Source organism: Microbulbifer maximicatervae (SeqCode), from assembly GCF_052467225.1.
The window spans coordinates 4,834,045-4,949,387 of record NZ_CP174303.1; the positions used below are offsets into that span (position 1 = coordinate 4,834,045).

Annotated in this window: 100 protein-coding genes (2 of these 100 only partly in view); 66 read left to right on the forward strand and 34 right to left on the reverse strand. The window is 49.6% G+C overall.

Translation table 11 applies throughout. The features are described 5' to 3' along the window. The 3 genes from ACJJIZ_RS20955 to ACJJIZ_RS20965 form a co-directional block, all read right to left on the reverse strand. Positions 1 to 225 carry the beginning of a YebC/PmpR family DNA-binding transcriptional regulator gene (locus ACJJIZ_RS20955; protein ID WP_282934236.1) on the reverse strand. Its footprint begins 519 nt before the window's first position, so only the first 225 of its 744 coding nucleotides appear in the window; it begins with the start codon at positions 223 to 225; its stop codon lies beyond the left edge, outside the window. 105 nt (positions 226 to 330) lie between these two features. After that, positions 331 to 2,109 carry an aspartate--tRNA ligase gene (aspS, locus tag ACJJIZ_RS20960; protein WP_282934237.1) on the reverse strand — a complete coding sequence of 593 codons (1,779 nt, stop codon included), beginning with the start codon at positions 2,107 to 2,109 and terminating at the stop codon, positions 331 to 333. A 77-nt stretch (positions 2,110 to 2,186) separates the two neighbouring features. Then, on the reverse strand, positions 2,187 to 2,459 hold the full coding sequence (locus ACJJIZ_RS20965) for an FmdB family zinc ribbon protein (RefSeq protein ID WP_282934238.1): 273 nt from the start codon (positions 2,457 to 2,459) through the stop codon (positions 2,187 to 2,189). Between the two features lie 287 nt (positions 2,460 to 2,746). Here ACJJIZ_RS20965 and ACJJIZ_RS20970 point away from each other — a divergent pair, with 287 nt between their 5' ends. The 5 genes from ACJJIZ_RS20970 (at position 2,747) to ACJJIZ_RS20990 (ending at position 7,855) form a co-directional block, all read left to right on the forward strand. Continuing rightward, positions 2,747 to 3,145 (forward strand): HU family DNA-binding protein, encoded by a 399-nt coding sequence (locus ACJJIZ_RS20970; protein ID WP_282934239.1) that lies wholly within the window; start codon positions 2,747 to 2,749, stop codon positions 3,143 to 3,145. Between the two features lie 214 nt (positions 3,146 to 3,359). Further along, entirely contained in the window at positions 3,360 to 5,087 is a 1,728-nt protein-coding gene (locus ACJJIZ_RS20975; protein ID WP_444914739.1) for a proline--tRNA ligase, read from the forward strand. Positions 5,088 to 5,208: 121 nt separating this feature from the next. Next, positions 5,209 to 5,775, forward strand: a complete 567-nt coding sequence (locus tag ACJJIZ_RS20980; RefSeq protein ID WP_108731817.1) for a lytic transglycosylase domain-containing protein — start codon at positions 5,209 to 5,211, stop codon at positions 5,773 to 5,775. A gap of 3 nt (positions 5,776 to 5,778) precedes the next feature. Next, a complete protein-coding gene (locus ACJJIZ_RS20985) occupies positions 5,779 to 6,846 on the forward strand; it encodes a helix-turn-helix transcriptional regulator (protein WP_413664408.1) in 1,068 nt (355 codons plus the stop codon). A 178-nt stretch (positions 6,847 to 7,024) separates the two neighbouring features. Further along, positions 7,025 to 7,855, forward strand: a complete 831-nt coding sequence (locus ACJJIZ_RS20990) for a sterol desaturase family protein (protein WP_413664407.1) — start codon at positions 7,025 to 7,027, stop codon at positions 7,853 to 7,855. 68 nt (positions 7,856 to 7,923) lie between these two features. Here the strand turns inward: ACJJIZ_RS20990 and ACJJIZ_RS20995 are convergent, their stop codons facing one another. Continuing rightward, positions 7,924 to 8,328, reverse strand: a complete 405-nt coding sequence (locus ACJJIZ_RS20995) for a DUF4345 domain-containing protein (protein WP_444914740.1) — start codon at positions 8,326 to 8,328, stop codon at positions 7,924 to 7,926. 230 nt (positions 8,329 to 8,558) lie between these two features. On the opposite strand from ACJJIZ_RS20995, the gene ACJJIZ_RS21000 reads away from it, so the two are divergent. Continuing rightward, complete coding sequence (locus ACJJIZ_RS21000) at positions 8,559 to 9,416, forward strand: peptidylprolyl isomerase (protein WP_444914741.1); 858 nt, start codon at positions 8,559 to 8,561, stop codon at positions 9,414 to 9,416. Continuing rightward, complete coding sequence (locus ACJJIZ_RS21005; RefSeq protein WP_444916227.1) at positions 9,416 to 10,465, forward strand: HupE/UreJ family protein; 1,050 nt, start codon at positions 9,416 to 9,418, stop codon at positions 10,463 to 10,465. The genes ACJJIZ_RS21000 and ACJJIZ_RS21005 overlap by 1 nt, the downstream gene beginning before the upstream one ends. 53 nt (positions 10,466 to 10,518) lie before the next feature. Here the strand turns inward: ACJJIZ_RS21005 and ACJJIZ_RS21010 are convergent, their stop codons facing one another. Both ACJJIZ_RS21010 and ACJJIZ_RS21015 read right to left on the reverse strand, forming a co-directional pair. After that, positions 10,519 to 10,995 carry an Lrp/AsnC family transcriptional regulator gene (locus tag ACJJIZ_RS21010; RefSeq protein ID WP_108731811.1) on the reverse strand — a complete coding sequence of 159 codons (477 nt, stop codon included), beginning with the start codon at positions 10,993 to 10,995 and terminating at the stop codon, positions 10,519 to 10,521. Positions 10,996 to 11,134: 139 nt separating this feature from the next. Next, positions 11,135 to 12,334, reverse strand: a complete 1,200-nt coding sequence (locus ACJJIZ_RS21015) for a pyridoxal phosphate-dependent aminotransferase (protein ID WP_444914742.1) — start codon at positions 12,332 to 12,334, stop codon at positions 11,135 to 11,137. A 583-nt stretch (positions 12,335 to 12,917) separates the two neighbouring features. Between ACJJIZ_RS21015 and ACJJIZ_RS21020 the strand changes: the two genes are divergently transcribed. Beyond that, positions 12,918 to 13,301 carry a hypothetical protein gene (locus tag ACJJIZ_RS21020; RefSeq protein ID WP_444914743.1) on the forward strand — a complete coding sequence of 128 codons (384 nt, stop codon included), beginning with the start codon at positions 12,918 to 12,920 and terminating at the stop codon, positions 13,299 to 13,301. Between the two features lie 191 nt (positions 13,302 to 13,492). After that, positions 13,493 to 14,125 (forward strand): 2OG-Fe dioxygenase family protein, encoded by a 633-nt coding sequence (locus ACJJIZ_RS21025; RefSeq protein WP_444914744.1) that lies wholly within the window; start codon positions 13,493 to 13,495, stop codon positions 14,123 to 14,125. 510 nt (positions 14,126 to 14,635) lie between these two features. On the opposite strand, the gene ACJJIZ_RS21030 is transcribed toward ACJJIZ_RS21025, so the two are convergent. From ACJJIZ_RS21030 to ACJJIZ_RS21040, 3 genes are all read right to left on the reverse strand, one after another. After that, the gene (locus ACJJIZ_RS21030; protein WP_444914745.1) at positions 14,636 to 15,394 is read right to left on the reverse strand and encodes a hypothetical protein; all 759 of its coding nucleotides are present in this window, start codon (positions 15,392 to 15,394) and stop codon (positions 14,636 to 14,638) included. Positions 15,395 to 15,428: 34 nt separating this feature from the next. Further along, on the reverse strand, positions 15,429 to 15,869 hold the full coding sequence (locus ACJJIZ_RS21035; protein WP_444914746.1) for a YqaA family protein: 441 nt from the start codon (positions 15,867 to 15,869) through the stop codon (positions 15,429 to 15,431). Positions 15,870 to 16,050: 181 nt separating this feature from the next. Next, a complete protein-coding gene (locus tag ACJJIZ_RS21040; RefSeq protein WP_444914747.1) occupies positions 16,051 to 16,524 on the reverse strand; it encodes a hypothetical protein in 474 nt (157 codons plus the stop codon). Positions 16,525 to 16,663: 139 nt separating this feature from the next. Between ACJJIZ_RS21040 and ACJJIZ_RS21045 the strand changes: the two genes are divergently transcribed. Then, on the forward strand, positions 16,664 to 16,864 hold the full coding sequence (locus ACJJIZ_RS21045; protein ID WP_413664399.1) for a CPXCG motif-containing cysteine-rich protein: 201 nt from the start codon (positions 16,664 to 16,666) through the stop codon (positions 16,862 to 16,864). Positions 16,865 to 16,885: 21 nt separating this feature from the next. On the opposite strand, the gene ACJJIZ_RS21050 is transcribed toward ACJJIZ_RS21045, so the two are convergent. From ACJJIZ_RS21050 to ACJJIZ_RS21060, 3 genes are read right to left on the reverse strand one after another with little or no spacing between them, the layout of a single operon-like run. After that, positions 16,886 to 18,361: a cryptochrome/photolyase family protein gene (locus ACJJIZ_RS21050; RefSeq protein WP_444914748.1), complete on the reverse strand. Its 1,476-nt coding sequence runs from the start codon at positions 18,359 to 18,361 to the stop codon at positions 16,886 to 16,888. Further along, on the reverse strand, positions 18,358 to 19,308 hold the full coding sequence (locus tag ACJJIZ_RS21055; protein ID WP_444914749.1) for a MerR family transcriptional regulator: 951 nt from the start codon (positions 19,306 to 19,308) through the stop codon (positions 18,358 to 18,360). Before ACJJIZ_RS21055 ends, ACJJIZ_RS21050 begins: the two co-directional genes overlap by 4 nt. Next, complete coding sequence (locus ACJJIZ_RS21060) at positions 19,308 to 20,270, reverse strand: YbgA family protein (protein WP_444914750.1); 963 nt, start codon at positions 20,268 to 20,270, stop codon at positions 19,308 to 19,310. Before ACJJIZ_RS21060 ends, ACJJIZ_RS21055 begins: the two co-directional genes overlap by 1 nt. Before the next feature lie 242 nt (positions 20,271 to 20,512). On the opposite strand from ACJJIZ_RS21060, the gene ydiJ reads away from it, so the two are divergent. The 3 genes from ydiJ to ACJJIZ_RS21075 all read left to right on the forward strand — a co-directional run bounded on the left by ydiJ (position 20,513) and on the right by ACJJIZ_RS21075 (position 25,271). Beyond that, a complete protein-coding gene (gene ydiJ, locus ACJJIZ_RS21065) occupies positions 20,513 to 23,548 on the forward strand; it encodes a D-2-hydroxyglutarate dehydrogenase YdiJ (protein WP_444914751.1) in 3,036 nt (1,011 codons plus the stop codon). Positions 23,549 to 23,622: 74 nt separating this feature from the next. Continuing rightward, complete coding sequence (locus ACJJIZ_RS21070; protein WP_444914752.1) at positions 23,623 to 24,360, forward strand: tetratricopeptide repeat protein; 738 nt, start codon at positions 23,623 to 23,625, stop codon at positions 24,358 to 24,360. 506 nt (positions 24,361 to 24,866) lie between these two features. Next, positions 24,867 to 25,271, forward strand: a complete 405-nt coding sequence (locus ACJJIZ_RS21075; RefSeq protein WP_238152122.1) for a 3D domain-containing protein — start codon at positions 24,867 to 24,869, stop codon at positions 25,269 to 25,271. A 358-nt stretch (positions 25,272 to 25,629) separates the two neighbouring features. Here the strand turns inward: ACJJIZ_RS21075 and ACJJIZ_RS21080 are convergent, their stop codons facing one another. Both ACJJIZ_RS21080 and ACJJIZ_RS21085 read right to left on the reverse strand, forming a co-directional pair. Beyond that, complete coding sequence (locus ACJJIZ_RS21080; protein ID WP_282934257.1) at positions 25,630 to 26,163, reverse strand: hypothetical protein; 534 nt, start codon at positions 26,161 to 26,163, stop codon at positions 25,630 to 25,632. 204 nt (positions 26,164 to 26,367) lie between these two features. After that, positions 26,368 to 26,676, reverse strand: a complete 309-nt coding sequence (locus ACJJIZ_RS21085; RefSeq protein WP_238152121.1) for a hypothetical protein — start codon at positions 26,674 to 26,676, stop codon at positions 26,368 to 26,370. Positions 26,677 to 26,825: 149 nt separating this feature from the next. On the opposite strand from ACJJIZ_RS21085, the gene trhO reads away from it, so the two are divergent. After that, on the forward strand, positions 26,826 to 27,827 hold the full coding sequence (gene trhO / locus ACJJIZ_RS21090; protein ID WP_444892795.1) for an oxygen-dependent tRNA uridine(34) hydroxylase TrhO: 1,002 nt from the start codon (positions 26,826 to 26,828) through the stop codon (positions 27,825 to 27,827). Between the two features lie 8 nt (positions 27,828 to 27,835). On the opposite strand, the gene ACJJIZ_RS21095 is transcribed toward trhO, so the two are convergent. Both ACJJIZ_RS21095 and apbC read right to left on the reverse strand, forming a co-directional pair. Further along, positions 27,836 to 28,228 (reverse strand): hypothetical protein, encoded by a 393-nt coding sequence (locus ACJJIZ_RS21095; RefSeq protein WP_282934259.1) that lies wholly within the window; start codon positions 28,226 to 28,228, stop codon positions 27,836 to 27,838. 592 nt (positions 28,229 to 28,820) lie between these two features. Next, positions 28,821 to 29,972 carry an iron-sulfur cluster carrier protein ApbC gene (apbC, locus tag ACJJIZ_RS21100; RefSeq protein ID WP_444914753.1) on the reverse strand — a complete coding sequence of 384 codons (1,152 nt, stop codon included), beginning with the start codon at positions 29,970 to 29,972 and terminating at the stop codon, positions 28,821 to 28,823. 211 nt (positions 29,973 to 30,183) lie between these two features. Here apbC and metG point away from each other — a divergent pair, with 211 nt between their 5' ends. Beyond that, positions 30,184 to 32,211, forward strand: coding sequence for a methionine--tRNA ligase (metG, locus tag ACJJIZ_RS21105; RefSeq protein WP_282934262.1), 2,028 nt, complete (start codon positions 30,184 to 30,186; stop codon positions 32,209 to 32,211). A 10-nt stretch (positions 32,212 to 32,221) separates the two neighbouring features. Here metG and ACJJIZ_RS21110 read toward each other — a convergent pair whose 3' ends face one another. Next, a complete protein-coding gene (locus ACJJIZ_RS21110) occupies positions 32,222 to 33,124 on the reverse strand; it encodes an EamA family transporter (protein ID WP_444906413.1) in 903 nt (300 codons plus the stop codon). A 151-nt stretch (positions 33,125 to 33,275) separates the two neighbouring features. On the opposite strand from ACJJIZ_RS21110, the gene ACJJIZ_RS21115 reads away from it, so the two are divergent. From ACJJIZ_RS21115 to ACJJIZ_RS21130, 4 genes are all read left to right on the forward strand, one after another. Next, positions 33,276 to 34,223 carry a D-2-hydroxyacid dehydrogenase gene (locus ACJJIZ_RS21115; protein ID WP_282934264.1) on the forward strand — a complete coding sequence of 316 codons (948 nt, stop codon included), beginning with the start codon at positions 33,276 to 33,278 and terminating at the stop codon, positions 34,221 to 34,223. A gap of 260 nt (positions 34,224 to 34,483) precedes the next feature. After that, positions 34,484 to 34,735, forward strand: a complete 252-nt coding sequence (locus ACJJIZ_RS21120) for a hypothetical protein (protein ID WP_282934265.1) — start codon at positions 34,484 to 34,486, stop codon at positions 34,733 to 34,735. A gap of 39 nt (positions 34,736 to 34,774) precedes the next feature. Beyond that, positions 34,775 to 35,272, forward strand: coding sequence for a hypothetical protein (locus tag ACJJIZ_RS21125; protein WP_444914754.1), 498 nt, complete (start codon positions 34,775 to 34,777; stop codon positions 35,270 to 35,272). After that, positions 35,250 to 35,492 (forward strand): hypothetical protein, encoded by a 243-nt coding sequence (locus ACJJIZ_RS21130; RefSeq protein ID WP_444914755.1) that lies wholly within the window; start codon positions 35,250 to 35,252, stop codon positions 35,490 to 35,492. The genes ACJJIZ_RS21125 and ACJJIZ_RS21130 overlap by 23 nt, the downstream gene beginning before the upstream one ends. 126 nt (positions 35,493 to 35,618) lie before the next feature. On the opposite strand, the gene yghU is transcribed toward ACJJIZ_RS21130, so the two are convergent. Continuing rightward, positions 35,619 to 36,497 (reverse strand): glutathione-dependent disulfide-bond oxidoreductase, encoded by an 879-nt coding sequence (gene yghU / locus ACJJIZ_RS21135; RefSeq protein ID WP_444914756.1) that lies wholly within the window; start codon positions 36,495 to 36,497, stop codon positions 35,619 to 35,621. 402 nt (positions 36,498 to 36,899) lie between these two features. On the opposite strand from yghU, the gene rsxA reads away from it, so the two are divergent. The 7 genes from rsxA to ACJJIZ_RS21170 all read left to right on the forward strand — a co-directional run bounded on the left by rsxA (position 36,900) and on the right by ACJJIZ_RS21170 (position 43,732). Continuing rightward, positions 36,900 to 37,475: an electron transport complex subunit RsxA gene (gene rsxA / locus ACJJIZ_RS21140; RefSeq protein ID WP_108731788.1), complete on the forward strand. Its 576-nt coding sequence runs from the start codon at positions 36,900 to 36,902 to the stop codon at positions 37,473 to 37,475. A 9-nt stretch (positions 37,476 to 37,484) separates the two neighbouring features. Then, entirely contained in the window at positions 37,485 to 38,099 is a 615-nt protein-coding gene (rsxB, locus tag ACJJIZ_RS21145) for an electron transport complex subunit RsxB (RefSeq protein ID WP_444914757.1), read from the forward strand. Between the two features lie 71 nt (positions 38,100 to 38,170). Then, positions 38,171 to 40,222: an electron transport complex subunit RsxC gene (gene rsxC, locus ACJJIZ_RS21150; RefSeq protein WP_444916228.1), complete on the forward strand. Its 2,052-nt coding sequence runs from the start codon at positions 38,171 to 38,173 to the stop codon at positions 40,220 to 40,222. Then, positions 40,222 to 41,274: an RnfABCDGE type electron transport complex subunit D gene (locus ACJJIZ_RS21155; protein WP_282934269.1), complete on the forward strand. Its 1,053-nt coding sequence runs from the start codon at positions 40,222 to 40,224 to the stop codon at positions 41,272 to 41,274. The genes rsxC and ACJJIZ_RS21155 overlap by 1 nt, the downstream gene beginning before the upstream one ends. Continuing rightward, complete coding sequence (gene rsxG, locus ACJJIZ_RS21160; RefSeq protein ID WP_413664384.1) at positions 41,274 to 41,978, forward strand: electron transport complex subunit RsxG; 705 nt, start codon at positions 41,274 to 41,276, stop codon at positions 41,976 to 41,978. Before ACJJIZ_RS21155 ends, rsxG begins: the two co-directional genes overlap by 1 nt. Continuing rightward, positions 41,978 to 42,691 carry an electron transport complex subunit E gene (locus ACJJIZ_RS21165; RefSeq protein ID WP_282934271.1) on the forward strand — a complete coding sequence of 238 codons (714 nt, stop codon included), beginning with the start codon at positions 41,978 to 41,980 and terminating at the stop codon, positions 42,689 to 42,691. The genes rsxG and ACJJIZ_RS21165 overlap by 1 nt, the downstream gene beginning before the upstream one ends. Positions 42,692 to 43,024: 333 nt before the next feature. Then, complete coding sequence (locus tag ACJJIZ_RS21170; RefSeq protein WP_282934272.1) at positions 43,025 to 43,732, forward strand: TetR/AcrR family transcriptional regulator; 708 nt, start codon at positions 43,025 to 43,027, stop codon at positions 43,730 to 43,732. A gap of 101 nt (positions 43,733 to 43,833) precedes the next feature. On the opposite strand, the gene ACJJIZ_RS21175 is transcribed toward ACJJIZ_RS21170, so the two are convergent. Next, the gene (locus ACJJIZ_RS21175) at positions 43,834 to 44,994 is read right to left on the reverse strand and encodes an SO2930 family diheme c-type cytochrome (RefSeq protein ID WP_444914758.1); all 1,161 of its coding nucleotides are present in this window, start codon (positions 44,992 to 44,994) and stop codon (positions 43,834 to 43,836) included. Beyond that, positions 44,984 to 46,279, reverse strand: a complete 1,296-nt coding sequence (locus ACJJIZ_RS21180; protein WP_444914759.1) for a parallel beta-helix domain-containing protein — start codon at positions 46,277 to 46,279, stop codon at positions 44,984 to 44,986. The genes ACJJIZ_RS21175 and ACJJIZ_RS21180 overlap by 11 nt, the downstream gene beginning before the upstream one ends. A gap of 219 nt (positions 46,280 to 46,498) precedes the next feature. On the opposite strand from ACJJIZ_RS21180, the gene ACJJIZ_RS21185 reads away from it, so the two are divergent. Further along, positions 46,499 to 47,011 carry a hypothetical protein gene (locus ACJJIZ_RS21185; RefSeq protein WP_444914760.1) on the forward strand — a complete coding sequence of 171 codons (513 nt, stop codon included), beginning with the start codon at positions 46,499 to 46,501 and terminating at the stop codon, positions 47,009 to 47,011. Positions 47,012 to 47,013: 2 nt separating this feature from the next. Here ACJJIZ_RS21185 and ACJJIZ_RS21190 read toward each other — a convergent pair whose 3' ends face one another. From ACJJIZ_RS21190 to ACJJIZ_RS21200, 3 genes are all read right to left on the reverse strand, one after another. Beyond that, a complete protein-coding gene (locus ACJJIZ_RS21190) occupies positions 47,014 to 48,042 on the reverse strand; it encodes an alpha/beta hydrolase (RefSeq protein WP_444914761.1) in 1,029 nt (342 codons plus the stop codon). A gap of 76 nt (positions 48,043 to 48,118) precedes the next feature. Then, complete coding sequence (locus ACJJIZ_RS21195) at positions 48,119 to 48,721, reverse strand: Yip1 family protein (RefSeq protein ID WP_413664379.1); 603 nt, start codon at positions 48,719 to 48,721, stop codon at positions 48,119 to 48,121. Between the two features lie 342 nt (positions 48,722 to 49,063). Continuing rightward, the gene (locus tag ACJJIZ_RS21200) at positions 49,064 to 50,128 is read right to left on the reverse strand and encodes a branched-chain amino acid aminotransferase (RefSeq protein ID WP_444914762.1); all 1,065 of its coding nucleotides are present in this window, start codon (positions 50,126 to 50,128) and stop codon (positions 49,064 to 49,066) included. Positions 50,129 to 50,744: 616 nt separating this feature from the next. On the opposite strand from ACJJIZ_RS21200, the gene ACJJIZ_RS21205 reads away from it, so the two are divergent. From ACJJIZ_RS21205 to glpQ, 16 genes are all read left to right on the forward strand, one after another. Continuing rightward, the gene (locus ACJJIZ_RS21205; RefSeq protein ID WP_444914763.1) at positions 50,745 to 52,043 is read left to right on the forward strand and encodes a hypothetical protein; all 1,299 of its coding nucleotides are present in this window, start codon (positions 50,745 to 50,747) and stop codon (positions 52,041 to 52,043) included. A 542-nt stretch (positions 52,044 to 52,585) separates the two neighbouring features. Then, positions 52,586 to 53,377: a hypothetical protein gene (locus ACJJIZ_RS21210; protein WP_444914764.1), complete on the forward strand. Its 792-nt coding sequence runs from the start codon at positions 52,586 to 52,588 to the stop codon at positions 53,375 to 53,377. A gap of 17 nt (positions 53,378 to 53,394) precedes the next feature. Then, on the forward strand, positions 53,395 to 54,615 hold the full coding sequence (locus tag ACJJIZ_RS21215; RefSeq protein WP_444914765.1) for a hypothetical protein: 1,221 nt from the start codon (positions 53,395 to 53,397) through the stop codon (positions 54,613 to 54,615). 102 nt (positions 54,616 to 54,717) lie between these two features. Continuing rightward, positions 54,718 to 56,274, forward strand: a complete 1,557-nt coding sequence (locus ACJJIZ_RS21220) for an ABC transporter permease (protein ID WP_444914766.1) — start codon at positions 54,718 to 54,720, stop codon at positions 56,272 to 56,274. A gap of 273 nt (positions 56,275 to 56,547) precedes the next feature. Beyond that, on the forward strand, positions 56,548 to 58,638 hold the full coding sequence (locus tag ACJJIZ_RS21225; protein ID WP_444914767.1) for a PEGA domain-containing protein: 2,091 nt from the start codon (positions 56,548 to 56,550) through the stop codon (positions 58,636 to 58,638). A 9-nt stretch (positions 58,639 to 58,647) separates the two neighbouring features. Then, a complete protein-coding gene (locus ACJJIZ_RS21230) occupies positions 58,648 to 58,857 on the forward strand; it encodes a hypothetical protein (protein WP_413664372.1) in 210 nt (69 codons plus the stop codon). 24 nt (positions 58,858 to 58,881) lie between these two features. Beyond that, positions 58,882 to 59,676 (forward strand): MotA/TolQ/ExbB proton channel family protein, encoded by a 795-nt coding sequence (locus tag ACJJIZ_RS21235; RefSeq protein WP_282934287.1) that lies wholly within the window; start codon positions 58,882 to 58,884, stop codon positions 59,674 to 59,676. A 38-nt stretch (positions 59,677 to 59,714) separates the two neighbouring features. After that, complete coding sequence (locus tag ACJJIZ_RS21240) at positions 59,715 to 61,019, forward strand: hypothetical protein (protein WP_444914768.1); 1,305 nt, start codon at positions 59,715 to 59,717, stop codon at positions 61,017 to 61,019. Further along, entirely contained in the window at positions 61,009 to 62,091 is a 1,083-nt protein-coding gene (locus ACJJIZ_RS21245; protein WP_444914769.1) for a VWA domain-containing protein, read from the forward strand. Before ACJJIZ_RS21240 ends, ACJJIZ_RS21245 begins: the two co-directional genes overlap by 11 nt. Next, positions 62,088 to 63,092, forward strand: a complete 1,005-nt coding sequence (locus tag ACJJIZ_RS21250) for a VWA domain-containing protein (RefSeq protein WP_413664370.1) — start codon at positions 62,088 to 62,090, stop codon at positions 63,090 to 63,092. Before ACJJIZ_RS21245 ends, ACJJIZ_RS21250 begins: the two co-directional genes overlap by 4 nt. A gap of 23 nt (positions 63,093 to 63,115) precedes the next feature. Then, positions 63,116 to 63,778, forward strand: a complete 663-nt coding sequence (locus ACJJIZ_RS21255) for a hypothetical protein (protein WP_444914770.1) — start codon at positions 63,116 to 63,118, stop codon at positions 63,776 to 63,778. A 12-nt stretch (positions 63,779 to 63,790) separates the two neighbouring features. Beyond that, positions 63,791 to 64,453, forward strand: coding sequence for a hypothetical protein (locus ACJJIZ_RS21260; RefSeq protein WP_444914771.1), 663 nt, complete (start codon positions 63,791 to 63,793; stop codon positions 64,451 to 64,453). 29 nt (positions 64,454 to 64,482) lie between these two features. Further along, positions 64,483 to 65,946, forward strand: a complete 1,464-nt coding sequence (locus ACJJIZ_RS21265) for a M48 family metalloprotease (protein WP_413664368.1) — start codon at positions 64,483 to 64,485, stop codon at positions 65,944 to 65,946. A 100-nt stretch (positions 65,947 to 66,046) separates the two neighbouring features. Then, entirely contained in the window at positions 66,047 to 67,678 is a 1,632-nt protein-coding gene (locus ACJJIZ_RS21270; protein ID WP_444914772.1) for a long-chain fatty acid--CoA ligase, read from the forward strand. Between the two features lie 529 nt (positions 67,679 to 68,207). Further along, the gene (locus tag ACJJIZ_RS21275; protein ID WP_444914773.1) at positions 68,208 to 68,627 is read left to right on the forward strand and encodes a hypothetical protein; all 420 of its coding nucleotides are present in this window, start codon (positions 68,208 to 68,210) and stop codon (positions 68,625 to 68,627) included. A gap of 154 nt (positions 68,628 to 68,781) precedes the next feature. Next, on the forward strand, positions 68,782 to 69,870 hold the full coding sequence (gene glpQ / locus ACJJIZ_RS21280) for a glycerophosphodiester phosphodiesterase (RefSeq protein ID WP_444914774.1): 1,089 nt from the start codon (positions 68,782 to 68,784) through the stop codon (positions 69,868 to 69,870). 43 nt (positions 69,871 to 69,913) lie between these two features. On the opposite strand, the gene ACJJIZ_RS21285 is transcribed toward glpQ, so the two are convergent. From ACJJIZ_RS21285 to ACJJIZ_RS21295, 3 genes are all read right to left on the reverse strand, one after another. Continuing rightward, positions 69,914 to 70,693, reverse strand: a complete 780-nt coding sequence (locus tag ACJJIZ_RS21285) for an enoyl-CoA hydratase (RefSeq protein ID WP_444914775.1) — start codon at positions 70,691 to 70,693, stop codon at positions 69,914 to 69,916. 215 nt (positions 70,694 to 70,908) lie between these two features. After that, complete coding sequence (locus tag ACJJIZ_RS21290; RefSeq protein ID WP_444914776.1) at positions 70,909 to 71,829, reverse strand: dimethylarginine dimethylaminohydrolase family protein; 921 nt, start codon at positions 71,827 to 71,829, stop codon at positions 70,909 to 70,911. Positions 71,830 to 71,917: 88 nt separating this feature from the next. Then, positions 71,918 to 73,165: a Zn-dependent hydrolase gene (locus tag ACJJIZ_RS21295; protein ID WP_444914777.1), complete on the reverse strand. Its 1,248-nt coding sequence runs from the start codon at positions 73,163 to 73,165 to the stop codon at positions 71,918 to 71,920. A 129-nt stretch (positions 73,166 to 73,294) separates the two neighbouring features. On the opposite strand from ACJJIZ_RS21295, the gene ACJJIZ_RS21300 reads away from it, so the two are divergent. Further along, complete coding sequence (locus tag ACJJIZ_RS21300; RefSeq protein WP_444914778.1) at positions 73,295 to 74,077, forward strand: tryptophan 2,3-dioxygenase; 783 nt, start codon at positions 73,295 to 73,297, stop codon at positions 74,075 to 74,077. A 125-nt stretch (positions 74,078 to 74,202) separates the two neighbouring features. Here the strand turns inward: ACJJIZ_RS21300 and ACJJIZ_RS21305 are convergent, their stop codons facing one another. Next, positions 74,203 to 74,628: an ExbD/TolR family protein gene (locus tag ACJJIZ_RS21305; RefSeq protein ID WP_444914779.1), complete on the reverse strand. Its 426-nt coding sequence runs from the start codon at positions 74,626 to 74,628 to the stop codon at positions 74,203 to 74,205. Between the two features lie 185 nt (positions 74,629 to 74,813). Then, on the reverse strand, positions 74,814 to 75,266 hold the full coding sequence (locus tag ACJJIZ_RS21310) for a methylglyoxal synthase (RefSeq protein WP_444914780.1): 453 nt from the start codon (positions 75,264 to 75,266) through the stop codon (positions 74,814 to 74,816). A gap of 259 nt (positions 75,267 to 75,525) precedes the next feature. Here ACJJIZ_RS21310 and ACJJIZ_RS21315 point away from each other — a divergent pair, with 259 nt between their 5' ends. Together ACJJIZ_RS21315 and ACJJIZ_RS21320 are read left to right on the forward strand one after the other, a co-directional pair. Continuing rightward, positions 75,526 to 75,930, forward strand: a complete 405-nt coding sequence (locus tag ACJJIZ_RS21315) for a hypothetical protein (RefSeq protein ID WP_282934304.1) — start codon at positions 75,526 to 75,528, stop codon at positions 75,928 to 75,930. 1,196 nt (positions 75,931 to 77,126) lie between these two features. Further along, complete coding sequence (locus ACJJIZ_RS21320) at positions 77,127 to 78,044, forward strand: hypothetical protein (RefSeq protein WP_413664357.1); 918 nt, start codon at positions 77,127 to 77,129, stop codon at positions 78,042 to 78,044. 70 nt (positions 78,045 to 78,114) lie between these two features. Here the strand turns inward: ACJJIZ_RS21320 and ACJJIZ_RS21325 are convergent, their stop codons facing one another. The 4 genes from ACJJIZ_RS21325 to ACJJIZ_RS21340 form a co-directional block, all read right to left on the reverse strand. Beyond that, on the reverse strand, positions 78,115 to 79,035 hold the full coding sequence (locus tag ACJJIZ_RS21325) for a phosphoribulokinase (protein ID WP_444914781.1): 921 nt from the start codon (positions 79,033 to 79,035) through the stop codon (positions 78,115 to 78,117). 83 nt (positions 79,036 to 79,118) lie between these two features. Then, positions 79,119 to 82,268: an efflux RND transporter permease subunit gene (locus ACJJIZ_RS21330; RefSeq protein ID WP_444914782.1), complete on the reverse strand. Its 3,150-nt coding sequence runs from the start codon at positions 82,266 to 82,268 to the stop codon at positions 79,119 to 79,121. After that, positions 82,265 to 83,428, reverse strand: coding sequence for an efflux RND transporter periplasmic adaptor subunit (locus tag ACJJIZ_RS21335; protein ID WP_444914783.1), 1,164 nt, complete (start codon positions 83,426 to 83,428; stop codon positions 82,265 to 82,267). The genes ACJJIZ_RS21330 and ACJJIZ_RS21335 overlap by 4 nt, the downstream gene beginning before the upstream one ends. A 383-nt stretch (positions 83,429 to 83,811) precedes the next feature. Further along, entirely contained in the window at positions 83,812 to 84,522 is a 711-nt protein-coding gene (locus tag ACJJIZ_RS21340; RefSeq protein ID WP_413664353.1) for a Crp/Fnr family transcriptional regulator, read from the reverse strand. Positions 84,523 to 84,867: 345 nt separating this feature from the next. Here ACJJIZ_RS21340 and ACJJIZ_RS21345 point away from each other — a divergent pair, with 345 nt between their 5' ends. From ACJJIZ_RS21345 to ACJJIZ_RS21365, 5 genes are all read left to right on the forward strand, one after another. Further along, positions 84,868 to 86,082 (forward strand): TonB family protein, encoded by a 1,215-nt coding sequence (locus ACJJIZ_RS21345; RefSeq protein ID WP_444906431.1) that lies wholly within the window; start codon positions 84,868 to 84,870, stop codon positions 86,080 to 86,082. Between the two features lie 154 nt (positions 86,083 to 86,236). Further along, entirely contained in the window at positions 86,237 to 88,300 is a 2,064-nt protein-coding gene (locus tag ACJJIZ_RS21350) for a M13 family metallopeptidase (RefSeq protein ID WP_444914784.1), read from the forward strand. A 170-nt stretch (positions 88,301 to 88,470) separates the two neighbouring features. Then, positions 88,471 to 90,357, forward strand: coding sequence for an MFS transporter (locus tag ACJJIZ_RS21355; RefSeq protein WP_444914785.1), 1,887 nt, complete (start codon positions 88,471 to 88,473; stop codon positions 90,355 to 90,357). Between the two features lie 229 nt (positions 90,358 to 90,586). Beyond that, the gene (locus tag ACJJIZ_RS21360) at positions 90,587 to 92,428 is read left to right on the forward strand and encodes an MFS transporter (protein ID WP_444914786.1); all 1,842 of its coding nucleotides are present in this window, start codon (positions 90,587 to 90,589) and stop codon (positions 92,426 to 92,428) included. Positions 92,429 to 92,682: 254 nt separating this feature from the next. After that, positions 92,683 to 94,569, forward strand: coding sequence for an MFS transporter (locus ACJJIZ_RS21365; RefSeq protein ID WP_444914787.1), 1,887 nt, complete (start codon positions 92,683 to 92,685; stop codon positions 94,567 to 94,569). A gap of 84 nt (positions 94,570 to 94,653) precedes the next feature. Here the strand turns inward: ACJJIZ_RS21365 and ACJJIZ_RS21370 are convergent, their stop codons facing one another. Further along, entirely contained in the window at positions 94,654 to 96,585 is a 1,932-nt protein-coding gene (locus ACJJIZ_RS21370; RefSeq protein WP_444914788.1) for a cytochrome c/FTR1 family iron permease, read from the reverse strand. Positions 96,586 to 96,756: 171 nt separating this feature from the next. On the opposite strand from ACJJIZ_RS21370, the gene ACJJIZ_RS21375 reads away from it, so the two are divergent. The 14 genes from ACJJIZ_RS21375 (at position 96,757) to ACJJIZ_RS21440 (ending at position 112,886) form a co-directional block, all read left to right on the forward strand. Then, entirely contained in the window at positions 96,757 to 97,236 is a 480-nt protein-coding gene (locus ACJJIZ_RS21375) for a glutathione peroxidase (protein ID WP_282934317.1), read from the forward strand. Further along, complete coding sequence (locus ACJJIZ_RS21380; RefSeq protein WP_444914789.1) at positions 97,236 to 97,715, forward strand: MarR family winged helix-turn-helix transcriptional regulator; 480 nt, start codon at positions 97,236 to 97,238, stop codon at positions 97,713 to 97,715. Before ACJJIZ_RS21375 ends, ACJJIZ_RS21380 begins: the two co-directional genes overlap by 1 nt. A gap of 382 nt (positions 97,716 to 98,097) precedes the next feature. After that, positions 98,098 to 99,633 carry a 2-isopropylmalate synthase gene (locus tag ACJJIZ_RS21385; protein WP_444914790.1) on the forward strand — a complete coding sequence of 512 codons (1,536 nt, stop codon included), beginning with the start codon at positions 98,098 to 98,100 and terminating at the stop codon, positions 99,631 to 99,633. Next, positions 99,634 to 100,422 (forward strand): uracil-DNA glycosylase family protein, encoded by a 789-nt coding sequence (locus ACJJIZ_RS21390; protein WP_444914791.1) that lies wholly within the window; start codon positions 99,634 to 99,636, stop codon positions 100,420 to 100,422. Further along, positions 100,419 to 100,895 (forward strand): ribosomal protein S18-alanine N-acetyltransferase, encoded by a 477-nt coding sequence (gene rimI / locus ACJJIZ_RS21395; protein WP_444912094.1) that lies wholly within the window; start codon positions 100,419 to 100,421, stop codon positions 100,893 to 100,895. The genes ACJJIZ_RS21390 and rimI overlap by 4 nt, the downstream gene beginning before the upstream one ends. A 123-nt stretch (positions 100,896 to 101,018) precedes the next feature. Continuing rightward, complete coding sequence (locus ACJJIZ_RS21400; protein ID WP_444912093.1) at positions 101,019 to 102,401, forward strand: MATE family efflux transporter; 1,383 nt, start codon at positions 101,019 to 101,021, stop codon at positions 102,399 to 102,401. 203 nt (positions 102,402 to 102,604) lie between these two features. Then, on the forward strand, positions 102,605 to 103,915 hold the full coding sequence (locus ACJJIZ_RS21405; protein WP_444912092.1) for a YHYH protein: 1,311 nt from the start codon (positions 102,605 to 102,607) through the stop codon (positions 103,913 to 103,915). A gap of 709 nt (positions 103,916 to 104,624) precedes the next feature. Continuing rightward, positions 104,625 to 105,989, forward strand: a complete 1,365-nt coding sequence (locus ACJJIZ_RS21410; protein ID WP_444914792.1) for a YHYH protein — start codon at positions 104,625 to 104,627, stop codon at positions 105,987 to 105,989. Positions 105,990 to 106,019: 30 nt separating this feature from the next. Continuing rightward, on the forward strand, positions 106,020 to 107,567 hold the full coding sequence (locus tag ACJJIZ_RS21415) for a YHYH protein (protein WP_413664339.1): 1,548 nt from the start codon (positions 106,020 to 106,022) through the stop codon (positions 107,565 to 107,567). 30 nt (positions 107,568 to 107,597) lie between these two features. After that, complete coding sequence (locus tag ACJJIZ_RS21420; protein WP_413664338.1) at positions 107,598 to 108,140, forward strand: hypothetical protein; 543 nt, start codon at positions 107,598 to 107,600, stop codon at positions 108,138 to 108,140. A 283-nt stretch (positions 108,141 to 108,423) separates the two neighbouring features. Continuing rightward, a complete protein-coding gene (locus ACJJIZ_RS21425; RefSeq protein ID WP_413664337.1) occupies positions 108,424 to 109,722 on the forward strand; it encodes a YHYH protein in 1,299 nt (432 codons plus the stop codon). 245 nt (positions 109,723 to 109,967) lie between these two features. Then, positions 109,968 to 110,489 carry a hypothetical protein gene (locus tag ACJJIZ_RS21430; RefSeq protein ID WP_444912090.1) on the forward strand — a complete coding sequence of 174 codons (522 nt, stop codon included), beginning with the start codon at positions 109,968 to 109,970 and terminating at the stop codon, positions 110,487 to 110,489. 267 nt (positions 110,490 to 110,756) lie between these two features. Continuing rightward, positions 110,757 to 112,205 carry an ATP-binding protein gene (locus ACJJIZ_RS21435; protein ID WP_413664335.1) on the forward strand — a complete coding sequence of 483 codons (1,449 nt, stop codon included), beginning with the start codon at positions 110,757 to 110,759 and terminating at the stop codon, positions 112,203 to 112,205. A gap of 6 nt (positions 112,206 to 112,211) precedes the next feature. Beyond that, the gene (locus ACJJIZ_RS21440) at positions 112,212 to 112,886 is read left to right on the forward strand and encodes a response regulator (protein WP_413664334.1); all 675 of its coding nucleotides are present in this window, start codon (positions 112,212 to 112,214) and stop codon (positions 112,884 to 112,886) included. Between the two features lie 34 nt (positions 112,887 to 112,920). Here ACJJIZ_RS21440 and ACJJIZ_RS21445 read toward each other — a convergent pair whose 3' ends face one another. After that, complete coding sequence (locus ACJJIZ_RS21445; protein ID WP_444914793.1) at positions 112,921 to 114,687, reverse strand: aminopeptidase P family protein; 1,767 nt, start codon at positions 114,685 to 114,687, stop codon at positions 112,921 to 112,923. Between the two features lie 277 nt (positions 114,688 to 114,964). On the opposite strand from ACJJIZ_RS21445, the gene ACJJIZ_RS21450 reads away from it, so the two are divergent. Continuing rightward, a protein-coding gene (locus ACJJIZ_RS21450) for a peptide chain release factor 3 (protein ID WP_413664332.1) crosses the window boundary here: on the forward strand, positions 114,965 to 115,343 show its 5' portion. The gene runs 1,205 nt beyond the window's last position; 379 of the gene's 1,584 nt are visible here — the first part of the coding sequence; its start codon is at positions 114,965 to 114,967; its stop codon lies beyond the right edge, outside the window.

Genomic DNA, 115,343 nt, shown 5'->3' on the forward strand with positions numbered 1-115,343 from the left:
ATTGCCGGCGCCACGGGCGATAGCTTTGTCGATGGTGTCGCGCTTCATATTGGCGCCCAAAGCCTTATCGATAGTGGCGCGCAACGCCGGGTTATCGTCCGGATTTGGCCCCGATTTGGCGGCTACCGTCAACTCGCGAATGATCTTGGTAAAGACCTTGCCCCGCTTGGCATCCTGAGCTGCTTTGCGGTGCTTAATATTGGCCCATTTACTATGTCCGGCCATTTTCCGTCTCTCTTCAGTCAGTGCGTAGGATGGGCCAAAGAGCGAAGCGAATCGCCCATCACTACGATTGGATGGGCCCGCTTCGCTCGGCCCATCGGGGAAAAATCAGCTGATTTTCTCTTCTTTTTGTCGCAGGCGAATACTCAGCTCACGCAGTTGTTTCGCATCTACAGCACCCGGGGCATCTGTCATCACACAGGCGGCGCTCTGGGTTTTCGGGAAAGCGATAACATCGCGAATAGAGTCACTGCCGGTCATCAACATCACCAAGCGATCCAGGCCAAAGGCCAGGCCACCGTGGGGCGGCGCACCGTATTTCAGCGCATCCAGCAGGAAGCCGAACTTCTCGCGCTGCTCTTCAGCATCGATACCCAGAATGCGGAATACCGCTTCCTGCATCAACTGGTCATGGATACGAACAGAACCACCGCCCAGTTCGGTGCCGTTAAGTACCATATCGTAAGCGCGGGAAAGTGCTTCGAGCGGATTCTTTTCCAACTCTTCCGGGGTACAGGAAGGCGCAGTGAAGGGGTGGTGCAACGCAGTCAGGCTGCCGTCGTCATTTTCTTCAAACATTGGAAAGGCGACAACCCACAAAGGCGCCCACTCGCTGGTGTACAGATCCAGGTCTTCACCCAGCTTGCAGCGCAATGCGCCCAGGGCTTCGGAGACAATCTTGGCCTTGTCCGAGCCAAAGAAAAGAACGTCACCATCTTCTGCTTGCAGGCGATCGAGGATAGCTGCACGGGTTTCAAGCGGCAGGAATTTAACGATTGGCGACTGCAGACCATTTTCCAGGTCAGAGCGATCGTTAACCTTGATGTACGCCAGGCCCTTGGCGCCATAAATACCGACAAATTTGCCGTAATCGTCCAGCTGCTTGCGGGTCAGTTTCTTACAACCGCCAGGTACTTTAATCGCGGCAACACGCCCCTTCGGATCATTGGCCGGCCCGGAGAATACCTTGAAGTCCACCTCAGTCATCAGGTCCTTGATCTCCACCATCTCCAGCGGAATACGCAGGTCCGGCTTGTCGGAACCGTAGCGCAGCATCGCCTGGTAGTGGGTCATGCGCGGGAATTCACCCAGATCAACACCCTTAAGCTCTTTAAACAGCTTGCGGACCATGTTCTCGGTGATCGACATGATTTCCTCTTCGTCGAGGAAGGAGGTCTCAATATCGATCTGGGTAAATTCAGGTTGGCGATCAGCGCGCAAATCCTCATCGCGGAAACACTTGGCGATTTGGTAGTAGCGATCGAAACCGGAAACCATCAGCAACTGCTTAAACAGCTGTGGTGACTGTGGCAGGGCGAAGAACTTGCCCTCGTGAGTGCGACTCGGCACCAGGTAATCCCGGGCACCTTCTGGGGTGGCGCGGGTCAGGATTGGGGTCTCGATATCGAGGAAGCCGTGCTCATCCAGGTAATTGCGGATTGCGGTAGTCAGCTTGGAACGGAAATACAGGTTGTTCTGCATTTCGTTGCGGCGCAGATCCAGATAGCGGTATTTCAAGCGGATATCTTCACCCACCTCGGTGTGCTCATCCAGCTGGAAAGGCACTGTCTCAGCAGTATTGAGGATCTCCAGCTCTGTGCCGTAAACCTCAACTTCACCGGTCACCATATTGGGATTCACGGCCTCTGGGGCACGGGCGCGCACACGACCTGTCACTTTAAGCACATATTCGCTGCGCACGCGATCGGCCATCTCGAAGTGTTCGGCCGCATCGGGGTCGAACACCACCTGTACAATTCCCTCGCGGTCGCGCAGGTCGATAAAAATCACTCCGCCGTGATCGCGGCGGCGGTCGACCCAGCCACAGAGGGTTACTACGCGGTCAATGTCCGCAGAACGAAGGACGCCACAGTAATCGCTGCGCATGGATGAAAATTCCCGTTATCGATAGGTGAAAAGATTAGTTAGAGGGTACACCGCACGGACAGCCCCGCACAGCTCGCCTAGGCCGTCTTTGCCGCCGCTGTGCCAGACTTGTCGCTTTTGGCCTTACCACTGTTGGCAGAGTCACCGCCAGCGAGGTTTTTCTTGCTACCAGTTTTAAAATCAGTCTCATACCAACCGGCGCCCTTCAGGCGAAATCCAGCCGCTGAGATTTTCTTGCGCAGCTCGGCCTTCTCGCAAGCTGGGCAGTCTTTGAGCGGGTCATCGCTCATCCGCTGCAAAGCTTCCATTTCATGGCCGCAGGCATTGCACTGGTATTCATATATCGGCATTACACAGTACCTGGTGCTTAAAAAAAGGGGGAGAGAGTATACATGAGGCCTACAGAGGTAAGAAGCTGCACGGGTCTTTTCCCTGGGTAAAGCGTCCCATAAAGGCAACGTGAGGCTAAAAAATGTAAAAAAAGCACTATTTTTCTAGTATTTCTTCGTGCGGCCGAACAAAAACTATATATACTTCCCCCATCACCCGCTGAGACACCCGTAACGGATGCAGCGCAGCGGGAGAAAAAACACACTTTTACCGGATATATACCGAACAACAAAGAAGGAAGTAAGCCATGGCTGTCTCCAAGAAAGCTGCTACTAAAAAGGCCCCGGCAAAGAAAGCTGCGGCCAAAGCTGCACCGGCCAAGAAAGTAAAAGCAATCAAGGAAAAGTACACTAAGACTCAAGTACTTAATCAGATTGCAGAAAGCACTGAGCTGTCCCGCAAGCAGGTTCAATCTGTTCTGGACGAGCTGAACGATATCATCGAAGGCCACATCAAGAAGCGCGCAGTTGGCGAATTCACCCTGCCGGGCCTGATGAAAATCACCACCGTGAAAAAGCCAGCTAAGAAAGCTCGCAAGGGTATCAACCCGTTCACCGGTGAAGAGACTACCTTCAAGGCGAAGCCTGCCAGCATCCAGGTTAAAGTTCGCCCACTGAAGAAGCTGAAGGAAATGGCAGAGAACTAATACACTCTGTAAAGCCTCAGCTTAAAAACCCCGCTTATGCGGGGTTTTTTATTCACTCCCATTCCAAGCCAGTGCCCAGGCACCTGCTAAATAGATACCCCGGTATAGCAAAAGGCAATCCGCTTTGAGGCAATACTGCCCCCAGGCAATATTTATTGCCCAGCGAATAGCGTAAAATAGCCAGCTTACCCGTAATAGAATCCATATAATTCCTATGCGCGCATCTCGTTATCTCATCGCAACCCAAAAAGAAACTCCCAACGACGCAGTGGTGATCAGCCATCAGCTGATGCTGCGTGCCGGCATGATCCGCCGTCTGTCTTCAGGTCTCTACACCTGGCTGCCCACCGGGTTGCGGGTGTTGCGCAAAGTCGAGCGCATTGTTCGCGAAGAGATGGACCGCGCTGGCTCCCTGGAAGTACTGATGCCGGTCGTGCAGCCGGCAGAGCTTTGGGAAGAGTCCGGCCGCTGGCAGCAGTACGGCCCCGAACTCCTGCGCATCAAGGATCGCCACAACAATGACTTCTGCCTGGGCCCGACCCACGAGGAAGTCATCACCGATCTGATCCGCAGTGAAATCAATAGCTATAAGCAGTTGCCCGCCAATTTCTACCAGGTGCAGACTAAATTCCGCGATGAAATCCGTCCGCGCTTTGGCGTAATGCGCGCGCGCGAATTCACCATGAAGGATGCTTACTCCTTCCACGTGAACGAGGATTCCCTGCAGGAAACCTACGATATTATGCACGGCGCCTACTGCCAGATTTTTGAGCGCATTGGCCTGGACTACCGTCCAGTGCTGGCAGACACCGGTTCAATCGGTGGTTCCAGCTCTCACGAATTCCACGTGCTGGCGCAGAGCGGCGAAGACGATATCGCCTTCTCCACAGAATCCCGCTACGCCGCCAATGTCGAATTGGCAGAAGCGGTTGCCCCAGCTGGCGAGCGCCCTGCTCCGTCGCAGGAAATGCAGGAAGTTCATACGCCGAACCAAAAAACCATCGCCGATGTCAGCGAGTTTTTGAAAAGTGATCCCGCCCACTCAGTAAAAACCCTGATTGTTCTGGGCGAGTGCGAAGAGGGTGAAACCGCTCCATTAATTGCCCTGGTACTGCGTGGCGATCACGAGCTGAACGAATTAAAAGCAGAGAAGCTGGCTGGAATCGCCAGCCCTATTCAGTTCGCCTCGGAAGAGCGCATCGCCGAAGAACTCAGTTGCAACATTGGCTCCCTGGGCCCGGTGGGCATAAAGATCGAGACTGTTGTGGATCGCTCTGCAGCGCACCTGGCAGACTTTATCTGCGGCGCCAATCGCGATGACTACCACTTAACCGGTGTGAACTGGGGTCGCGATGTGGAGTTGGGCCGCGTCGAAGACCTGCGCAATGTAGTGGCAGGCGACGCCAGTCCCGATGGCCAGGGCACCCTGGAAATCAAACGGGGCATCGAGGTCGGCCACATTTTCCAGTTAGGCGACAAATACAGCCGCGCTATGAATGCCACAGTACTGGATGAAAACGGTAAAGAGCAGGTTATGTCCATGGGCTGCTATGGCATCGGCGTTTCCCGTATCGTTGCTGCGGCCATTGAGCAGAACCACGACGACTCAGGGATTATCTGGCCCACTGCGATTGCACCTTTCCAGCTGGCGATTGTGCCAATCAATATGCACAAGAGCGATGTGGTAAGGGAAAAGTGCGAGCACCTGTATGAGTCCCTGCGCAGCAAGGGTATTGATGTATTGCTGATGGACGAAGCCAAAGCGCGACTGGGTGCTATGCTCGCCGATGTGGAGCTGATCGGTATTCCCCACCGCATTGTTATCGGCGATCGCGGCCTGGAAAAAGGTGTGGTGGAATATAAAGGTCGTGGAGATGCGGAAAGCCAGGAGTTTGCCGTATCCCAGCTCGAAGAAGTGTTATTGGAAAAATTTAATCAATAATTGTCGAGCCGCCCGGCCTGCCCCCAAGCAGGCCGGGACCTCTTACGGCAAAAGTGCTTTTTATCGGCGGCGTCACAAAATCACGCTGCCCATTTTGCCGGGCTTTTCGTAGAATCACCCCATGATAAAAAAAGCCACCGCCCTCTTGTTGCTCTGCCTTACCTGCTGTGCCGCCCAGGCTCAAAGCAGTAGAGCCGAGATCGACCCGGAGTTGCGCCTCGCCCTGCAGGACGCAGTTACCCAGGCCGACAGCTTTGTGGACCGCTTCGATGCGGAAGTGTGGCTAATGTCTAAATCCCAGCCTCTGTCCCGCTATATCAAAGATCCCAAGCGGCGGATGCACGTACTGAAAGCTGTCCACCGGGAGGCAACTCGGGCCGGGCTACGCCCGGAAATCGTATTGGCGGTTATCCAGATTGAGAGTGCTTTCGACCCCTATGCGATATCCCGCGTTGGCGCTCTGGGTATGATGCAGGTAATGCCATTCTGGAAAAATGAAATCGGTCGACCCGACGATAACCTGATCGATATGGACACCAATCTAAGGTACGGCTGTACCATTCTTAAACACTACATCAAGAAAGCCAAAGGCAATCTAGCCAACGCCCTCGCCTATTACAATGGTAGCTACGGCCGCCATACTTATAGCAGCAAGGTCTTGGATGCCTGGGCCGAGCGCTGGAGATAAACGATGACCGCCGGCTACTTATTTTTCTCCGGCGGTGCATGCGCTCTTCTTTTATTGGCAGCAACCAAGGTTGCTATACATCACTACCGGCTTGTTGCCGGGCGCTGCTTGCTGGCCCTACTTATAGCCGTGATCTGCTATTTACTCTGGCCCATCCTGCCACAGTTAAGTGGACCTACTGCGCTCTTGCTTAACCTGCCAATTACTCTGATTCCCGCAATTTTTTGGCTGTTTACTCACCTGTTATGCCGCGAGGAAGAACCTTTTCCCCTGTGGGGCTGGATTCCGATTGGTATTACCCTGGTCATCGGCATAGTCGCCTACCACGCACCCTTGCCATTGACGTCAGATCAGCAATCCCCACTATTTACCCTTTCGCAGCTACTCAAACTCGGTTTAATCAGCCTCGGCCTACTGACACTACAACGACAGTTTCACCTGGACTTGGTCGCAGAGCGCCGACGCCTGCGCACAACCCTACTTATCGCCGTCGGCGCCTATATGCTGGTAGTAATTGGCGCAGAATCTATCTTTGCTTACCGCCCGCTTCCCAACGGTGTACCGACACTGCACGCACTATTTGCCAGCCTGTTGTCACTGGTTGCCTGCCTATGGTTGCTGGCCCTTTCCCCCAGCGCTCTGGGAGAATCCCTGCCGCGCCCGAAGAGGAGCGAGCCAGAGGAGGAAGAACAGCCTTTAGCTCCGCCACCTGAACTGGATGAACAACAGCAAACCCAGCTGCAAAAATTACAGGAACATATGCACAACGGTGGTTATCGCCATACCGGACTCACCATCAGGGAGCTCGCGGAGCAGTTGGATATTCGCGAACATGTGCTGCGTGTGCTGATTAATCGCCATCTGGGTTATCGCAATTTTAACGAATACCTAAATCAGTTTCGTATTGATGAAGCCAGCAACCGGTTGGCAGATCCGGAACAGGCCCATTTGCCAGTACTCACCATTGCTCTGGACATCGGCTATCGCTCCTTGAGCCCATTTAACGCTGCTTTCAAGCGCCGTCACAGCCAAACCCCCACTGAGTACCGCCGGGAAAAGCTGCCCGCCTGAATCTCCTCTCCTGAAAGAATCCGTCAGCATTTTTTCATATTCCGTAAGCCCGCAAAGTAAAAGGCTCCCAGACTGGGAGCGCGGTGAAAGCGATTTTCCCGCTGCGTGCCCGGCTCACCGAGACCCGATTTAACACCGGTGAGTCTCCCTTCAATAGAAGAATAATGATGGTGAGAATATGGATTTTTTAGTCGACATATCCCAGGACGGAGCCAAACATTTCCAGTTGAGTTTATTTCGCTATGTGCTGGCCGCTTCAGTAATGAGTATTTTGGCCGGCTGGCTGTTTCGCACCTGGATGAACCGGCGCCGTATCCAAAAGCGTCGTGCCGAGTGGAAAGATATTCGGCGGGAGGTGAGTTATTCACTATTAACGGTGTGTATCTTTACCCTGGTAGGGATTATTACCACCATGATGCACGATCTGGGACTGACCAAATTTTACTGGCAGTGGAGCGATTATCCACTCTGGTGGAGTATTGCCAGCCTGCCAGTAGTGATTTTGATCCACGACGCTTATTTTTACTGGACCCACCGAGGTATGCACCATCCCAAGGTGTTTAAACACTTCCACCGCCTACACCATCAGTCCAGAACACCCACGCCCTGGACGGCATACAGTTTTTCCGTAGGTGAAGCGGTCCTGATGGGCGCTTTCTCTCCCCTGATAGCCCTGATACTGCCACTTAATCCAACTATTTGGTTCACCTTTTTATTTATCAGCATCTTCCGCAACGCCATGCTGCACACTGGCCGCGAGTTCCACCCCCGCAGCTGGGTCGACGGCCCTATGGACAGGCTCACCACCACGACTCACCACGACTTGCACCACCAGCGCTTCCAGGGTAACTACGGCTTTTACTTCACTTGGTGGGATCGCTGGATGGGCACAGAATTTAAGGACTACAAGCAAGTCTTCCGGCAAGCAGTGGATGGGCAATTACACGGGGGAGAAAAAGAGGTGGAAATAGACAACAGCGCAGCAGAAGGCGCAAAAGCTCACGCTTAACCCACTCAAATCACTTAAATGGGCGCCGGGGTTCTCCCGGCTCCTTTCTACTAGCCGTAACAACCGTGTTAATGGCCATGCTGCAAAGGCAACCAGCGGGATTCTCGGTAACAGTAAAGTCCCCAGATCACAAAGACGACTTCGATAGCAAAAAGCACTAAATTGCGCTGATCAAAACCACTGATAAATAACATTCCGTAGAGGCGCCCAAGAGCGAAGCCGATATAGGCAATAGACATCGCAGCGTAAGCAACCCTGCGGTGCGGGCGCATAGCCAAAGCCACCAGTAGAATCACCGCGATGGCCAACATAAACCCGCCATAAGTGGCCATAAACTCGGGCATGGCTTCGGGGGTATCAAATGAAAAATCCACTTCATCCGCTAGGCTCTGCGGTTTAAACAGGGCCCAGAGGCCGATAGAAGCAAAAACCAATAGATTGAGTGTCAAATAGACTCTTCCCAAATATTTCAATCGATTCTCCCCTCTAATTTCTGTTACTCACCCCTATACAAGGGGAACACCGCTTTGGAGTACTGTCACAGTATATATGAGCCACACCCCGCCATACGCCGGAACAATTCACCAATTTGGTACAAAGCGATGGATTTATCAATATTTTCTTACTGGCAAACTGAGAATGTCTTTCCATAATTAGAATCCACAGCGCAACTCCGACCCACTCCAAAATAAGGGCCGCGCTTTTGAATACCACTACCTTCCTCAAGTCATTGGCGAAAGAGCCCCTGCTGTATTTTATTGCGATCGCCCTAATCCTATTGGGATTGGGAGAAATCCTGGAACCGCCTGCACAAGAGATTGTTATCAGCGAGGGGCGCGTCGAACATCTACGTTCGGTGTTTGAGCGCAAGTGGCACAGGTACCCCACTGATAGCGAGCTGGAGCAACTTATTGAGAATTACCTAAGAGAGGAAATACTTTACAGGGAAGCGCTTGCCCTGGGATTAGCCGAGAACGACACAGTAATCCGCCGCCGCCTACGAATGAAAATGGAACTTACGGCGCGTAATTTCGCTGACACTCAAGACCCAGGCGATCGAGTATTGGAGAAATTCCTTCAAGGTCAGGCTGATAAATACCGGGTTCCCCCCACCCTATCTTTCCAACAACGATTTTTCTCAGTGGATCTGGCCTCATCAGATTCACGTGATTTTAACGACTTACTCATGCAGCTAAACAGCGGTCAGGCTTCGCCAATGATTGGGGATTCAACCCTACTGCCAGCTGCTTTTATCGACACTTCAAAGCCACGAATAGACAGGCAATTTGGGCTGGGATTTTCCGCTCAATTGTCCAAGTTGCCTATTGGCAAGTGGAGTGGTCCAGTCCGCTCGACCTTAGGTGATCACCTGGTCCTCCTTGAGGAAATCAAGTCCACCCAGCTACCGGCATTGGCTGAAATACGCAGCCGCGTACTAAATGATTGGCAATCCCAGGCGCAAAAGAAGATTCTGCAGGAGCAGTATCTCCAGTACCGTAAAAACTACGAGGTCACTGTCCACAAGCCGGATAACTTCTCAGCCGAGGTTGCCGTCAAGTGATGCACATCCGGCCACTCCTGTTCATTCTGCTCCTCAGCTTTACTCCAATACTATCTGCCCACGAACTGCGCCCGGCATATCTCGGCATCACTCAAGTTAATGCACAATTATTTAAAGTACTTTGGCGATTGCCCGCACAAGGCGATCTTCGCCTCGCTCTGAATGTCCATTTGGACCAAGCTGCCTCCCCCCTAAGCCAACCCAGAGCGCAAATAAGTAACGGCTACTACACAGAGTACTGGACCATCCATCACCCCAGGGAGCTACAACAGCTGTCGATTCATATCGATGGCCTACAGAGCACTATGACCGATGCGCTAGTGCGTATCTCCTGGCTAGATGGGCGTGAGCAAGTTATCCGACTGACACCAGACCAGCCAGAATGGACCCTTGACCAACCCACCAGCGAGTTCCAAGTCGCTCAAACTTACTTTGTACTGGGCGTTGAACATATTCTTCTCGGTGTCGATCACTTGCTGTTCGTTTTGGCCCTGATCTTACTCAAACAAAGCCTTCGCCAGCTGATCGGCACTATCACTGCTTTCACTATCGCCCACAGTATGACCCTGGCAGCTGCCGTACTAGGCTATATCCATCTGCCGTCGGCGCCAGTGGAGGCGATTATCGCCCTCAGTATTTTACTGGCAGCCAGGGAGGCTGTACGCCAGAGGCATGGTGTTTTCAGCTTGACCAGTCGCTACCCATGGGCAATTGCCTTTGCTTTTGGACTTTTACACGGTTTGGGTTTTGCCGGTGTACTGGGGGAAATTGGGCTTCCCCAGGGCGCTATTCCCCAGGCATTACTGACTTTTAATCTCGGTGTGGAAGTGGGGCAATTAGTATTTATCACCGCTGTTCTTGCAGCAATCAACTTGTATCAGAAGCTCCTTAAGCACAGGCCAGGGTATGCCATTCGGAACCGCGAACAATACTCTTTCGGGGAAGGCGGAGGTATCGGAATACCAGTCGCTACGGTGGTCGCGTATACGCTGGGGGGCACTGCCTGCTACTGGGTGATTGAGCGCAGCCTGCTTATTGTTTTCCCATAACAGAGAACACTAACCGGTGCCCTGAAAATCACGGACACCGGTTAATTTAAGGCTCAGTCCTGAAACAAGAGTTCCAGTGGGTAGCCGGTAAAAGGCTTGGTTTTCTCAATCACCAAATGAGAAGTCATACGGGAAATCGCCGCCTCTTCATTGGCCAACAACTGCTCTGAGACTCGATTAAAATCTGCTGCGTCCGGGCAGACGAAATGCAGCATATAGTCGAACTCACCAGACATCTTCACACAGGAAACAATCTGTGGAATATCGCTAATAATGCGGCGAAAGTTCTCACTGGTACGGGCATCCTGCCGCTTAAGCGCAACGTTTACATAAAACTCTGCATGCCGAACTTTATCCAGGTTTATCTCGGCAAAGAACTCGCGGATATAGCGCTCACTGGTCAGGCGTTTAACCCGGGCCAGGCAGGCACTTTCCGATAATCCAATTTTTTCACTCAAATTCAGGTTACTTGTACGTGCGTTTGATTGCAGGGCCTGCAAAATACGCAAATTATGCCGGTCAATTTTCACGGAGCTATTTTCTTTTGAATCTGAAAGGGGGCAAGGATAGCGGTATTCGCCGGTGGCATAAACATTACAGCCACCGGCATGGGAAACTTGTCATCACTTCAAAGGCGAATTTGGCGACAACCAGCCTCCCGGCAAAGGCCTAACCGGCCTGGCGGTTACCACTGGTGACGAACTGCTCAATGCGATCCAAGGCCCGCGACAACTCGGCCTCATCAGCTGCCAGGGTGAGGCGAACATGATTCACTGAACTGCTACCAAAGGGCGCGCCAGGCAGTACCGAGACCCGCTCAGCATCCAAAAGGGCTTCAGCGAAGGTTTGCCCTGAGCTGGATACCTTGGAGACATCCACCATAACAAACATCCCAGCCTCAGGGCTGTAGCAACTCAAGCCAGGTATCTGGCCAATCCTCTCAACAATCAGGTCTCGACGCTGCTGATAGGCATCCCGCATCTGCTTCACGAAGTAGCTATCAAATTCCAGGGCAAAGGCAGCGGCCTCCTGGATAAACTGCGGGCAGCCAAAAATTGTCGCCCCTGCAAAAGCAATCAAACGATCTACCAGGGGACCACGAGCTACTGCCCACCCCAGGCGCCAGCCACTCATGGCGTGGGATTTGGACAAGCCATCAACCACAACAATATTATCCAGCGACTCCGCTGCCGTACGCAGAGAGGTGTGGCGGCGGGCAAAGGTGATCATTGAATAAACTTCATCACACACCAGCCAAATATTGCGCTCGCGGCAGTATGCCGCCAACTCGCGCAATTGTTCAGGGGTAGCCATCGCGCCAGTCGGGTTTACCGGCGTATTGATCATAACAACCTTGGTCTGCTCACTGATGGAGGCCTTGATAGCGTTGACATCAAAAGCAAAATTGGTCTCCGCCGGGCAAGTCACTCTCTTTACGGAGAGGCGCAAGGCATCACAAATGGGGACATAGCCGATATACATCGGCTCGGGAATTACTATCTCCTCACCGGGGTTTAGCAGGCAGGCAAGTACTGCGTAGATAGCGTTGGTTCCACCGGGGAAAACAACAACATCATCCGGATTACAGGGGTGGGGAGAGACCTTGCTCTCGATGTCCGCAATAGCCCTGCGCAACATTGGCTCCCCGGCGGCAGGGGAATAGTGGGTGCGCCCCACTCCCAGGCGAGCGCGGGCAAAGTCGAGGATCGGCTCGGGGGTGTCAAAGTTGGGATCACCTACACAGAGAAAGATGACATCCTCCCCTTTATTGGCGAGATCGTGAGCCCGGTCACTCACAGCCCAAACATTGGAATCCTCACCATTCAAAGCCTCACTTTGCAAGCTGAACCTGGGGGTAAAATTTGTCACGTTTTTCACTATTTAGCAGCCATTTATAGGGGCTAAGGTAACAACCATCTGGGTAATCGGTGCCGCTATATGACCGTCAATTTCGCATTAGAGGGAGCTTTTCTCAGGTATTCCCGCAGATAATGCGGGGGCCAGTGTGTTCACGTGGATCGCGACTAGAAATAGATTTTCAGTCTCAGTTACTCAGGTCGATCCTGCCGCCCCAAAGAGAGCGAGTAATGAGTAAAACTTAAGCAAGGTATCACCCCATCCCACTGCAATTGAACACTATTAACCGGAGCCAGGAAAATCCCAGGGCTATGGACAAAGCTTCATTACGATGTTCTTTTTTGACATCCCGTCCGCTCCCCATGCCCCTTTCACCTGACTCGCAGCAATCTCCCTCAAGTTTTCGCTGTATATAGATTAACTTTAATCTTCAAAGATGGAGGGCAAACTCCAATCCCGGTATAGGTGCAAAACTGGCCCCTTAGCGCCTCTGGATATACTTAGTGTTAACCAGCTTTGATCTTCCGAGACTATCTATTACGGCTTGATTGCGTGTTATCGTTAACACCTAAAAACCAACAAGTAAATTTAAATCATGGATAAGATGAAACAATTACTGACCTTACTTTTGCTCTCCTATTCACTTACGGCAATCGGCACTGAAATTTCTCAGGAAAGGAAGTTGGAGCTTATTAATTCTATCGAGAAAAAGATTGCCTCCAACTATGTCCTGCAAGAAAACCTGGAAGCGATTCACTCTTCATTAGATAAAATAGCAATCCCTATCGCCAAGGCAGTTAATCCGATTACCAAAGCTAACTGGGAGGGGACTGGTGTAAAACCAGATATCGAGATATCCCGGGAGAAAGCATTTCCAACAGCCTATAGACTCCCCTTACAAGAGGCCAAAATCTCTACTGCACACCCGGAACATTTAAAAGAAATCCAGCAAAAGCTACAAGATTTCGTTAGCCTTTAAATTACCTCACCCTCCTTACAATAAGTATTCAGTCTATTAAATCAGGAGGGAGGCCTAGCCATTAGCTTCCCTTCCCAGATTAATTTAATATCTTACAAACAAAAAACGGCGTTTAAAAATTTTGAAGAACAGTCATTCACATTAAAATCCTAATGTAAACCTCATCTTATTCGTATTATGAGGCAAGTCAGATGTTTCAGTTTACCCAAATTCGTAGACATATCCCTGAGGATCTTGAGGACAGCTTTGCTCGACTCCCTCCAGATGAATATTTAAAATCCCAATATTCATATCGTTATCGAACATATTGCTCAGGATTATATCGTGGCAACTCAATCGAATGGAACCCTAGTACCATTTTCATGCAAAGTAAAACGATTAACAAATACCTCGGGGATATAGAGCGTCACTACCCCGCACTGGAACCAAGTGCTAGAATATTTTCGCAGAGCATTGTAAGGCACCTAGTATCCAGCCAATATATACCGGCAAATGAGTATCAGGTCGGATGCCACCAGATAAGAGTTCGTGCTACAGATGAATTCAACGCTTATCCCACCCCTGAAGGTTTTCACCAAGATGGGTTTGACTATGTGGCGATTAATTGTATTAATAGGAATAATGTCAATGGAGGCGAGTCATTCATCAGCAGCTTGGATGAAAATGAAATTATATTTCATGGCACACTAACCCCAGGAAAAGCTTTAGTTTTGAACGACAGGTCACTCAAACACTACGTAAGCCCCATCACCCCTCTTTTTCCAGGGGAGGCTGTTAGAGATGTTGTGGTAATTACATTACACAGCAATACAATCAATATATAAAAATATGAAGTTTACCCAATCTAGATCACAGGGAATTATTTTTAGATTCAAAAGACTGGCCATCCAAATCAGTCTACCTTTATCTCTATACCTAACACTAGCTTATATATTTAAAGCCCCACAAGAAACGGAAGTCCTAGAAATATATCTAGTAGGATTATGTTTAATCCCAGTGCTGACCACACTCTGGCTATTAATATTTAACTCAGGAAAAGGAAAGGTAGACGAGTATAGCCTTGAGTTCACGAATAGTCACATCATCTATAGATCACTCTATGGCAATATAATCATTCCAATGTCAGATAAACTTTCAATTAAAACACACGGCAAACCACCTAACTCCATTTCCATAACGGGACACAACCACTCAGCCCATGTTGATTTAAACCTATTTTCATCACAACAGAGAAAGGAAATTCTTAAACAATGTCATTTTCTAAAAAATAACTGTCAAGATTAACCTTAGATACCACCACCTTCACTGTCTAGAGCCATAACTGCATAAACTCATTAAGGCTCACACTTCTCAATTACAAGAAGTTGATTTTTATCATACAATCTGGAGTTAGCTCTCAGATGGTTAGCATACCCTATCAATTCACCTAGAGCATTAACAAAAACCCTTTTGACTTTTAGATTTACATTTTTATAGTCATCAACAGATTGGAAAGCCCCACTTTCAAAATCAACAAAAGCTCTCTTTAAGTCTGAACTTGAAATACTCTGGGCCATTCGTACCCCTGAGAGAGTTACAATATAGGTACCTTCATCATACTGGCCAATATATAGGGAGCTACATTTCATGGCCCCATTCTCTATATCGTAAAACCCCTCCTCCATATCTAAAAACTGTTTGTAATCACCAAGAATTGTTTTAACCTCATTACAAATATTTTGATCTATTAGAGGCAATAAATCTAATTCTTTCTTATCAACCCCTTGTGTAACAAGCCCATACTCAATTACTGAGCAAAACTTCGCAACCTCTTCTTTATGGATTAAAGACAGCTCTCCATCATCCCCCACTTGAATAGAAAAGGAGAAACTAAACTGATTTAGAAAATCCACTTTCGACAGGAGATGGGAGTTTCCTTGGAACGAGGTTAACCAGGTGCCAAATGCATTAGGATACTCAACCAAGTAGATGCCCGGTTCCACTTCTGCCAAATCAAGTATAAAGCTACAATCGATTGGCTGCCGCTCTGAAGGAGAGCCTGACTTCATTTTAAATATGTCTTTTCTTCGTACTTCAAATTTTTGTGAAAACACTCAAACAAAATCTCTTACTAACTTAATATCCGCATCAAGATGCTTGCAAGACCATATAGCAAACCACCAGATAGCGTAGACATTTACCCGTGGCAACCAGCAGCAAAAACCAAATCAAGCGAATTCGTAAAACACCAGCCATTACAGTAAGGGGATCACCAATAATAGGCACCCAGGAAAAAAACAGGGAGAATACCCCATATTTTTTAAATCTCTGTTCAGCCTTTACAAACTCCTCTTCAGACATTCTCAACCATTTCTTGATCACGCCCAAACTGGCCCAATAGCCTAATGCATAATTGAGAAGAGAGCCCGCTACATTCCCTGTAGTGGCGACTACTATCAGGGCCCAAGGGGAGAGCCCTTGGAGCAATAGACCTGTCAATACAATTTCTGAGCTTAGCGGCAGAATGGTCGCTGCTAGGAATGCTGATACGAAAAGCCCCAAAAATCCAAACTCAAGAAAGTACCCCATAATGACGACTCACGCCCAGCTAAACTCGGCATTCCTTCTATCTATATTTATAATTGTGCCACTATAATCGAAAAAGGAGGACTTCCCAATAAACCCCTTCATCAATGATGGGCGATACTAGCCACAAGCCTCTACTTTTTTCTTCACCCTTGTTAACGCATTTTACCTTACCAAGACTAACTTAGCCCCAAGTACAGATCCTCTCACTTGAAGAAGGAATCAATGTCCACCCCATAATTCTCCAGCCACCTTCCAGTTTTGCTATCGACAAGATATTGCAGGCAGCTTTCCTACTCCTTTCTTTTGATTTGGATCGCTGAAAAACAACAAGCGATGTTGCTGAGCCATCTTCTGAAACATAAATTTTCTCTATATATAATCCAGAAAATGGATATGTCTCTAGATCCATAGTTTTACGCAGCTGGCCGATAATTACGGGGATTAAATCGGGATGATTAGACAACCCCGGCTGCTCACCGATAAAAAACAAAGGGGATTGAGCAAAGTACTTCTTCAAACTACTCGGCGGAGATGAACTATTAAATGTGCTGTAGAAATTTTTAATAAGATCAGAGACTTCACTACGCGAGCTTGCATACATCTCAGATGAAAAGACAATAAATACGACAACCAACAGCGCCATAGCAATTTTCATGGCTACCACTTCCTATTTTAAGGAGTTTCTGAGTAACTCTGCAATTAGAGGGGACTGACTAAAGGTTGAAGTATAGTTATGCTATTAACTCGCATGGACTAAAGAAGGAAATCTGACAATCACCAGACGGAGTTATCCTGTGCCAGAGGTAATAGTTGAGAGAAGTATTTACTGCCCTTATTGTGGTGAAATCATAAAAATACTGGTTGATTCATCAGTTTTGCCTCAACAGTACACTGAGGACTGCCAAGTTTGCTGTAGGCCTATCGTTTTCTCTGTGGAACTCGATTTAAATGGCGAGCTATCTATCGTGGCTCATACTGAGGATGAAGCGTTCTAAATCGCATTGTCGCACTCAAATTCACTTCAAATTGGCAAAAACTTCAATCGCTCGCTTCCGTCCAGCCCCCACATCGCAAATCACTTGAGGATAGCCTTGAGTCGGCGGTGGATCGTGTATGGCTTTGTCGCTCAGCTCCTTTAGCTCAGGTATAAATTTGCGGATAAAATCTCCATTGGGATCAAAACGTTGCGACTGACTATAAGGATTAAATACACGAAAATAGGGTGCAGCATCAGTACCCGTGGAGGCAGTCCACTGCCAGCCCCCATTGTTGGAAGCAAAGTCTGCATCAATTAAGCGCTGCATAAAGTAGCGCTCACCCCAGCGCCAATCTATCAGCATATTTTTACTGAGAAATGAAGCTACTATCATACGCAATCGATTATGCATCCAGGCAGCCTCATTTAACTGTCGCATCGCTGCATCAACTATCGGAACCCCAGTCTCCCCCAAAGTCCAACGCTCAAACTGATCCTTATTGTAGGACCAGGGAATTTGGTCAGTTTCCTGCTTGAATGGCCTCCCTTTACTCAGACGGGGAAAGTCCACCAACAAATGGGTATAAAACTCCCGCCAGATTAATTCGCTAATCCAACAGGCCGCCCCATCATCTCCACCCAGCCAACGTCCCTCATTCATATCCAACGCCATAGCTATACATTGGCGAATCGAAACAGCACCACTATTTAGGTAGGGGGATAAGCAGGAGGTACTATCGAGTGCTGGAAAGTCTCTCTCTACCTGATAAGCAGATATTTTTCCACCGAACTTCTTGAGCCGTTTCAGTGCCGCCTTTTCTCCTGCTTGCCAACCTTTAATCAGGCCTTCATTGTCGATCTTATCTATCGAGTATGTCGACAGTTGCGCTGGAATCTTTTGGCTTAATTTCTGCCCTTCAGATAGAGAAAACCACTTTGGCCAATGTGCTCCATTTTCCCGGTTAGAAATTTTCCGAGGCTTAGGTAAGGTTTTTACTTCACTATCGGCACACAATTGAATCAGTGCACGCTTGAAGGGGGTAAACACCTTGTAGGGTTCCCCTCCGCCGGTTCTTACTGCTCCCGGTGGAAGCAGGGTGCGGTCACTGTAGAATTGAACCTGAACCCCCTCATTTGTCAGTAAATCTTTTACTGCATTATCACGGCGCAGCTCATTGAGTGGATATTCAGCATTCGCATAGAGAGCATTGATATTCAGGCGCTCAACTATTTGCTGAAGAACCCCTGGAACCTGAGCAAATGTAGGAACTTCAATGAAGTACAGCGGTATATTTCGCTCCTCTAATCCATCTTGTAATTCACGCAAACAGGCGATACGAAAAGCCACCAATGGATTGCCTTCGTCATGGCTCTGCCAGGTACCCGGACAGGCAATAAATACAGCAGCCACCTCCTGACATTGCATACTGGCTTGGTAAAGTGCTGAATTATCATTGAGGCGTAAGTCACTGCGTAGCCATACCAGGCCACGTGGCAAAGTCACTGGGCGACTCATAGCTTTAAAGACTCCCGCAATTGTGTAACTGCGCTCTCTGTATTTCCGGCAAGTACTTTTGTTAAAGGGAGTCGGTTCAGTTCAGTCAAAGCCAAACGCTGCACCTCAATAAAATCACCCGCAAGCCACAGAGGATCAGTCATCCCCTGAACAGCACTTGGTAGCTCACGTTCAAGAATATTTTTCGGCATAGCCTTGTGGCTATAGCAAAGCACTCCCTGAGCACCCAGTTTTTTGACTGTACTTCCCAGCTCCAATAATCCCGCAGGATAAGCCAGGGTAACGGCCTCTATTCCTGCGGCAAGGAGTACCGCAATAAACATCTGTATAAATGCCTGTTGGCCCTGAAAGCCAATTTCCAGTAAAAGAATACGGGGCTTCGCCTGGGACTTGTCTTTGTCCAGGTTTTTCCTGGCCATACCATTAGTCAGAAGTAGCTGTTCATTTAACAGAGGCCAGAAAAATGTCTGCGCCCCATGGGCTTCAGGTAGGCGAAATCGCTCAAGCCGCACATGCAAAGGTTTCAGCCAGTGCTCCAACAGCAAAGCTGCAGGGAATGAGGAAAACCACTGATCGAGACGGCGGCGCAGCTGGGGTTCTGCAAAGTCTCTGAGAAGACTGGAGGTTTCATCCAGCATCGCCTGCCAATTGTTTTTTCCATCGCCTGCAGTCGCTGGCACCCCTAAATTGTCCTGCTCTCGCGCCAACAGGTCTCGCACTTGACCAATGGAAACGCCCCTGGCGAGGCATTGCAGGACCTTTTCAATCTGCTCGACTTCCTCTTCACTATAAAGTCGATGCCCTTTGCTGGTGCGCATGGGTTTTAGTAAACCATAGCGGCGCTCCCAGGCCCGTAAGGTCACGGGATGCACCCCGGTCCTCCGAGCTATCTCACGAATCGGAAAATAGTTTTTTTCAACAACTTCTGGGTCGGACATGACGCTCATTATCGAAATTCACATAAACCTAATTCAGCCGGCTCGGCAGCGAGCAAGACCTGGCTGTGGATAAAGTGGTGTGGGCTTCTCGGCAAGTAATGACGGAGCATAGTAAGCACCGCCGAAATCGGTTTATGCCCTTGCCGGTACTCCTCGATAAGCTGGGCCAGTTCAGCCCGCTCTTCCCGGCTTAAATAGCCCTTTAAATGCCCCTGGCTGTGCATCAGTGCATTGGTTCGATCCTTGCGCGATGCATGTTGGGAGAGAATATCCATAATCCGCCCACGAATTTCATAAGCGAACTCTTCGGGGGTCACCGCACGAGAGTTGGAAACAAACTGACCCAAGGCACGGGTCAGAGGCTGGCTATGGGCTAGCAAGAGGTACTTATAAGCGGTGTAAAACTCAATAACTTTAGCAGGTCGAGGATCCGGCGATACATAGCGATGCCAGGCATCGTAAGCAAATACTCGGGTTAAAAAGTTCTCGCGAATATCGCTGGCATTCAGTCGCCCTACTTCCTCCATAGGGAGGTGGGGGAAATTCTCTCTCACACGCGCAGCAAATAGACCTGCCGAATGCGCCAGTACACCGCGACCATCTTCTTTGTAATGGGGGGTAGTACGCATACCGCAGCTGGGAGACTTTTGCATCAGGATAAAACCGCGCAACTGCTCGATCTCCGGACTTATCTCGTCTGCGTAAGCTTCAAGGTCCTCTGTCACATCGATATTGGTGTCATCGCGCCCAACTGCGCGCAGGCGATCACTGACAATCAGGTGAATTGGCGGGCGGGGCACTCCCAAGCCTATTGCCACTTCCGGGCAGTAAGCTTGCAGATCAAAGCAATTACCCAGCAGCTGAGTGCAGACTTTGCTGTGCTTATGGCTACCGTTATATCGAACTGGATCACCCACGGCACAGCGGCTGATACCAACGGGAATCTTATGCGGCAGGAATTGAATATTCATAGTCACAAAGTGTGCAGGTAATGGCCTACCTTTTTTATAGCCTGCCACTAAAACTTATACAAGCCCTGCCTTTGTATAGGTTTTTGAAAATCTCCTGCAAGGTCGCCGTGGCTTGCGCAAATGCAAACCAAAGCTACAATGCAAAGCCGCGTTCATTCCGAGATTTAGCGCTGCGCGCACTATTATCGCCAGTCCCCGGTCTGCGATGCGGCCCATACCTCCCGGAAAGTACGGATTAGCTCATGATTCCAGCATTGCGCGAAGTCGACGAGGTTCAGGCGCTCTATTTGCAGTTCTTGCAGGAACTGAAGGACGCAGGTTTCCGTGGCGATACCACCCCCAGTTATGCCAGCCGCACGGTCCTGGCTACCGATAATTCGATATACCAGGTCCTCCCCCAGGCCGTTGTTTATCCCCGCGACAGTCGTGACTTGCAGCTGCTCGCTGAGCTGGCTGACAGGGAGGAGTTTCACTCGGTAGTGCTATCCCCCCGTGGCGGTGGTACCGGTACAAACGGCCAGTCCCTGACCGATGGACTGGTTGTGGATATCTCCCGCCATATGAACCAGATCCTCGAAATCAATGTTGAGAAGCGCTGGGTCCGGGTACAGGCCGGTGTGGTCAAAGATCAACTGAATGCAGCACTCAAACCCCACGGCCTCTTTTTTGCTCCGGAGCTTTCCACCAGTAACCGAGCCACCATTGGCGGCATGATCAATACCGATGCCTCGGGCCAGGGTTCATGTGTCTACGGCAAAACCCGCGATCACGTGCTGGAGTTACACACCGTATTATTGGGCGGTGAGATTTGGCACTCGGCCCCGATCGACGATGAGGAGCTGGCACAAGTCAGTGTCGGGGATAAACGCTCTGCACAGGTTCACCAAGTCTGTGACTCTATCGCGCGTACAAAAGCAGAGTTAATCACAGCAAAATTTCCCAAGCTCAACCGCTGCCTCACCGGCTACGACCTGGCTCATATTCGCGACGATAAAGGCTTTAACCTCAATAGTGTTCTCTGTGGCTCAGAGGGAACCCTGGGTTTTATCGCCGAGGCAAAACTCAACCTGTTGCCAATTCCCAAATGTGTCGCTTTGGTCAATTTAAAGTACGACCATTTTCAAGAGGCGCTACGCGACGCCAAAGACCTGATGCTGGCCGGTCCCATGTCTATCGAGACAGTAGACAGCAAAGTGTTGCAGCTGGCGATGGAGGATATTGTCTGGCACAGCGTCAGTGAATTTTTCCCAACAGACGATCGCCCGGTCAAGGGCATTAATTTAGTCGAGTACGCCGCCGATAGCGAAGAGGAATTGGAGCAGGCACTAGCTCAATTTACCGCTCATATTGATGAAGCTATTGGCCAAGCAGGTAAAAGTTTCGGCTATTCCATTGCCCGAGGCCACGCCGAGGTCAATCGAATCTGGGCCATGCGCAAACGGGCCGTGGGCTTACTGGGGAATGCCCAGGGAGAAAAACGCCCAATTCCCTTTGTCGAAGACACGGCAGTACCACCGGAAAACCTGGCGGATTTTATCGCTGAGTTCCGCGCGGTATTGGATGAGGCCAATCTCGACTACGGTATGTTTGGCCATGTCGATGCGGGCGTGCTGCACGTGCGTCCGGCAATTGATATGAAAGACCCCCAGCAAGCCGCACAAATTCGTCCGATCACCGATCAGGTAGTCGCCCTCACACAGAAATATAAGGGCCTTTTGTGGGGGGAGCATGGGAAAGGTGTCAGATCAGAGTATGCACCGGAATTTTTTGGCGAGCTCTACCCAGAGCTGCAAAAAATCAAAGCCGCCTTCGACCCTCGCAACCAACTCAATCCGGGGAAAATAGCTACCCCCAGTGATGACAGCCAGCTGCTGAAAATCGATGAGGTATCCACCCGAGGCGAGCGGGACCGACAAATTCCCGCCCAGGTCTGGGAGGGCTATGAGGAAGGTGTGCACTGCAACGGCAATGGCGCCTGTTTTAACTGGAACCCCGACGATGCCATGTGCCCTTCCTACAAGGCCACTCGCAACCGTATTCACTCTCCCAAGGGGCGCGCCTCTTTAATGCGCGAATGGCTGCGATTGCTCAGCGAAAAAAATGTTGATGCGGTCTCCAGTGCCCAGCGCCTGCGGGAACGCTCCTTTTTTGTCGGACTCCCCAAGCGCATTATCAATTCCCTGGCAAAAACCCGTGGCGAGTACGATTTCAATCACGAAGTTAACGAGGCGATGCAAGGCTGTCTGGCGTGTAAATCCTGTGTAGGGCAGTGCCCGATAAAAGTGGATGTGCCGGAGTTTCGCAGCAAATTCCTCGAACTCTACTACAGCCGCTATTTGCGTCCGCTAAAAGATTACGCCGTCGGTGGGCTGGAATTCCTGATGCCACACCTGGCCAAGCTACCTCAGTTATACAACTGGCCACTAAAACTCAAGCCAGTTTCCTTCCTGATGGAGCGCCTGTTCGGCATGGTGGACAGCCCACTGTTATCGGAAAAAACCTTGAAAGCGACTATGGCGGAGCTGGGTGTGCCTGTCGCCAGTGCCGCCTGCCTGGAGTCCCTGGGCCCGGCACAGCGCAGTCGCGCAGTGGTGATAGTGCAGGATGCTTTTACCAGTTATTTTGATGCCCAAGTGGTTGCCGACATTGTGCGCTTGCTAAAGCAGCTCGATTTTGTCCCCATGCTGGCGCCCTACCGCGCCAACGGTAAACCCCTGCATGTCCACGGTTTCCTGCGCCAGTTCCAGAGGGTCGCTGAATTAAACAGCCAGATGCTTAACGACCTCGCCGCCAGCGGTATTCCCCTTGTGGGCATCGACCCCTCAATGACCCTGACTTATCGCTCCGAGTATAAAAAGCTGATGGGCGATGAGGCACCCAAGGTCCACTTGTTACAGGAATGGCTGGCTTCCCAGCGGGAGCACCTGGAACAACAGCGCCACCGCATAGCGCCCGCCAACTTCCAGCTTCTGCCCCATTGCAGTGAACAAACCAATGCCACCGCCTCGGTGAAAGACTGGCAAAATGTTTTCACTGCCCTGGGCCTGGAACTCGCTACCGAGAGCCTCGGCTGCTGCGGTATGGCCGGTACCTATGGCCACGAAGCAGATCACAAAGAGACCTCACGAGTCATTTTCCAGCAATCCTGGGCGCCCCGATTGAACAGTGGCGAAAACCAGTTGGCCACCGGCTATTCCTGTCGTTGCCAGGCCAGTCGCTTTGCAGGCGTATCCTTGCGCCATCCGCTACAGGGGCTACTGGCACAACTGGATAAATAGGCATTTACTGACGTAAGAGGCCCATATCTCCGGGTCTCTTACCGTCCACCCAAAGTAGCCTGCGGGAAGTGCCTATGCACAAACATCTCTCAAACCTGCTCATGCTGTTTTATGCACTGCTTGGCATCGCCGTATTGCTAGCAGCAATATCCATAAGCTCAAACTCCGGGAAAAAACAATTAGGGCACCATCTATCCCAGGCCCAACACTCCCTGGCATTGGTTACTGAGGCTGAAACCTACGCCCGCACGGGCAACTACGCCGACGCACTGCCACTTTACGAAAAGGCCATCTCCTCACTATCTGACTATCCGGATCAACAACAGGCCCTGCGCTACCGCTACGGCATTGTGCTCAATGCATTTAGCGCCCAAGCGCGACCTGACCTCTACCCCCTTGCCCGCGCACAGTTCGAATCGGTCCTCAATTACCTGGATGAGGGCGCGGTGCTACCGCAGTCCACCGCGAGAGTGCGGTCAGCCATGGCACACACTTACCATCAGCAAGCAGCAACGGAGAAGGAGCACACTCAGCGAGCTCATCTTCTACGCTCGGCTTACCTTCTATATAAGAGTGCAATTCAAGGCCTGCGCGAACAGGCGGAATGGCAGAACCTTGCCATCACCTATTTCAACCTGGGGCAAGTCTGTGAATGGCAGGGAAACCTGGAGGAAGCCATCATCTGGTTGGAAAAAACGGTGAAGCTGGACATACAGCACAAGCTGCCGGACCTCCAGGAAGACAGTGACTACTTATCCGCATTGCGCAGCCAGGTGGAACCGATACTGGAAAACCCCGAAACCGCGCTGTAAGTACTGGGGATTCCCTGCATTTTTTAATGTGGCGCACCGGTTTTTCCGCTAAAACCTGCTGTTTTTTGTCATATCAGCAATATATGGAGAATAAGTCACAAATAATTTATGAGGAATTTTTTACTGTTCCAGTCATGCTAAGCAATGCCCTCCACCACTCCTAGCACGACTCTTTAGAATGACATCGCTGTCACGCAATTTTTCTCTTTTGAAACCATTTACCAAGGAGCTGGGTTCTATCCGGCCATTTCCTTCTGTACAAAATATATACAGTGCAATTTTATTGTTCTTTACATCTGAAAATTAAGCCATTTTTTTATTTTCTGTAAGTAACCCGCCAATTCATACGGCTTTTTCTCGCTTTGCAGGAAAAAGTTGATACCTCAGGAATCGCCGGTAATATAGCCAGCGTTGATTAAATATTGATCAACGATTTCCAAACAAACTTGGAAATTTCACAAGCAGCCCTTGGCTTGTGACCATTTATGACCTGGAGGTAATGGGACATGATGAAACAGACTCTGCGAAATACTGCCTTTTTTATTGCTGCCTTGCTCGCTATCGGTGTAAGCGTTAATGCCTCAGCAGCACTTAAGAAAACCATGATTGTTGACGCAACTGCTTACAACTCTGTACCCGGACAAACTGACAGTGATCCCTGGGTAGCAGCTTGGAACAACCGCCTGCGCCCCGGTGACAAAATTATCGCCGTATCCCGTGACCTGGAAAAACACGGTCTGACTAACGGCGCCAAAGTTAAAATTGAAGGTCTGCCTGGCACCTATACCGTGCGCGACCGTATGAACAAGCGTTTTACTAACCGAATCGATGTTTGGATGGAGAAAGACATTAAGAAAGCCCGCGCCTGGGGCAAGAAAAAACTGAAGATTGTTTTTGAACCCGTAAAGTAATTAGACCTAATTTCAACAGAGCTTGTGACCCCGCCCTCCAGCGGGGTTTTTTTATTGTTAAAAGAACTTATATCTAAGGAGCCTCTGAATAACTCCGTAATGCCTCTGCGGGTCTTGAAGGCGCAGATGTTAGGCGCAGCTCGCCGCGAATGGCCGTAGCCCTTTGCAAGAGCTGCAACGCAGCAGCTGTGGCCTTCAAGGCCCGCCCTTCGGGGCTTGCAGAGCGATTCACACTCCGCGTTGCGACTTCTTGAAAGGTCTAGACATTCCTACGAAGCCGCGCCTTAATTGTGAACCGCTCTGCAAGCCAGAGGTATCAAGGAGTTATTCAGAGGCTCCCTAATCCAACAAAAAGCAATCAGGGTTCCATCTCCATTAAAAACCCTTCTAGCTCTATACAATTTGAATTTCCGATATAAAACAGGCTCGGCTGCTGGTTCTCGGTATAGCGATGTTTTAATCCATCCTCGCCAATTAATATTAAGTATTCTGATTTTACCCAGCGCTCACCCTCCCTGTATTCCGTTAGCCATAAAAGCGACGGCTGCCCCTCGTGACAGAGCCCATAAAACATGCGGGTTTTTTCCACCAGTTTCTTGGTCATGTAATCTAGATAGCGGCCGGGATAGGTATAGCGATCAGCCTCAATACCAATTTTCTCTGGGTTTATCCCCATATCGGCGCGGCCAACTCTCTGTATATAAATTGCCAGGTTCTCGTCGCAATCGAGACAATGGCGCCCGGCAACAATGGCATAACCACTCAATTCGGAGATAAGTCGGGCTTCTTTCAGGTCAGTGGTGAGCAGCTGTCGATTGGAAAGGCGGATGCTCTCTGCGGATACCAGTGGACTTAATACAGTCACCAGCAGAATAAGGTAGCGCAGGTTCATGGGGAGGGTAACCGCAGGTTAGGTAGTACCGCCGGAGACCTGGATTCCACCATTGTCTCGCGGCGGCACTGTGATTGGGTGTGCTGTTACACAGTCGCGATTCCCTTCTCACATTAACCATAGCAGTTTGAACAAATGTCAGCCGACTTTTGCCACAACTCCCGCTGGGAATTGCCAGTCAGCCGATTCACCCCTTAAGAGGACTTACCAGCTGCCGTCGGCTTCCTGAACTGGCCCAACAAAGGTAGCGATCCCCTCCTCTTTAAGAGCATCGAGCGCTTCATCCAGCGCTTCCCGCTCAGTCTCAAACGCATCTTCCCAAACGGTTGAGTTGTTGTGTTCATCGACGATTTCAAGCAGCCAGCCGCCCTCACCATCTTCATAAATATCGATCTGGACGGAAACCTCGCCCTCCCGATAGATCTGGCTCAACTCCGATTCTTTCGGTGCAAACTCTTCGCCCATGGGATTCGCCTCGCTGTGACCTTGAAATTTCGGCCAGAACTTTGACAACTTGCGGCCCGACGGTCAACTACAAATCCCTTTTCTTGCAGATGCGGACCGCCTGCTTACTGTACGACAAGCTCCTTTTTTTGCGATAAAATGCGCGGCGATTTTTTCTGCTCCGGATTTGCGATCCGGCCCGCAACTGAGGAAGTACCATGAACCAATTTGTTGTCTGTGCACTGTATAAGTTCGTTACCCTTGAGAACTTTGAAACGCTTCGCGCCCCACTGCTGGAGGTGATGCAAGAAAACAGTGTTCGCGGCACCCTGCTGTTGGCCCAAGAGGGCATCAATGGCACTGTAGCCGGCTCCCGCGAAGGTATCGACGCGGTATTAGCCCATTTGAAGTCAGACGAACGCCTCGCCAACCTGGACTACAAAGAGTCCATCACCCAGGCAATGCCCTTCCTGCGCAGCAAAGTGAAGCTAAAGAAAGAAATTGTCACCATGGGTGTAGAGGGCATTGATCCACTGCGCACCGTCGGCACCTATGTCAAACCCAAAGACTGGAATGCCCTGATCAGCGACCCAGAGGTTGTTGTCGTGGACACCCGCAATGACTATGAATTCCAGGTTGGTACTTTCAAGAATTCCATCAACCCAGAAACTGAAACTTTCCGCGAGTTCCCGCAGTACGTAAAAGAGAATATGGACCCGGCCAAGCACAAGAAGGTCGCCATGTTCTGCACCGGCGGTATCCGCTGCGAGAAGTCCACAGCCTATATGAAAGAGCAGGGCTTTGAAGAGGTATATCACCTCCACGGCGGTATTTTGAAATACCTGGAAGAAGTCCCAGCAGAAGAATCCCTGTGGGAAGGCGAGTGCTTTGTTTTCGATGAGCGGGTGACAGTCAACCACAACCTGGAACGCGGCAAATACGATCAATGCAATGCATGCCGCATGCCCATCACTGAGGAAGACCAGCAATCTCCCCTGTTCGAGCAGGGTGTAAGCTGCCCGCACTGCCACGACAAGGTGCCTGAAGCTGACCGAGCCCGTTTCCGCGAGCGCGAAAAGCAAATTCAGCTGGCCAAACAGCGCGGTGAAGTACACATTGGCCAGGACGCCCGCGCGCAAACCGTCTCCCGCCGCGAGCAAAAGAGAGAGGAGCGCCGCCGCCAGGCTGAAGCCCAACAGGCGCGCAACCAGCAGGCCTAACTCCTCCCCTAGAGAGCAAGAGGCTGAGGTACGACCTTTATCTGGGCTAGCCAGGCCTCTGCCTCAGCCTCCACAACGAACTCCCTAGAACTGAGCCTACACAGGCAGGAGCCATGGCTGGGCAGCGGACAGGTCCAGCGCCCTCGCGGATGTAACACCGCGATAAATGCCCGTCGCAGTACAGGGTTCTCAGCAATAAAGTGAATAAATTTCTGGTGCTCCTCCAGTGTGGTTTTGCTGCGCGCATAACGCAGGTCGAGTAGTACACGTAGGGGTTTTCGGTGGCGATACTTTTCCACCAGTAGTGCAATGGCTTCTATTTTGTCCTTATACCCCACCGGACCAAAAAAAAGCACACGCGCTATTCCACCCGCCGGCCGATAGCTAATATGAAAATTCATTGATAACAGCACCCGTGCGCTTGTCTTTTTTATTTTTATCGACTACAGCTTCCGCAATGCCTCTTTTTATTGTCTTACCTGTATTGAAAACGCGAAATAAGGCAGACTTTTTTCTCGTACACTCCTGATATTTACTTCTATCTCAACGGCAATCCAACATCCGTATAAAGGGTTTGACGTTTGTCGGCGAAAATACTGCACCTGTAAACCCGTTTTAATACCCTCAGCCCCAACTACATTTAATAAGCGACAAAAAACCTGCAAATACTGCCACCTAAAAATCATAAGCGGTCTATATCGCAAAAAAATATCGGCTTTATGATTTTTAAAACAATAAGTAACTAGTACGATCAAAATACCCCTGTTTTTTACCAGGTAATTCTGTGAAATATTTTGAAACTTCTAATTTACCCAGGGCGCGACAGAAGTGGGCTATCGCTAAAAGGAAATCTGTACCATAAAACAAGGAACAAACTAGTACGGCTTACTTCAATGAGGGACACCGGGCTGCATCAATATAAAAATATTGGAGCCCGGTAAAAACAGAAAAACAAAGAAAATTATTTCTTTGTGATCAATATCGCGAATGGGTTCAACTTATTTCGATTTCCGGCATATCGCTGTCATCACTGCTGTTTAACCAGATCTGGGCAGCAGCCTTGCGGGCAATTTCGCAATAAAAACCAGCAATTTCACTATCTGGATCGGAAATAACACTGGGCTGTCCGCTATCCACATCGGCGCGGATTTTCTGTGCCAGCGGAAGCTCTCCCAGTAAATGGGTATCGTACTCTGCAGCGATTCGCTCACCGCCACCGGTACCGAAAATTGGCTCGCTGTGACCACACTTGGAACAAGTATGCAGCGCCATATTTTCCACAATACCCAGCACAGGTACCGATACCTTGCGGAACATCTCCACGCCCTTAATGGCATCTTTTAGTGCCAGGTCTTGAGGGGTAGTTACAATTACCGCACCGGCCAATGTAGTTTTCTGTGCCAGCGTCAATTGAATATCCCCGGTACCCGGGGGCATATCCACAACCAGGTAATCAAGCCCATCCCGACTTTCCCCCCACAGGGTTTGACTGAGAATCTGGTTGAGCGCGCCGCTGGCCATAGGCCCGCGCCATACCGCTGGGGTCTCCTCGGTCATCAGGTACCCCAGAGACATTGTCTCTATTCCGTGAGCCTCTACCGGCACAAAGAATTTCTGTTCTTTCACATGCGGGCGCTGGTCTTCAGTTCCCAGCATGGTGGGCAGGCTCGGGCCGTAGATATCAGCATCCAACAAACCAACCCGGGCACCTTCCGCCGCCAGGGCCAGGGCCAGATTGACCGCAGTCGTGGACTTGCCAACCCCGCCTTTGCCCGACGCCACAGCAACAATGTTTTTTACCTTCGCCAGAGTTTCCGGCGCCCCGGAAGTCGGCGTAGCGGGAATATCGCTGAACAGCTCAAACTGCAACTTGGAGCCTTTGAGGGGCCCGGCTTTCAACAGCGGCTGACAGCTCTCCTCCACCCGCTGGAGCCAATCTGCCTCCTGGCTGGCACACGGATATCCCAGGGTAATCCCGGCGAAAACAGTTTCGTCCTCATACCCAACTTCAATTTCTGCGTCCAAATCATCCAGCGGCAAGCCACTGGCAGGATCATGCAACTGGCCGAGGCACTCCGCCAGTCGCTCCAGTTCAGCCTGAACTTCCTGTGACAGCTCGTCATGATCGTGATGATGATCGCTCACGGTATCTCCCTCTCAGCGCTTCTAGATTGGCTCGCATTGTGTCGGATGACGCGGCCTAACACCAGCCACAGCAGCCAAACAAGGATTCACATAAGCCAGCTTGATCCCTCCACGACATAGTGCAAATCTGCTATATTCCGCGGTCTTTTGACGATCTTCGGCCCACTCTCCGTGAGTCCCTGGCCGCAACCCCACAGCGATGGAAAAACCGATGTCCGATACGCGCAACATTCTCGTCACCAGCGCACTGCCCTATGCCAATGGCTCCCTACATCTGGGCCATGTGCTCGAATATATCCAAACCGATATTTGGGCCCGCTTCCAGCGTGCGCGCGGTAATAACTGCCTGTATATCTGTGCCGACGATGCTCACGGCACTGCAATTATGCTGAAGGCTGAACAACTGGGCCTGACCCCGGAACAGCATATCGCCAATATGCAGGCAGAACACGAGCGCGACTTCGCCGACTTCCTAATTGGTGTAGACAACTACCACTCCACCCATTCAGAGGAAAACCGCGAGCTGTCGGCAATGATCTACCGCCGCCTCAGCGAAAACGGCCACATCGCATCGCGCACTATTACCCAGGCTTTCGATCCAGAGAAACAGCTTTTCCTGGCGGATCGCTATATCAAGGGAACCTGCCCCCGCTGCAGCACGCCCGACCAGTATGGTGATAACTGTGAAGCCTGTGGCGCCACCTACAGCCCTACCGAACTGATCGATCCGGTATCAGCAATCTCCGGCGCCACTCCGATAGAAAAGGAGTCAGAGCACTTCTTCTTTACCCTGCCCGCATTCACCGAATACCTGCGCGAGTGGACCCGCTCCGGCACTCTCCAGGATGAAGTAGCCAACAAGCTGGCCGAATGGCTGGAAGAGGGCCTGCAAGAGTGGGATATTTCCCGCGACGCCCCTTACTTCGGTTTCGAAATTCCCGATGCGCCGGGCAAATATTTCTACGTGTGGCTCGACGCTCCCATTGGCTATATGGCCAGTCTCAAAAACTACTGCGACAGCAAAGGGCTGGACTGGCAGGAGTACTGGAAAAAAGACAGCGACGCCGAGGTCTACCATTTTATCGGCAAGGATATCGTCAACTTCCACGCACTCTTTTGGCCAGCCATGCTGGACTCAGCGGACTTCCGCACCCCCAACAAAGTTTGCGTACACGGCTTCCTTACCGTAAACGGCAAGAAGATGTCCAAGTCCCGCGGCACCTTTATCAATGCCCGCAACTACCTGGATCACTTGAGCCCTGAGTATTTGCGCTACTACTTCGCCGCCAAACTGACCGGTGGCGTCGATGACCTGGATCTGAACCTGGACGATTTTATCGCCAAGGTGAACTCTGACCTGGTGGGTAAAGTAGTCAATATCGCCTCCCGCACCGCCAAGTTTGTCAGCAAGTCCGGTGGCAAGCTGGCCGGCGAACTGGCCGACGAACAATTGTGGAACCAATTTGTAGAAGCGGCTCCACGAATTGCTGAGTATTACGAGCAGCGAGAATACGCCCGCGCCATGCGCGACATTATGGCTCTGGCCGACGCCGCCAACGCCTGGATCGCCGACAAGGCTCCCTGGTCCCTGGCCAAGCAGGAGGGCACCGAAGCTGAGGTTCTGGCTATTTGCTCCCAGGGTGTGAATATGTTCCGCGCCCTGATCACCTGGCTCGCCCCGGTATTGCCCAACACTGCACAAAAAGCGGCGGAGTTCCTCAACAGTGAGCTGGATTGGAACAGCGCAACCAAACCGCTGACAGATCACGAAATCAAGAAGTTCAAGCCGCTGCTGCAACGGGTGGAGAAAACCCAGGTAGATGCGGTTATGGATGCGGCTGCGGAATCCCTGGCCCAGCTACAAGCGGAAACCAAAGCTGCTACCGGCCCTCTGGCGGAGGACCCCATTGCCGAGGAAATCCAGTTTGATGACTTCGCCAAAGTAGACCTGAGGATCGCCCTGATCGCCAAAGCTGAACACGTTGAAGGCGCCGGTAAACTGCTGCGCTTAACCCTGGACCTGGGCGGCGAAACCCGCCAGGTATTTGCCGGTATTAAAAGCGCCTACGCCCCTGAAGACCTGGAAGGTAAGCACACCGTTATGGTCGCTAACCTAGCGCCGCGTAAAATGCGCTTTGGTGTCAGTGAAGGCATGGTTCTGGCAGCGGGTCCCGGAGGTAAGGACCTGTGGATACTGGAGCCCCACGAGGGAGCCAAACCCGGTATGCGCGTAATGTAATTTCCCTGCGCTAACGCAGGGAAACTGCAATCAAGCCGGCACACACCAGCCCCACTCCCAGCAGCTGGGGCCTGTGTGCCGGCTCCTTGAGTAACCAGACCGCCAAGCCCACGCCCAGGGGAATACTCAACTGCCTTAGGGCGACTACATAACTCACATTTTCAGTCATTGTCATCGCCAGCAGTACCAGGCCGTAAGTCGCTCCCATCATGGCACCGGTCAGAGCCCCGACCTTCAAATCCCGAAAACTTTGGATCAATGGCGCAGTGCCACTCTGACCCAAGCACCCCAGAAGCAGCCATACACCACAGGCGAGAAACTGCATCCCCAAATAGCTGTAGGCCAGAACAAGCGCAGGGATAGTGCCTCCCGCAGCATCCCCCAGGTAAATCAGCGCCCCTTTATCCGCCAGTGAATAGCCCACAGTGCCAATGGCTGCTACCAGCGCCCAGGCGCAGTCCGCGCGCCAATAAGCTCTCCAGTGCCACTCGCGGAAATACACCAGCGGTACCAGCAGGCAGCCAATTGTCACCAACAGCATTCCCACCCAGGCGAGTGGAGGCAACGATTGCCCCAACAATACCGTTGCCAGTGCAACCAGCAATACCGGCAATGCTCGAGCAACGGGATAGACCAATCCCATATTGGCTCGCTGGTAGGCGAGGGATAAGCCCCCCATATAAATCATTTGAAAAAAACCACTACCGATAAGTAGGATCCAAAAACTTCGCGGGAGCGAATCAACCTGATATAGCAACCAAAAATTTAGCGGTAAAAGAAAAATTCCAACACTGAGAGTCGCGATACAAAAAAAGGCGGGAGTTGGTGTGCGGGACTTCCCCAGTAAATTCCAACCCGCGTGTAGAAATGCAGAAATTAAAACAAGACTGGCAGCGGTAAACGATATTCCCATAGAGGCCCTCTTCAATTGCGACAGAAAGGCCCCGACAAACCAACCGTAGCCACGAATATGCGCAGTTAAGGCCGCTGGCCAGCAAAGTTTTGCATTCCCTCTTCACTGCCGTAGCATGTCCACCACACTGCAAATCTATCGAGGAGATGTCATGCGCGGCGTATTTCTGGACACTTTGACAATGAAGCTTGAGGAGCTGGATACCTCGGCCCTAACAAATAGTCTAGACCAGTGGGACTTCTATGAAACGACTCCCGCCGAAAAAGTCGCGGAGCGAATCGCCGAGGCCGAGGTGGTAATAACCAATAAAGTCATAATAAGCCGCACATTATTGGAGCAGGCCAGCAAATTAAAAATGATTTGTGTTTGTGCAACCGGTACAAATAACATCGATCTCGCCGCCGCACAGGAATTAAATATTCCGGTGTACAACGTTAAAGGTTATGCGGGGGCTTCTGTACCACAGCACACTCTTGCCCTGATCCTGGCTCTTGCTTCCAAGTGGCACCGCTATCACAACGATGTTTTTGCCGGACGCTGGAGCCAATCTACAATTTTTTGCCTGCTCGATCACCCAGTGGTTGAACTCGCAGGAAAAACACTCGGTATCATTGGCTTTGGTGCCCTCGGGCAGAAGGTGGCAAAACTGGGGGAAGCCCTGGACATGCGGGTACTGGTGGCTGAATCATTTAGCGGCACACCCGCTGAAGGCAGGACGCCACTGCAACAATTGTGTGCAGAGTCCGATGTCATCAGTCTGCACTGCCCGCTCACAGAAGAAACCGATCAGCTGGTAGACGAGCAATTCATCGCCGCGATGAAACCCGGCGCACTCCTGGTCAATACGGCTCGGGGCGGGCTGGTAAATGAACAGGCACTGGCGGATGCTTTGCGCAGTGGGCACCTTGGGGGGGCGGCGCTGGATGTCCTCAGCCAGGAGCCCCCACCCGCCAGTCACCCACTATTGGACAGAGATATCCCCAATTTGATTATCACCCCCCACAACGCCTGGATCAGCCGTGAATCACGCCAGCGCCTACTCAACGGCGTCGTAGAGAATATTGAAACCTGGAAAAGTGAGAGTACCAGCCATCCATAAACAACTCGCTTTTATCTAACCCAAGCCATCTCAGGCATCTGCCGGTCCGAGGACTAATCCCCTCTGTGAACTCAGGCCGGCTTTTGCCGTTTGAAACTACGACCGGGCCCGAACAGCTGCCAGCCATAGTCCAAGATCAGTAGCAGAGACAGGGACTTTTTCCTGCAAAAATCGCGTGAAAAAAACCCCTTTTTCAAGTGGGAATTACCACGCGGGACTATAGACTTCCTCGGCAATTAAACCCCGAGAGGAGAAACCTGATGGCAACCGCAAGATCTCCACATACGAACTCCAGTAGGGAGAAGCTGCAACAGGCCTATAATCTTGCTGGAGAGGCCGCTTCACAAGCTGCTGGCAGCTTGAAAGAGAGGGCCCGGACCTCTGTAGAGTCCCAGAGACAACGTGCCACCGATGTAATGGAAAAAGCGGAGTCCTCACTTCGGGAGCGCCCCATTCTCGCTGTTGGCTGTGCATTCGTTGTTGGCTGGGCAATTGCGAAGCTCTTTAAGTAACGCTTCTCTCTTTTTTTCGACTGGTAAGGACACCCCCTGATGGGCAATGAAAAAAAGTCCCAAGCGTCTGGCGAGAATGCCGATCCCGCTGCGCAGGAGCGCAGCCCGGGTCAGTCTTCACCTTCTCCCTCAGGGAAAGACTCTGATGGAGAAGGTGAAAATAGCCTTGAAGCTACCCTTGCTCGCGCCGAGGCAACACTGACCCTACTGACTGCCTGGTTGGCTAATATTCAAAAGCTATTCCAGCTGGAGTTGGATAGAACGATTGCAGCCGGCAAGCGTATTGTTGCCCTGCAACTGATGTTACTGCCTCTAAGTGCGGCCCTCATCGTCAGTCTCTGTGGAGGCGTTGGGCTGATTGCCTACTATTTTTCCCAGTCTATTTATTTGGCATTTCTGGTATTTATTCTTATCCAGGTCGCTATTTTGGCGGGAGCTATCGTTTATCAAAAGAAGCTGGTGCCCCTACTGGGTTTTGAAGAGACCAAGCGACAAGTTAAAGAGGCTTTAAACGATGTCACTGAAGTCTTTAAATAAACAGATCGAACAATGCAGCCGGGATACGGAGCGACAACGGCTCAGTGTTTTGGCAATCGTAAATAGACAACAGCAAGATGTTCAGCAGCGTTTACAGGGAATTCCCCTGCCACTGGTTTTAGGTCTGGCTTTAATTGCCGGGTTCGCGGCGGAAAAATTATGGCAATTGCCCCGCACCTCACAGGTGGTTCAGTTTATGCTGTCTATGAGGGCTTTTTAGCCGACGCTACTCTTTATAAAAATATTAATTCAACGGCCACTTTTAAAAAGAGGGGCACCGGAAAATAACCATAGAAAATAGATACTGGCACATCTTTGTGCCAGCCTCACCTATTAATACCCTGTATTAATCAACATCCTTGTCGGTCACTTTATCTTGGGTGTTATTGTCAAAATCACCGGCGCTGTGGCGCTCATGTAATTGTTCGCTGGGCTCACCCCAGGTTCGATTGACCATTCGTCCGCGCTTTACTGCTGGCCGCTCTGCAATTTCCCCCACCCAGCGATTGAGATTTTTGTAACTCTGGGTATCGAGAAATTCCGCCGCACTATAAGCTTCATTGCGCACCAGGGCCCCATACCAGGGCCAGATCGCAATATCGGCGATGGTATAAGTCCTTCCCGCCACATACGGATGCTTTGCCAGCTGTTGGTCCAATACGTCCAACTGGCGCTTTACTTCCATAGCAAATCGGTTGATCGGGTATTCATATTTTTCCGGTGCATAGGCATAAAAGTGTCCAAAGCCTCCCCCCAGGTAAGGGGCTGAGCCCACCTGCCAGAAGAGCCAATTCAAAGCCTCGGTGCGCTGCTCAGGCGTATGAGGCAAGAGGACATTAAACTTTTCTGCCAGGTAGAGCAGTATGGAGCCACTTTCAAATACCCGGATTGGTGGCGTAGTGCTGTGATCCACTAAGACCGGAATCTTGGAATTTGGGTTTGCTTCAACAAAACCACTGCCAAACTGCTCTCCTTCAGTGATACGGACTAAATGGGCATCGTATTCTGCTCCCTCAAACCCGAGTTCCAATAACTCCTCTAACATCACCGTCGCTTTAACCCCGTTCGGCGTGGCCAAAGAATAGAGCTGCATCGGGTGCTGCCCCTGCGGCAGCGCTTTATCATGGGTCGCACCCGCTACCGGCCGATTGATACTGGCAAAAGCGCCCCCGCTTTCCTTATCCCACTGCCAAACCTTGGGGGGAGTGTAGGTTTCGTTCGACATTAAACTGCTCCAACTGAATTTAAGGTTGCTCTCAAGCAAAAACACGCATGCCGCGTCAATATACTGTATTGCCTCTACCCCACGCTTAACACCAAGTACCAAACTGGGTTACCCATCTTGTACCTATCGTTTCAAATTGACATAGGTACTGCAAATAGTATCCACAAAGGCCTCCACCTTTGCTCCAAGTGGAGTCCTTTTGATCCAGAGGTGGCCCTTTGTCGGCCCTTTTCCCCTGCCACCCTCCTCACGAGTTGAAGCCCCCAAGCGACTCAACCATAATAGCCGCCCTGCGCGGCATTCGACGGTGCTCACAAGGAAGGTGCTAGTCTCACCTTAACCCTGCCGACGCCATTGCCGCTGTTCGCGCCACTCCGCCCTCGGGCTTTAACCGGACCTGTTATGACCGAATTTGCCGTCATTCTGCTCAGCACCATCTTGGTCAATAATTATGTGTTAGTGCAGTTTCTCGGCCTGTGCCCGTTTATGGGAGTTTCCAATAAACTGGAGACCGCTGTGGGTATGGCCGGCGCTACCACCTTTGTACTTACTTTGGCCTCTATTTGTTCATACCTGGTCAACACCTATCTGTTGGCCCCCTTTGGTATTGAAGATCTTCGCACCATCTCATTTATTCTGGTGATTGCTGTTGTCGTACAGTTCACGCAGATGTTTATCCAGAAGACCAGCCCCTTGATGTACAAGGTGTTAGGCGTTTTTCTACCGCTGATCACTACCAACTGTGCCGTGTTGGGTGTCGCTCTACAGAACACTATGAAAGCGCACACTTTTATACAGTCCACTCTTTACGGATTTGGCGCAGCAGTGGGTTTCTCCCTGGTGTTAATCTTGTTTTCCTCGATGCGCGAGCGCCTTTTTGCCGCCGATGTCCCGCTGCCATTTCGCGGCGCTGCAATCGGTATGGTCACTGCCGGACTGATGTCGCTGGCATTTATGGGCTTTAGCGGTCTGGTATAGGGTTTCGAAATGCTGGACTGGATTTCACAAATTTCTTCTCCCCTGCTGGTGCTCGGTGGCATGGCATTGGTATTCGGTGCCCTGCTGGGTTTCGCCGCCGTTCGCTTCCGGGTGGAGGGTGACCCCCTCGTTGAGCAGGTCGATGCCCTGTTGCCACAGACTCAATGTGGCCAGTGTGGCTACCCCGGCTGTCGCCCCTACGCAGAAGCGATAGTGCACGGCGATACCATCAACAAGTGCCCCCCCGGCGGGCAGGCCACTATCAATGAGTTGGCCAATCTGCTGGATATAGAGCCCATGCCGTTGGACGCCGAGCATGGCGTTGAAGATGTAAAAAAAGTGGCATTTATCCGCGAGGCAGAGTGCATCGGTTGCACCAAATGTATTCAGGCCTGCCCGGTAGATGCCATTGCGGGCGCCGCCAAATATATGCACACGGTGATCACCGACGAGTGCACAGGATGCGACCTTTGTGTCGAGCCCTGCCCCGTTGACTGTATCGATATGGTTCCCCTGGAAACCGCTTTACAGGATTGGCATCCACACAAGCCCAGCGATAGCTCGGTGCTGATTGCCAGCGATCGCTGCACTATTCAAGAACATACCGGGGGAGGCGCGGTTTGAACCCCGTAGATAGCAAGACCAAACAAAGAGAGGCCGTTCAGGAGAGACGCGCAGCCCGCGAGGCACAACTGATTGCCAGTGAAAAAGCGCGCGAGCTGCGCCCCAACGACTTCCCCGGCGGAGTGCACCCTCCCGAGAACAAACACCAGAGTACCGGTGAGCCTATAGGAGTGATCCCCCTCGCCGAGGACTTGATCGTACCACTGCTACAGCACTCCGGTACCACCGCCATACCGCTGGTGAACCTCGGTGATAAGGTATTAAAGGGGCAAAAGATTGCCGAAGCCGACGGTTTCATTAGCTGTCCAGTGCATGCTCCCAGCTCCGGCAGGGTTATGGCCATTGAACCCTATCCAGTTCCCCACCCTTCGGGTCTGCTGGAGGACTGCATTGTCATTCGCACAGACGGCGACGATGCCTGGTGCGAACTCACCCCCTGCGAAGATTACCTCCAGATTTCACCGATAGAGCTTCTGGACAAGATCCGCGACTGCGGTATTGCCGGCATGGGCGGTGCAGGGTTTCCAACCGCTGTGAAGCTAGACCCTCACGGCGGCGCCGAAATTGATACTTTGATTATCAATGGGACAGAGTGTGAACCCTATATCACTGCCGACGATATGCTTATGCGGGAGCGTGCCGACGAAATTATTGCCGGCGTGGAAATTCTTGCCCATATCCTCGACCAGCCCGAACGGGTATTGATTGGTATCGAAGACAATAAGCCCAAAGCTATCCGCGCGATGCGCAAAGCTGTCGAAGGCACTCGATTCGATATCGTGGTATTCCCCACAAAGTATCCGTCCGGCGGCGAAAAACAGCTGATTCAAATCCTTACCGGCCGAGAAGTGCCCAACAAAGGGCTACCGGCCAATGTGGGGATTGTATGCCAGAATGTCGGCACTGCTCGCGCGGTATATCGCGCGATTCGGTTTGGCGAACCCCTGATCAGCCGAGTGACGACTGTTGTCGGCAAAGCACTGGAGCAGCAGCGCAATATCGATGTGCCTATCGGCACTCCCATAGAACATATCCTCAAATACCACGGTGTCCATCGGGGCCTGATGCAAAAGGTGATCATCGGCGGTCCGATGATGGGTTATACGATTGACGATCAACGCGCTCCGATCGTAAAAACCACCAACTGCCTGCTGGTACCGACCCGTGAGGAGCTACCGCCAGCACCGGTGGCCCAAGCTTGTATTCGCTGCGGTTTTTGCGCAGAGGCATGCCCGGCTTCCCTGCTGCCGCAACAACTCTATTGGTATGCCCGCGCCGACGAACGGGAGAAGCTACAGGCCTATAACCTGTTTGACTGTATCGAGTGCGGTGCCTGCTCTTACGTCTGCCCCAGTACGATTCCCCTGGTTCAGTACTACCGCGCTGCCAAGGGTGCAATTCGCACTGCTGAAGCGGAAAAAGAAAAGTCCGATCGCGCACGCGATCGTTTCGAATTCCGCAAGTTGCGCCTTGAAAAAGCTGAAAAAGAGAAAGAAGCGAAACGCGAAGCCCGGCGCAAAGCCGCTGAACAAGCTCGCCAACAAAGGGAACAAAACCCTGAATCTCCGACTGCCAAAGCTGAGAAGCAGGAAGCAGATGTTGTCGCCGCCGCCCTGGCGCGAGTTAAGTCCCGCCAGGAGGATCCTAAGCAGCTTTTGGCCCGCGCCCAGCGTACTTTCTCCAGTGCCGAGAGCCGGGTGGAACGCATGCGCAATAAACTGGAAGCTGCCGATGAGAGCCAGCGCGACCAATTGGCAGCGCAACTCAAGGCTGCTGAAGTGAAATTGCAGGAAGCACAACACAAGTTGACCCTTGCCGAACGACGCGCCGATAGGGATACCACCCGGGAGCCCAACCAGGAAGAAACCAATGCAGCTGTGCGGGCAATTACCAGAGCCCGTGCCTCCGCTGAGGCGCGGGCCCAGATGAGTGACGCCGACAGACTTGCTGCAGATATCGAAGCACTGCGCAAGCGCGTCGCCAAAGCTGAGACTCGCCTGCAAAAGGCTCGGGATGAAGATGATGCCAATCTGGGCGCATTCGAAAGTGCCCTGGAGAAGCTACAAAAGAAACTGGAAGACAAAATGCGCGAACAACAAGCAGCACAGGACGGAAAGCAATAATGTCTCTGATGCGCGCCACCTCCCCTCACGCCCGCTCCGGCAATGACACCACCAAAGTCATGCTACAAGTCGCCGCGGCCACCATACCCGGTGTGCTGGCGATGGTGATTTATTTCGGTATCGGAGTACTGATCAATATTGCCCTGTGCACAATCACAGCGCTTCTGTGTGAAGCAGCGGTAATGAGATTGCGCGGCAGGCCGGCAGCATTCTATCTGCGGGATTGCAGTGCTTTTGTAACTGCACTGCTGCTCGGTATCGCGCTTCCAGCCTACTGTGCCTGGTGGCTGCCGATAGTGGGCACTGCGGTGGCAATTGTCCTGGCCAAGCATCTTTATGGCGGCATGGGGTACAACCCATTTAACCCCGCAATGGTGGGCTATGTTGTCCTGCTGATTAGTTTCCCGGTAGATATGACCCGCTGGGTGGGAGCTGCAGAGGTTATCGGCGGGACACCCAGCCTGGAAGAGGCCTTCTCTCTGGTAATCGGTAGCTACAATGTCGATGGTTTTACCCGCGCTACACCGCTGGAAATCGTGCGGTTAAACGAGTCAGTGCTTCTCTCCCAGCTCTATGAAATGGAGCCGGTCCTCAATAAAGGCACATTTGCTGGAGTCGGTTGGGAAACCGTCAGCTTCGGATTCCTGTTAGGTGGGCTGTTCTTATTATTTCGCGGCATTATTACCTGGCATGCACCGGTTGCCATGCTCGCCACCCTCACTCTGATTTCCCTGTTTTTCTACGACAGCGGCAGTTCCTTGTCAGAGGGATCCCCCGTACTGCATTTATTTTCTGGGGCCACCATGTTTGGGGCCTTCTTTATTATTACCGACCCTGTCAGCGGTGCCACCAGTAACCGGGGCCGCCTGATTTTTGGGGCCGGTGTGGGGCTGCTCACTTACGTAATCCGCGCCTGGGGCACTTACCCCGATGCGGTGGCTTTTGCTGTATTGCTGATGAACTTTGCAACACCAACCATTGATAACTACACGCTTCCACGGACCTATGGCCACAAGGGCTCCCGCCGCGCTACCGACCTGGAGGAGAGCTGATGCTTAAACAGTCAATGGCCTCCAATGCCGCCGTTCTCACTCTTATCGCCCTGGTCACTGCAGGTACACTCGCAGTGACCCAAATTACGACTAAAGAACCGATTGAGAGAGCTATCCGGGAAGCTTCGGCGAAAGCACTACTGGAAATTATCCCATTGGAACGCCACAGTAATGACATGTTGGTAGACACCTATCCAATTCCAAAACCTTACTGGAATCAGCTAGGCCTGCAACAAGGTGGAGATATCAATCTCGCGCGGGAAGAGGACGGAAAAGTCTCTGCAGTCATTGTGCCCGCAGTCACACCGGATGGATATTCCGGCCCGATAAAAATACTCGTTGGTGTGAATCGCGATGGCACTATTGCTGGCGTCAGGGTGACAAGCCACACGGAAACTCCAGGGCTGGGCGATAAAGTCGAGCTGAAAAAAAGTAACTGGGTGCTCCAGTTTGACGGCCTGTCACTAAAAAATCCGCCCTCAGCCGATTGGAAGGTACAAAAGGATGGCGGCGTTTTTGATGAATTTACTGGCGCAACAATTACTCCTCGCGCTGTTGTCAATGAAGTGCACCAGGTGCTTGAATTTGTAGCCCAGCACCACGAACAAATATTTAATGCGCCAATGTCCAAGCGAGCAGTAGAGATTGAGAACTCTGAAATCGACTCGGAACAAGTACCTGCGGCGGTTGAGGAGCAGAACTGATGGCAACTCCCGGCTACACAGAAATCGCCCAAAATGGGCTGTGGAAAAATAACCCCGCGCTGGTGCAATTGCTTGGCCTCTGTCCCCTGCTGGCGGTCACCGGTTCCGTAGTGAACGGCATCGGCCTGGGCCTGGCCACTACTGGAGTTCTTACCTGCTCCAACCTTGCAGTCTCCCTGATCCGACGACAAATCCCGGATACTGTCCGCTTGCCGGCCTCCGTTATGATTATCGCCACCTTCGTTACCTGCGTTGAGCTATTGATGAAGGCTTATACCTACGAGCTTTACTTGGTGCTAGGTATTTTTATCCCGCTAATCGTAACCAACTGTGCGATCCTGGGACGAGCAGATGCTTTTGCCAGTAAAAACCCCGTACTTCCGTCCTTGGCAGATGGATTTATGATGGGTATAGGTTTTACTGCAGTACTCATCGCCATTGGCGCAGTCAGAGAAATTCTTGGCCAAGGCACGCTATTTTCAGATATGGACTTGTTATTTGGTTCAATGGCAAAAGATTGGGGTATTTCCATTTTTGGCAGTGACTATCCAGGCGTTCTTGTTGCCGTGCTTCCTCCCGGTGCATTCCTTGTCGCCGGCTTATTGATCGCAGCAAAAAACGCCATTGATATCGGTATTGAAAGACATAAAAGCCAGAAAGTTAAGATCATTCCAGGCTCAAAGCGCGTACGTGTTACCGGAAAAATCTCTTAAGATAAGCAGCAGCTAACCAATTTAATTCTGCAATTGAATGGCGATTTATCCTGCCAATCGATTGCAGAACTTAATTTTTTCACCAAAAGCCAAAATGTGAACCCCCTCACTAATCTGTATCTTGCGGATTTTTCATCTTTCACTTTTTCAGTATGATGAGATACATCATCAAATCCCCACTTTTTTACATTTATTGCGCTGTACCAGTGCAATATTCGTGTAATCGAATGTAATAGCATTATTCCCTTTTTTTAATTTTGTTTGGCTAGAATGGCACGGCCGACCAGCTTCACCTTGCTATCGGCGCCAACGCAATAAGACAGGGATAATGCTATGACTGTAGACACTGGAAAGTCTGAATTGGTCTACCACGGCCGCCGGGCCCAACGCGCAGATAGCCGTCTGCGGCGCAAGGCGATTCTAGAGGCCACCCTGAGACTGATCGTTAAAGAAGGTATCCGCGGCATCAGGCACCGTGCAGTCGCCCGCGAAGCTAACGTTCCTCTCGCGGCTACTACTTATTATTTCAAAGACCTGAATGACCTGATCAGCGATTCATTTACTTATTTTGTTGAGCAGGGACTCGAGGCTACACGCCAACTGCATGAAGAGAGTTTTAGTGCGGCACGGAATTTATCCGCACAAGAGCGGGCGTCACATAGCAGTCGTAAACTGCTGATTCAACAATTGACCCGTTTTATTCTTACTCATGTCCGCACCCAGGCTGAAGACCGGGATCGCAGATTGGTTGAACTGGCATTCCGCAATGAAGCGCTTCGCAATGAGCAGCTGACCCGCGCGGTGCGGATGGCCAATCACGCCAGAGAGTCAATGATTAAGGAATTCTTCCAATTACTGGGTCTGGCTGATTCTGAAGCGGCTGCACAAATTGCTCACGGTACGATCCTGAACCTTGAGTATGAAATTTTGAGCGGTGCTATTGCCATCGACTCGCCGCTGCTGGAACGCACCGTCACCTTGATGATCAACGGATTAATTCCAGCGGCAACAGTTGTTGCTGAAACTGCAGCATACGGCTGAATCTTTCTGAATTACTCGTCTCCAGGAAACGGGTATGGAGTTGTCCCCTCCATACCCAACTCCTCTTCATATAGCTCTTTCCAGATAGCTTCCAATAAAGATTAAGTGCAGCTTCCCGGTAGGGAGCTTACCCACTGCTTTAGTAATTCAACGCCCTCTGTATGCACCATGCTTCTACCTAATTCAGGCATCATGGCCCCAGGTGCGGTAGACTCTACACGAAAATTCAAAATAGAATTTTCAGGCTCTCCCGGTACTATTGCGAATAAATGCCCTCCACTGCCTGTACCCGCAGCAATAGGCGGTTTACATAGCCCAAGTTTGCGCCAATCAATTTCGCCATAATGCAACATAAGCCCCGAGGTATCTGCCGGCCCAGTAGGATTGTGACAGTGGCCACAATTGATATCCAAATAAGCCCTGGCACGATCCTCCAGCGACACAGTCGCATCGTAAATATTGGCATTTCTCGGTAAACTTTTCAGATCAGGCAGCCCACGTAAATAGCCGGCCTTCTGCCAAAACAGCAATTGATTCTCTACTCCGCTACCGTAGGGATAGTCTTTATTCAGATGTCGAGCTTTTGGGCCGAGAGGAGAAATGGCTTTGTCAGTAAACTTTTCTGCATGGCAACCAGCACATTGATTGGCGTCAGGTACTACATAACTAAGGTTTTCCTGTTGTCCGTTCAGGCCAACCAACTGAAAATTTTTCACATCTCCAGCAATCTCAAGAGTTGCCTCAGTCTGCTCTTTATTCCAGACATAGGGCAGCGCCTGCCAATTTTCCTGCCTGCGGATTAAAAGCCGCGTCTCAACGAGACGGACTCGATTTAAATCAAGTGCCTGCCCAAAGCGCCCTTCAACATAATCCGCAGAGAAGTCATCGGTACGGCGAACTACACCACTACTCTCCTGTGGATAGTAAAATGTCTTGCTTAAGATAGTTCCGACAGGGTAATTAAACTGTTCTTCTCCGTAGGTTACAAACGCCCCCTTAGGCAGCCAGACGGTTCTGAACTTATGAGCATAATCGGTAAATAAACCCGTATTTAAATCGTAGGGTAATGCTCTTTCCGCAGGGAAGAGCACACCTTTCTCCAGTCTCAATAAATTCCATGCACTGAGATTTTCGGGCACCTCTTCTGCCGGGAATAAATGAACATCCTTTTTGTATGAATCACATCCCACAAGGCCAATCAGTAATACAAGGCTCCAAATAGAATAGATAAGCTTCCTACTTATTTGATTGTTATTCTTCATTAGCTACCTCTATCACTGCCAAATGGTCTTCATTTTCCAGCTTTGGATCAAAGTCTAAAACTACTTTGGCAAGCTTTTCCAAATGACACTGATGAGGTGCTATATCCGTGGATATATTCTTATACTCATTTCCAAAATCTATGTTGAGAATTCCTGCAGGTTCGTTATCAATACATAACTTTAATGCCTCAGGTATTTGACCATCCACCAGTTTACTTTGATCAACAACCCCATCCCAAAGAATATCCGGCAATGTACCTGATATTCCAAACATAGCTAACTTCAGAGCTTTTAACTTAAGATGATCTGGCGATGTACCACCGCCAGAAAAGTTATTGGCATAGATATAGATCCCCTCTGGGTATGGGTCAAAATCAGCTTGCGTAGACTTATCACTATAGTATCCAGCCGTAAAATAGCTGCTGATCAATATGTTAGCAGTATCATTATCAGAAATATCATTTTCAAAAATCTCCACCCGATCATTCGAGTTAATAACCACCCCAGATCCTGCTGGCACGGCAGCAACCGGCGTGCCCTCATGACCAAAATTTCCAGTATTATTATTCTTTATCTGGTTATTGTAGATACGTGTACTGTGCCCTGGCTGCGGAAGATTAGGCATATTAAAAACAAGAATTCCCCCAGTATTATTCACAGCAATATTGTTGTAAACATCTGCACCGATCGTATTCTCTACCTCAATACCCGCCACATTAAATTCTGCACGGCTATTGCGAACAATAACATTCCGCGACTGACCGACATAAATTCCTGCATCTGAAGCACCAATAGCTACCACACCATCGATTAAAGTATTTTCAGTCTGTACAGGATAAATACCATAGGCACCATTTTGGGTAGACGGGCCATTGGTCCATTCAACACGAACATCCCTGATGATAATGTTTTTGCCCTCATTAATTTTCAGGGCATCGCCTATGGTATCCTCAATAGCCAACCCCTCAATAGTAAAGTTACTGGCATTAACTAATATCCCCTCAGCACCCTGAATTTGCCCCTCAAAGGAGAGGACAGATTTATCCATGCCAGCTCCACGTAGCGTTACCCCATCAATATTCAGGGATAAACTACGATTAATATGGAATTTACCCTCAGGAATAGTAATAACATCCCCGGTCTTTGCAGATATCAGTTTTTTTAATAGTTGCTTTTGAAAATCAACCTTACTGTAACTGTCCTCAACTCTGGATTCAGGCCGTTCAGAACATCCAACGGATACTATTAAAGCCAGAATTACTCCCATATACGCTAAAGTCTTCATAGCCACACCTTTTATATAAATTATTGTCAATTGAGCTACTCAAACCTCAAATTGGTACTCATGTACCAATTTAAAGATGAAAACAGGACTAAATACACACTTTGATACTATCCAACCAACACCTCGTTATCAAGGCGCTATTATTAATACAGAAGACAACCCTAGAAATTCATTTAAGCGCCATACTCCCAAAAACAAAAACCACTTATTGAAATCAAGATGGCCAGTACTTCAATCAAAAAATATCAGTTTTTGTGTTTTCTTATTTACATATTCTGCTCACTTGACGCTGCTGCCGAAATGATAGCGATACAGATCTCTGCTCCTAATGGATCAAACCTCTACACAGAACAACCTATCGATAAAAGTACAGATATCAAAGGAAGCGAGCCTATCTATATCAAAATATCATCAACTCAATATCAAGCAATAAAGTGCAAAGGCCCGTGGGGCGCTACAAAGTACAAAAAATGGATGACGGAGGGGCCTGGTTTCAAGCTCTACCAAAGTGATAAGCAGCTGCTCATTCAGGTTGTTGAACACCGGGTAATTAGCGCTGACATGGCCATTAACTCCATGAGCATACATTGCATGGACGCAGAACCTAAACAAGTTATTAAATCAATAGCGGAGATAGTGATCGAAAGATCAATAAATTCAGAAGAAATACTAGAGTTTGATAACGGGTATAAATTATCTTACCAGTACTCAATTACAAAAGGAAAACCGTAAGTTTAGTCATTCAGGAAACTATTCATGCCGGCATAAACTTTTGCGCACTCCCCTTTCACTAAGTCTTCAAGAATCAAAAATGGATGAATCATATCGGAAAAATGAACATTTTCAGACCTAACACCCACCTCTTCCACTTTCCGGTAGTAAATATCCCCAGTATCCCGGTGCGGGCAAAACTCCACGGTAAAAACTAAGGTTTCAGGAAGAGCTGCCGTAAAATCCATAAAAAGAGGGGATGCTTTTTTTCTACACTGCCCCTCAGCAAAATATTGCCCCAAGTACCAAATTGATTTTCGTGCCTCTAAAAAATAGCCTACCGCATTCTCTTCATGGGACCGTAAATGCATGGTGTAATCGAGAACCGGATAAATTAAAACCTGCTTTTTAATCTTAACGCTGTAGTCAAATTGAGCCAGGTGAGACATTGTGGCGGCCAGAGCGCCACCTGCAGAGTCCCCAGCAACCGACAAACTCGGTTGATAATATAAGCCCAATCTATCCAGTGCCGCCCAAACCCCAACAACTGCGGCATAGCAATCTGTTACTGCGCTCGGATAGCGATTCTCAGGGGCCAACCGGTACTCAGGCGCAACAACAATATGTCGAGTCTCCCGGGCAATCTTTCTGCAAATCGGGTCAAATGAATAAACGTTTCCAGCTACATGACCACCGCCATGAAAATAGACAAGAACAGGTAGAACTTCATCGGGATAGGGGACAAAGACTCTTACAGGTACGTCATATCCAGAGGCATAGATAATGCCATCTCGTACCGAGGCAACATCTGGAATATCAGTGACATACTTATCTATAAACTTTGTGGTCGATTCCCGAACATTGATGGGGTTGAACTCAAAGCCCTTTGAGTAGAGCTCTTTCATAGAGCTGTTGAATTCTTCAAGAAACCCCGAAAGGCGGTCATTTACTTTACGCATTGTCGTTACAGCCAGGATAGAAGAGACTTCGCCGTACCCGTGAATATGAGCCCCTTCACCGGGTACGACGTCGATAGCTTGTATCCCCACCACAACAACAGCCCTAAATCGCCTGGCGAAAATGCCTGAAACGACATTTCATCTAGTGATAGCTAGGAGCCCAAACTACTCAAGAGGAGTAAAAGACCGGTGCGGATACATAGCTCCAGAATAGAACTGTAGCAACCATAACAATGACTGCCATGACGAGTGACACCGTAATAATTGCACTGGCAAAAAGGAAGCCACGCTCTTCAGAAACACCCATCACAATAGGAATTCCCAAATAAAGCAGATAGACGGCGTAAGCAACCGCCAGAGTTGCGAGCAGTATGTCCAGCCACAACACAGGGTAAATCCCCGCAATACCCACAATAAAAATAGGCGTGGCAGTGAAACCCGCTACAACAACGCCTTTAAGGGGGTGAGTTTCAGCTCCGTAAGTCTTGGCCATCCAATGGATAAAATAACCAATAGCAGTAACAGCCAAAACCATTGTGCAATAAAATACGGCGACCAATTCCAAAGCACTTTGTCCCGTAATTCTCACCGGGGCACCAGTGCCAATCGTCCAGCCAACTTGTGTCGTGCCAAAATACCAAGCAGCTGCAGGAAGTAATGCCAGAACGATGACATAAGGAACCTGTCTACGCAGATTACGTTCAGAGAGACTGCCAATAAGCTGCCACTGTCTACGTGGTTGCAGCATAAGGCCAAGCATATGGGTCAACATCTCGTTATCCTCGACTGTGCAAGGAACTATAAGCGAGACCTATTAGCTCAAATTGATCTTGGAACTGCTTGTCAAAATGAGGTGTACCGCAATCAGGCCACTCTCAAGCTCCAATTTATTTCTTATTTAACCCCTTCACTTTTAGGTGTTAAGGTCGCACAAGTCAACAAACTCAATTAAATTGGCGGGAATGTTTACGCGAGCGTTTCGCTTGGAAACAAGTAAATAGAAAACACTGCTACAAAAAAACCCGCGAAGGATAAAGCAGGATTTATGGTGGGGAAAAGCTGGTTACTAGACCCAGGCAGACTTGGAAACTGCCCGGGTACGAAGATTTAGTACTTAAACTACAGGCTCAACAGAGTGCATCCACCCGTAAGCATCCTCAGAACGCCCCTCCTGAATATCCAGCAGTGCTTGTCGCAAACGCTCTGCAACAGGACCTGGGGCATCGGCTAGTTCGTACTCTCTATCACCATCGCCAATTACGCTGATAGGACTGATTATTGCAGCAGTACCGCAAGCAAAAGCTTCGCTACAGTCTCCAGAAGCTATCTGCTCTAACAGCTCATCAATGGGGATCGCCCGCTCAACAACCTTGTACCCCAATCCCTCCGCAAGCTGGATCAGAGAATATCGTGTGATGCCCTCGAGAATTGAGCCGTTCAACGCTGGGGTATATATAGCACCATCAATGACCGCAAAAAAATTCATCCCTGACAGCTCATCGATACTCTGCCGATTAGAGGGGCTCAACCAAAGCGACTGATCATAACCTCGCTCTTTAAGGCGGCCGATACTAAGTAGAGAACTGGCATAATTTCCGCCAACTTTAGCATCCCCAGTTCCCCCTACTGCAGCTCGAGCATCTTCTCTCTCAACCCACAAACGCATATTGCCGGAATGGTAGGCTTCCGAGGGACTAGCTATTACATAAAATTCATAGGCATTACTGGCTGAAACCGTTAGGTCCGGCTGGGTTCCCATTAGGAAAGGACGCAGGTACAGGGACTCACCGCTGTTGCTCGGGAGCAGGCCAGCGCAGTAAGCAGTCACAACACGAACGCCATCCAGGAACAGGGACTCAGGAACCGGAGGCATACATAAGCGCTTCGCTGAATATGCCATTCGTGCAGCATTCATTTCGGGCCGGAACAGTGCAGCTCCCCCCTCGGAAGTTCGATAGGCCTTCATTCCTTCAAAGCATGACTGCGCGTAGTGAAGTACCTTAGCAGCAGGGTCGACGGTCAGAGGCGCATAGGGGATCAACTCTCCACTACTCCAGCAACCATCCTGCCAAATGGCGCGAAACATTACTGGGGCCATGGCGGTTCCAAAGCCCAGCTTCTCGGGTGCTTCATAGCCCCGAAGGCTTACCGCGATCTCTGGATCGATATAGATACTCACTGAGCTCTCCTCTGAATTCGAATCAGCTGATTATGGCGCTTGTTACGCTGCAATCCAAATAGATCAACCTCTGATACAGCAACAGCAGTAATCTAACCCCAAATTCAGCACACTTGTTAGGACGATGATCCACCTATTTAGCTTCCGCCATCCTGATGTGGCACCAGCGCCAACCAAGCCACTCGCTACACTTCGCTGCCAAGTCGCGATATCGGACGTAATCAACAAATTTTTGGCATCTACTTACAGTCCCTCACCCCTAATTTGCACTCCCAACTGCTAAACCAAAAGGGTGGTCACAGGCATGCTGGCGCAATGGGCATTAAGTGGCTGAAGTACCCGCCGCAGCTTCCTTCTTGGCACATAGTGCTAGCTATACTGACTAATACGCGGCCAGGCAGGCATTTATAAGCATCCAGTCGCGCCGTCACTGTGAGCTTGAGGATACCCCCTCAATGCGCTCAGGGTCGAGAACCACATTCAGGAGAGAACTTCCGCCGTATTCGCTGTTGCAGTGGGCGAGCGGAAATAAGACCCGATAACTGACAGGTGCAGGTTCCAACCTCAGCTGTTTGGTATTCGGTGAAGCCAAATATGAAACGGAAGTGGTTCAATCGTGACACAGATAGATACCAGCAATTCCTTTGCTATCGGCTTGATGTTTACAGCCACAGCACTGCTGTGTAATGGCGCCCTGGCCGACGATGGCGCACCTGTGGCAGTCCAAACTAATGCACCTCCAAAAGCCTTTATTGAAGCCGCCTCGAAACCACTCAAGAAAACCCCTCGACAGCTAAGGCCCTCCGAGGCTGTAGAAAATTACCGTGAACGTATAGAGGAGCTCGAAGCCCAATATGGTGCTTATGGCGCCGGTATTGATGAACAGCTTTTGGGGCTGGCCACCGCATTACAGAAAGCTGGCGATCATGAGCAGGCTGTCACTGAATTTCGTCGTGCAATGCTGATTAGCAGAGTCAATGAGGGGCTCTATTCCCTAAGCCAAATTCCTATGATCAAGCGCTTGATCGAGAGTCAAATAGCGCTCAATCAGTGGGAAGAAGCTAACGACAACCAGCAGTACCTCTACTGGCTCTACCAGAAAAATTACGGCGAAAAAGACCCCCGTATGCTGCCAGTAATCAACAACTTGAGTCGTTGGCATTTACAGGCTTATGTGGAGGAAAAGGGAGACACGCTATTTGAGCATCTAATTAGTGCAACCAATCTTTACAGTTTGGCGGTAGATATTATTACAAAAAACTTTGGCTCCACCGACCTTCGCCTTGTTGATGCCCTGCGCGGATTAAAAGCAACTAACTATTATCTGGCCACCTATAAGGGTGAACCCAACTCTCCAGTTTTTGTTAACGCCAGCTTTGGTGGTAGTAGCCCCGACTCACATCAGCGAACCAAATTAGATCACTACCGGATGAAGAGTTTTAACACCGGGAAAAAAGCCATTACCCGTATCGTTGATGTCTACCAAAGAAACCCCAAGTCCCCCCCGGCAGCCTCAGCCAAAGCCAAAGTTGAACTCGGCGACTGGTACATGATGTTTAACAAGTGGCACTCCGCACGCCAAACCTACGGCGAGGCCTACAAGGCACTTTGGGATAACGGTGCCTCTAACGATGAAATTGAGGACATATTTGGACGGCCTGTGGCTTTACCCGCGCTCCCCGTTTTGGAGTCGGACAGCAAAGCCCTAGCCAATTCCCGGATTACGGTCTCCTATGATGTCACGGCTTTTGGCAAGGCGAGGAATATAAAAATACTCAGGGCTTACCCTTCAGATAAAGTGAAGATCCGCTCAAAAGTTAGAAACATTCTAAAACGCGCCAAATTCAGACCAAGGTTTGAAGATGGAGAGGCGGTGGAAACCCGCGGAATTGTGCAACGCTTTATATTCGACTGAGAAACCTATCACCACTGACACCAGCTCGATGTGGAATCTACGCAAATAATCAAATAACAACTATTTTTAAAGTTCCACATTGAGCATTTGCTAGTACCGGAAAAACACTTCATGTGTCTCACGCGGTCACACCGGCAAACAGCCTAGGAGAGAAAGAGATGACACCTCGAGCAGCGGTAGAAAAAATTCACCGCCAAAGCTGTTTGTCAAATGTACTGGTACCAATTGCGTTGGCGGCGATCTTAACCGGTGGGTGCAAGAGCCAACAAACTCAGTCACAGCCACCAGCAATGCCATCTCTACCATCCTCCAGTTCATCTTCCAGTTCTGCATCGCAATCACAATCGCAATCGCAATCTAGTAGCAGCAGTAGTTCGCAAAGATCTGGTCAATCAACGGCTTCGAGCAGTGGGCAGCCTAGTAGCAGCTCTTCCAGCCAGCCCAGTGCGAATATGCCTACAGCAAGATCAGAACAGAGCCAGTCCTCCAGTAGTGGAAGTAGCGGATCAGAGTCGAGGGATCAAAGTTCACCTGGGGATCAAATGCCGGACCCCAACGGCTCAAATGATCCATCGTCACCAATTTATACGAATCCCGAACAAACCAGCCAAAATGGAGAGAAACCTACTGATCCTTCGTCTGGTGAAGATGGTACGCCTCCCGAAGAAATTGATTTTTCTGAGGAGGAGCAATCATCTTCGTCTTCCAGCGCGTCCTCCAGTAGTTCATCTTCTAGCAGCAGCTCATCCAGTAGTAGCTCAGCGGCCAGCGGCGCGCATGCCAGCAATTCAGCTTCTGGGCAACCCGGCGGTGGTTCGCCACGTTCCGGCAGTGCCCCCAATGAAGCTCCCACTTCATCGGCAGATCGCGTTGCAGAACTTGAGGGCCAGTTTGAATCCACTATGGTCAGCTATGACGGCATGATTTTGCGGGAGCGTGACTTTGTAAGAAACAGACCGGGGTCAGCCTCCGAAGAAAATAAAGAAGAGGCGATGGATGAGGCACCACCAGCAGGGGAATCCCTAGAAGACTTAATTCAATCTGCAGAAGCCGAAATTCCACCTCCCCCCAATGCAGGCCCAAAATCAGGTAACGGCCCCAAAAATAATAACTCCAGTGGACAAATAACCGGTCCCGGACTGCCCGCTTCTGGACGTAAAGGTGATTTTAATCACGGTGGTTCACAGGCAGTTGTGCCCGCCGATATACCCAGTGGTACAGATGATGACGTCGTAGCTCGACAGATTCGTGAAGCTGCCACACGCGAGACTGACCCCGAATTGCGCGAAAAGCTTTGGGAAGAGTATCGCAAGTATAAAAGTGCAACGCAGTAGTCTTGGAGAACGCCGATATGTCGACCAACCAAAAAACCCGACCGGTTAAGTATCAGTTCATAACAAGAGTCGCAGCATTTTTTCTAACTCTTGTTGTTATCAATGGTTGTACCACTACCGAAGTCAGAACTACCGCATTTACTCCGCTAACAATCGAAGATAACAATGTTCCCGAAGAGAGACTGCTGGATGTCGGCGTTATTCAATTCAATCCAGGTCTCGATACAGTACAAGCAGATGAAGATGAGCTTGTTTTTCCCGAGCTTCGTCAAGCTGAATCCCGCTATATGGCTGTCACCCTTGCCGATTCATTGCAGTCCAGCCTGGGGTGGGGAGCTGTAAGGGTTATTCCATCGAGCCGCACCAATATTGATGTGACTGTATCCGGGCGTATTTTGCAATCTGATGGAGAAAAGCTGACGGTGGAAATCACCGTATCCGATTCCCGGGGGCAGTTGTGGTTTACCAAGCAGTATTCAGAGAACGCATCCCACTATGCCTACGACCGAAAGCACCCTACTGAAGGAGATGCTTTTCAGGGAATCTATAACCGTATTGCTAACGATATGCTGAATTACCGACAAAAGCTTTCAAATCAGCAAATCGTAGAGCTGCGCACAATTTCTGAGATGCGGTTTGCACGGGATTTTTCTCCCCAGGCATTCAATCGCTATTTAACTCAAAGTGCTGAGGGTGTCTATTTTTTAAGTGCTTTACCCGCAGAGAATGACCCCATGTTACAGAGGGTAAGAAAAATACGGGAAAGAGATTATCTGTTTGTCGACACTCTGCAGGAGTACTACGGCACCTTCGCCAAAAGTATGGAAGTTCCCTATCAGGAATGGCGAGCCCGCAGCTATGAAGAAGTAAGGGAGATGCGAGAGTTAAAGCGCAAAGCCCGCAATCACACAATTATGGGAGCAGCAGCCATTATTGGAGGTATTGCAGCTGCTGGCGCTGGTACTGGAAGCGCCCAGGCAGCTGGGCAGGTTGGGATCGGTGCCGGGGGCTATCTTGTTAAAAGTGCATTTGACCGAAAATCCGATGCCAAGATGCATTTGGAAGCTCTGCAAGAATTAGGAGACTCCATCGAGGCAGAGGTAGAACCGCAAATTGTTGAGCTGGAAGATCGCACTATTACCCTCACAGGTACTGTAGAAAATCAGTATCGGCAATGGCGGGAAATTCTAAAGGAAATCTATGAAGCCGAAACTGGCGCAGTCAGTAACAGCATTTAAATCACGTTAGAGGTACCCAAAAAGCACGCTAATCATTGTGATTAGTTATTACTGAATACCCAACATCTTCACTGGGTCATTGAATAACACGGCGGAATCACTATGCAGCACCGCGATAACTCCAAGGAAGATACAGTTCATATAGAGCCCGCAGAATTCACATTCGGCGGAGAGGAAAGCTCTAAATCCCCTGAGTCAACGACTGCCAACGCTATTCATCAACGGGAGCAAAGGTCCTACTGGCCCGCCGTTCTTGGGGTGATAATGGTAAGCGCACTGGTCGGTGTATTTTGGGGGCTTCCTCAAGTTGTAAAACCACCAAAGCGTTCAGCCGATACAATTGTCTCCGTACAGCCTGGAAACAGCGCAGCTGTAGAGAGCAACCAAAAATCTCCTTATAGCGATGCAGAAATAATGCAGCAGCGCAGGGAGGTTCAAAAGGTTCTCCAGGAAATTCTAGAAATCAAAGAAGAGCTCAAAGATCGAAAGGTAGAAGTATGGGCTTTTGAAGAATTCTACTCTGCTGAAGACCTGGCTCTAAAAGCTGATGAAATTTATCGCAAACGCAATTTTATGGCAGCGCTCGAAAAATACCGGGAATCACTCCAGGCATTAGAGTACCTGAAAGATAGTATTCCCGAGCGCATTGAGACGCATATTAGTGAAGGTAATCGAGCTCTGAGTCAGGGAGATAAGGATTCCGCCAGCGATGCTTTCAAGATGGTATTAACCATATCCAATAACCATCCCAGAGGCCTTAAGGGTATTGAGCGAGCCGACAAACTCCCCCTCGCTTGGTGGTACTTAACTCAAGGAACAAAGGCATTTAAACAGGCCAAATTGGATTTGGCTCAGGAACAGCTCAAGAAATCTCTCGCGATCGACTCAGAAACAGCCGATGCTCAGGATCTATTAGCAAAGGTTGAGGGTGCAATTACAGAAAGGGATTATCAAAGCGCGATGTCATCTGGCTACGGTGCAATTGCCGAAGAAAAATTTGAATCGGCAAAATCCTATTTTCATCGAGCAAAGAACTTAAAGCCAACAGCAAAAGCCCCCGATATCGGCTTAGCACAAGCACAAAATGAAGCTGACAGAGTGCAGATAGAAAAACTCCTCCAACAAGCCCGCATGGAAGAAACCAAGGAAGAATGGCACAGAGCCCTAAAAAGTTATACAGATCTGGTCAAGAAGGACTCTAGCCTGGTGGACGCAATAACAGGCAAGGCTAGAGCTGCTGCCAGAGCAAAGCTGGATGACCAGTTAAAAGACTTAATTCAAGATCCATTAACCCTTGGCGAAGGTAAAAGGAACTATTTTGCCCGACAAGTACTAACAGACGCTCGCAAACTCAATACTAAAACCCCAAGGCTGCAAAGACAAATTGAAGACCTTGAAAATGCCCTGACACAAGCCCTGATCCCCTTACCGGTTAAATTCAAGTCGGATCGAACCACCAGTGTCACCATTTACCATGTAGGGAAATTAGGTAATTTTGACCAGAGGGAAATCGCGCTGAAACCTGGGCGCTATATCGCCATTGGTACCAGAGAAGGTTACCGGGACGTTCGCCAAGAGTTTGTTGTAAAACCAGGTAAGCCCACAACGGAAGTTGTTATCCAATGTGCCGAAAGGATAAACGGTGCCAATAATAGTTAAATGAGAGAACCCAGACAGCAGCATAAACTCTAAAAATAAGATTTTCCGTAATGAGCTGCGATGACAACAGACACCTCGTTGAGCTGAGCGAAACGAGGTGTTCTGTGACAAACACCCTATAAATCCCCATGCAGATTACGCCAGCAAGCTAAGCTTTCTGCAGATAGAAAATTGTGTACCCACCTTTGGTCAGGCTGACTGAGCATAAAGCGATGCGTGCCAAACCAATGCCATTGCGAAAAATCTATAAGTACCAGCAATAGGGAAACATAAATGACAGTGAAGGAAGCAGTACCTGTCCAGGATGAAAAGCCGCCAGTTCAGGAACAAAGCCTGATTGAGCCAGTTGGATTCACCCCGGTACAAATAAAATCTACCCGCGCGCGACTCTTTCTTTCTAAGCGAGCATTGATTGTCGCAGGTTGCCTTTTACTCGCTATTTTTGCACTCAGCTATCTGATTATGGCGCGGTCATTAATCTTTGATACCAACCCGGTTGATGCCCGCATCAAGGTCAGTGGGTTCGCCATCCCTCTGGGCGATGGCCATTTGGTTTTACCTGGTAATTATCAATTCACGATCAGTGCCGACGGCTACTTACCCCAGAGCGGCGAAGTCGAAGTAAAACGTGACGGACACAGTCGCCACTCTATTTCCCTGGAAAAACTTCCAGGCCACCTACAGGTTAAAACAACGCCCCCTGTACCAGTAAAAATCCTTATTAATGGACGGGAAGTACCCAATAGAAATGGTCTTGTGGAAGCGATCAACGCAGGTCCTATGCGTGTGACTGTCCTATCAGACCGGTACTTGCCGTTCACCCGTGAAATCAATGTTGAGGGGCTAGACAATACCCACACACTGGAGGCCGCGCTTCGACCGGCCTGGGCCAATATCACCGTCAGCAGCAACCCTCCCGGGGCCACGGTCACGGTTGAAGGAAAAGTTCTCGGCAGAACACCACTGACCACCGAATTAGTTCAGGGCGACAGAACCGTGTCCATTTCACTGCCGGAACATAAAACTGTCGATATTCCTGTCGCTGTTACAGCCGGTGTCGATCAAACGCTAGCAACCGTCAGCCTGGGACCCGCTGATGGACTTTTACGCGTTGTTACCACCCCAGAGGGAGCGGGAGTGACAGTCAACGGAGAGTTTCGCGGTCATACCCCACTGGAACTGGAATTGGCCTCCGGCCACAGGCATAGACTTCGCTTCTTCAAGGATGGCTACGCCTCTATTGAGCACACTGTTGACCTCGGTGCTGGCACACAGCGTGACCTGAATATAAACCTAAATGCTGTGTACGGCAGGGTACACGTCAGTAGCGTCCCTCCAGATGCGGAAGTTTACATTGATGGTCAATACGCCGGGAACAGTGGACAAACTTTTAACCTACCAGCTCGCAGCCATAACATTGTCGTACGCAAACAGGGCTACCAGGAATTTGACACTCGTGTCATTCCCAGCACCAAACTGGAGCAAACTGTCAGAGCGGTACTGCTTACATCCGAACAAGCGCGCTGGAGAGAAACCCCCTCAACTTTGCGTCACGCAGCTGGCGGCACCATGAAGCTCATGCGCCCCAACGCCGTATTTACCATGGGATCATCCCGACGAGAACAGGGGCGGCGGGCAAATGAGGTTATGCGTCAAGTATCTCTAAATCGGCCTTTCTATATTGGGACCACTGAAGTTACCAACCGGGAATATCGGCGTTTCAAGCGCCTACACACCTCAAGCCATGTAAATGGTGTCAGTCTCGACAATGACAATCTGCCAGTTGTAAATGTCAGTTGGGTAGAGGCAGTGCTATTTTGCAATTGGCTCAGTGAAAGAGACGGTCTCACACCGGTCTATTTGACGGAAGCCGGACGTGTTGTGGGCTTTGATGGCGCAGCCAACGGTTATCGTTTACCGACTGAAGCCGAATGGGCCTGGGTTGCACGATACGATCAAGGCACCATGAAAAAATTCCCTTGGGGAAATGAGCTACCAATAAAGAACAATTCCGGAAACTACGCAGATACTACTGCCACAAAACTAGTTCCTGCAGTCCTTCGCACCTACAGTGATCGTTACGCAGCTACCTCACCGGTAGGTAGCTACAGTCCTAATGCTTTTGGTATTTATGACTTAGGTGGAAATGTCTCTGAATGGATTCACGATCTATACACGATAGGGACCGGGTTATCCCGACGTATCGAAGAAAACCCTGTCGGTCCGGAGGATGGGGACTTCCATGTAATCCGTGGTTCCAGTTGGCGTCATTCGGGTTTGACTGAATTACGCCTCTCCTACCGTGATTACGGAGAGTCCGCTCGTAATGATATTGGCTTCCGCCTTGCCCGCTGGGTGAATTAGGAGACTAGTGTGAAATTTTTATTACTTACCTTACTGCTTCTATTTATCAACTTCGCGTACGCAGAAGATGAAAACAAGCCGGAAGAGAACCAACAAACAGCGGCAGTAATTCCAAAGAAAGAAGCACCAATAACTAGGAATAAAAGTAATTCAGATGACTATAAGGCCTCGGAAGAAATCTCCGAAGACTTATCGGTTTCCTTTCCCGTAGATATATAGAAATAGCCTCTAGCGAGTATCGCCATGAAATTTAAATCATCAGATTTTGTCTTCCAGGTCTTTGCTCTTCTGGGGTCTATTATTTTGGTCCATGCGATTTATGTCGCCATTATTCGCCCTAATGCAGATGCGCTAATTGAGGAGCAACTGGCGAGAGAAGCCGCTGGGGAAACCTACGTTCAACAACGCTCTATCTACATTGTGATGCGCGACTATGAGCAAGAGGCCTGCTTTGTTCTGATGTTGTGGGCAATGGCCATTATGGGACTAAAGGCACAGAGAAGCATTCGCGAGCGAAAATTACTGGACAAAGCTCTACTTAACATCAGCGAGGGAACTCCTATTCTTCCAGAGGATACCCGTGATTTATCCCGCCCGATACAAGCCCTTCCTGAAGAGGAACGACGATATTTAGTTCCCAGGGCACTACTCACCGCCCTGCAGCGATTCGGTTCTACCAAGAATGTCGCCGCCGTTTCCAACTCTGTAAAAGAGGTTTGCGAAACTGAGGGAGACAGACTCGATTCTGAACTGGCAATGGTTCGCTATATTACCTGGGCTATTCCATCTATCGGCTTTATTGGCACGGTACGAGGTATCGGCGAAGCATTATCACAGGCGCATAGAGCCGTAGAGGGGGATATAGCTGGCGTGACGGTAAGTCTGGGGGTCGCGTTTAACTCTACCTTTATCGCCCTGGTAATTAGTATCGTCATTATGTTTTTCACTCACCAGCTACAACTCATGCAGGAGCGCCTGGTGTTGGATACACAAAGTTACTGTGACAACCGCTTACTGCGTTTTCTGAAAATCAGCTAGCGGTTTTACCTGAATAAGTCGTAGCGAGGAATAAACCCATGGGACAAGGCGTCCTGGAAATAAATGACTGCGGATTACGTGTATTTTCAAATACTAACGAAGTACTGGAAAGTCCTGGAATTGCAGTTATTGAACACAATAAAATTCATATTGGTACCTCAGCTCAAATGCGTGCCAGGAGCCACCCGACTCAGGTTAACAACCAGTTTTGGAGAAGACTGAGCCTCGAGTCGCTAAAGTCAGAAAATCAACGTTGCCGCCACCATGCCGACTTGGTCTACTGCCACCTTCAGGAAATAGCGGAGCACTGTGACCTTCCCGATGAAATTGTTCTCGCTGTTCCCGGCAATTTTACCCACGAACAACTGGCCTTACTTCTGGGAGTTATTAAAGTCAGCGATATCAATATCGTAGGCATTGTTGATGCAGCAACCGCGTGCCTGGGTAATTTGGCTCCTGCAGGAATCCAACTGCATATCGACCTACAACTCCACCAGACATTGGTAACAAAGATTGCTGTGGATAAGCAAGCCACGGTGAAAACGGTAGAAACTGTTGCCGACGCAGGACTACACAACTTCCAGGAATCCTGGGCTCGCGTATTTACCGATGCATTTATTATGCAGTGCCGATTTGACCCTCTCCATTCAGCTGAATCAGAACAGCAACTCTATGATTTGATGCCCCAGTGGACTGATCGAGCGATGCGTCACGGAGAAGTTCTAGCTGAACTTGATGATCGAACAGCAAAGATCAGCCTGCGGCAGCTTCAAGATGCAACAACCCCTCTCCTTTCTCGTATACGAGCACTGATTGAAAACCTGGAGGAAAGTCAAAGTGTGAGTTTTATCTCCCATCGCTGGGCTGATATCCCAGGGGGAATTCAATTGGCCCAACGTGTACATCTTCTCTCAAGAGACTCCATTGCACATGCCATAAATCATCGCTGGAAAGAATTACGCAGTGATAGCAGTACATTGAAACTGATCAACTCTGTCACTGCCCTCCCCCCCAACGAGGTCAAGGTGCATGTAGAGAAATCCTCAGAAACCGTAGCGACACATTTACTTTTTGGCCACAAGGCACTGGCCGCCCAGGAACCTCTATTCGTTTTCTGGCATGACGAGAAATTTCAAGTCACCCCAACACCACCGGAGCACCCTGCCGCAACAGTCACAAATCATGCCGGCAGACTTGCTTTGCGGGTGGATGCTGGAATTCAGCTCACACTCAATGGAAAAGAGATTGAGTCACCCGTTAATCTCAACGCCGGCGATACAATTGGAGTTGCAGATTATCAAGATGTGATAACTGCGATTAGCGTGGAGCGATATGGGGCGTAAAAAGCGTCGTTTTTCCACATTTAGCCTGTCCTTCCTCGATATCATGTCCTGTGGTTTTGGGGCAGTAGCGTTAATTTTTCTTATTATCAAACACGGCTCCGATCACCAAGTTGAAGTAGAGACTGAAGATCTCACTGCCGAGGTGAACCTTCTGGAAGAGGAGGTGGAATTTGGACAGGAACACTTAGTTCAAGCCAGAAATACTCTGGATGTCGTTAGTGATGAACTGGTTGAGGCTCAAGGGCTTGCCAGGCGCATTTTGGAGAAAATAGAGGAAACCAAAGGCAATATCGCTGAAATCGACAGTATCGATGAAGAAGAGGATATCAAGAGGCTACAAGATAAACTCAAAAAACTGGAGCAGGCGAAAAAGAACCTTGAGGAAGAAAATAAAAAGCTGGGAAATAACGTTCGTAAATTTGTCGGTGATGGGGACCGTCAATACCTCACCGGCCTGCGCCTAGGCGGTAATCGCATCCTGATACTATTGGATTCATCTGCGTCCATGCTCGGCGACGAGCTTATTAAAATAATACGCGCCCGTAACATGTCTTCACCGGTCAAACGCAAAACTGAAAAATGGCGCAGGGCCGTCAGCACAGTCTCCTGGCTAACTGCTCAGTTTCCCAGGGATAGCCAATACCAGATCTATACTTTTAATACCTCTTTTCGTGCCGCAATAGCCGGTACAGAAGATCGCTGGCTCAATGTAGATGACCGCGACCAGTTGGACCAGGCTATCAAAGGGCTAGATGAAGTAGTGCCAGAAAATGGTACCAGTCTAGAGAGAGTATTTAACGCTATTAACGCTATGACGCCACTGCCCGACAACATTATTCTCATTACCGATGGGTTACCGACCCAAGGGATGAGTGCGCCCAGAAAACCCACTATTTCTGGTAGAGACAGGCGCAGTCTATTCAAGCGCGCGGTCAAAGTGCTCCCCAAGAATATCCCCATCAATGTCATTCTTGCCCCTATGGAGGGGGACCCATTTGCGGCTAGTGAATTTTGGAAGCTGGCGATGCAAAGCAAAGGCTCTTTCCTTGCACCTTCGAGGGACTGGCCATGATAGGAGCACAAAAAAAGCGTCGCCAGGAGGAGTTCAGCATTTCCTTCCTGGATGTTATCTGCTGCGGATTTGGCGCAATTGTTTTGCTGCTGATGATCGCCAAGACTGCAGAACCGATTGTATTAGAGGAAGCTGAAGTAGACCTTGAAGGGCAGGTATTGGAACTACAGCAACAGCTGGCAGAAATCCGTGGTGAGACCACAGTTATCAACCGGGATCTAAATTCAAAGCGAGAACAAATCGATATCGAGCGCAAGAGAATTGCCAACCTGCGCGGTGAGTTGGAAGCACTTCAAGCGGAATTTGCCAGTAAAACCGAGGGGCAAAGTGAGGATGGCAAACTCAAAGGTGAGCTGACCATTGCACTACAATCCATCACTGATGAAATGCGTCGCCTACTGGGCGAGAACTACCAGCGTAAAAACAATGTTATTGGCGGAATCCCTGTCGACAGCGAATACATTCTCTTCATTATCGACACCTCCGGCAGTATGTTTAATTACGGCTGGGACCGAATGATGGCGGAGATGGTCAATACTCTAGACCTTTATCCTAATGTTAAAGGTATCCAGGTCATGAATGATATGGGGGACTATATGTTCTTCAATTATCGAAATAAGTGGATACCAGATACCCCAGGGCGCCGCCAAGCGATACTAAAGCGGTTGAAGTCCTGGAATCCTTTTAGTAACTCCAGCCCTGTTGAAGGTATCCAGAAAGCCGTCCGCAGCTTTTATGATCCCAGTAAGAAAATCAGTATTTATGTGCTTGGCGATGAATTCACCGGAAAATCAATCCGCAGGGTTATGTTAGCTGTCGAACGGGTAAATGCTAAGCACGGTGAGGGAAAACGAAATATCAGAATCCATGCAGTAGGATTCCCTGTACAGTTCTCTCGCCCTCCACACCTACAAACCACAGGGCTGCGCTTTGCGGCCCTTATGCGCGAACTCACCTATCGAAATGGCGGCACTTTCGTGGGGTTGAATGACTTTCGCTAGTTAAATGATTCAAGGAGGAACATATGAGGTATAGGTCGACTTCCTTTGGACACCTAAAGGTACTTATTTTTGTAAGTTTCTTCCTGGGTGCTTGCAGTCATACAGTACAGATGGATGGCAATTACCCATCCCCAATAGGCGATCAATTGCCAATAACAGTAGGCTTCTACCTCAGTGAGGACTTTAAAAGTTTCACTTATAAAGAAGACAGTGAAGATCGTGAAGAATGGAATATAAGCACAGGCAGAGCACAAAAAAATCTGTTTGAAACAGTATTGGGTTCCATGTTTACCGATACCGTATCTCTATCCAGTTATCCACAAGAAGTCCCCGCCAATGTCGAACTGGTGATAGTTCCAGAAGTGCGAGAGCTGCAGTTCACAATGCCCAGAGAGACAAGGGTCAATATTTTTGAGGTATGGATTAAATACAACATGACCGCATTTGACCCCAGTGGCGGACAGGTTGCTAACTGGGTAATAACCGCTTACGGAAAAACCCCTACCGCATTTTTACAGTCCCAGGAACAGGCATTAACTCAGGCGATAAATATCGCCCTGCGCGATGCCGGAGCAAACCTCTATACCGGGTTTGGGAAAGTTCCTGAATTACAGGCCTTTCTCTCTGGGAAACGTCGATCGCTATCACTGAGAGAAATCAAGGTGAAAGCCAAAAAGGCTGAATAAGAGGAGTAAATCGTGTTCAAGCCACTTCTAGTTACAGCGATAGTCTTTATTAGTGGTTGTACCACTGTCGTAATTGATGAGTATCGACGCTCCGATGGTGAGCTTGCCGAAGGAGATTCTGTCGTCATCCTGGGCCGCCGTCACTCCAGTGAATATGAAACAGAGCCTGATTTAATTGCCTGTGTTGGTAGAGAACTACACAACCCTGAGTTAGGTGTAAACATTATTCCAGAGCAAGATTTTGTCGATCTTATGTACCCCTGGTTTGAACCCAGGACAGCACCTATGCATGTTCGCTCCCTAGATCGCCTGATGGAAAATGAAAGTGTGCGTGAGCGAATGGAAACCTATGGAGTGAAGTACATCGTCTGGATTGATGGTTCGACAGAGACCACAGCCAGTGCCGGCTCTATCAGCTGTACCATCAGTACCGGCGGTGCAGGGTGCTTTGGCTTTGGGACTTGGGATAAAGAATCTGACTACGAAGCGGCAGTATGGGATTTCAGGGACCGCGAACTGTCTGGGAAACTTAGTGCAGATGCCAAAGGAACCTCTTATATGCCTGCAATCGTGGTTCCAATACCACTAATCGCCAGAGTCCAGAATAATGCCTGTAAAGGAATGGCTCTGCAGCTCCAACAATTCTTGATGCCAGCAGTAACACCCAGTTCATAAAAATTAAGACGCTAGGGAGGCCAGGGGTAATGAAATTCATTGAGCGTGTTTTTGCCAGCGCTATCCTAATACTCAGTGCAGGCTGTGCATTTAACCCTGCCACCAATAAACCTGACCTGGTTCTAATGTCCGAGGACAAGGAGATCTCCATCGGTAAGGAGATGCATGAAAAGCTGATAGAGAGCACTCCGATCTATAAAGACCCAGTCCTAACCGCTTATGTTAATCATGTCGGGCAAAAAGTTGCCGCCGCCAGTGACAGACCGGATATCAAGTACCAATTTACGATCATCGACAGCCAGGATATCAACGCATTTGCCCTTCCCGGTGGGTATATCTACATCAACCGAGGCCTTCTAACTTACCTGCACTCAGAAGCTGAAATGGCGGCTGTACTAGCTCACGAGATTGGCCATATCACCGCCCGCCATGCCGTAAGGCAAAAAACAGCTGCGACCGGAGCCAGCGTTGTATCAGTATTGTCAGTTTTGGTTACCGGCAGTGGTGTAGTCGGAGATGTTGCAAATTTATATAGCACCGCTGCAGTGAAGGGCTACGGCCGCGAGATGGAACTGGAGGCGGATCGCTTCGGCGCCCAGTATATGTTCAACGCTGGATATGATCCCCAGGCCATGATCAATGTTATTGGGCTATTAAAGGATCAGGAGACATTTGCCCGGCGCCGTGCCCGTATTGAGGGCAAGAAACCGCAAACTTACCACGGTGTGTTTGCATCTCACCCGAGAAATGACCTTCGCCTACAGGAAGTTGTAAACGCTGCCGGCCAGCTTCCCGAAGACAACAAAGAAACCAAAGTAGAATACTATAGGGAAAAAACAGATGGCCTTGTGTATGGACAAAACACACAGCAGTCCACTAAAAATCGCTACAACCATAAACGGCTGGGTTTTTCCCTTTTATTTCCCGATGGCTGGTTGGTAGAAAATCAACGTTCAGCCATTGTCGGCTCTGCACCTGATAAAAGTGCACAAATTACCATTACAGTTACCCAACGCGATGGCAACCAGCCCGCTGATATGGCTCTGCGCTCAGAGTTCGATCTACGACAACTGGAAAAAGGGGAGAAACTCAATCAATATCGACTTGAAGGTCATACCGGAAAAATTCCACCGCTTGAAAAAGAGGATGCAGATCCAGACAGAATTGCGGTAATTTTTTATGGTAGCAGACAATTTGTACTGCAGGGAAAAGTCACAAATGATGAAGACTCAGATCCAGAAGCTATTGATAAATATGACAATTTATTCCTGACTAGCATTAGAAGCTTCAGGCCGCTACGACAAACTGACATTGTAGAAGAGAAGGATATCAAACGCTTGCGCTACGTCCAGGCCAATGAAAAAACTACCTTTGCCTCCCTGGCAAAACATATGGAAATCGGCGAATATGCAGAGGAGCAATTACGCCTGTTAAATGGTTATTATCCCCGAGGAGAACCCAAGCCCGGAGAATGGATAAAGATCGTTCAATAATTTTATAAGAATCAGCCCCTAATCCTTTTTCTACCACCCTCCAAAATTTTGGAGGGTTAGTGTCTATCTGAAAATAAAAGATAATAATAAGGAGTAAGTGATGAACGGCATGATGATGCAATCCCAGCTCATCCTCACCGGTATTATGAAGCATGCTCTAAGCAACTCACCGGATAGTGAGATTGTTTCAGTTAGCTTGGATAACCCCGATTTTCGTTATAGCTATCAACAAGCTTTTGAGCGAGTCTCGCAATTGGCAAATGCACTACAAAAGCTTGGAGCCAATGATGGAGATCGAATTGGTACTCTTGCCTGGAACGATCACCGGCATTTTGAACTCTACTACGCAACTTCTTGCAGCGGGCTCGTTTGCCATACCATTAACCCCCGGCTTTTCCCTGAGCAAATATCTTACATTATTGAGCATGCCGCAGATCGATGGCTGTTTATTGATCCACTATTTATGCCCCTAATCGAATCCCTGGCAGAATATCTAGATTCGATTGAAGGCATCATTGTGCTAACTGATAAAGCACATATGCCCACCACAAGCCTGAGCAATGTTTACTGCTATGAAACATTGATTGCAGCAGAGCCCACTGAGTTTCAATGGCCTGAATTAGAGGAAGAGAGTGCAGCAGCACTCTGTTATACATCAGGCACAACAGGCAATCCCAAAGGGGTGCTTTATTCCCATCGCTCTCTGATGCTGCATACCTACGGCGTATTGATGCCAGATGTCTTTGCGATTAGAAGGGACGAAGCCATATTGCCTGTTGTTCCCATGTTTCACGTCAACGCCTGGTCAATACCCTATGCGGCACCGGCTGTTGGAGCAAAACTCGTGTTACCTGGCCCCAAAATGGGGTGTGGAGAAACGCTCAGTCAATTAATTCAAAAGGAAGCAGTTACTATCGCTGCCGGCGTTCCAACCGTTTGGCTCGCCCTGCTCAAATACCTGCGGGAAAGTGAAGAGACCCTACCCAGCTTGAATCGAGTAGTCGTGGGTGGATCGGCTTGCCCCTGGAGTATTATGGAGGAATTCGAGCAAAAGCATGGGGTATATACCCATCACGCCTGGGGCATGACTGAGATGAGTCCACTGGGAACCTACAATGCCCGCATACCTGAGAACCTCTCTAAAGACGAAGCACAGACCCTCAGGCTCAAGCAGGGCCGAGCGGGCTTTGGGGTCGAGATGCGTATTGTAGACCCAGAGGGAAATACCTTGGCACAAGACGGGCTGGCTTTTGGAGCCCTACAAGTGCGTGGTCCCTGGGTCTGTGAGCGCTACTACCAATCCAAAGAGTCAGCACTTACCGAAGACGGCTGGTTTGATACTGGCGACGTTGCCACGATCGATACTGACGGCTATCTGACAATCACTGATCGCACTAAGGATGTTATCAAGTCCGGCGGCGAGTGGATTTCCTCTATTGAGCTGGAGAATTTTGCTATGACACAGGCGGGAGTAGCCGAAGCCGCTGTTATTGGGGTTGCCCATGAAAAGTGGGCTGAGCGACCTCTCCTGATCATTGTTCCCGCTGAAGGCAAAACACTAAAAACTGAGGAGATTCTGGCATCCTTTAAAGGGCATTTTGCCAACTGGTGGATTCCCGATGACTGTGTCATTGCCAAGGAAATCCCCCATACGGCTACAGGCAAAGTCAGCAAAAAAGACCTTCGGGAAATCTATGCCGACTATCTATGGTCTCACGAAGCCACTGTGTGAAGGGGATTAAGACGCTTTTGGCAGGCATCATCGCGGCATAGCAAAGCGTTACACTGTAATAACGCAATTTAACCTGCCTCAAGTCTTGATTAAATTTTAACGGCGCTGAAATAGCGCCGTTTTAGAATGCTTAACTTTCTACTAATACCTAAACCAGCGGTCCAAGACGATACACCAATTTATAAGCAAGCCCCTTATAGAGTGCTGCTTCTTACCCTCTATTCCACCGGTTCCTCTATAGGCGACAATCTTTGCTTGCTGACTATTAACTCTCATCGATTCATGGTTTCCGAGCTGACTGGATATCGGTTTATCTTCTATTGACTTACCTAGGCACACTAGCCATCCAGAATTGTCTAGAATTATCTTGAGTAGAAGTATCTGACTGTGGATATTCTGGAATATCTCAGTCCATGTGAGAGGGAATAGGGAATTTACACTTCCTTGCGTTGGATGGTACTGGCTTACAATCTAGCCATTATCATACTCCTCACAGCAACGGCATTTACTCATTAACGAGGAAGTCACAATGAAGAAATTATTCAGTTTGGTGATCGCTGCAATAATTGCCATTTCTGCAAATACCCTAGTTTGGGCAGATAATGACCATGCCGCACAACTTGCGGAGCGTTTAGAGGCAACTAAAGCCAAGCTTAACCTCTCTGATGAGCAGGTAGAAAAAGTAAAGCCTATCCTGGAATCAGCCAATGAACAGCGCCGCCAAGTACTTGCAAAATACGGCGTTAACATAGAAAGTCCCTCTGGCGCTATCCAAAAGATGAGCTTTCGTGAGAAGCGCCAGTTAGGTAAAGAAATGGCCGCTATCAGAAAATCTACGCTCAGTGAAATGTCCACCGTACTGACGGATCAACAATTAGCAGAGTTCAAAAAACTTCAAGAAGAAAATCGAGCAGCCTTCAAAGCCAAGCTTCAAGAGAAAAGAAATTAGAGTCACCAGGGTTCATAATGCCTATCAGATAGACGAAGCCGCGCTGAATAGCTCTGCGAAAGCCTCGCCCTGGCGGGGCTCTCGTATTCAGTTATATCCCTGTCATATTTCTCTGCTAGAAAGTGCCCCACAATTCATCACGGGCCTTTATCACATGTTAAAAAACATTCTATCAGTAGTGTTGATTGGCTTTTCTGTAGCCGCAACACTAACCTGCGCGGATAACTTTGATCAGAGAAATAAACAAACTATTGTGGTAGCTCATAGAGGTGCCTCTGCCTACCTACCTGAACACACCCTCGAATCCAAAGCGCTGGCTTACGGTATGCGTCCAGACTATATCGAGCAAGACTTGGTACTCAGCAAAGATGATCACTTGATCGTAATGCACGATATTTATCTAGATAGTGTAACTAATGTCGCCGACGTTTTTCCCCAGCGCGCTCGCGATGATGGTCACTTTTACACTATCGATTTTACCCTGACCGAACTTAAGCAACTTCAGGTATCAGAGCCCTTCATAGACAGTGAGGATGGACTTCAAGCAAAATATCCGGAGAGATTTCCAATATGGAAATCTAGCTTTAAGCTGTCCACCTTTGAGGAGGAACTGGAATTAATTCAGGGGCTTAACCGATCCCTAGGCTACGATATTGGCATCTACCCGGAGATTAAAAAACCCTACTTCCATCACTGGGAAGGAAAAGATATTGCCTCTATAGCTTTGCAATCACTCAAGAAATACGGCTATACCGATCGCGATCACAAAGTTTTCTTCCAGTGCTTTGACGCAGAAGAGCTCCAGCGAGTTAAATTTGAACTGATGCCCTCCATGGAGATGGATCTATCATTAGTTCAATTGATCGCCGCCACCGACTGGGGGGAAAAATTGGTCGAAGTGAATGGAGAAATTGAAAAGTACAATTATGACTGGATGCTGCAACAGGGGGGCTTGCGCAAAATCGCCACCTACGCAGATGGGATTGGCCCCTGGTATCCTATGTTAATGGAAGTAACGGATGGCCAACCAAGAGCTAACAGTGTTGTCCGCCGGGCACACCGCAGACAGCTAGAAGTTCACCCCTACACCTTCCGCGCCGATACAGGCAAGGTTCCCGAAGAATTTGAAAGCTTCGAGGACTTCCTGCATTTCGCTGTATATCAGCTGCGAATTGACGGTCTCTTTACCGACCACCCCGACAGAGCCGTTAATTATCTTTCCCGGGGACATAGGGATCGTTAAAAAATGAAATCAAAAAAAGGCCGCATAGTGCGGCCTTTTTTACTTAATCAAACTTGGAGAAGTCCGCTGGTCTCTTCTCCATAAAGGCCATAGCAGCCTCTTTAAACTCATCGGATGCGAGGCGCTCCTTAAAGTAACGGCCTTCATCTTGAATAAACTCTAACCCTTTCTCTTGAGTTGCTCTGCGCAAAAGCTGCTTAGTTAAACGCAGGGCGGCCGGAGCTTTCCTCGCTAACTCAGCTGCGGCTTCACGTGCTCGAACTATGGCCTGTTCTGGCGCCACTGCGGCATTACAGATACCAAGCTCAACGGCTTCCTGAGCACTAAAACGCTTGCTCAACAATAACAGTTCAGAAGCTTTGGCATGGCCGGCGATCCTGGGCAACAAGTAGCTGGAGCCATACTCTGGACACAGCCCCAGGTCCACAAACGGCATCTGGAACATGGCGTCGTCTCCAGCAAAAGACAGGTCGCAATGTAACAGCATGGTCGTACCAATACCTACTGCAGGGCCATTAACAGCTGCAACTACCGGCTTGGGGAAGTGGTAAAGAGCACTCATAAACTGGAAAACTGGAGACTCCTCCCCTTCGGCAGAGCCGCCCAGGAAATCTGTCAGGTCGTTACCACTGGTGAATATGCCCTCAGCACCGGTAATAATCGCGACGCGAACATCCGGGTTTGTAGCTGCGCTATTCAATAACCCTGCCATCGCGGTATACATGGCCATAGTCAGGGCATTTTTGCGCCCGGGTCGATTAATCGTAATCTCGAGGATGCGGTCCTTAAGCTGAGCCTGAATTTCAGCGCATTCGCTTTGCATATTGTTCTCCGGGGTAAGAAGTAGATTGGGCTACTCTCAGTAGCCTAATTATGGAACCCCAACGGAAGCCACTTTTAATCCGCTGTAGGCCATCTATTTAGGAGATTCATATTAACCGCTACTCCCAGAGGTTCGAGTTCCTAATCAACCACTTTCGTTGACGGGATTAACCCGGTCACCAGTGACCGGGCCCTCTAGGTAACCAGCAATAGTAATCAAACTTTATTGGCTGAGTCCCGGCGCAGAGGTTGGCACATGCAATGAACGCCACCGCCCCCCGGAGTGATCATAGAAATATCTGGGTCTATAACTTCCAAACCATGTGCGCGGCACTTCTCCGCCAGTCCGGTATTGGCCTTAGGTAGCATCACTCGATCATTCCCCAGGGCAACGACATTCACTCCAAGCTCCAATACCTGCGGGAAGGGAATATCGATAATCTCTATATTTCGGCTTTTAAACCACTGCACCAGCTCCGGCTCAACGGCATCAACGCAAATTGCTGCCAGCTTTTCCGCGAGCATGGCTACCATCACATCAATATGCAGGAAGAATGGATCGAACTGGTAGCCTTTAACTTCCCAGCCCTCTTTTTCTACCCAACTTTTCATCTGCTCAAACCCTTGCGGGCTGGTGCGTTCGCCGGAGTAGCCACACAGAATGACACCGGGCTCTAACACCATAAAATCACCGCCCTCCAGAGAGCCTGCGGTGATAATGTCGTAAATAGGGATATCCAGCTCTGCATATTTTTTCACTATGGGCGCCCACTCACCACGGCGCCAAGGGCTGAACATCTGTGTCACGATAGGCCCCCAAGGGGTCATTACCGAAGAGTCGCGACCGTAAATTTGGTAGGGCAATGTGCTGTCCGCTGGAATTAGGTGCGTATTCACTCCGGCGTGGCGGTAGGCATCGAGCATCTCTCCATGCTGTGCCACTGCCACCTTATGATCAAACTTCATTCCGAGGCGCTCAGCACGTCGTGCGCTCGCGTTACCAGTGCGCCAACTGAAGTTATCCACAGGCCCAATCAAAACATCCCGCAGTACACCGTATTCCGAATCCATCCCCCACTCACTCAGGGGTGCCGTACCGCCGTTATCCTGACGGTGCTTCAAAGTAAAATTACTCATTCGCCTAAATTCCAACTTGTTATCAACTATGCCAAAACAAAGACAGTGCAACGCCGACAGTTGACAGAAGCACTTGTTTTACCGCTACTTAAGCCTGCTCCGCACTGTTTAGCATTGCGTGGAGCAACACATTACAACCCGCCTCAAGATGATCCGGCTCCGCCGATTCTGCTTCATTGTGCGACAGTCCTCCTTCACAGGGCACAAAGATCATAGAGACAGGGGCGACTCGGGAAACATATACGGAATCGTGCCCAGCACCTGAAACCATCTTGCGATTGCTATATCCCAAGGTCTGCACAGCACTGCTAACCGAATCAATGCAATGCTTATCAAAGGCGACGGGAGGTGAGTACCACTCTTCCCGAATATCGACTCTGGTACCTGTTTCTTCTTGTACTCTTTCAGCCGCCTTATACAAGGCTTTATGCAGATGGTTTAAGCCTTCAGGTAACGGGTGACGGAGGTCCAGTGCTAGCACAACCTCTTCAGGCACTGTATTTCGGCTGCCCGGCGCCGCCCTTAAATCCCCACAGGTCATACGCGCATCTTCTGAATACTCCCGGACTTCACGATACATGCGCTCGCACAGAATGGACATTGCCTGGACCGGATCACGGCGGTCCTCCATCGGAGTTGGACCCGCATGGCAAGGCGTTCCGTAAAAAGTTACGTCATACCAGCGAATACCCTGTACACCAGTGACAACACCAATTACCTGATCCTGTTTTTCGAGGATCGGGCCCTGCTCGATATGCGCTTCAAATGAAGCCTTAATAGCCCTCGGCTGAGCGGGCTCAGTACCGAGATAGCAGATCCGCTCCAACTCTTCACCGATAGTGATACCCGATTTATCCGCGCGGCTGTGCCCATACTCCAAGCTAAATTCACCAGCCCAAACCCCGGAGCCCACCATTGCAGGGGAAAAGCGCGCACCCTCCTCATTAGTCCATACAACCACCTCTAATGGGGCCTTGGTCCTGATACCTTGATCCTCTAGAGTGCGCAGAACTTCCAGGCCGGCAAGTACGCCATATACACCGTCAAATTTGCCACCCGTGGGCTGGGTATCCAAATGAGAACCAGTCACTACCGCAGGCAAGCTGTTATCTGCTCCCGGTCGGCGGGCAAAAATGTTGCCCATCTGGTCCACTCGGACCTCACAGCCTATATCTCGGCACCAGCGCACGAAAAGGTCGCGCCCTTCACGGTCTTCATCTGTCAGGGCTTGTCGATTGCATCCGCCCGCTGGGGTCGCGCCTATCTCAGCAATTTCCATCAGGCTATCCCAAAGGCGAGCGCCATTGACACGTAGGTTTTGTGCTGGGTTTTCCATTCAAAGAGCTCCGGGCTTTATAATGGGTCCAATATAAATCACTTTGCCGTAATTTTTGTTTTGATCCACACCGGCTAAAGAGAGCATTATTTTGTAACTGGTCAAAACACACTCAGGAAGCAGCTGACTATGACAATAACTTATAGCTCTTACCTAAAAGTAGACGAGCTTTTGCAGTGCCAGAAACCCCTTTCCGATGGTCCCGAGCACGACGAACTACTTTTCATTACTATTCATCAAAGCTACGAGCTCTGGTTCAAGCAAATGTTGCATGAACTGGATTTCCTGGTACGACTATTCAACGCAGGTGAACGCAATCGCGCATCGCATACACTTAAACGTGTCGACACGATTTATCGTACTTTGATTCAACAGGTCGATATCCTGGAAACCCTAACCCCACTGGAGTTTATGTCTTTCCGCGATCGACTATCCACGGCTAGTGGTTTTCAGTCGTACCAGTTTCGCGAGTTGGAATTTCTTTACGGAGCCAAGGACCCGAAAAAACTGGAAAACTATACCCCTGGCTCAGAGCACTACCAGCGCTTGATGAAGCGCCTTGAGGCGCCGACCCTTTGGGATGCTTTCCTAAACTTTTTGGTTCACGAGGGGCATAAGGTACCCGCTAATGAGCTTGAAAGGGATTTTAGCCAAATTGCAGAGCCTTCTTCGGCCGTCCAGAAAATACTGATCGATATCTATCGCAATGATCCACTGGTAAGTGAAATCTGTGAGGCTTTGGTGGACATCGATACTTCGTTACAACAGTGGCGTTACCGACATGTAAAAATGGTCGAGCGAACAATTGGCAGGAAAATGGGGACTGGTGGATCGAGCGGGGTAGGTTATTTACAGGGAACCCTATTTAGACCGGTTTTCCCCGACCTCTGGGCAATTCGTTCAGAATTCTGATATCGGATTTGATTTGAGGGGTACTTAAGTACCCCCCAATTTGTGACCAGTTCAAAACCATAATTCACAAATGAAAAAAGCCAGCAATATGCTGGCTTTTTAAGCGCGGGTAACTCACCGGGAACTTAGTCCTCGTAAGGTACCAGGGAGACCTGAATACCCAGGCTCACTTCCTTCGCAGCATCCGCAATCTGTACGTAAGTATCCGCACTAGACTTGTTGTGTGCACGCACAATCACCATTGCCTGCGGGTTCTCCGCATACATCTGAGCGATACGGGCCCGTACAGCACGGCTGTCAATACGGCTGCCATCCGCCATGGTGATTTCATCATTTGCACTGACCATCAACAGAATATTCTGTTTGTCGGGGTCTGGCTCAGACTTATCAGTTAAGTTCGGATCTGGCACATTTACGTCCAACGCCTTCTCTTTAACAAATGAAGCAGTCACGATAAAGAAGATCAACATGATAAACACAACGTCCAACATGGGCGTCAGGTCGATATCTGCCTTTTCTTCTTCTACGGCCTTTCCGCGTCGTCTACTCATAAAACACCGTGCAATTTTCAAATATCAGGGGTGCCGGATTGACCGGTCTAATCTGGTGGGCAAGATTGCCGCGATTTCGCAAGCATTGCAAGTGCGAGCGATAACAGAGATAAATAAACTTTAAAAATCAATAAGTTACAGAATCGAGCCGATAGAAAAGATCAAATTTTAAGCAAAAATTCCGACTAACGTCCTGCTAGATAGCTGTGATAGTCAGGCACCTCATGCTCGAAGGATTGATCCATCAATGGTGACTGTACCACCATATCTGCACTGCTCTGGTTGCAAGCCACAGGGATATTCCACGCTGCAGCGATACGCAGTAGTGCCTTGACGTCCGGGTCATGGGGCATGGGCTCAAAGGGGTCCCAGAAGAATATCAGCAAGTCCACCTGCCCCTCGCTAATTCTCGCTCCGAGCTGCTGATCACCTCCCAGAGGGCCACTTAAGAGCTTTTCGACACTTAAACCCGTCGCATCTTCAATTTTTCCACCAGTAGTCCCCGTAGCCAATAACTGGTGTTGTTTGAGCAGACCGTGATGTCTGAGACACCACTGAATCATGGCATCTTTACGGTTGTCATGGGCTACCAGAGCCACTCGCTTTGTCGCCGGCAGTGCTTTAGCAATAAATTCCATTTGAACCTCAATATCAAGAGTCTCTTCTATAGTATCTCAAATAAGCACCGACAGATTTGATTTTCCCGTAGGTTTAGTCCCTGTTATCGCATCCCAACTCCTTTATAAAGACTTCCAAAATTACTACAAGACGATTCATTAGATTCGAAGAAGTACAAAGACCTCTTTATTCATTGTTATCTAGAGTAAGATCCCCCTGAACGCAGCCCCCCTCGCTATAATGCAACAGCAAGAAACCGGACCTTTATAAGGAGTAAGTATGAGCGTAGGAGCCTGGGAGCCACAGGTAAGTGGCCCACAAAATGAAACCAGTGAAGAATTCAACCGGGAGCAGTTGCTCAGACTTATCGAAATTGCAGAGTCAGATAAACCTTTTACAGAGTCAGTAGGAGCGTTTGAAAAAGTACCCTCCACTCTTATTCGCCTTCCCTTCCAACACTGGATCGAAGAGAGCGAACATTGGAACAGTGCCCAGCTATGGCAACTGATTCGCTTCTTTACCTTGGCAGAGATGAATCTGCCCGGCTGGGACGCCGGCGCTGAGTCTGCAGTAATTCCCCTCGCCAAAGTACTCAAGCAACGCTCGACGCCATTAACAAAAGAACAACTGTTATGGATTCGCCAGAATTCCAACAATCGTTATTTGCCCTACGGGCCACTATAAAGCTACACGATTGACTCCATATCACCCCAGTGACAGAGATATTCTGTTACTGGGTCAGTCCTCTCTCCCTCTCCCTCTCCCTCTCCCATTGCAAAACTCATAAGGTTGCCTTTGGTAAGAGCAGCCACTCCAAAGCAGAAGCATTGCCCATAAAAATATCATTAAGATTGTTGATCAACGTACGGATAATCAGGACTGCATTCAAATAGCTTCTGGTATTACTTGCCTCTGAATAACTGCCCTCTACTCCTTTTATGACTAGCAGGGATGTCACGTGATAGCAAAACAAATGACTGGAGACCAAGCGCTCGCTTTCTCGGTAATTAAAAAGACCTCGACTGAAGAGCACAAACTAATACAGTTCCGTCTCATTATATACATGGTTATAACTAGATTTATCACTGGTTTACTTTCCGCCATGAAAAAGTAAACCTCGCAGCAGTAATGGCAGATCCCGGCAGCCAAGACCCCAAATACCCCAGCCGGTTGGTACTTATATACGGGGCACTAGATCCCGTATATGAGTGTGAGTTCTCCCCCAGTTTTTAATTCCTTACTAAATACCAGGGTACGGCAATAGGACTCAAGCTGTCTCTGACATCTTGACACTTGCCAACTTTCCGCAATTTGAATATCACACTTCAATACGCAAGGTTACACAACCAGCTATGGAAGTTGCCCGCTAATTGACGCAGGCAAAAGCTCGCAGTTAAGTTTTGTTAATCCGGCTCTCTGTTAATTGATGTACAGAAACTATCTGCCACCATCAAAATCCAACTATAAAAGCCAAAACAACTAAACCAACAGGTTCATAAAGCTTACAAAATTACTCAACTATTTAACGCCACTGATACTGACTTGATACAAAGAATATTGAAGTTAAAGAATCACCAGTAATGAGTGCTTTCAAGTTCCCAAAAAGATCAAAAACACAGTTCAAACGGCCCCCAATTGAAAAATATGTAAAAAAAAGCCATTTTTTTTACATTAAATAGAAAAAAAACATCTAAAGGACTTGCAATTAGGTATACAAATAAGCTGCAATTAGCGCCGCTAGCTTGGGGGGACTCACTATCAATTGTTTTCTGCCGAAAACATGCATCTTGGACGGTGCCTAATTCCGTTAAAGATGGCTGAGAATAATTGATAGGAATGCCCCCACTTACTAAAACAATTCATTTTGCAGGGATATTTAAATGGCTACTAAAAAAGCTGCTCAAGTCGCTACCAGCGACGTCGCAAAAATGGAAGCGGAGCTACGCTCCCTTACCGCTAAACTGGAAACTGCCCGCCTTAAGCAGGAAAAAGACCTGACTGTCAAAGCAGAGAAATTGGCAAACAGTGCCAAGAAGGCTGCCGCTAAAGCAAAAACTACTCAAGATAAAGTAGCGACTGTTAGAGCTAAGAAAAAGACTGCTGCTCAACAGCAACAGCTGAAAAAAGCACGTGAAGCCGCCGCTGCAGCTAAAACTGCTGCAACTGAAGCCAAAACTGCCGCAACTGAAGCCAAAGATGCACTGGCTGAAATCAAAGCCGCCAACAAGCTGGCTTCTCAGGTAGCTAAGATCGTCGCTAAAGAAGAAGCTGCTGTAGCTAAGAAACTGGCTGCTGCTGAAAAGAAAAAAGCCGCTGCCGAAGCGAAGAAAACTGCTGCTGCCGCTAAAAAAGCCGCTGCTGCTGACAAGAAGAAAGCCACCGCAGCTAAGAAAAAGCCCGGCCGCCCAGCTAAAACTGAAGAAGCCAAGAAGAAGCCTGGTCGTCCCGCTAAGACCGAAGAAGCTAAGAAAAAGCCTGGCCGTCCCAAAAAAGACGCCACTGAAGCCAAGAAGAAGCCCGGTCGCCCAGCAAAAACTGAAGCCGCTAAGAAAAAGCCCGGCCGCCCCAAAAAAGCAGAGACCGCAGCCGCCGCAGCAACTGATGCTGCTCCTGTAAAACGCGGTCGTGGCCGCCCACCTAAGGCAGAATCCGCACAAAAGAAGCCCGGTCGCCCAGCAAAAGCGGAAGCCGCTAAGAAAAAGCCAGGGCGCCCCAAAAAAGCAGAAGCCACAGCCGCAGCAGCAACTGAAGCTGCTCCTGTAAAGCGCGGTCGCGGTCGTCCGCCCAAGGCTAAGTAAGCCAGCGCTTAAGTAAAACTGATTTATTCAGTTAGTTTAAACCCTGGCCTCGCCAGGGTTTAAACAGATCTTACTGCATCCGCAAGCCCTTCACCTGATGGTCCTCCCCCAACTCAATAACACAATCTGCCCAACCCGGCATATCCTCTAGCAAGCTCCGCGTCACTCTTTCGTAGTGTTGTACAAACTGAACAATTTGTTGATCCGTCATCCCCATTCCGGAGCGAACCCTGAGTTTATGTTCCTGAAACTTACGCCACTCAACGATACATTCCATACTCGGCGCTTTGAGCATCACCCATACATCGATAAGCGAAAAAAGATCTCGATAAGAATCTTCCAACTGTTGATTAACAAAATTTCGCCATTCGCCAGTACTATCTTCCCTGCACTCCAGTTCATTGAGCGATCCTTCATACCCTTCTGAAGGCTTGGCTCCTAGGCACCATCCTTCGAAGATAACAACATCAACTTGCCCCCTGAATACGGGCCACAAGTGCTTAGGGATCCGATCATCACGTCCTTTATCAAACCTAGGTAATGCGATAGCGGAATCACTACTGGATGCACACAGGGCCTTGAGCGTGCTGATCCCCAAGCCAATATCATGGGTTCCCGGCACACCGCGAGTTTCGAGTAAAGGGTGTACCTGTGTAGCCAGCTTGCGGCGCTGTTCCAGAGTTAAATAGATATCATCCAGAGACAAAACACAGCAGCGATAGCCCATCGCCTGGTAAATACATTGCCACACATCCGCCAGGGTCGACTTGCCGGTACCCTGCCCCCCACTAACCCCAATTATTAATGGATTACTGCGCTTATGGCGAGTCAGTACCCAAACTCCGAGGGGAAGAAAAATTTGTTCGAGCACCAGGAGGAAATCGCATGGTAATTGATGCTCACGCAACAGCTCCTTAAAAGGTCCCGATAAACTCTCCTTAAGCTGTCCACTACGCTCTAAAACTTCATTCGGCCATTTAGCCTTATTCATAAATTCCCCGCTATAAAAACGGGGGCCTAAGCCCCCGAACTTTGTGATCACTAATTATGATTACAGTACTTATATAGCCGTCACTAACTTGCTACCGACTCAATAACCCCCTCTGGATTACCCCTCTTCTTGGAGCGGCCCGGTAGTACTAACATAATGGGTGTAACCAATAACGTCAGCAAAGTGGAAAAGGTAAGCCCGTAAACAATTGCACTGGCTAGCTTCACCCAAAAAGAGGCTATCACTCCATCGACAACAATATTGCGCCCGACCATATCCACACTGACGCCTAGCGCCAGGGGCAACAACCCGAGGATAGTTGTTGCCGTTGTCAAAAAGACCGGTCTCAGCCTCTGTGTCGATGCCTTTACTGCTGCTTCCGTTGGTGTGAGGCTTGGCTCATTCTTACGCACGAAATTATAGGTATCTATCAGTACAATATTATTGTTCACCACGATTCCAGCCAGCGCCACAATACCCACTCCAGTCATAATCACACTGAAGGTGCTTTGTGTTATTAGCAGGCCAAACATCACTCCCAAAGTGGACATAATCACAGATGAAAGTACCAATAAAGACTGATAGAAGCTGTTGAACTGTGTTACTAACAGGATAAACATTAAAAACAGAGCCAGGAGGAAGGCTATGCCTAGGAATTGAAAAGACTCATTCTGCTCCTCGTCCGCCCCACGGAATAGCAGCTCAACCCGGTTATCCACCGGATTAGTCTGCAACCACTTCCTTATTTCCTTCACTTTGTCATCCGGCAGAATCCCCTCTTGCGCATCAGCCTTAATTTGCATGCGAGTAATTCCGTCGATTCGCTCAATCTTATCGACCTTGGGCATGGCTTCCGTATGTACGAAACTGCTAATCGGAACGGTACCCTGCACGGTATTAACTTTTAGCTGATCGAGCGCGGCTATGCCTCTGGCACTTCTGGGGTACCTGATACGTATATCTACTTCTTCATCCGTATCATCGGGTCGATATTCTGCAACCCGGACGCCATTGGTAACCAACTGCACCGCCCTGCCAACTTCAGTTAGATCGGCACCATATAGAGCAGCCTTGGCTCGATCGACTTTCACTTCCCACTCGATACCAGGTAGTGGCGCGGTGTTTACAATATCTCGCAACCCGCCAATTTCCTCCATTGCACGGTGTAGTCGCCAGGTTTCCAGCAGTAGCTGCTCATAGTTCTGACTGCGCAACTCCAGAACAATATCCTTGCCCACCGGCGGTCCTCCCTCCATTACATTTGCGGTTACTTTAATTCCGGCAAAATCTGAGGTGCGGGAACGGATATCGGCAAAAATGTCGCGGCTCCGTCGCTCGCGTTCCTCTGCGGGATAAAGCTCCACTAACATATTGGCGATTTGATCTGGAGAACGATCAGAATTTCCAGAAATTCCGCCAGAACCAATAGTAGTGTGAGCTATTCGGACCTCAGGCACACTAAGCACGGCTCTTTCCACTTGCACCACCAGGGCTTTTTTCTCCTCCATGGACAAATTGCCCTGGGCCCTAATTTCTACATTGCCGTATTGCTCTTCTGTATCCGTGAAAAATTCAACACCAGCACCAAAATTGACAAAGCCAATAAAGATGGCAACCAGAATGGCAATAGTGGTTAAGAACCCACCCAATGGGCGCTGCAGAACCTTCTCAAGAATACGCGCATACCAGCCGGTAATTCCAGGCAGGGCTCGAGGTAAGCCATCCTCTAACTGGCTCAGGTAGTTACGAGTAGAGGCATCCATTGCGCTTTTGCCAAATAGTGAACCCAGCACAGGAGCAAAAAACAGGGCGTACAAGAGTGACCCCGCCAATACTGCAAATACTGTAACGGGCAGGTAACGCATGAAGTCTCCCACCACTCCAGGCCACAGCATAATCGGCAAAAATGCTGCAAGGGTAGTCGCCGTTGAGGCAACTACCGGCCAGAACATCCGACTGACTGATGCAATATAGGACTCCCTTGCTGACAAGCCTTCAGCCATTTTCCGATCGGCAAACTCGGTAATCACAATGGAGCCATCAATTAACATACCGAGGGCCAGCAACATTCCGAACATCACCATAAAGTTAAACGAATAACCCAGATACCAGGTGATGATGGAACCAAACAGCAAAGAGAAGGGCACTCCCAGTCCCACCAGAATTCCCGAGCGAAAGCCGAGCGCGGCAACGACAATAATCATTACCAATAGCATCGCGGTCAGGATGTTTCCCTGCATCTCACTGACCATATCCCGTGCAAAATCAGATTGGTCAAAAACAAACTCAACCGTAATTCCCTGCGGCAAAACACCAAATTCAGCCTGAACGACTTCCCGGACTCGATCCGCGACATCGACAGAGCTGGCATCGTTGCGCTTTTCAACATTAATAGCGAGCCCCGGACGACCATTGATACTGGTGTAGCTCACTGCATCTTTGAAGGTTCTGCGAATATCTGTAACAGCACCCAAGGTCACAACTCCATCGCGTGACTTCTTGAGCGGAATTTCATAAACATCCTGAGCGGTCTCAATCAACCCAGGGACTTTCACTGAAAAACGGCCCCGATTGGCTTCCAGCTCCCCTGCAGGAATTAGGAGATTGTTCCCCAATACCGCATTGATTAACTCCGCACTGGTGATTTGATAGTGCTCCAGTCGCACCGGATCAATCACTGCCTCTACAACCTCCTCCCTATTACCGTGGAGATCTGCACCGAGCACCTCAGGGATACTCTCTATCTTTCGCTTAAGCAATTCAGCCGAGCGCAGTAAAACCCGTTCATTCACTTGCTCGCCGGATAGGGTAACGACAATGGTGGGGAAAGGTTGAGCGGATACTTCCTCCACGGTGGGCTCGTCGGCATCCCGGGGCAGCTCAGCCCTGGCCCGCTCTACAGCATTGCGAATATCATCGACGGCATCATCTACACCAATGGCAGAGTCAAATTCAATCACGATATATGCAAGGGATTCCCGGGCGACAGCAATCACCTCGACAACCCCTTCTACCGCACGAATTTCCTTCTCCAGAGGGCGGACCAACAGGCGTACACCATCCTCTGGGGAAATTCCCTCGTGAGTGACCTGTACAATTACAAATGGAGGGTTCACCTCAGGGCTTGATTCAATTGTCATCGCTGCGCGAGCAACTATGCCAATTAAAACAATCAGCAGCATCAGGCATATTGTACTGCGATTTCTTTGAATAGCGCTTTCCAACAGCTTCATCGCGAATCCCCCTCGGGAATCACTGAAGTTTCGGATACCGGAGTCACCTCAGCGGAATCTAGTGGGGAAGCTTCCTTCGCTTGGTTCTCCCGGGAAAACTCCTCCCCAGTTTTCAGTATTTCTGCACGAACCAAATCTCCCGTAGTGACATATTCTTGTCCCACAGTAATCAGAGTCACTGTGTCGGGCAGTCCAGAAACCCAGACGCCGCCATCACCATCCCCAACCAGTGAAACATTAATAAATTGCACTCGGTTTTTATCATTGAGAGTCCGCACCCCCAATTCACCGCTATCATCCAGCGTGAGTAGAGATGCATTAATATGGTGGGCCGTAATTTCACCGGTCGGGAGGACCAGCTGACCACTCAAGCCTCCGGGAAGTTGATTACCTGGATTATCTACTGCTACCTCCACTCGGTAAGCCCGAGTAATTTCCTGCGCCTGTTGACTGATATAACGAAGGTATCCGTCTACTAACAGTCCTCTTTGTAATTGGGCTCTCGCCGGCCCGCCCTCAACAAGGCTCCCCACTTGATCCTCTGAAACTTCGCCAACAATTAGGATGGGATCCAAGTCAAGAATGGTCGCGCATTCCTCTCCCCGGCGAATAAAATCCCCCAGCTCCACCGCTCGGCTATTCACTACTCCAGCAAATGGTGCACGAATTTGTAGTTTCTCTACCGTCACTTTGGCACGTGTGTACTCCGCCTTGGTTCGGGCAAGCTCAACTTGCTGCTGGGCCATTGCGGTATCCGACTGCAGTCCTTTTTTCTTAAGTTTCTCGGCACCGGCAAAGTCTATTTCTGCTTTGCGTTTTGCCGCTTCAGCTAATGCCAGTTGCTCAATACGATCTTCAGCCTCGATTTCGCAAATGACATCCCCTTGTCTAACTGTCTGCCCTTCCGCAACTGGAAGTGCAGCAATAATGCCATCCAGTTCAGCGCGCAGACGTACATGCCGGTTAGCCTCAGTGCGCCCATTCACTAGTATCTGAGTGGCGTATGGGCTGGACTCAATGATTTGGGCTTGAATTCGCAATTCAGGCTCTGGCTTCTTGGCAGTTACCTCTTTAGATTCTGACTGCTCATCCTCTGCACCGGAGAATAACTGCCCACTCAGCAGCCATAAAATAGCGATCACCGAAACAATAATTGCCATTCGGTAATTGCGCCTTGACCAGATTGATGCCAATACATTCATAACTTTCTAAACCTGTTGGGCAATGATGCGCCATCGCAAAAGCGGGTCTTAAATCCAATCGAAGGGATCTGCGATAACAACTGAAGCTAAGCGATTTTTACACAATCACAGCGACTTATAAAAAGCTCCGCTGTGTCCTACTCGAATTCTGTCAATAAATACGTGGTTAATGTCGGGCAAATGAAATATCCGAGTGATCTACAAATTTAGACTGGAATCAGCAGATAGTCCCACCTTAAGAAAGGTGTACACATGTGCCAATAAAAATAAGTACAAAGAGGAGGGAGAGCAGTCAGGAGCGAGAAAATAATTCTCTCGCCCTTGGTTTGAACGGGAAATCTTTACGACAGCATAGATTCCAGAAATCCAAGCATGTCGGATTCATCATCAACCAGCTCACCAGAACCAAACTCCGCATTCCAGTCGAGCAGAATTTGAGCCAAAGCTTTCGCCTGTTCCGCTAAGGCAATTAACTCTTCCCGGCTATTTTTTGGTCCCGTATAAAGTTTCAGCTTTCTATGGCTATTCGCCAACTGATGCCCCGGATACTTGGATCTATAGACCTCCAGTTTCCAACGCAATGAATGCACCATATTGCGATAGAAAACCAGTTTTGCTGGCAACTGTAAAAGTGATAAGTCTTCCAGGTCACCAAACAGCGTACAATCAACGCCTAGAACCTGAGTATCCTGGCTATTATTCGCGGCAAATACATCGGCACTGCGGGGCTCCGCCAATAGCATCGACAAATCACCAAATAACTCACCTGGACGTATTACCGCCAAAGGACGTTCATTTCCCGGAGCCTCCTCAGCTGCGGGACTATTCACCTTCACATGTAACTCACCGCGTAACAAGAAGTAGACCCATTGATCCACATCCCCTGCACGCAGCAGCTGTTCACCCGACTGAAGGCTGACCAGCCGGGAGCGCTTTAGCAATACATCGTATTGCCACTCACTCGAGGCACGAATATCCCGAAATAGATGGATGACATTGAGAAGACGATCCACAGCATCCCGTGGATACTCGCTTAGAGGTTTAATTTCCATGCACAATTCAAATTTAGTGAAAACTATTCCATTTTCCTGAAAAGAGTGGCCTAAGCCACTCTGCAAAGTGCCATTCTAAACGATATCGACCTAGCACACCTGTTTCTAAGTGTGACAATCGTTTCCTTACCAACCCTTTATCTTGGGCGAATGAGGACAGTCTGACCTTATCAGGCTTGAACTCCGTTCCAGTTACAGTAGAGTTAGGTGTAGTGAGTAGTACATTGTACTCTCACAAGCTTTGGGCGCGCACTTTTTAATCTGACTTGTGTGCATTGGGGTTGGGGCCCCTGAATTCTTACTTAGCGGAACATTTTGCTCCTGCTACTGAGACACCGTAGAACAATGAAATCGATAAAAATTGTCCTCTCTTTTTGGGTGTTTACATTTGCTCTCACTGCGAAAGCTGCACCACTTTTAAACGGTCTTGCACTAGAAAAACAATTTAATAAAGACATTTATATCGCTGCAATATACTCGGAAAATCTAACCCGGGATTCCAGCACACTACTCGATAACAATATTCCTCGGCGCTTGGAGGTTCGTGTTATCACCAAAAGTCTGCCGGCACGGCGACTCCGCAATCAATGGATGGAAGCCATTGCGATTAACAACCGCGGAGATACGCTCAGCAGTCAGGCAGAAAACATGGTGACCTTTGCCAATCTGTTTAAGGGGCGCTTTGCTCACGGTGATCAATTGAGTATCGAGTTCGCCGCCGATACCGGCTCGACAACAATCTCCCTTAACAGTATTCGACTTGGAGAGATTGCTGATCCCGACTTCTTCAATACCTTGCTACGAGCCTGGATTGGTTCTGTCCCCCCCTCTACTGACTTTAAAGATGGGTTGCTTTCCGCCGGCCAAGTGTCAGGTAGCCTGGTAACTACATTCGAGTCCCTGGCCCCAACAAGCGAGAGAGTTGCCGAATTACAACTCAAGCAAATAAGCCAGGAAGAGGCCACTGCTGCCGAAGAGGCGCCAACTGAAGCCACTAAACCTAAACCGGCTATTGAAATTGCTGATCTTCCGCCTCCAACTCTAGCCCTAGCCGCAACCGCTCCCGCAGCAGCGGTTGTAACTGAGGCTGATAGCATTCAAGGGGACAGTGAACAGGGACCTCAACCGGAAGGGGCCGTTCCAGCACAAGCTGAGGATGAGATTGAGCTTATTACGGTACCTCCTGAGGATGGCCCACTCCTGGCTGCAGATGCCGAAGATATGATGGAAGAGGAAGAAGAGGCTCCCCTGACGGCTGATATGATTCTGGCACGCCAGATCTACCACTCCAGCTTGCTGCGTCACACGTTCCGCTACATTCGCTACCCCAAACGAGCCCAAGAGCGGGGCCATGAAGGTAGTGTACGCCTCAATGTGACTATTGATTCTCAAGGCCAGGTACAAGATATCCAACCGGTACAGGAATCCCGTCATGCCAGCCTTAACCGGGAGGCCCAAGCTGCTGTACGCAGAGCTGGACCCTACCCTGGAGTCCCTGCGCAGCTAGGTACAGATACTTATAACTTTTCTATCCCTATCACTTTCCGCCTGCCAGATTAAATAGCTACTCAACTTGTACCAAAAGCCTCGCGATGCGGGGCTTTTGGTTAAACTCACTCCAACGCAACTTATCCCCGGCTAGGCGCAGCCCTCTTGCCCCAGCTCACCCCCTGCTTTTAGTATGCTCGGCGGATATTCAGCCAAAAGAGCAAAAATGAAAAAGTTACTATTACCACTCGCTATTGCCGGTACCCTGGCGGGAGCCCAGTTCCCTCTGTTTGCTGTCGCTCACGACCACTCCACCGGTAGTAAAGCTATCGCTGAGCAGGTTCAGCTTTCCTCGGGTATCGACCTGGGCGCTATGGATACCAGTGTACGGCCTCAAGACGACTTCTTTGCTTATGTAAACGGCACTTGGCTGAAGAATACTGAAATCCCTGCGGACAAGTCCCGCTGGGGTGGTTTCTCTATTCTGAGAGATCAAAGTACCGAGCAAGTCAAAGCTCTGATTATGGAAGCCAGCCAAGGAGCTAAGAGCGCCGATGCCAAGCAAATCGGAGATCTCTACAACAGCTTTATGGATAAAAAGCTGATCGAGAAAAAAGGGCTCTCAGCTGTTTCCGGCGAACTCGCCAAAGTCGATGCAATTAAGAACCGCAAGGATCTTACCGATTTCTTCGCCTATGCGGATACCGTCGGCTACGATGTACCATTTGGTGGCAGCATCTGGCAGGACCTGAAACAAGTAGAAAACTACATGACCTTCCTGTGGCAGGCAGGCCTAGGACTCCCTGATCGCGACTACTACTTCGAAGACACTGAGAAGAGTAAAAAGCTCCGCGAAGCCTATATAACCTACCTCACTGATCTTCAAGACCTCGCAGGACTTAAAGGGGCTGACGACTTTGCCAACAAGATCTTCAAACTTGAGGAAAGTTTGGCAAATCACCATCGCAGCCGCGTTGATAACCGGGACCCGGAAAAGTACTACAACAAGAAAACTGTTGCTCAACTTAAAGAGCTAATGCCCGTTGTAGATTGGGACAGCTACCTAGCCAAAGCCCAATTGAAGAAGGCGGATAGTTTTATTGTCGGCCAGCCTGAATACCTGGAAGCGGCCAATGAGATTATTGCCAATACTGAGCTGGCAACCTGGAAGCGCTACCTGAAGGTCAAAGTGCTTAATGCAATGGCGCCCTACATGCATGACGAAATCGCACAACTGCGCTTTGACTTCTACGGCACCACTGTTCACGGTATCGAACAGATGGAACCCCGCTGGAAGCGCGGCGTGCAATTTGTCAATGGTTCTGTAGGCGAGCTGGTCGGTAAGCGCTACGTAGAAAAGCACTTCCCGCCCGAAGCCAAAGAGCGAATGGTTGTACTTGTGGACAATCTGAAAGCCGCCTACCGGGAATCCATCGAATCCCTCGAGTGGATGGGCGAAGATACCAAAAAGCAGGCTCTGTTTAAGCTAAGCAATTTTTCCACCAAAATCGGCTACCCAGACAAGTGGCGTGACTACAGTAACTTGACAGTTAAATCCGATGACCTGATTGGCAACGTTCTGGCAGCTAACTTGTTTGAGTCCTCTTACGATCGCAATAAGCTGGGCAAGCCGATTGATCGCGATGAGTGGGGCATGAGCCCACAGACTGTGAATGCTTACTACAACCCAGCCATGAATGAAATCGTATTCCCTGCAGCGATTCTGCAACCACCATTCTTTAATATGAATGCGGATGATGCAGTCAACTACGGCGGTATCGGCGGTGTAATCGGCCACGAGATTGGACACGGGTTCGATGATAAAGGCAGTAAATTTGATGGACGCGGCTATCTCAACAACTGGTGGACCGACTCCGACCGTAACAATTTTGAGCAGCTGACCAGCAAGCTCGTATCCCAGTACAACGCCTACGAGCCGCTTGAGGGTGAACACATCAACGGCGAGCTGACCCTGGGCGAGAATATCGGCGATTTATCAGGCCTGGGAATTGCCTATAAAGCTTATAAAATGTCTCTAGATGGAGAAGAAGCACCTGTTATTGACGGCTTTACCGGCGATCAGAGGGTGTTTATGGGCTGGGCTCAGGTGTGGCGCAGCAAGATGCGCGATAAAGCCCTCAGTGGACGCTTGAAGGTAGATAGTCACTCTCCCGCTGAATATCGTGTGAAAGGCGTGCTACCAAATATCGATGCTTTCTACGAAGCATTCGATATTAAGGAAGGCGACGGTATGTACCTGCCTGAAGAGGAACGGGTAACTGTCTGGTAAACTGGTACCCTCACCTGGCCGCCCACGCGGCCGGGTTTCCCTTCAACCAATTCTACCTCTCCCCCAACAACCCCTAATCTATCGTACCAATTTACCCACTATCACGGGGGATACCTCCCGTCGGCAGTATGACTTACCATTAGCTCACTTAAATAAGAAGAGAGTTGCCAATGGCTAACCAGTCTCAGTTTCATCTTCTCACTAGCCGCCGCTTTTTGCCGTTCTTCAGCACCCAATTCCTGGGCGCCTTCAATGACAATGTTTATAAAAATGCCCTAATTGTCATGATCGCCTTTCGCTTGGTGGAAAGTGAAGCGAACGCACTAATTAACCTGGCTGCTGGTTTGTTTATTCTTCCCTTTTTCTTATTTTCTGCCTCCGCCGGTCAGATCGCAGACAAATACGACAAGGGGAGGTTAATACGCTGGATTAAGCTAGGAGAGATCGCTATCGGTGCACTGGGAGTTTTCGCCCTTTTTAGCGGAAGCAACGCACTCTGTTTAACTGTGCTCTTTCTCCTGGGCATACAGTCCGCCTTTTTTGGCCCGGTGAAGTACGCGATTATCCCTCAACACTTGAAGCGTTCCGAACTGATAGGGGGCAATGCTCTGGTGGAAATGGGGACATTTGTGGCCATTTTAACGGGAACAATTGTCGGTAGCCTACTCGCAGGCCTCACAGGCCATGGGCAACAGGGAATTCTCTACTTAGGCCTCGTAATTATGGGCGCAGCTACCCTGGGATATCTGGCCAGCCGCTCAATTCCCGCAGCGCCAGCCCCCACACCCAATCTCAAAATAAACCCTAACCCCATTACTCAAACCCATAAAATACTCCGTGCCAGCGCGAATACTCCCTCAATTTTCTACTCCATTATTGGAATATCTTGGTTTTGGTTAATGGGGGCGGCCTATCTGACACAAATTCCCAGTTTTACCAAGAATGTCCTAGGTGGCAGTGAATCAGTGGTTACATTACTGCTGTGCAGTTTTACCATTGGTATTGCGATTGGGTCCTTAATCTGCGAGCGCCTCTCCAGTGGATTTATTGAACTTGGCCTGGTGCCTGTTGGTGCTGCTGGACTCACCATAAGTGGTATCGCCCTGGGCATTGTCGGGGGAAACTTTGCAGAACTCCATGAGCCCAGCTTTACCGCATTTCTAAGTACCGATGGTGCATACTCTCTTCTCAGTTGTCTGGTACTACTGGGGATGTTTGGGGGTCTTTACATCGTTCCTCTGTACACCATGATCCAGGATCGATCCGACCCGGCAATTCGTGCACAAATTATCTCCGTAAACAATATTTTGAACGCCCTCTTTATGGTGGCTTCGGCGCTACTTGGAATTCTGTTCCTCAATATGCTGGACGCGACCATACCGCAGTTCTTTCTTGTTATTGCACTTATGAATGCGGCTGTCGCCATTTTTGTGTTCGCCAAAGTGCCAGAATTTGCTATGCGCTTTTTGATCTGGGCCCTTTCCCACACCATGTACCGGGTAAAGCACCAAGGGCTTGAACAGATACCCACAGAGGGACCAGCCCTAATCGCTTGCAATCATGTAAGTTATGTCGACGCACTATTACTCGCCGGCGCTGTCCGCCGTCCTATCCGCTTTATTATGTACAAGCCCATTTATGAAATTCCAATTTTGCACTTCGTCTTCAAAACAGGCAGGGCAATTCCAATTTGCTCCAAGCAGAAAGACCCTGAAGGGTATGAACAGGCTTTTCAAGCCATTGAGGACGGGCTAAAGGATGGAGATCTTCTCTGCATATTCCCCGAAGGTCAGTTGACGAAAGACGGAGAACTACAGCCATTTAAAGCAGGCATAGAAAAAATTCTGGAGAGAACCCCTGTCCCTGTAATCCCTATGGCCCTCCAAGGTCTCTGGGGAAGCTTTTTCAGTCATAAAGGCGGTCATGCCTTCACTACATTGCCCAAGCGTTTTTGGTCGCGGGTGAGCGTCGTTGCCGGCAGGCCTGTCGAAGCAGCCGGTGCCAAGGCAGAGGCTCTATACCGCCAAGTGCTGGGCTTACGCGGAGAGAAACGCTAGCCCTCCTTATTCCCGACCAAATTAAAATATATGCCTGCCTCATTGGCAGGCATGTAGATTACTCACCCCTCTCGCCGCACCCACATTCCACCAGATATCATCCGTATCGCCTATTCTGAGAGCGGGACCCCCAATACCTTGCTGCTGGCAACAACACATATCACCTACCAGTTTCGGGTTGGTGAAAAATTCCTTTACTCCAGAATGGCAAAGGGACGAAGGCCTAACCATGGCTCAAAGCAATCAGTTCAAGCTTCTCGCCAGTCGCCGCTTTATGCCACTGTTTTTGTCCTTACTAAGTAGTGTTTTTAATGACAACTTATTCAAAAACTCACTACTCGTCTTACTCGCATTTCACTTAGCGAAGGCAGAGGCCAATACATTAATCAACCTTGCCAGCAGCCTGTATGTCGTTCCTTACTTCCTTTTTTCGCTAGCTGCGGGGCAGTTGGCAGATAAATATGAAAAAGGACGTGTGATAAGAATTATTAAAGCTGCAGAAATTCTCATCAGTTTGCTCGGCGCTATTGCCCTACTTACTAATGATCGAGTATTAAGTTTCATTGTGCTGATACTTTATGCCACTCACACAGCTTTCTTTAGCCCCGTCAGGTATGCCATTTTACCGCAACACCTTAAACCGTCCGAACTACTCGGGGGCAATGGCCTGGCCCAAGTCGCGTCCTTTGCTGGACTATTAGTTGGAACTATTGTCGGAACTTTACTCGCCGGCGATGTAGGCCAGGGAAAATCCGGGCTGCTTTACTTGAGTTTGGTGATGGTAGTTGTCGCTGTACTCAGCTATCTAATTAGTAGGGAAATTCCCTTCGCCGCCCCTTCAGACCCCGACCTGAATGTAGATTGGAACCCCCTAACTCAAACACTGAAAATCATGCGAGAGGTGGTTAAGACTCCAACTATATTTTACGCCATTATCGCCAATTCCTGGTTCTGGCTGTTTAGCACAGCATGTCTGACCCAGGTTCCCAGCTTTGTTAGGAATGTGTTGGGCGCCAGCGAACCTATCATCACCGTGCTTCTCTGTTGCCTGACGGTTGGTGTTGCCATAGGCTCACTAATGTGTGAAAGCCTGTCTCGTGGACGTGCCGAACTGGGCTTAGTAACAGTCGGGGGGCTGGGTATGACAATAGCTGCACTTTGGCTGGGAGTCCTATCTGGAAATTATCAAATGCTATCCAACGCGTCCCTCGTCCAGTTTTTACAGAGCGACGGAGGTTTTACTATCCTATTTATCACGAGTTTCATCGGCGTCGCTGGCGGAATATTTATAGTGCCGTTATACACAATCATCCAGGTCAGAACAGCAGAAAAAATTCGCGCACAAGTTATTTCTGTGAATAATGTATTCAATGCCGTATTTGTTGTTATTATCTCTTTTGCCATCATTGGACTTTTGGGTCCTGTTGGCATCGCGATTCCTCAGATATTCACTCTGCTGGCCGCACTAAATTTGGTAATGTTGATATTCTTACTTTTTCAAATGCCAGAGATGTTGTTCGATACTTTGGCGTGGCTAACCTACCATCTACCCAGGCGCACTCAATATCACAACTTGAAAAATCTTCCCGCCACAGGCCCCATCCTTATCTTAACGACTTACTCAAATGCTTTCACCCCGCTTATTATAAGCAGCTTAACCACAAGAAAAATCCGCTTTATCCCCAGCAACGCCCTAAACAAAAATCAATCAATTAAAAAAATTCTGAGTAAGAGCAACCGACTCTACGAACCCCATAAAGATGATACCCTAGAAAACAATTTAACATTGAACAAATATTTTACTCACTTAGAGCACAATGGGGATTTAATATGCTTCTTAATTGAAAAAGAATCTTCAACTAGTGCTATGAAGGAAATAAACCTGGTCAAGGAATCACTAAAAAACAATCCCATCTCCATAATACCAATTTTCATCAGAGGTGCTTTTGGCAGCAAACAAAGATTAAAAGCAGAAGTCAGAGTTGGAAAGTCAATATCAGCAAGCGACATAACCCCTCAATCGCTTCAAGCACTATTAAATCATCTGCAATTGACAAAAGACGATCATTAAACTAATAACGAATAGGGTGCCGCTACTTATAACAAATTAGATATATATTTACGTAATTTATAACCAAACACAAACAGACATCTCCGATAAACCAGCACCATCTGCTAGGATTGAATATAGAACTCATTAATTTGTTTGCATTCATTAAAAAACAGAAGCTTTTGTTGCAGTCTCGGTGCGCCATTTGAAAACGGTACCCTGTATAAAAAACACTCTTTCAGAATGATCATCCATCATATAAGTGGCAACTGTTCATGACTCAGAACAGTCAATTTAAACTGCTTACCAAACGTCGCTTTCTCCCGCTGTTTATCACTCACGTATTTGAAATGCTGGATGATAAATTCTATAAAAATGCCCTCATCGTTTTATTGGTCTATCAACTAGCCGCTACAGAAGCAAACACTCTAGTCAATATCGCTTCAAGCCTATACATATTTCCTTTTTTTTTGCTCTCCGCATCTGCGGGCCAAATAGCAGATAAATATGATAAAGGCTCCATAATACGTATCCTAAAGGTCTGTGAAATTATTTTCGCCATTATCGGTGTCACTGCGCTATTTACCAAAAACTATACTTTGGGGTTAGCGGCCATTCTTCTATATGGTATTCACGCCACATTCTATAGCGCAACAAAATACGCCTTACTTCCCCAGCATTTACATCGTGACGAGCTACTCAGTGGCAATGCTTTAGTCCAAATGGGTTCCTTTAGCGGGACACTAATAGGAACTATTATTGGAATCCTCCTGATTGGAATGACTGGCCCAGGCCAATATGGCCTATATTATATAGCGCTCGCATTAATTGGTTTTGCCTTTCTAGGATTACTAGCAAGCTTTGCTATTCCTCCTGCGCCACCACCAACACCAGGCCTGAAGGTTAATTGGAATCCAATATCTCACACTCTAAAAGTTTTGCATCTAACCACACAAACACCTGCCGTTTTTTACTCCATATTAGCCGTCGCTTGGTTTTGGATGCTAACCACCGCCTACCTGGCCCAGGTCCCTAGCTTTACTAAAAATATCCTCAAGGGTGATGAGCAAGTTATTACCCTATTACTTTGCAGCCTGACGGTTGGTACAGCAGCGGGTTCCCTGCTATGCAGCAGCTTATCTAAGGGGCGTATTGAACTAGGCATTGTTCCTATAGGTGCCATCGGAGTAACAGCCTCAGGCTTAGCTCTTGGATATCTTGCAGCTAATTTTGATGCCACTGCCAATGCTACAGTCCATCAGTTTATTCTCAATACCAATTCCTACCCTATTTTGATCGCTATCGCATTATTCGGAATTTTTGGGGGCATTTTTTCAGTCCCTCTATACGCCGTAATCCAAGACCGAGCCACGGAAACCATCCGAGGGCAGGTAATTTCAATTAGCAACGTTGTCAACGCATTCTTTATGGCAGTTGCCGCCCTCTTCGACATTTTCATTCTCGACTTTATTCATATCGGAATTCCTGAATTTTTCGTAATAGTCGCACTAATGAATATTGTTATTGTGACAATCATTTTTTCACGAGAACCCGAACTTGCAACGCGAATGTTGCTATGGGTTCCCACCCATACCCTTTGCCACATCAGTTTGGATGGCCTGGATAAAATTCCCACTAAAGGGCCGGCATTAATCATCAGTAATCATGTTAGCTATTTAGATCCTCTACTGCTCGCCGATGCCGTACAGCGCCCCATTCGCTTCATCACTCATCAGTCGATCTACCAAATGCCAATGCTCCACTTTCTATTTCGCACTAATGCTGCCATTCCCATTCCCCTTAAAGGTGATGATCCAAAAAGTCGAGAAACTGCCCTACAGGCCATAGAGGACGGGCTGAAAAAAGGAGAAATAATGTGTATCTTCCCCGAAGGCAAAATCACACTCGACGGCAACCTTCAACCCTTTTTAAAAGACGTCGAGGAAATTCTTGAGCGAACTACAGTTCCGGTCATTCCAATAGCTCTTCAAGGACTTTGGGGAAGTATTTTCAGCCCACAGGACACGAGGCTTCCCAAAAAACAAAAGCGTCGATTTTTCCCCAAGGTCAATATCATCGCAGGAGAACCGATCGACGGCAGCAATGCAAAAAGAGAAAACTTGAGAAGAAAGATTGCAGAACTCAGAGGCGACCAATTGTAAGAGCACAACAGCCCAAACAATAATGTGATGGGAGCCAGAAGAAGAAATAGGGTACCCACAGAGTTGCGGGTACCCGAAGGCCATTTAGGCCGCTTTAGCGGAACTGGAATCTGAGCGGCTGCCTTTCAGTAGCAACCACAGAGCGACAACCAGTATTGCCCCCTGAATACCAACACCTTGCCAAGTCGGGTAGATACCCAACCAGTCAAAGCTGAGATTTACCGGCAGCGGGGAAATCGCAATCCACGCCGCTTCTTGCAGTGCCGCGACTGCCTTGCCCGCAAGAACAAATGACAACGCCAACAGTAAATAGGTCGTCATGGAGAAGAACTTGCCTATAGGCAAGCGAGCAGAGAAGCGCACAAAGGCAATGCCCAACACAACCAGCAATATCGCACCGGCAGCGAGGCCACCCCATAGGGCGCTGTACTGACTGGAAGCTGTTTGCACCAATAGGGCCTGGTAGAACAGGATGGTTTCAAAAATTTCGCGGTACACAGCGACAAATGCGAGACCGGCAATGCCCCACAGGGCGCCAGCGCTAAGGCTGCGGTTAATGCTGTTCTGGATATATTGCTGCCACTGATCCGCCTGGGTCTTACTGTGCATCCAGAAACCCACATAGAAGAGCACAACTGCGGCCAGAAGCGCTGCGACCCCTTCCATAACTTCCCGGCTGGCGCCACTGATGGAAACCAAACTCTGTGCGGCAACCCAAGTAACAACACCTGCGACCGCGGCGCTGATCCAACCGAAGTGAACAAATTTCAACGCATCGCGACGACCGGTTTTTACCAGAATCGTTGTCAGTGCAATCACTACCAGTAGCGCCTCGAGACCTTCGCGCAGAAGAATCACCAAGCTGGCAATAAATAGTGCACCCGCAGAGAGAGTTGTCTCCTGCATTAAAGATTCGGCGCGCCCCAGTTGCTCAAGAATTACCTGTACCTGAGCCCTGACTTGCTCGGGATTACTATCGGCATTCAGCTGACTGCGCAGCCCGAGCAGCTCCCGTTCAGTGGCTTTACGCAGATCGGCGTCGAGGGAATCCAGAGAGCTCTCCGCCATCTCAAAACCGTCCAGGTAGGCACTAATAGCCAGGGTGCGAGCGTGATCGTAGTTACCTTCCTGGTAGGCCACCAGGGACTTTTCCAGTTGCGCACGGGCTATCTCAATCGGCTGGGTACCGAGGCTCTCCTCACCAGCAAAGAAGGGTGTGGGGTCGGCACGCAGGGAAGTAACTGCCGCGCCGGACAGTTCCGGGCGATCACTCTGCAGCACATTGGGGCTGTACATCACGATATCCTGCAAGCTCGGCTCAACGCCTTCGCCCTCCCCCACTTCACCTTGGAAAGCCAGGCCGCCAACATAAAATGCCAGGGACCAGCGCTGCTGCTCATTCAGGTTTTTGAAGGCGGTCATTGCAGTGCCATCGATACCGTTACTGATAGCATCGTAAAGGCCCAGCAGGGAGCGATTCTCAGCGCGCTCCAACTCGTAGAAGTTTGTAGGCGCCGGCTCCAACTGTGCCGCTAAGGGGCCATCCCCTTTACCCTCGATACCATGGCAGGTAATACACTGCGCCTGGTAGATAGCGCGACTCTCATCCACATTCAGCAATGCAGTGGGCAAAGATAGCGCGGGGGCGATAGACAGTAGCCCCTGACGCAACTTGGCGGTATGTGCCTGCACTTCCTGCACACTGGCCTTGCGAAGAATCGCCGCTTGCAGCGCATCCGCCTCGGTGCGGATCATCGCCGCTTCGGGCGACTCTTGCAGTTGTGCGCCGCGATCGATCAGTACCGAGGCGAACTCCTGCATCTCTGCAAACTCATCGTCACTAATGATCTCCCCATCTGCCACCGCTTCCGGATAATCCACACCGATGTACTCTGCCATCTGCATCAGCTGGCGCAATTCCTGCTCTGATAGACCGGAGGCCTGGGCTTGGACGGGTAGAACCGTAATGGCCAGTAGCGCCACTAGCAGGCGGGCCAAGTGTAAGGTGAGGCGCATGGAGAATCCTTTACTGTTATTGCAAAAGGGTTTTATCAATCTGGCGCATAATATAATTGGTAATCATTCTCACAATAAAGCCTGCAAAAGGGCTACTCCCAAATAAAGCGGTTGCAAAAAAGGTTGTGCACAACTAAATTTAGCAAAATACAAACCGTCGAGGCTCTCCCAATGACCGATCTCTACTCAATTCCCGTGCAAACCGCTGATGGGCAAAAGACCACTCTTGCCGATTACAAAGACAAGGTGGTGCTAGTTGTTAACACGGCCAGTAAGTGTGGCTTCACCAAGCAATACGCGGGCCTGGAGGATTTATATAAAAAATACAAAGACCGTGGATTTACCGTCCTGGGCTTTCCCTGCAATCAATTTGGCAAGCAGGAACCCGGTAGCGATGAGGAAATTCAGGAATTTTGTGAACTGAACTTCGGAGTCAGCTTCCCCGTCTACGCCAAGCTGGACGTCAATGGCGATGAAGCTCACCCGCTCTTTGTGGAGCTCAAGAAACGTGCGCCGGGCCTATTGGGAACCGAGGGCATTAAGTGGAATTTCACTAAGTTCTTGATCGGTAAGAATGGCGAGAATGTTAAACGCTACGCGCCAAAGGATGCACCGGCATCCCTGGAGACAGAAATCGAGCGTATGCTCTGATGGTTGTCTGTGATGACGATTCCGGCGAGCTGGCACTGAACCGCCAGCTATGTTTTGCCCTCTACGCCGCATCCCGAGCCATGACCCGCGCCTACCAGCCGATGCTAAAGGAATTGGGGATCACCTATCCGCAATATTTGGTTTTAATGGTTCTGTGGGAGTGGGCCAACACCGAGGCGCCATCGGAAGAAGAGCAGAGCGTCAGTGCACTGGGGCAGAGGCTGATGCTGGATTCCGGCACCTTGACCCCGCTGCTTAAGCGGATGGAGCAAAACGGCCTGGTCAAGCGCCGCCGCAGCAATCAGGATGAACGGATAACCCTGATCACTCTGACAGAGGAAGGCCTTGCCCTTAAACCAAGAGCCAGAGAGTGGGTGACAGCACAGCTGGACAACAGCCGTATCAGCCGCAGCGAGGTAGAGCAACTACACGGAGACTTGTGGCAGTTTCTGCATAAATTGACCGATACCACCCTTTAATAGCGGCCCCCATTGAAACCCTCAGTGGGGCAGCCCTTCAAAAACAGGATGTAAAAACTAAAAAATAGCCAGCAGCGAAAACAATATAACAAAACAAGAAAATAATACGCCAATATTAGGATATACATTGACCTCTCAATTGATTCCGCTTCATAATGCCCTGAATCCGACCTAATGCGGAAACTGTTGTATATGAAGACTCCATTTATCACTCAGCGCCAGTCTTTTCTTGCCCTAGCTTTCTCGCTACGACTGCCCCTGCGCGGCATATAATTTTTCTCTCCCCCACCCCCAACAGAATTCCAAACTTTATTTGAGCGATGCATAGACAGCGGCAAGGCCCCCTGTTTAGCCTCAAAGCAAATAAGGAGAACAAACGAAAATGAGCACAAAAAAAGATAAGTTAGTCATTTTTGATACCACTCTGCGCGATGGCGAGCAGAGTCCTGGCGCCTCTATGACGAGAGAGGAAAAAATTCGCATCGCCCGCATGCTCGAGAGAATGCGTGTCGATATCATTGAGGCTGGATTCGCGATAGCCAGTCCCGGGGACTTCGAGTCGGTCAAGGCCGTCGCTGAAGCCGTTACCGAATCACGGGTTTGCAGCCTGGCCCGAGCGGTCAATGCCGATATCGTGCGCGCTGGCGAAGCCCTGAAGAATGCCAACGCCTCCCGTATCCACACATTTATTGCCACTTCTCCAATCCATATGAAATACAAGCTGCAAATGGAACCGGAAGCGGTGTTGCAGCAGGCAGTGAAAGCGGTTCAAACAGCGCGCAACTTTACCGACGATGTGGAATTCTCCCTCGAGGATGGCAGCCGCTCCGAGCCGGAATTTATGTATCGCATCATCGAAGCGGTTATCGCGGCAGGGGCCGGCACTATCAATATTCCCGACACCGTTGGTTACGGGGAACCGGAAGAGTATGGGGCTATGTTCCGCCGTGTTATCGAAAACGTTCCCAACTCCGACAAAGCCATCTTTTCGACCCACTGTCACAACGACCTGGGCCTCGCCGTTGCCAACTCCCTGTCAGCCGTGATGAACGGTGTGCGCCAAGTGGAATGCACCATCAATGGCTTGGGAGAGCGCGCCGGTAATGCCTCCCTGGAAGAAATCGTTATGGCAGTACAAACCCGCCAGGATCTCTACCCGGTAGAAACAGGGCTGGATACCAGCCACATCGTGCCCACTTCGAGAATGGTGTCGTCGATTACCGGCTTCCCGGTACAGCCCAACAAGGCCATTGTCGGCGCTAATGCATTTGCCCATGAGTCCGGTATTCACCAGGACGGTGTTCTGAAACACCGCGAGACCTACGAAATCATGCGCGCTGAAGATGTAGGCTGGGGTCAAAACCGTCTGGTTCTCGGTAAACACTCCGGCCGGGCTGCCGTCCGCGCCCGTTACGAAGAGCTGGGGGTAGATTTCGCCGATACCGAAGAATTCCAGCAGGTATTTGCCCGCTTTAAAGACCTCGCCGATAAGAAGCATGAGATCTTTGACGAAGATTTGCACTCTCTGGTGAGCGGAGGCGAGTCACCGGTAGAGCGATTCCAACTGAGTGACCTGGATGTGCGCACCAAAATCGGCTCAGCCCCCCAGGCCTTTGTCAGCCTCACCATTGACGGAGAGCCCCGACAGACTGAAGCCAGCGGAGGCGGCCCCGTAGATGCCACCTTCAAAGCTATTGAACAGCTGGTAAACAGCGGCGCCGACTTAAAACTTTATTCTGTAAATGCGGTCACTCAGGGAACAGACTCCCAAGGGTCCGTTACAGTGCGCCTGGAAAAAGACGGCCGCCTGGTCAACGGCGTTGGCGCAGATACAGATATCCTGATTGCCTCAGCACAAGCCTACATGGATGCGTTAAACTTGCTCGCCAGCAGTGAGAGTAAGAAACAGGGCGTATAAGTGAACGAGCTTCAGCGAGCGGAATATTTATCAGTACTTGGGGTTCCAAGCTATGTGCCCCGATTCGTATTGCCGCTCGCACCCGATCCTCGCCAAGCCGAACTGCCTCCCGCCGAAGAAGCTGCTGGGACTCAGCAGCCTCCGGTTGCAAGTGGAATAGCTCAAAACCCACTGCCCCACTCAGCAGATCAGATAATCACCCAGCCGGTGCAAAGTCCGGAGCGCAACGCCCGTGTGCTAGATGAAATAAGCGCTCTCACCGGCCAGACAAAACGCCCACAAGAGACGGTGGCAGTGACACCAGCTCCTGTTGCCCCCCCCCAGCACAGTGTTAAACCTTTTGTTTTGAACTGCTGGCGTATTGGGGAGGAACTCCTGGCCGTGGACAGCCACGAGCCCGGTGCAGCGCTTCCCCTGGAAGCCCTGTTCAACAATATTCTCCGCGCTTTGCACTGGCACCAGCTCCCCCGGCAACAGGAGCGCCTGCAATGGCCTTTAACAGAAAATCGCTTTGGTCCAGCCGAAGACGCCTCACAGGCTCTCGATACATTCTCCAGCTGGTTGGAGGCCTCTTATTCTCGTATGCCGGTTAAATCCATCTGGCTGATGGGCAGTGAAGCTCAAGACTTTTGCACTCCAATCCCTTTGGAAAGCCAGGTTGTCGAATGGCAGAAGGCCCGCTTAATTAGTATGCCCAGCCTCTCGCAACTACTGCGAGCCCCCGAACTAAAACGCCCCCTGTGGAATCTGTTGCGCACTAGTTACCCGACTGAAACCCGCGCAGAATGACCCATTTAAATTACACTGAGCTACAGTTGCGCTCCGCCCTTGCCGACGACTGTGCATCTCTGGCCCAGCTGGCAAAAAGTGCCCACAGTCATCCGTGGAGTGAAGCCCAATACCAGCAGAGTCTCAGCGCCGGCCACTACTGCTGGGTCCTGATCCAAGGCGATGACATTATCGCCTGTTGCGTGATCAGTAGCCTATTTGACCAGGCAGAAATCCTGGACATTGCTGTATCGCCAGCGCGACGCCGACAGGGCCTCGCTGAGGCACTGCTGAACAGCGTGAAAACGGAATTACCCTGCGAAGTTGAGCGAATTTTGCTCGAGGTGCGGGTATCCAATCTCGCTGCGCGCTCCCTCTATCGCAAACTGGGTTTCTCTGAAGACGGGATACGCAAAAATTATTACCCCGCGCAAAACGGCATGCGCGAGGACGCCGTACTCATGAGTCTCGCTCTGAATGACACTCAGTCGTAGAATGAGCCTCTCATTCGGAATTCCCGCCTTACCGACAAGGCCTTGAACGGCAGGCAACCACTCCTGCTCTGTAACACTATTCCCGACTTCCCAACCCCCTCGTTGGATTGACAAGAGTTATACATGTCTCTATCAAAAAGCAGCCCATCACTGCTGGAAGGTTCAGTTTCCAGTCACTTACAGAGACTGGCACTACCCATGGTCTGGGGAATTCTCGCCGCCATGTCCTTTAATATCGCCGATACCTATTTTGTCTCCCAGCTGGGCGATGGCCCCCTGGCGGCGATGAGTTTCACCTTCCCGGTAGTGATGGCCATAAACAGCTTTGCTATCGGTCTCGGCGCAGGTACTTCTTCGGCTGTGGCCCGGGTTTACGGCGCAGGGGATATAAAGAACGTTCGCCGCCTGGTAACTGACGCATCTGTACTGGCACTGCTGATTGCTGTTGTGATTACTGCAGTCGGCCTGGCCACCATGCGCCCTCTATTTGAGCTGCTGGGCGCCGGCCCCGATATGCTTCCGCTTATTGCCGATTACATGATCCCCTGGTATCTGGGAACCATCTTTGTCATTGTCCCGACCGTCGCGCTCGCTGCTCTTCGCGCCATTGGTAACAGCGCGGTAACCGGCCGTATTATGGTGGCGGTAGCCCTACTGAACCTGATTCTCGACCCCATTTTGATTTTTGGGCTTTTCGGCTTTCCCCGGCTTGAGCTCCAGGGAGCAGCTATCGCTACGATTATCGTGCGCGCCCTGAGCTTTATTGCTGCACTTTACTTCATCATCAAAAAAGAACACCTAATGACAGCCCCACAATGGCGGCTGAGCGGCCTACTCGAATCCTGGCGCAAAGTGTTGGCTGTCGGGCTTCCCGCTGTGCTCACCAATGTCATTATTCCCGTATCGGGAGGTGTTGTCGTTGCACTCGTTGCCGTGCACGGCGAAGATGCCGTCGCGGGCCTGGGAGTCGCACTCCGAGTAGAACCCCTGGCACTGATTGTATTTTACGCACTTTCCTCTGTGGTCGGCCCCTTTATGGGACAGAACGCCGGGGCGGAAAAGACCGACCGCCTGCGGGAAACCGTGAGAGTACTGGCAAGATTTTGCCTGGTATTTGGAGCGGGACTGGCTGTGCTTCTCTACTTTGTTGCAGAACCTATCGTAAGTCTGTTCAGTGATTCCACTGAAGTTCTCGCCGTCGCTGTTGCCTACCTGACCCTGGTACCTCTCAGCTATGCCGGGTACGGCTTTGTAATGTCTGCCAATGCCGCATTCAATGGACTCGGGAAACCGCTGCCTGCAACTGTCATTTCTTTCCTGCGGGTACTGGGTCTCTACCTACCCCTGGCCTGGATTGGAAACAGCCTGTGGGGCATGACCGGCCTGTTTGTCGCTACAGCAGCATCCAACCTGATTCTCGGCTTTGTTTCCTGGTGGTGGCTGCGCCGCGATACGCACCAGCGCACAGCAGAGACAACATCCAGCCCCGAGCTGTCAACCAACTGATCGATCTGTGGGCCGAATCACTCCTGATTCGGCCCATATCCATCCACCACCCCTAAAAACACAACACAAGGAAATCAGTGCCTTAACGGGCAGCGTACACATTACTTCCCATTTTTGCCGATAACTTCAAATTCCTCCAAACCCCGGCAGACAGCAACATAGCCCGCCTTCTTCTCTTACTGCGAAACATGGATGGTGATTCGATGAGGCTTCAGGAGATTTCCCCCCTTCAAACCCGCACCCTGTTAATCAACACACTGGCAATTTTTCTGGCCTGCACACCTTTAACAGGTTGTGACAATGACGATTCAGACCCACCCCCTTCAGACGACGATACTGGCGATGATAGCAGCCCCTGGGTGCTAAATACCGACGATGAACGGGCGCCTTACATCTACGAAAGCAATAGTAATGAGCAGGTCCTGGTCAATGTACAAAGCATCGAAACTGTCACTGTCGGCGGCAGGGAATACACTCAAGTCACAGCATCCGGAATCCCGGATTATGAAATTGAAATCACCACCGCTATCTACGACGAGCTAATCAATCGCCCCAAGGCGAGCACCGACTTTGTCTACGGCAGCCCCACAGTACAAATTGGCGATATCGTGAGTTTTGGTCAGGATATCGGCTTTAGCAGCAATCCACATACCTGCTACGCCGAAGCGGGTTTTGGATTCTGGCCGCCGGGCCCAGTCTGCCCAGAAAATGTTTCCCACAACAGCTATTTTCCAACTGAGCCAGAGGTCTCAGAAGAAGCTTGTGAAAGTGGACTCGGACCGCAGGGCTATTGGGTCAACGGCACCTCTATCTACCAGTGGAGCGATGGACAGTCCGTGAATGGTACCTGGCATACTCTGGCACCGGTCGCTGAGATGTACGATGTTGATATCTGTGGTGGACACGCTGCTCGGGGAGACTATCACCACCACTTCTACAGCGATTGCCTGGCCGACTTGGTTGGAGACACTGGAGATAGCCACTCCCCCGTCTACGGGTTTACCGCTGATGGCTATCCCATTTATGGCCCTTGGGAGGCCGATGGTGTACTTGTAGTAAGTAGCTGGGTCACTAGAGACTATGACGATGCCGACTCTACCAGCGGCTGCGGGATTGCCGGTGAGCGCAGTTGTTTACTGGTAGATGAATACGATTTATCACAGGGCACAAATACACTTGCCCAATCCGGCCCCAGTACCAGCGATACTTTTACGTCCCTATCAGGCAACCTTTTTCAAACCACCACCGGTTTTTTTTACGAAGACTATTACTGGGACTCCAATTTGACCAATCAGGAGGGCGCTTATCTGGATCAATACAATGGGCACAGTGACAGCGAGCGTGGTTATCACTACCACCTAACGGTAGAACTGAATGATGAAGGGCAGCTGACACCATCATTCCCCTATACTTTTGGGCCCCGCTTTTACGGCAAACTCGATGACCAGACAATTGTGAATGTTTGCTCCGATGAAGTCGGCGGAGGTTTTCCCCCTGGCCCACCGCCCATGTAACTAGCCCAGCAGAAAACAGCTTACCTATATCACCTATAAATCATTGATAAAGCCCCACGCCAGCCTGGAACCGGTTAAAGCTTCCAGACTGGCGACTCTCCCAAATACAGTCTCAGAACCCAGGCCTCTGCTTTCAGTAGCTGGCTTCACTAAATACAGCCAGCCAACTACTAGGGAGCCTCTGAATAACTCCGTGATACCTCTGGCATGCAGAGCGGTTCACAATCAAGGCGCGGCTTCGCAGGAATGTCTAGACCTTTCAAGAAGTCGCAACGCGGAGTGTGAACCGCTCTGCAAGCCCCGAAGGGCGGGCCTTGAAGGCCACAGCTGCTGCGTTGCAGCTCTTGCAAAGGGCTACGGCCATTCGCGGCGAGCTGCGCCTAACATCTGCAGCCTTCAAGACCCGCAGAGGCATTACGGAGTTATTCAGAGGCTCCCTAGACCTTTAAGTCAAAAAAAATATCGAAAGAATAATATTTTATTTAAATTAAATACAAAGAAAGTCATTAACGAAATAAGTAATTTTCCAGCAAATAACTTTTTAACTGTTGATACAGAAAGAAAAGCCATCCTTTTGAACTTACGCACAAACTAAGCAGAAATAGAGAGCCAATTTAACCCTTTGCAAATTAGGTTAATATTTATCCACATTTTCTCCACTTTTATCCGCTAATTTCTGGACTAACCCCCATCTAGTTCACGGTGTGCTATGAAATTAACGGAAATTTTTGACACGGACCGAAAGTCCATTTTGCCTTATGTAATATCTCTGGTATTACTTTCCGGCGTACTCCAAGCATGCGGTGGAGGCGGCAGCTCTTCATCTGATTCAGATTCGTCATCTGAAGATACTAGCGACAGCGGCTCAGATTCCGGTGAGGATAATGACGATGACGATTCATCAGATGATAGTGACAGCTCAGACTCGAGCACCGATAGCGGGGTTTGGATTCTAAATACTGATGATGAGCGCGCACCCTATATCTATGAAAGTAACAGCAATGAACAAGTACTAGTAAATGTTCAGAGCGTTGAATCTGAAACTGTCGACGGTAAAGAATACACTGTTGTATCAGCAACCGGCATTCCAAATTACACTATCGAAATTACACAAACTGTTCTCGATGCACTCCTGGAACGTCCAAAAGCATCCTCTGACTTTTTAACCGGCAGCCCCTATGTCAGCGTTGGTGATATTGTCAGTTTTGGGCAGGACATTGGATATAAAAGTAATTCGTCCTGTGGTGCAGAAGCTGGTTATGGCTTTTGGCCACCGGGGCCTGTCTGTCCTGAAAATGTTTCCCATGTTGGCTATTTTCCCGTTGAACCTGAACCTGCAACTGACAGTTGTGAAACTGGTTTAGGGGTACAGGGCTACTGGGTAAATGGAACCTCTATTTATCAATGGAGTGACGGGATGAGTGTTGATAATACATGGCATACACTCGCCCCCCTAGCTGAAGTCTACGACGTTGATATTTGCGGTGGTCACGCGGCAAACGGTGATTATCACCACCATTTTTACAGTGAATGCCTCGCAGAGATGGTCGGCGATATTGGTGACGACCACTCTCCAATCTATGGCTACACCGCCGACGGCTATGCAATTTATGGCCCTTGGGAAAGTGAGGGTGAATTAGCGGAAAGTAGTTGGGCTGTTCGAGATTACGATGATGCCTCATCCGAAAGTGGCTGTGGTGTCGCCGGCGAGCGCAGCTGCTTATTAATCGATGAATATGATATTTCCCAAGGCGTGGAAACTACTTCTAATACTGGCCCAACTACAAGTGATTCATATACCTCCGCGTCCGGAAATGAATTTGAAACAGCTGCTGGTTTTTTCTATGAAGATTATTATTGGGACGAAGAACTTACAGCTCAAGGTGGAGTCTATTTAGATCAGTACAATGGCCATTCGGATGATGAGCGAGGATACCATTATCATCTTACCGTCACTGTCGATAGCGATGGACAATTAATCCCCGCCTTTCCCTTCACTTTTGGACCGCGCTTTTACGGAAAATTGGATGACCAAACTGTTGTCAGCCGATGCTCAACAACCGTGGGGCGGTAACCAATAAAGATAAATTGAGGTAACCTTCTCGTGAAAATTAACGGGTACTTTCTTGCCGGCTCATTAGCCTGGCTAACTGCAGCCAGTGTTGTGGCTCAACCTAATCCCAACTCTGGGCATAACAACGATCAACGTTCGGTTAGGGAAGTACCTGTTCGCAATAGCAATGGAAGAAACTGGCAAAACAACAACTCGATAAATTCAGAAAACACTAGAAATAACACTGCAGATTCCTCCACCGACTCAAACAGCAATACAGTTGAAGAGGAAAGTCCAACAGATACTACGGTAGATAATCCAACAGAAACAACTACCGACGAAACAAGCAATACATCGAATAATAACGAGGACACTTCTTCGGACGTTAACGAAGACAATTCCGGCTCCTCAGATAATTCGACAATTTCAGGTAACGAAGAAAGCTCGGTAACAGAGAGCTCCGGTACTACCTGGATTATCAATTCAACTAACGAACGCGCCCCCTATATTTACGAAAGTAACAGTAATCAGCAGGTTCTGGTTAATGTGCAAAGTATTGAATCTGTAACCGTTGCCGGAAAGGAATATACCCGCGTATCTGCTACCGGTATCCCGGACTACCAGATTGAAATAACCCAGGAAATACTAGACGCACTCATCAGCCGTCCAAAAGCCTCTACAGACTTCGTCAATGGCTACCCCTTGGTACAAACTGGTGAGGTTGTTAGCTTCGGCCAGGACATCGGCTATCGCAGTAATTCCAGCTGCGGCTCAGAAGCCGGTTATGGCTTCTGGCCCCCAGGTCCCGTGTGCCCCGAAAACGTCGACCATGTAGGCTATATTCCTGCTGAGCCTGAGGCATCCACTGACAGCTGTGAAACTGGGCTCGGTGTACAGGGTTACTGGGTAAATGGAACCTCAATTTACCAGTGGAGTGACGGACAGTCCGTAAATAACACTTGGCATACCCTGGCTCCCATGGCAGAAGTCTATGACGTAGATATCTGTGGCGGCCATGCAGCTAACGGCGATTACCACCATCACTTTTACAGTAATTGCCTGGCTGAAATTGCCGGGGACACCGCCGATGGACACTCCCCTATCTACGGCTATACCGCCGATGGCTACGCAATTTACGGTCCATGGGAAGACGCAGGTGTGCTAGCTAAAAGCAGCTGGGCAATACGGGATTACGACGATCCCCGTTCAGACACCGGCTGTGGCGTTGCCGGGCAACGCAGCTGTCTGCTAGTCGATGAATATGATATTGATCGTGGCGTATCCAATACAAATAACACCGGCCCCACTACCAGCGGCAGCTACACCTCTCAATCCGGAAACGAATTTGAAACTCCGGCAGGTTTTTTCTACGAGGATTATTACTGGGATGAAAGCCTGACAGCGCAAGGTGGCGAATACTTGGATCAATTTAATGGACACACTGACAGTGAAAGAGGTTATCACTACCACCTGACAGTTACACAGGATAACAATGGCCAACTAATCCCAGCTTTCCCATTTACCTTCGGCCCGCGCTTTGCCGGCAAGCTGGATGACCAAACTATCGTCAATCGCTGCTCAACCACCGTTGGCCGCTAACTCATATTCAAGCTTGGGAGTAAGAGTTAAATGAAAATGCACAGGTTCTTTATCGCTGGGTCTTTGGCCTGGATTTTTTCAGCCTCTATGACCGCGTATGCGGCACAGCCAAATCCTCACGCAGGCCACAATGGCGATCAGCATCCGGTGATAGAGATACCTCTGCATGTTGCCGCTCCCAGAATCGAACTGGACATGAGCCGCGACGATATGTCCGGCTATAACCTACATATTGACTACGATCGGTTTGAGCTGGAATCCCCTCGCTTTGCCAATGACGATTCTGAGCAGTTTCTGGAGGGGCACGCCCACCTTTACATCAATGGGGAAAAAATCCAACGTCTTTACGGCTCGGATTTACATATTCCCGGAAAATTACTAAAACCTGGTTTTAACCAAGTCACCGTGACTCTCAATGCACACGACCACAGCACTTGGAGCCGCGGTGGAAAGCGAATACTGGCAACCTTATTTGTTCACCTCGATAAGAAAGAGCTGGTATTACACCGCTTTTCAACATCACCTATCGGGGGCAACAAACAAATAGCCAAAGTCAGCCGACCTGATAATTAGATTAAGATCTGGAATTTTTCAAAGAAAGAATTGGAGCTAATACCCAAAAAAATATTTAATTAATAGCCGGCCCAATAATTAAAGGCTACTTAGGCTATTTACAATAAAGCAATAAGATATTTTTACCTGACTCACGGAGTATCGCTTTTGAACGCAGTGCACAAATCTGAAAAAAATTAAGACGATAAAGAGGATATAAAATGTAGCTAGCAGGCCATCCACATTTCATTCACTTTTGTGCGCTAGGTTCGGGGAGCAACTCCTCCATATGCCACGGTGTGATATGAAAATAATTAAAATTTTTGACCGGAATGGCCATCCTACACTCTCTTATACACTAGCGTTGATAATATCTCTCGGAGTTCTTCAGGGATGCGATAGTGGCTCTTCCTCAGATGAGGATGGCGATGATTCTTCTGAGACCTCCTCTGAAGAGTCAGATTCCAGCACTGATACTGGTGTCTGGATTATGAATACTGATGACGAACGCGCGCCTTACATTTATGAAAGTAACAGCAATGAGCAGGTTCTGGTCAACGTCCAGAGCGTAGCATCAGAAACCGTAGATGGCCGGGAATACACCGTTGTATCAGCAACCGGTGTTCCCGACTACGAGATTGAAATTACTCAAAGTATTCTAGACGGACTACTTGAACGTCCATTAGCCTCCTCTGATTTTGAAACCGGCAGCCCCACTGTCAGCGTTGGAGATATTGTCAGCTTTGGGCAAGATATTGGCTATACGGGTATTGGCACCTGTGATGTAGATGCCGGCTATGGATTTTGGCCACCAGGGCTCGTTTGCCCAGAGAACGTCTCTCATGTCGGATACATCCCTGTCGAACCCGAGCCCGCAACGGAGGAGTGCGCAACGGGGCTCGGCGTACAGGGCTACTGGGTAAATGGCGTCTCTATTTATGATTGGGGTGATGGTCAATCAGTGGATGGCACCTGGCAAACCCTGGCACCGGTTGCTGAGGTCTACGATGTGGATATCTGTGGTGGACACGCCGCAAACGGAGATTACCACCATCACTTTTATAGCGATTGCCTAGCCGATCTTGTTGGCGATATAGGTGACGACCACTCCCCTGTCTACGGCTATACCGCCGACGGCTATGCAATCTATGGCCCCTGGCAGAGTGAAGGAGAACTCGCAGAAAGCAGCTGGGCTGTACGAGATTATGACGACCCCAGCTCCGAGAGCGGTTGCGGCGTAGCAGGCGAGAGAAGCTGTCTCTTGGTGGATGAATACGACCTCTCCCAAGGAGTCGAAACAACATCGAATACCGGCCCCACGACAAGTGGCTCTTATACCTCCCTGTCAGGCAATGAGTTCACTACAGCAGCGGGCTTTTTCTACGAGGACTATTACTGGGACGAAGACCTGACTAATGAAGGCGGAGTATATTTGGACCAGCATAACGGTCACTCAGATGACGAAAGGGGATACCATTACCACCTGACTGTCACTGTCGATGATGATGGTGAGCTTGTCCCCGCCTTCCCATATACTTTTGGCCCCCGCTTTTACGGCAAGCTAGATGATCAAACTATTGTCAATGAGTGCTCAACACAGTAGTTCAGCGGTGCACTAACATTGAAGGCCAAGCCACTTTCCTAATACGCCGGAAATCTCCCTGGAGTCGCAGTAAGTGTAAGCTTTGCGGTCCCTTGTTTTTACGGGGACCGACACCCCAGGTAATGGAAGTAACTGGAGCAATAGCACCCGATAGACTAAAAGCACTGGTAACCAGAAGTATTCACAGCAACAGCAGTTTGAATGAAGTATGTTGCCCCATCGCCAAACCTGGGAGTGAGACAATAATGAAAATTCTTCGAGCCGTTCTTATCGGGTCTTTTATCTGGGGAATAACCAACCTTGCTACAGCACAGCCAGACTCACACACGGGCCATAACGGCGACCAACACCCAGTAGTCGAGATCCCTTTACACAATGCTGCACCGCGCATCGAACTGGACATTAGTCGCGATAAAATGTCCGGATATAACCTACATATAGACTACGACCGGTTCGAATTAGAATCCCCTCGCCACGCCAATGATGCCTCAAAGCAATATCTGGAAGGTCATGCCCATCTCTATATCAACGGTAAGAAAATACAGCGAATCTATGGTCCAGACTTACACCTTCCCGACAAGCTGTTTAAATCGGGCTTCAACCAAATTACTGTCACTCTTAACGCCCATGACCACAGTACCTGGAGCCGGGGAGGGAAGAGAATTCTTGCAACTCTATTTATCCGGCTCGATAAGCCCGATCTGATATTGCATCGTTTTTCTACATCTCCAATAAAGCCGGGAGTAAGCACAGGCAAACCGGGATAATAATAGAAGTAACTACCAGTAAGGACTCAATCTCTCCTACCGACTCAGGGCATGGAGGCCCCAAGAACAGCTTTGGATAACCAAGCTAAGCTTATTGGCACTTAGCTTGAGCTCTTATCGTGAGACTCTCGGAGTGTTAAAAGATTGCCCTGATATTTACAGTAAGTGTAGGCTTGATCTTCTGAGCCGCGTTTCCTCAGTGGAAACAGAGTAAAATGCACCTGAGCTCACTGTGAACACAGGCTACTGAAATCCAAGCTACCGGCTATGTCGTTAAATATTCGCTATAAACTAAGCCTCGCTTTCTTATTGACTACAGCAATTACTGTTGGCGGAATGTTCGTATTCTTTCAGTGGAGCTTTAAGCATGGTTTTATGACCTATATCCAGTCTCAGGAGCTTCGCGAGGTCGGCGATTTAGTAGATGAGTTACAAGAAATCTACGCCAGCGAAGGAAGCTGGCAATCTATCGACGGCAATAGCAGGCGCTGGCAAAGACTCCACAGACGCGTGATGTCCAGTCACTTTGAGGATATGCCACCCCCACATCGTCCACCTCCGGGTACGAGGGGCCCCCGCCGCCCGCCTGAGCCCCCACCTGAACACGCAGTGGGCAAGTCGCTTAATGCCCGCCTGGTCCTGTTGAACAAAGAGAAAAGACCTCTGATAGGTCGTTATTCAAGATCTGAGAACATGGTAATGCAGCCTCTGGTTGTGGATGGAGAAACCGTTGGTTACCTGGCTATCAATCCACTACCGGTGTTAGATGATGATTTGGCCGTAGGGTTTGTTAAAGAGCAATCGCGGACTTTCGCTCTTATCTCTGTTGCCACCTTCATTCTGGCACTAGCCATTGCCATCCCCCTTGCCTGGCAGCTGGTAAGGCCCATCCGTAAGCTGACCGAAGCAACATCCCATCTTACATCCGGCAACTTTAAAACCCGTATTGATATAGAGCAACGAGATGAGCTGGGCCAATTAAGTGCTGACTTTAATCGGCTCGCCGCAACGCTGGAAGCAAACGAACATGCTCGAAACCGATGGATGGCAGATATTTCGCATGAGCTGCGCACACCTCTCGCAGTATTAAAAGGGCAGATTGAAGCCATTCAAGACGGTATCAGATCAGCCACACCAGAGAACCTGCGTATACTGCACAGCAAAATTCAACAATTGAGCCGCCTGATAGATGATCTCTATGAGTTGTCTCTCTCCGACGCGGGGGCACTAAGTTACTGCAAGTCCGACATCTCCCTGGAAAATATCCTACGAAGTGTTATCGAAGACTTTGAAATTCCATTCGACCAGAAAGGTATTCGCTTGGGCAGCGACCTCCAACTATCGGAAGATAAGTTAGTCTACGCAGATGAAGCACGCCTCAATCAGTTATTTAGCAACCTGTTAACCAACAGCCTACGCTACACCGATAGTGGGGGACAACTCAAAGTAACTGCGCGCTGTGAAGCCCGAACAGCCATTATCACTTTCGCCGACTCCGCCCCCGGTGTTGCCAGTGCTGATATACCACACCTGTTCGAGCGCCTGTATAGAGCAGATAGTTCACGCAGCCGGGAAACCGGCGGTGCGGGTTTGGGGCTATCAATTTGCCAAAATATTGTTACAGCACACGAGGGTAGCATTTCTGCAACTCCGTCCACTATGGGCGGTCTTGAAATAAGTATTTTTTTACCCCTAAGCCAAAGGATTAAATGGTAGGAAGTTATGAGCGCCAAAATATTAATAGTCGAAGATGAAACCGAACTTGCGCACCTACTACTGGATTATCTTCATGCCGCCGACTATCAAGCCGAGATCATTTCTGATGGTAATCAGGTTATCCCCAAAGTGGAAACTATGAAACCGGATTTGATCCTTCTCGACCTGATGCTACCTGGGCGGCATGGGATGGAGATTTGCGAAGAGATTCGCCAAAAAGGCAACGACGTTCCAATTATTATAATGACTGCGCAAATTGAGGAACCCGATCGTTTGCGCGGCCTGGAATCCGGTGCCGACGACTATGTTTGTAAACCCTACAGCCCCAGGGAACTCGTCGCACGGGTGAAAGCGGTGTTGCGCCGTCGACCACAAAAGGGCGAAGTCGGAAATGGTGGCATCGAACTAGATAGAAATACCGGGCAACTGCGAATCGGAGGTAAAGACGCCAACCTTACTGCGCTGGAGTTCCACCTATTTGACCTACTTTACAGTGAGCCCGGTCGAATTTTTTCCCGCGAACAAATCATGGACCGCATCTATTCCGATTACCGCGTAATCAGCGACCGAACTATTGATAGCCACATCAAAAAAGTGCGCAAAAAAATATCAGTGCTTATGCCTGAAAAAGAGTTGATTCACTCTGTCTACGGTGCTGGCTATAAGTTTGAGATAAATTAATTATGCCTGGGGGCACGCAGCCCCCAGATTCACACTACAAAGCTTCAGTAGCCAATTTTAACCATTCAGCAGTTTTTTCAGTAACCAGCGGGGTAATCACATCTCGCACCCTCTGGTGGTAGCGATTCAGCCATTCCCGTTCAGTCTCAGTGAGTAGTGCCACGTCAATCAAATTACGATCGATCGGAGCTAACGTAAGTTCTTCAAACTCTAGAAAATCTGGATAATTTTCACTCTTTTTCACAAACACCAAATTTTCAATACGGATGCCGTACTGCCCAGTGAGATAAAACCCCGGTTCGTTGGAAACGATCATCCCCGGCTGAAGAGCAACACCTGTCACAGCCTTACCTATCCGCTGTGGCCCCTCGTGAACACTTAAGAAACTACCAACACCGTGACCGGTACCGTGGGCATAATCCAGACCCACCTCCCACAGCGAACGGCGTGCAAGCGCATCAATTTGCTCTCCACAAGTCCCCTTGGGGAATCGCAAAGTCGCAATTGCAATATGTCCCTTTAAAACCCGGGTAAAATTTTCTTTTGCCGAAGGCGGGAACTCACCCAGAGCGACTGTTCGGGTAATGTCAGTGGTGCCATCTGGATATTGGCCTCCAGAATCGCACAGATATACCCCTTCTGGCTTCATAGCCAAACTGGATTCAGGGCTCACCCGATAGTGAACAATGGCCCCATTCGGACCATAGCCGGAAATTGTCTCAAAACTGTTGCCCTGAAAGCCTTCGCGAGCCTCTCTTTTACTTCGTAAAAGCTTTACTGCGGACAATTCGTCAAAATGGCCTGTGGCAACCTGTTCAGGTATTTCCGCCAGGAATTCACACACCGCAGCACCATCCCTTTCGTGTGCAGCCTGGCTGCCTGCCAGTTCAATCGCATTCTTACAGGCCTTGGCTTCAGTGACCGGGTCACCTTCCAGCATTAGTTCAATATCCAGTGCCCGCAATTGCTGTAAAGTACAACTGTTGCTAATCAGGGGATCTATCCATATTTTATTGACGTGGCGGCGCTTAATATTTTCAAATAATTCCCCTTTGGCCACGACTAAACTTACATCTTTATCCAAGTGCTCAATCAACGCATCCCCTACAGCGCCCTCCCCCAAATAAAGAGTTGCACTGCCATCCCGGTAAAGTACTGCATTGGCCAAGGCCACTGGTAAGTGCGGAATATCCTCTCCTCGGATATTAAAAAGCCAAGCACAGCTTTCAGGATTTGGTAGCCATAAAGCATCGGCTCGTTTTTCTGCGAGACGTCGGGCAATCCTCTGCCGTTTCTCTTTGGAATGCTCACCAGTAAAGATGAAGGGGTGTGGGCGTGCAGGCCCACAGGGAGATGCGGGGCGGTCATTCCAGATGGCATCAATCGGGCTCTGTTCCATCGGCTGTAGTTGGATATCCCTTTCAGCCAATCGCTTCTTGATCAAGGCCAATCCCGGCTCCGTGTGCAGTCGCGGGTCATACCCCAGAGACTGACCAGCATCCAGCTGACTACATAGCCACTCAATGATCGCGACTTGACTGAGGCTCATTAACTCAATGGGTTGATCACCAAGTTGTTGCTGCGCCTGCAAGGTATAGCGACCATCAACAAATAATGCCGCTTCTCGACTGCCTACCGCAGCCATTCCTGCGGAACCAGTGAAACCTGTCAGCCAGGGCAGTCGCTCATCTGCCGCAGGCACACTTTCATTTTGGTACTCATCAGCCCGGGGTACCAAGAAAGCATCGACACCCTGCCGCTGCAACTCTTCCCGCAATGCCTGTAAACGCTCCCGGCTCATAACCTCTCCCCTTCAATAACTGAGTTTGCCACTGCACCGCTAAAAGCTCCTCGATGACTGTTGGCCACAACAGAGTACAGTGTTAATCCAAATGGATTTGAGCAAATTGTCCAGGTGTGCCAGTCCCGCTGGCAACTCAGCCCATTGACATGACCCCATTCGCCGAGCTGGTAAACTGACAAGTCTAATTTCGCAGTATACCCCACCCTCGGAGCAACGCCTGCGTGTATAATACGCCCCTATTTTTTTCGAATATCCAGTGATCGAATCTTAAAGTATGGGTCAAAGTTCTTCCCTGGCAGGCTTTGCCGGCCGCCGCACCTTCGCCATTATTTCCCACCCGGACGCCGGTAAAACAACCGTGACCGAAAAGCTTCTTTTGTTCGGGAATGCAATCCAGCAAGCGGGCTCCGTTAAGGGGAAAAAAGGTCCCCACGCACGCTCTGACTGGATGACGATGGAACAGGAACGCGGTATTTCTGTTACCTCTTCCGTTATGCAGTTCCCCTACAAAGAGAGGACTGTAAACCTACTGGATACACCGGGGCACGAAGACTTCTCTGAAGATACCTACCGGGTACTCACCGCCGTCGACTCCGCACTGATGGTGATTGACGGGGCCAAAGGTGTGGAAGACCGCACCATCAAGTTGATGA

Coding starts and splice junctions, on each gene's coding strand:
- ACJJIZ_RS21180 (WP_444914759.1), bottom strand. CDS start 46,279: ATGAAGACTTTAGCGTATATGGGAGTAATTCTGGCTTTAATAGTATCC.
- ACJJIZ_RS21130 (WP_444914755.1), top strand. CDS start 35,250: ATGTCACTGAAGTCTTTAAATAAACAGATCGAACAATGCAGCCGGGAT.
- ACJJIZ_RS20980 (WP_108731817.1), top strand. CDS start 5,209: ATGATAAAAAAAGCCACCGCCCTCTTGTTGCTCTGCCTTACCTGCTGT.
- ACJJIZ_RS21035 (WP_444914746.1), bottom strand. CDS start 15,869: ATGGGGTACTTTCTTGAGTTTGGATTTTTGGGGCTTTTCGTATCAGCA.
- ACJJIZ_RS20970 (WP_282934239.1), top strand. CDS start 2,747: ATGGCTGTCTCCAAGAAAGCTGCTACTAAAAAGGCCCCGGCAAAGAAA.
- ACJJIZ_RS21340 (WP_413664353.1), bottom strand. CDS start 84,522: ATGGAAATTAAACCTCTAAGCGAGTATCCACGGGATGCTGTGGATCGT.
- ACJJIZ_RS21240 (WP_444914768.1), top strand. CDS start 59,715: ATGGGACAAGGCGTCCTGGAAATAAATGACTGCGGATTACGTGTATTT.
- ACJJIZ_RS21380 (WP_444914789.1), top strand. CDS start 97,236: ATGGTTGTCTGTGATGACGATTCCGGCGAGCTGGCACTGAACCGCCAG.
- ACJJIZ_RS21050 (WP_444914748.1), bottom strand. CDS start 18,361: ATGAGTCGCCCAGTGACTTTGCCACGTGGCCTGGTATGGCTACGCAGT.
- ACJJIZ_RS20975 (WP_444914739.1), top strand. CDS start 3,360: ATGCGCGCATCTCGTTATCTCATCGCAACCCAAAAAGAAACTCCCAAC.
- ACJJIZ_RS21265 (WP_413664368.1), top strand. CDS start 64,483: ATGAAATTCATTGAGCGTGTTTTTGCCAGCGCTATCCTAATACTCAGT.
- ACJJIZ_RS21365 (WP_444914787.1), top strand. CDS start 92,683: ATGACTCAGAACAGTCAATTTAAACTGCTTACCAAACGTCGCTTTCTC.
- ACJJIZ_RS21175 (WP_444914758.1), bottom strand. CDS start 44,994: ATGAAGAATAACAATCAAATAAGTAGGAAGCTTATCTATTCTATTTGG.
- ACJJIZ_RS21290 (WP_444914776.1), bottom strand. CDS start 71,829: ATGAGTAATTTTACTTTGAAGCACCGTCAGGATAACGGCGGTACGGCA.
- ACJJIZ_RS21270 (WP_444914772.1), top strand. CDS start 66,047: ATGAACGGCATGATGATGCAATCCCAGCTCATCCTCACCGGTATTATG.
- ACJJIZ_RS21115 (WP_282934264.1), top strand. CDS start 33,276: ATGCGCGGCGTATTTCTGGACACTTTGACAATGAAGCTTGAGGAGCTG.
- ACJJIZ_RS21315 (WP_282934304.1), top strand. CDS start 75,526: ATGAGCGTAGGAGCCTGGGAGCCACAGGTAAGTGGCCCACAAAATGAA.
- metG (WP_282934262.1), top strand. CDS start 30,184: ATGTCCGATACGCGCAACATTCTCGTCACCAGCGCACTGCCCTATGCC.
- aspS (WP_282934237.1), bottom strand. CDS start 2,109: ATGCGCAGCGATTACTGTGGCGTCCTTCGTTCTGCGGACATTGACCGC.
- ydiJ (WP_444914751.1), top strand. CDS start 20,513: ATGATTCCAGCATTGCGCGAAGTCGACGAGGTTCAGGCGCTCTATTTG.
- ACJJIZ_RS21120 (WP_282934265.1), top strand. CDS start 34,484: ATGGCAACCGCAAGATCTCCACATACGAACTCCAGTAGGGAGAAGCTG.
- ACJJIZ_RS21220 (WP_444914766.1), top strand. CDS start 54,718: ATGCAGCACCGCGATAACTCCAAGGAAGATACAGTTCATATAGAGCCC.
- ACJJIZ_RS21255 (WP_444914770.1), top strand. CDS start 63,116: ATGAGGTATAGGTCGACTTCCTTTGGACACCTAAAGGTACTTATTTTT.
- ACJJIZ_RS21250 (WP_413664370.1), top strand. CDS start 62,088: ATGATAGGAGCACAAAAAAAGCGTCGCCAGGAGGAGTTCAGCATTTCC.
- ACJJIZ_RS21420 (WP_413664338.1), top strand. CDS start 107,598: ATGAAAATGCACAGGTTCTTTATCGCTGGGTCTTTGGCCTGGATTTTT.
- rimI (WP_444912094.1), top strand. CDS start 100,419: ATGACCCATTTAAATTACACTGAGCTACAGTTGCGCTCCGCCCTTGCC.
- ACJJIZ_RS21335 (WP_444914783.1), bottom strand. CDS start 83,428: ATGGCAATTATTGTTTCGGTGATCGCTATTTTATGGCTGCTGAGTGGG.
- ACJJIZ_RS21320 (WP_413664357.1), top strand. CDS start 77,127: ATGGCTACTAAAAAAGCTGCTCAAGTCGCTACCAGCGACGTCGCAAAA.
- ACJJIZ_RS21170 (WP_282934272.1), top strand. CDS start 43,025: ATGACTGTAGACACTGGAAAGTCTGAATTGGTCTACCACGGCCGCCGG.
- ACJJIZ_RS21285 (WP_444914775.1), bottom strand. CDS start 70,693: ATGCAAAGCGAATGCGCTGAAATTCAGGCTCAGCTTAAGGACCGCATC.
- ACJJIZ_RS20990 (WP_413664407.1), top strand. CDS start 7,025: ATGGATTTTTTAGTCGACATATCCCAGGACGGAGCCAAACATTTCCAG.
- ACJJIZ_RS21165 (WP_282934271.1), top strand. CDS start 41,978: ATGGCAACTCCCGGCTACACAGAAATCGCCCAAAATGGGCTGTGGAAA.
- ACJJIZ_RS21235 (WP_282934287.1), top strand. CDS start 58,882: ATGAAATTTAAATCATCAGATTTTGTCTTCCAGGTCTTTGCTCTTCTG.
- ACJJIZ_RS21345 (WP_444906431.1), top strand. CDS start 84,868: ATGAAATCGATAAAAATTGTCCTCTCTTTTTGGGTGTTTACATTTGCT.
- trhO (WP_444892795.1), top strand. CDS start 26,826: ATGAACCAATTTGTTGTCTGTGCACTGTATAAGTTCGTTACCCTTGAG.
- ACJJIZ_RS21325 (WP_444914781.1), bottom strand. CDS start 79,035: ATGAATAAGGCTAAATGGCCGAATGAAGTTTTAGAGCGTAGTGGACAG.
- ACJJIZ_RS21195 (WP_413664379.1), bottom strand. CDS start 48,721: ATGTTGACCCATATGCTTGGCCTTATGCTGCAACCACGTAGACAGTGG.
- ACJJIZ_RS21295 (WP_444914777.1), bottom strand. CDS start 73,165: ATGGAAAACCCAGCACAAAACCTACGTGTCAATGGCGCTCGCCTTTGG.
- rsxA (WP_108731788.1), top strand. CDS start 36,900: ATGACCGAATTTGCCGTCATTCTGCTCAGCACCATCTTGGTCAATAAT.
- ACJJIZ_RS21020 (WP_444914743.1), top strand. CDS start 12,918: ATGGATAAGATGAAACAATTACTGACCTTACTTTTGCTCTCCTATTCA.
- ACJJIZ_RS21385 (WP_444914790.1), top strand. CDS start 98,098: ATGAGCACAAAAAAAGATAAGTTAGTCATTTTTGATACCACTCTGCGC.
- ACJJIZ_RS21350 (WP_444914784.1), top strand. CDS start 86,237: ATGAAAAAGTTACTATTACCACTCGCTATTGCCGGTACCCTGGCGGGA.
- ACJJIZ_RS21305 (WP_444914779.1), bottom strand. CDS start 74,628: ATGAGTAGACGACGCGGAAAGGCCGTAGAAGAAGAAAAGGCAGATATC.
- ACJJIZ_RS21405 (WP_444912092.1), top strand. CDS start 102,605: ATGAGGCTTCAGGAGATTTCCCCCCTTCAAACCCGCACCCTGTTAATC.
- ACJJIZ_RS21355 (WP_444914785.1), top strand. CDS start 88,471: ATGGCTAACCAGTCTCAGTTTCATCTTCTCACTAGCCGCCGCTTTTTG.
- rsxB (WP_444914757.1), top strand. CDS start 37,485: ATGCTGGACTGGATTTCACAAATTTCTTCTCCCCTGCTGGTGCTCGGT.
- ACJJIZ_RS21040 (WP_444914747.1), bottom strand. CDS start 16,524: ATGAAAATTGCTATGGCGCTGTTGGTTGTCGTATTTATTGTCTTTTCA.
- ACJJIZ_RS21070 (WP_444914752.1), top strand. CDS start 23,623: ATGCACAAACATCTCTCAAACCTGCTCATGCTGTTTTATGCACTGCTT.
- ACJJIZ_RS21215 (WP_444914765.1), top strand. CDS start 53,395: ATGTCGACCAACCAAAAAACCCGACCGGTTAAGTATCAGTTCATAACA.
- ACJJIZ_RS21410 (WP_444914792.1), top strand. CDS start 104,625: ATGAAATTAACGGAAATTTTTGACACGGACCGAAAGTCCATTTTGCCT.
- ACJJIZ_RS21445 (WP_444914793.1), bottom strand. CDS start 114,687: ATGAGCCGGGAGCGTTTACAGGCATTGCGGGAAGAGTTGCAGCGGCAG.
- ACJJIZ_RS21330 (WP_444914782.1), bottom strand. CDS start 82,268: ATGAAGCTGTTGGAAAGCGCTATTCAAAGAAATCGCAGTACAATATGC.
- ACJJIZ_RS21025 (WP_444914744.1), top strand. CDS start 13,493: ATGTTTCAGTTTACCCAAATTCGTAGACATATCCCTGAGGATCTTGAG.
- ACJJIZ_RS21370 (WP_444914788.1), bottom strand. CDS start 96,585: ATGCGCCTCACCTTACACTTGGCCCGCCTGCTAGTGGCGCTACTGGCC.
- ACJJIZ_RS21110 (WP_444906413.1), bottom strand. CDS start 33,124: ATGGGAATATCGTTTACCGCTGCCAGTCTTGTTTTAATTTCTGCATTT.
- ACJJIZ_RS20965 (WP_282934238.1), bottom strand. CDS start 2,459: ATGCCGATATATGAATACCAGTGCAATGCCTGCGGCCATGAAATGGAA.
- ACJJIZ_RS21075 (WP_238152122.1), top strand. CDS start 24,867: ATGATGAAACAGACTCTGCGAAATACTGCCTTTTTTATTGCTGCCTTG.
- ACJJIZ_RS21300 (WP_444914778.1), top strand. CDS start 73,295: ATGACAATAACTTATAGCTCTTACCTAAAAGTAGACGAGCTTTTGCAG.
- ACJJIZ_RS21005 (WP_444916227.1), top strand. CDS start 9,416: ATGCACATCCGGCCACTCCTGTTCATTCTGCTCCTCAGCTTTACTCCA.
- ACJJIZ_RS21360 (WP_444914786.1), top strand. CDS start 90,587: ATGGCTCAAAGCAATCAGTTCAAGCTTCTCGCCAGTCGCCGCTTTATG.
- ACJJIZ_RS21185 (WP_444914760.1), top strand. CDS start 46,499: ATGGCCAGTACTTCAATCAAAAAATATCAGTTTTTGTGTTTTCTTATT.
- ACJJIZ_RS21210 (WP_444914764.1), top strand. CDS start 52,586: ATGCCGGACCCCAACGGCTCAAATGATCCATCGTCACCAATTTATACG.
- ACJJIZ_RS21425 (WP_413664337.1), top strand. CDS start 108,424: ATGAAAATAATTAAAATTTTTGACCGGAATGGCCATCCTACACTCTCT.
- ACJJIZ_RS21430 (WP_444912090.1), top strand. CDS start 109,968: ATGAAAATTCTTCGAGCCGTTCTTATCGGGTCTTTTATCTGGGGAATA.
- ACJJIZ_RS21095 (WP_282934259.1), bottom strand. CDS start 28,228: ATGAATTTTCATATTAGCTATCGGCCGGCGGGTGGAATAGCGCGTGTG.
- ACJJIZ_RS21155 (WP_282934269.1), top strand. CDS start 40,222: ATGTCTCTGATGCGCGCCACCTCCCCTCACGCCCGCTCCGGCAATGAC.
- ACJJIZ_RS21310 (WP_444914780.1), bottom strand. CDS start 75,266: ATGGAATTTATTGCTAAAGCACTGCCGGCGACAAAGCGAGTGGCTCTG.
- ACJJIZ_RS21435 (WP_413664335.1), top strand. CDS start 110,757: ATGTCGTTAAATATTCGCTATAAACTAAGCCTCGCTTTCTTATTGACT.
- ACJJIZ_RS21225 (WP_444914767.1), top strand. CDS start 56,548: ATGACAGTGAAGGAAGCAGTACCTGTCCAGGATGAAAAGCCGCCAGTT.
- ACJJIZ_RS21245 (WP_444914769.1), top strand. CDS start 61,009: ATGGGGCGTAAAAAGCGTCGTTTTTCCACATTTAGCCTGTCCTTCCTC.
- ACJJIZ_RS20985 (WP_413664408.1), top strand. CDS start 5,779: ATGACCGCCGGCTACTTATTTTTCTCCGGCGGTGCATGCGCTCTTCTT.
- ACJJIZ_RS21375 (WP_282934317.1), top strand. CDS start 96,757: ATGACCGATCTCTACTCAATTCCCGTGCAAACCGCTGATGGGCAAAAG.
- ACJJIZ_RS21400 (WP_444912093.1), top strand. CDS start 101,019: ATGTCTCTATCAAAAAGCAGCCCATCACTGCTGGAAGGTTCAGTTTCC.
- ACJJIZ_RS21080 (WP_282934257.1), bottom strand. CDS start 26,163: ATGAACCTGCGCTACCTTATTCTGCTGGTGACTGTATTAAGTCCACTG.
- ACJJIZ_RS21060 (WP_444914750.1), bottom strand. CDS start 20,270: ATGAATATTCAATTCCTGCCGCATAAGATTCCCGTTGGTATCAGCCGC.
- ACJJIZ_RS21440 (WP_413664334.1), top strand. CDS start 112,212: ATGAGCGCCAAAATATTAATAGTCGAAGATGAAACCGAACTTGCGCAC.
- yghU (WP_444914756.1), bottom strand. CDS start 36,497: ATGTCGAACGAAACCTACACTCCCCCCAAGGTTTGGCAGTGGGATAAG.
- ACJJIZ_RS21275 (WP_444914773.1), top strand. CDS start 68,208: ATGAAGAAATTATTCAGTTTGGTGATCGCTGCAATAATTGCCATTTCT.
- ACJJIZ_RS21125 (WP_444914754.1), top strand. CDS start 34,775: ATGGGCAATGAAAAAAAGTCCCAAGCGTCTGGCGAGAATGCCGATCCC.
- rsxG (WP_413664384.1), top strand. CDS start 41,274: ATGCTTAAACAGTCAATGGCCTCCAATGCCGCCGTTCTCACTCTTATC.
- glpQ (WP_444914774.1), top strand. CDS start 68,782: ATGTTAAAAAACATTCTATCAGTAGTGTTGATTGGCTTTTCTGTAGCC.
- ACJJIZ_RS21055 (WP_444914749.1), bottom strand. CDS start 19,308: ATGAGCGTCATGTCCGACCCAGAAGTTGTTGAAAAAAACTATTTTCCG.